This window comes from Flavivirga amylovorans (genome assembly GCF_030540875.1).
In the GTDB taxonomy this organism is placed as follows: domain Bacteria; phylum Bacteroidota; class Bacteroidia; order Flavobacteriales; family Flavobacteriaceae; genus Flavivirga; species Flavivirga amylovorans.
Genome location: NZ_JAUOEM010000005.1, coordinates 346,028 through 429,967 on the forward strand (window position 1 = coordinate 346,028; position 83,940 = coordinate 429,967).

Here is an 83,940-nt window from a genome sequence, read left to right on the forward strand (position 1 = left end):
ATATAAAAGAATACGCAGAAACTAATAACTTAAAAATTATTTTAGGAACCAGTGGTAATGGTAATGTGATGTTTGCTCAGGAATCAATAGACATTACAAATCAGATTTTAGAATATTCGAATATTAAATATGAAGGCAATAATTAAGGGTTAGCCTTAAACATATCAAGGAAATCCCTTACCTGTTTTTTTGAAGCTTTATATAGTTTTAAGGAATAATTAATTCAGGGTTTTTATGATATTTTTTAAAAGGTGTTTTCCCTCAATATCTTTTGTTTTAATGTTTGTGTTCGGATTGTTGGTTTCATGCAACAAGTCTTCAAAATATAGAGATCTCCCCGAATATAAATTTTTTAATTTACAGCAACAAGGTTGGAAATCTAAGCGCGTCACACAATTTGTTAGCGATATAAATTATACGGCTACAGAAGTCCCTATTCAATACTATCTTCTTAAAGATAATCAAGCAGATTATGCTAAAGTAGATTCACTTTATCAGGTAAATAGTAAAGAACGTATCATCGAAGTTGAGTTTCAACATACTAGTGAGGCAGATTTACTACTAAAAGACCATACAAATAAAACTTACAAAGATGCTGTAAAATACATAGCATTTACTATCGAAAAAGATTTTACTGTAATAACATCTTCTAACGACACCATACCATGCTCTGGTGTGAATTTTGAGCGTAATTTTAAAGTAGCACCTTTTAAGCGCGTCTTACTATACTTCAATGATATCCCGCCCAACGATCATATTAAACTAATCTATCAGGACCAACTATTCGGTAATGGAATCATAAAATTCAATTTAACAGATTCACCTTTAAAAGTTTAAAATTATGAAGTCAATTATAAAACTGATTATCTTATTTGTTTGTAGTATTATATTTGCTCAAAACGATTCTGCTTACCAAGCCATATTGGATGAAGCCACAGCACAAGGATATACCTTGCCCAGTGCAGCAGATCAAACCATACAAAATCAAATAATTGTTAGTGCAAAAGCCAGTGGTATATGGGCTACCTCCGATCTCATATTGTATTTTAAAGGAAGTGGCGATAAAAATTTCAAACTTATTAACTGGAAGAACCCTACAGGAGCTAAAGCTACAGAAGAAAGTTTTGGAGGTTCTCTTACATGGTCTTTATCAGGAGTTAAAGGGGATGGGTTAGATTTGATTGATACTCATTTTAACCCATCTGTAGGAGGTATAAATTATACTCAAAATGATGCAGGGTTTTATGCGAAGGTTTCACAAGCGTATACTAATGAATTTACTGTATCTAGTGGATCAAATATTAGTTTGTCCACTACACTTCAAAGACCAGAAATAAATTCAGATGCCACTATAGCTCCAGTTTTTACATTTCCTGGAACTGGTTTGCTAGGAGTTTCAAGAAATAATGCTACCTCTTATATCGTTTCAGTTGGAACAGTTTTAACTACATTAACACACGCTTCAGGAAATATTGGAAGTGAGACTATTGGTGTTTTAGGGAATATTAGCACGACTGTAACCAATCCTTATACCAGATTTGATGGTGAAGTTGCCTATGTTATTATAGGAGCAGATATGTCCGGTAAATTATCAGATATAGAAATAGCTTTTGATACAACATCTGCTGATACCCAATCCCCTACAGCACCGACATTATCTAGTACAGTACAAACCGACACTACAGTAGATTTAAGCTGGACAGCAGCTACAGATAATATAGCGGTTACAGGGTATAAAGTATATAAAGACGCTGTATTAGAAAGTACTTTAGGCAATGTTTTAAGCTATCAAGTTACTGGTCTTACAGCTGCAACCACCTATAACTTTACAGTAACTACTTTAGATGCAGCAGGTAATGAAAGTGTGGTTAGCAATACACTAAATATTACTACAGATGTTTCTTCAGGAAATAGCCCTGTCCAAGTATCATCAAAAATAGGATTAAGTACAGAAGATTCAGAAGAAAGACTAACAGATGGTTTTATAACTATTACAAGTAATGACCTTGATTTTATTGATAATACTGCTGTAGGATTATATTTTAAAGCTTTAAATATTCCACAAGGAGCTACTATACAAAATGCATATATTCAATTTACCGCAGATGAGATAAGGACAGGAATATCAACTCTTAATATTGCTGCGGAAGCTTCCAATAACCCTCAGATTTGGTCTTCGAGCTCTGGAGATATATCAAGTAGATTAAAGACAAATACTATTGTACAGTGGTCTCCCCCAGATTGGAATACTGTTAATGAAAGAGACACACCACAACAAACACCAGATTTATCGTCTATGCTACAAGAAATAGTTAATAGGAGTGGCTATTCTAGTACAGATGCAATTAATATAATCATTTCTCATATTTCTGGGTTAAGAAATGCAGTAAGCTATGATCAAGAACCCAATGATGCTCCAGAAATTTTTGTCACTTATACTGCTGGCTCTGCGTCTGATAACCAATCTCCAACAGCACCAACCCTATCTAGCACAACTCAAACAGATACCGCAGTAGATTTAAGTTGGACAGTAGCTACAGATAATATAGCAGTAACACAATATAAAATATATAAAGATGGGGTATTAGAAACTACATTAGGTAATGTGTTAACCTATCAAGTAACAGGGCTTACTGCTTCAACTGCATATAATTTTACAGTCACGGCTTTAGATGCAGCCGGTAATGAAAGTGTGGTTAGTAATATTTTGGCTATAACTACAAATGCAGCTTCAGGAGGAGGTTCTGGGAATTGGATTCTAAACAATCAAAATGTTTATTACAATACAGGTAATGTTGGTATTGGTACAACTACACCAGATGAAAAACTGGCTGTAAATGGAAATATTCATACAAAAGAAGTACGCGTAGATTTAACTGGTTGGAGTGATTTTGTTTTCGAAAAAGATTACAAATTACCTTCTTTAAAAGAGGTTGAAATACACATCAAAGAAAAAGGGCATTTAAAAGATATACCATCTGCAAAAAATGTAGAAGAAAACGGTATTCTATTAGGAGATATGAATGCGAAGCTCCTTCAGAAAATAGAAGAATTAACCCTTTACATTTTGCAACAAGAAAATCGTATAAAAAAAATAGAAAAGTTATTAAATAAAAGTAAATAACCATTATTTATGAAATCAACTATAAAATTAATCATCTTATTTATTTGTAATATTTCGTTTGCTCAAATGAATCTTTTAGATAGCTCTACATGGACAGTAGGAACGGGTTCTGTATCTGGATTTTCACATTATGGAGCTGTTGCTGAAAATATAAGAGAAATAGGTGTAAATCCATACGGGACATCCGGAGTTTTATGGAAAGTTATGCCAGATAGTGATACTTCATCAAGTTATAATGGTGGTTGGGAAACCGATTATATTAACATTGATCATACAAAAACATATCGCTTCACTACTTGGATGAAAAAAACAAACTCAAATGATGGGTCTATTTACTTTGCGTTCTTTTGTCGTGATAATAACGATAATGCTGCAGGTTTAAAATTAGATGGCATTGTGAATAGTGCTCCTTATCCTTTTTCTGCTGACCTTCCTTTATTGGATCAATGGTATCTCATGGTTGGATACGTTCATGAAAGTAACTATTCAACTCAGACTAGTATCGGAGGTGTATATGACCTTAATGGAATTAAACAAGTAGATATTTTAGATTTTAAGTTTTCAAATACGGCAACTCGTTTTATACAACGAAATTATTTAAGAATTAGTAACAACATAAATGATGAACTATTCTTATATAATCCAACTATGTACGAAGTGAATGGGCAGGAACCAACGATTCAGGAGCTTATTGATGGACCAGACACCCAAGTTCCAACAACCTCAACACTATCAAGCGCAGCTCAAACAGATACAACAGTAGATTTAAGTTGGACGACAGCCACAGATAATATAGCTGTTACAGGCTACAGAGTATATAAAGATGGCGTATTAGAAACAACTCTAGGAAATGTGTTAATCTATCAAGTAACGGGACTTACAGCTTCAACTGCATATAATTTTACAGTAACCGCTTTAGATGCTGCTGGTAATGAAAGTATATTAAGTAATCCAATAAATATTACAACCAATGTTGCTTCAGGAGGTGGTTCAGGTAATTGGACGTTAAACAATCAAAATGTGTATTACAATACAGGTAATGTAGGTATAGGAACTTCAACACCAGATGAAAAACTAGCTGTAAACGGAAACATTCACACCAAAGAAGTACGCGTAGATTTAATTGGTTGGAGCGATTTTGTTTTCGAAAAAAATTACAAGTTACCCTCTTTAAAAGAAGTTGAGCAACATATTAAAGAAAAAGGACATTTAAAAGATATTCCTTCAGCAAAAAAAGTAAAAGAGCATGGGATTCTATTAGGAGATATGAATGCTAAACTCTTACAGAAAATAGAAGAATTAACTCTTTATATTTTACAACAACAACGAGAAATAAATAAAAAGGATGTCGATATTTTTAATCTTGAAAAACACTTAAAGACTCAAGAAAACCGAATTAAAAAAATAGAAAAATTATTAAATAAAAATTGATAAGACATTATATGAAATCACTTATAAAGTTAGTCTTTTTACTTGTTTGTAGTATTACATCTGCCCAAACAAATCTTTTAGATACTTCTACTTGGACAATAGGCACGGGTTCTGCACCAGGTTTTAATAGAACCGGGACAGATGGAGAAAACATTAGGGAAATGGGTATAGGTCCTCATGGCACATCAGTGCTTTTATGGAAAACAATTCCTGAAGCTACTGGAAATTCTGGTGCAGGGGGATGGAGTACAGATCTTATAAATATAGATCCAACTAAAACATATCGCTTTACAGTTTGGTTAAAAAAAACGAACTCATTTGATGGAAACACCCCTTTTCGAGCAAGAGCGTTAGATGCTTCAGATAACTTAGTCGTTAATAATCTTAATGGAAGCCCTCATGTAAACCCTTATTTTGGAGGGGCAGATGTTCCTACTCTCGACCAGTGGTACTTGTTGGTGGGTTTTATGCATCATGATTCTTATACAAATACAGTTAGCATTGGTGGCCTTTATAATGGAGCAACAGGAAATAAAGACCAAGATGCAACCGATTATAAGTTTCAATCTACGGCTACTAAAATATATCAGTCAATTTGGCTTTCTAGTAATAATAATGCTAACGATTCTCAATTTTATTATGCCCCAACGATGTACGAAGTCAATGGGCAGGAGCCAACAATTCAGGAGCTTATTGATGGTCCTGACACTCAAGTACCAACCGCACCAACCTTATCTAGTACAACTCAAACAGATACAACAGTAGATTTAAGTTGGACAGCGGCAACTGATGATACAGCAGTTACAGAATATAAAGTCTATAAAGATGGTATATTAGAAACTACATTAGGTAATGTGCTAACCTATCAAATAACAGGGCTTACAGCCGCGACTGGTTATAATTTTACAGTGACTGCTTTAGATGCTGCAAGCAATGAAAGTGTAGCTAGTAATACTTTGGTTATTACTACAAATGCTTCTATTCAAGGAATATCTTTACCTTTTCGGGTTAATGCAGGTGGTTTAGAAACCACTTACAGTGGTAACACTTTCCTTTTGGATCAATATTTCACTGGCGGAAATACCTCAGAATATCTTGCAGTTCCTGAAGTATACAATAATGAGCGGTGGGGGGATTTTTCTTATGATGTCCCTGTAGAAAATGGTAACTATGATGTTATTTTACATTTTATTGAAGCTCATTTTAACGCTGTAAATCTGCGAGTTTTTGATGTGAAAATGGAAGGTGTTCTAGTATTGGATAACTATGACATCTATCAGGAAAATGGTGAAAACCAACCTGCCACTAAATTATTTAATAATGTGGAGGTAAATGATGGAATTCTTAATTTGGAATTTTCAACAAATGGCACTGGTGGTGAAGTAGACACTGCAAAACTTTCAGGGTTTGAAATATTAAATTCTAATACAGACACTCAAATTCCTACAACTTCTACACTTTCAAGTACAGGACAAACAGATACAACAGTAGATTTAAGTTGGACAGCAGCCACAGATAATGTAGCCGTTACAGGATACAAAGTATATAAAGAAGGCGTATTAGAAACTACTTTAGGCAATGTATTAATCTACCAAGTAACAGGTCTCACAGGATCAACTGCATACAACTTTACAGTGACTGCTTTAGACGCTGTAGGCAATGAAAGTGTGGATAGCAATATCTTGGCTATTACTACGAATGCAGCTTCAGGAGGAGGTTCTGGTAATTGGACCCTAAACAATCAAGATGTATACTACAACTTAGGCAATGTAGGTATTGGCACAACAATTCCAGACTCTAAACTTACCGTAAAAGGAAGCATTCACAGCGAAGAAGTAAAAATAGATTTATCAGTTCCTGCTCCCGATTATGTCTTTGAAACAGATTATAATTTAACACCATTAGAAAAACTCCGAAATTATATTAAAACTTATAAGCATTTACCAAATATACCAACAGCCAAAGAGATGGAAGCTAACGGTGTTGAATTAGGTATTATGAATATGAAACTTTTGGAAAAAATAGAAGAACTGACTTTATACATTTTACAACAGCAAAAAGTATTAAATGAGCAAGTTCAAAAAAATGAAATGCAGGAAAAGAGATTAACAGAATTAGAAAAATTAACAAAGGGATAATTCTTCTTTTTAGTAATAATAAAATTATAATAAACCACTATGATTCATTCCATTAAAACCAGTAAGTTCTCAAAGATTATAGCTAGTTATTTGGCTATACAATTACTTATCACAGCGGTTCAGCCTTCAAATTTGTTTGCTTTAACCAGTGGTCCGTCGCAACCGGAATTTAATTCGTTTACACCTATTGGCACGTCAGATATGGTGAATTTGGCATCAGGAAATTTTAACTATAACATTCCTATTATGGATGTAGGAGGCTATCCTTTAAACCTAGCTTATGATTCTGGAGTTACTATGGATCAAGAAGCTTCGTGGACAGGATTGGGTTGGAACCTTAATGTGGGACAGATAAACAGACAGGTTCGTGGTATTCCAGATGATTTTAAAGGGGATGAAATGGTATATGAGAATAACATGAAAGATAATGTTACGGTAGGGGTTCATGCTGGATTAGATCTCCAAATTATGGGGTTTGAAACAGGTGATGCTGTTAAAGCTTCAGCTTCAATAGGGGTAGATTTAAAATACAATAACTATAGTGGCATGTCTTTCACGCCATCTTATGGATTGTCTTTTGATTTAGCCAATGCTGTTACTGTGGGTATGGAAGTAGAAACTTCTGCAACAGAAGGGGCTACAATTTCTCCCAGTGTGAGCGGAAAAGTTAAATTTGGTGATTTAGGAGACGGAGCGATTAATGGTTCTTTAAATGCTGGGATTTCTTATAATTCTAATCGCGGTTTGTCTAGTTTTTCTTTGTCAAGCAGTATATCAGAATCTTTTAAGGTAGGGGAAAGAGATGCAGGGAATGGGAAAAAAGAAAATCTTTCTTCATCTAGTAGTATGGCAGGTGGTTTTGGTTCAGTTTCTTTTCAAAATACTACTCTTACGCCTAGAAAAAGAACTGCGTTTAAAGATATTGCAGGCACAGTAGCACTATCGGTCGGTACATCTGTATGGGGGTTTGATATTGAAGGTGAGATTTCCGCTATGGGAGCTGTTCAAAAAATTAAAGATCCGATAAAAACAGAAAAAGCGTATGGTTATGAATTTACTGGACATGCCACAACAGATGATATTCTGGATTACAATAGGGAAAAAGATGGTTTAATAAGTAAAAGCACCTTAGCATTACCTACTACAAATTATACTTATGATTTGTATTCTGTAAACGGACAAGGGGTTGCTGGGATGTTTCGGCCATTTAGGAGTCAAATAGGTCAAATAAATGATGAATTAGTAGAGGACGAAAGTGATAGTTTTCAGTTGGGTATAGAGGTAGAAGCTGCTTCTTCTTTCCACGTAGGGGTAAATTTTACAGATGCACCCTCTAATAGTAGAACAGGGATATGGAATACAAAAGCTTTAAAGAATTTTAAACAAAAAAGAGAAGATACCAAAAGTACTGATGAATCATTAGATTATGAGCCCGTATATTTTAAATATATTGGTGAGCCCAGAGTAGATCAAGACCAACAATTATTTGAAGATTTAGGAGGCTATGCACCTGTTGCATTGGAAATTGGAGGCAGTAAAAAGAGTTTCAATAAACAAGCGGAGAATCAATTTAGAATAAAGAAATACGATAATAATGGATTTCCATTTTATCCAGAAACAGTAAATAATGGAGCACTTCCTCCAATTACAGGTAAGTATAAACGTAAAAAACGGGAGGTTCGTAACCAAACCGTTCAAAAATTCAGTGTTTCAGAATTAAGATCATTATATCCTAATACAGATTATTATAATAATAGAATTAATACCAATGCTAAATCCCACCATACAGCAGAAATACGCGTGTTAAAAGGAGATGGATCAACCTATGTTTTTGGAGAAACAGCATACAATACCAATAAGCAAGAAGTTACATTCACGACGGATAGTAATGATTTTAATTGTGCAACAGGTATTGTGAAATATAATGCAGGCCCGTCAGGAGAAGATTCTGGAAGTAATAAAAGTGGCATAGATCATTTTTATAATAATGTAATAACGCCAGCTTACGCACATACTTATTTATTGTCTTCAGTATTATCTTCAGATTATGAAGATTTAGAAGGAGATGGACCCTCAGATGATGATTTAGGTGCCTATACTAGTTTTGAGTACTATGTCCCTGAAGAGACAAATGACTATAATTGGCGCGTTCCTTATAAATCTGACGAAGCATCATATAATGCAGGACTTAATACACATCCTAACGACCAAAAAGGGAGTTATGTTTATGGAGAAAAAGAAATCAAATACATACGTAAAATTGAAACTAAAACACACGTAGCACTTTTTGATTTATCACCAAGAAAGGATGCAAAAGGAGCAAAAAAAAGACACAGTACCGGGACTGAAAATGAGGGGTCTATGTATAAAATTGAGAAGATTCGTTTGTATTCTAAGCCAGAAGCTATTGCTGCTAAAATACTAGACGATGATTCCACAAATGATTTACCGATAACTGCTATTAAAACAGCACATTTTGTGTACGATTATTCACAATGTAAAGGCGTGGAGAATAATCTTGACGGGACACCAGAATTACCTCATGAATTAAGTAACGAAGGAGGAAAATTAACGTTAAAAAAGGTGTTTTTTACATACAGGGACTCACAGATGGGAAAATATACCCCGTATATATTTAATTATGAAGGGTTCAATCCAAATTACAATTTAAAATCTTATGATGTTTGGGGGAATTATAAGCCCAATACAAATGGAGGTTGTAATACTGGAGATGAAATTACAACTCCCGAATTTCCTTTTGTTCAACAAGAGGATAGAACCACTCAAGATTTATATGCTTCTGCGTGGTCCCTTACCTCAGTAGATTTACCCTCTGGAGGACGTATAGAACTCACCTATGAAAGTGATGATTACCAATATGTACAGAATAGGAACACGATGCAAATGTTTAAAGTTGTTGGAGCTGGTAGTGCTTCAAGTTCAACAGACCCTGAAGGAAATACAAGACTGTATAAATTTAGTGGGAATAATGATGCAAAATATTTGTACGTAAAATTACCTGATGAGTCAAGTGACAATATTGACTTTAAGGCAAAATATCTAAAAGGTATAGAAGATAAGCCCATGTACTTTAGGTTTTTAATGAATATGACCAAAGATGGTGCACAATCTACTGCTAGTAAGGACTATGATTATGTAACGGGTTATTTTGAAATGGATGAAGACGTAAACGTTTTTCAACCAAATGGAACGGGGCCAATTTATGCAGCCATACCTATGAAAACTACCGATGTTGAAGGTGGTGCTTTTGGAGGAACCAAACAAGTAAACCCTATATCTAAGGCAGGTTGGTATTTTGGCAGAAAACATCTAAATGGTTGGGTATATGGTTTAACACCAGATGCAGAAACTCAAAATATTCAAGACATAGCACAAAATATTATAAGCAGCTTTGGAGCCATTAAAGATATTTTTTCAGGACCTAATAAAAAATTGCGGAGCAATGAATATTTATGTGCACAACGTTTTATTCCTAAAAAATCATGGATTCGCTTGTCAACACCTAAAAATTATAAATTGGGTGGTGGTGCTAGAGTCAGTAAATTGGTTATGAAAGACCAATGGAACAAAATGGTAAGTGTTCCTGAAGATGGACGTTATGATAAAGAATATGGTCAAACGTATGATTATACTTTAGCCGATGGTAGTTCTAGTGGTGTAGCTACTTATGAACCAAATATGAGCAAAGAAAATCCTTTTGTAGAGCCATTTTACAATATAGGAGAGCGTCTTATAGCTCCTAAGGAAGTAAGTTATATCGAGAAACCTTTTGGCGAGCAGTTTTTCCCATCTGCTGCTGTAACTTATAGCAGAGTAACAGTAAGTAATTTGCAAAGAAATGACATTGGCAAGCATGCAACAGGTAAAGTTGTGACTGAACACTTTACCTCTAAAGATTTTCCAACTATTGTAGATTATACAGATATTGATAGCCCTAGTAATTTTGCAACGAACGAAGGTCAGTTTTTACAAAATATAGTTAAAGGCTTATTGGGAGCACCAGTTGAAGTTAAAAATGAGTTTACATTATCGCAAGGCTTTGTAGTGCATACCAATGATATGAATGGCAAAATGCGAATGCAAAAAGTGTTTGCAGAAAACACAGATAAACCCATATCTATGGTAGAGTATAAGTATGCTACCAGTGCAGATAATGAGGGGGTTTTAGATAACAAAGTAATTACTATAAATAAAGATGGTACAATAAATACGGATAGACAGATTGGAGTAGATTATGATGTAGTTACAGATTTTAGAGAGAGTTATTCAGAATCAAAAACAACAGGATATAAGGGGAATGTCGTTTTAATGATTATTGGTATTTTTCCTGTTGTGATACCTACAGCCATACCGTCTCGTACTAAAATAGAAAACGTAGCACATTCTACGATTACCACTAAAGTAATACATACTACGGCACAATTAAAAGAGAAGATCGCTACAGATTTAGGTTCGAGAGTGTCTACTATAAATGAAGCTTGGGACGCCGAAACCGGACAAGTACTACTTACCAGAACTATTAACGAATACAATGATGAGTATTACAATTTCAATTTCCCAGCATATTGGAATTATGAAGGTATGGGACAAGCGTCCAAAAATATTGGTATTACAGGAAGATTAACTAAAACAGGAACTATTTTTAAGATAGAAGATACCTCTAAACAAGATTATTTATATCCAGGAGATGAACTTTTGGTGCAGTCTGATAATGGTTATAAAAAACTCTGGGTTGTAGAAGTAAGTGCTACGGGTATTAAACTTATGGATGCTAAAAGTAATATGGGCAATGACTTAGGTTTACAAGGCACTATAGATTTTAAAGTGATACGTTCTGGGTATAGAAACCAACAAATGGCAAATATGGCCTCTATAACTTTAATGAAAAACCCTATTAAAGATAGCGTTGGGAATTATCTCCCTAGATTAATTAGTAGTTCATTTGAGCAATTGGCAACAGGCTCTACAGCTACTAATTTACGTATTGTAAATGCAAGTGCTGTTAAATATGATGATTTCTGGAATTGTCAATGTGAAAACGGATTGCCTTTTTTACCTAGAAGTGTAAATTCTTCCGAAGATTTAGCAGGTACACCTATAGAAAATTATGATTTTAACCCTTTTCTCTATAATGCTAAAGGAGAATGGCGTGCAAAAAAATCCTATGCATATCTAACAGAACGTACAGAAGTTGTTAATGGAAGCACTTCGAAAGTAAATACACGAAAGGAAGGCTATTTTAAGGACTTTATACCTTATTACAATCTGGTAGAACAGTCTCCAGATATATATGAATGGGAACAAACTGTAGATGCCCAACTAGATACTAATAAATGGACGTTTGCCAGCGAGGTAACACAATACAGCCCTTATGGCTCAGAATTGGAAAATATGGATGCCTTAGATCGTTATTCAGCAGCACAGTATGGGTATAATTATACTTTGCCTACCGCCGTAGCGTCCAATAGTAAATATCAGGATATGGGCGTAGATAATTTTGAGGATTATGAGTTTGTAAATGCTCTTAATGGCCATTTCAATTTTAAAGAAACCATAGATAATAATGCGCTAGATGATGCTATTATTTCTAATGCTCGCGCACATACAGGTCAAAATAGTTTGGTACTACGAAAAGGAGACGAAGTATATATAGAACGCCAATTATTAGGAGAGTTTCCTCCAGATTTAGATGCCGATAATGATAAAATTCCAGATACAAAAGATAATTGTAAATATACACCCAATCCAGATCAATTTGATTATGATGAAGATGGCGTTGGCGATGTGTGTGATGATGATGCGGTGCCTAAAATTGTAAATATAGAGGTGACAAAACAGCTTAGAGGATGGAAAAAACAAGCAAGATTCACCATACAAGGAAAACCAAATGATGTTGTTAGAGCAAAAGTTGTAGATGTTAATTCGGGGCGTATTGGCTGGAGAGCAGCAGTTAATAGAGGTGATATATTTGAGACCCAAACAAAAGAGTTTATGATTCGATTAGATGCCTCAGGCAGAGCCAATCTTACCTTAGAAATGGGGGTGAGATGGGTTAGTAAAGGTGATAGATCTGCAGGTAATAATACCATCATAGATTTTGCTTTATTCCATAAAAAGAAAAACAGATCTATTTTTTCTAGTCCTAAAGTAAGAATTCATGTTGTTGGGTATAAAGACCCAGGTTCGGGTACTGAGCCAGGAGCAACCGATTTATTTGAAGGAAAATTTTAAAATACAAATATTATGAAGAGTAAATTCTATAAAACATATTTTTTAGTACTATTTCTAATAGGTGTACTTAAAAGTTTCGGACAATGTCCTGTTCCAGTTCCAACCACAGAGCGAGATGCTTTAGTAGCCTTGTATAATGCTACCGATGGTGCTAATTGGACCAATAATACGAATTGGAATACGACGGCAGATGTATGTGATTGGTATGGGGTGACGGTTACTAATGGAACTGTAACAGGTTTAGATCTTAGTGATAATGAATTAAGAGGCAATTTTTCATCTGGATTAGATGATTTAACAAATTTAACAATTTTAAATCTCCAAGGAAATATAATAGGAGGGGTTATTCCTAGTAGTTTAGGAAGCTTAACAAATTTAATAATTTTAAACCTCCATGGAAATGTATTAACAGGCAGTATTCCTGTTAGTCTAGGAAGTTTAACAAATTTAACAACGTTGGATTTAAGCTCTGATGAGACATCTGCATTAAGTGTTAATCGATTTTCAGGAGGCATTCCTAGTAGTATAGGAAACTTAACAAATCTAACAACTTTAAATCTTCATGGAAGTCTATCATTGGGAAGTAGTATTCCTAGTAGTTTAGGAAGTCTAACAAATGTAACAACTTTAGATTTAAGCTCTAATTCCTTATCAGGAAGTATCCCAGATAGTCTAGGAAGTTTAGTAAATCTAATAACTTTGGATTTAAGTAATAATGGGTTTTCGGGAGGTATTCCTGACAGTTTAGGAAATTTAACAAGTTTAACAAATTTAAACCTTCATGAAAGCGGATTATCAGGAAGTATCCCAGATAGTCTAGGAAGTTTAGTAAATCTAATAACTTTGGATTTAAGTAATAATGGGTTTTCGGGAGGTATTCCTGACAGTTTAGGAAATTTAACAAGTTTAACAAATTTAAACCTTCATGAAAGTGAATTATCAGGAAGTATTCCTAGTAGTCTTGGAAGTTTAACAAATTTAACAACTTTAGATTTAAGTATTAATTCCTTATCAGGAAGTATCCCAGATAGTCTAGGAAGTTTAGTAAATCTAATAACTTTAGATTTAGCTTCTAATGATTTATCAGGTAGTATTCCCGGTAGTTTGGTAAACATGGTAAATATAAAAACTATACGTTTATCTAATAATCAACTATCGGGAAGTATTCCCAGTAATTTAGGAGGTTTAACAAGTTTAATAGGATTATCATGCAATAATAATCAATTATCTGGAAACATTCCTGATAATTTAGGGAGCTTATCGAATCTGACAAGTCTAAACTTAGCTTATAATCAATTATCTGGAAGTATTCCTGCTAGTTTTTCAAACTTAACAAGTTTAACAACTTTAAATTTGTTGAATAACGAATTATCTGGTGATATTCCAGACCTTACAGGGCTTACTTCTTTGAGCACCTTCTTTTTTGCTAACAATAATTTTGTGTTCGGGAATTTTGAAAATGAACATCTTAGTTATCCAAACCCTACATTTACGAATGGTTTTAGCCCCCAAGCCAAAGTAGATCAAGTTGAAACGCCCACTGCCATACTGGGAACAAACTACACATTTACAACGAGTTTAAGCAGTCTAAACAATAGCTACCAGTGGTATAAAGACGGTGTGGCTATAACTGAAGCCACCAGTAAAGATTATACAATAAACTCTGTAACTCAAACCGATGCTGGTGTATATCATGTATTAGCGACTAATAGTATTGTTACGGGACTTACTTTAGAGCGCAATACCATTACCCTTGCTGTAACTGCAGATGCTTGTGGCGTTTCAGAAGCAGAAAAGCAAGTGTTGTTAGATTTGTATGCCAGTACTAATGGCCCAAATTGGGTCAATACCATAGCTAATAATAAACCCTGGGATGTTAATACCCTTGTTTGTGACTGGTTTGGAGTTACAGTTACAGATGGTAAAGTAACAGCTTTAAACTTACCTACTAATAATCTTATAGGTTCCATACCAGATACTATAGGTGGTTTACCACATCTTAAAACTTTAGACTTAGGCGGTAATACTATAACAGGAATAATACCCCCTTCTTTAGGAACACTTTTAGAATTAGAAACCTTATTGTTACCAAACAATCAACTAACAGGAGATTTACATCCAACTTTAGGCAGTTTATCTAACCTTGTTAAAATGGATTTAAGTAATAATAACCTAAACAGTCAGATTCCAATTTCATTTTGTAACCTGGCAAAAGTAACCGAGTTGAATTTATCTAATAATGAATTGATTGGATCTATACCAAGTCAGTTAGAGTTAATGAAGAGTTTGGTTCGTTTAGACCTAAGAAATAACCAGTTAGAAGGCCAAATCCCTTATGAAATAGCTCGTTTATATAATTTAGAGTTTTTAGGATTGAGCAACAATAATTTTTCTGGTACAATACCCATTAATGTTTCAACTGGTTCTAATTTAGAAGCATTTGTTTTTGAAAATAACAAATTCATTTTTTCAAACTTTGAGTCCAGACATCCTTCTTATACAGCTAATCTTAATGTTGGCTATACATACACTCCTCAGGCAAAAACAGATACAGAAGAAACAAAAACAGTAACAACCAATAATCCTATTACGCTAACCACTCAGTTATCAAGTATTAATAATAGCTACCAATGGTTTAAAGATGGTATAGCCATAGATGGTGCAATCGAAAGAGAATATACTATAGATAATGCAGCAGAAACCGATTCTGGAGTGTATCATTTTACAGCAACAAATAGTGTTATAACTGGTTTAACTTTAGAACGGAATCCAATAACACTTAGTGTAGAACAAACCTGTACCGTCGCAGCAACAGAACGACAAGCATTAATAGATTTATACAACACATTAGGCGGTGCAAATTGGACTAACACTTTAGGAGGAAACCAACCATGGTTGGTAAATGATGCGAATGCTTTGGTATGTGATTGGTACGGCATAGTCGTAGAAAATAATGAGGTTGTAGAAATTAACCTTGCGGCAAATGCCTTAACAGGAACACTACCAGATGTTTTTGCTAATCTACCTGCTTTACGAACTCTTAAAATAAATAATAATAGTCTGCAAGGAAACGTACCGGCGTCTATAGCTGCTATTGTTGGTTTAGAAGGGTTTGCTATTGAGAATAATAGTTTTGTTTTTAGCGATTTTGAGACCGAATTTTCAACCTACTATGCAAAATTGGGCACCAGTTTTACTTACAATTTACAAGCAAAAACAGATACGGAAATTACCCGGACAGTAGCAGAAACAGGCAGTATTACATTAACCACTACAGCATTGACAAGTGCAAATAATAATTACCAATGGTATAAAAACGGGCTACCAATAGTAGGAGCAACTAGTAAAGACTTAACGCTTACAAATGTAACAAGTGCTGATGCCGGCGCTTATTATTTTGAGGCTACAAATACTGTCGTTACAGGGTTAACGCTTGTTCGCCATTTTATAAAATTAGAAATCTTGCCTGCAGGAGATACTTGTGGGGTTCCTACCTCAGAGCGTGATGCTTTAATGGCACTTTATAATGCTACAGATGGTGCTAATTGGGTTAATAATACTAATTGGAATACGTCTGCACCTGTATGTGATTGGCATGGGATAACGGTTACTAATGGGCATGTAACGGTTATATACTTAATAAGTAATCAATTAACAGGAAATATCCCGCCAGAGCTTGGTAATTTATCATCATTAGTTGATTTAGATTTAAATAGAAATCAATTAACAGGAAGTATTCCGCCAGAGCTTGGTAATTTATCATCATTAGTTGAATTAGATTTAAATAGGAATCAATTAATAGGAAGTATCCCACCAGAACTGGGTAATTTATCATCATTAACTTATATAAGTCTATATGATAATCAATTAACAGGATCGATTCCACCAGAATTGGGTAATTTATCATCATTAATTAATTTAACATTAGATTTTAATCAATTAACAGGAAGTATCCCACCAGAACTGGGTAATTTATCATCACTAATTTATATAAGTCTATATAGTAATCAATTGACAGGGAGTATTCCCGCAGAGCTCGGTAATTTGTCATCATTAAGGACTTTATCGTTAACTTTAAATAAATTAACAGGAAGTATCCCGCCAGAGCTCGGTAATTTGTCATCATTAAGGAGTTTAGCGTTAAATTTAAATCAATTAACAGGTTCTGTACCTTCCGAGCTTGGTAATTTATCTAGCCTTGAATTGTTATACTTACATGATAATCAATTTACAGGTGCTATACCTTCTGAGATAAGTTTAATTTCATCTTTTACGAAACTTCAATTTCAAAATAACAATTTTATTTTCAGCAACTTTGAAAGCGAACACAATACTTATGTTGTAAATCTAACGCTTTACAATTTTAACCCCCAAGCCAAAGTAGATCAAGTTGAGACACCAACAGTTTTAGAAGGTGATAGTTACACATTCACTACAAGTTTAAGTAGCCCTAATAATAGCTACCAATGGTATAAAGATGGTGTAGCAATTACTGGTGCTACCAGTAAAGAGTATACCATAAACACGTTAGCTTTAACAGACGCTGGTGTATATCATGTCGTAGCAACTAATAGCACCGTTACAGGCTTAACATTAACCCGTAATGATATTACTTTAAATGTAGGCACCCCTGGAGCCTGTGAAGTCTCTGCAGCAGATCGTCAAACATTGATAGATTTTTATAATGCCACCAATGGAGACAGTTGGACCAATACCATAAATACAAACCAATCGTGGTTGGTAAACGATCCTGCCTCTTCTGTCTGTGATTGGTATGGTGTCACCGTAGATGTGGCGTCTAATGTAGTAGGGATTCAATTACCAAATAATAATGTTAGAGGAGACATCCCAGCATTTATAGAAAACTTAATAGACCTAAAAACTTTAGATTTAAGTGAAAACAATGTTATTGGAGAGATTCCAATAACTCTAGGTAATTTAGTCAATCTTGAAACGTTAAATTTAAGTAATAATGTCTTAGTAGGAGAAATACCAGCAACCTTAGGGAACCTTGTTGCATTACAAACCTTAAATCTTGGAGCCAATAGATTTACAGAATCCATTCCAGATACTATAGGTGGTTTACAAGAATTAGTATCTCTAGATTTAAATGGCAATAAATTAACAGGTAGTATACCAACGTCATTGTATTCACTTCTAAAATTAGAAGCTGTAAAATTACAAGACAATAAACTTTCGGGAACCATAAATAGTGCAATAGGTAATTTAACCCAATTGCAAGAGTTTTGGTTATCTAATAATAATTTTTCGGGAAGTATTCCTACGACTATTACTACCATTCCAGTATTACGAAGTGTACGATTAGATAATAATAGCTTTGGTGGAGATATTCCTTTATTAATACCAAATTTTTCAGTACCGAATACGGAAGTTAAAATTGAAAATAACCGTTTTGTATTTAGTGATTTCGAAGCAGAATATCCAGATTACAGCACACAATTAGATGTGTTTACGTACGATCCGCAAGCTAAGGTGGATACAGTAGAAACCATTTATGTATTAGCAGGAGATCCGGTTACATTAGGAACAACAGCGTTGTCCAGTCCTAATAATAGTTATGTGTGGTATAAAGATAATGTTGCCATACCTGGTGCTACATCTAGTAGCTATACCATACCAAACTTTGACCCTTTGGTACACGTTGGGGCTTATTATTTTATAGCAACCAATAGTACTATTGCGAATTTAGAATTAACACGTCATACCATATTCTTAAGAGAGCTCATTCCTATAGAAGATCTTTCTGCGATAGGTGAATGCTCAATAAGCCCTGCTATTAACAGACAGTGGCAAATAACAAATCCTAATGCTGTAGAAATAAACATTAATTGGGAAATTCTTGGTACCTCTCAATCGGGGACATATACAACATACCCTGGTAATAATCTATTAGCCACAAATACGGAATTTGGTGCTAATACTTTGGTGGTAAAATGGCAAAACGAAATAAATGTAGAGCAAAGTATAAACATTGTTTCTAACAATACGCCTTGTTTCCCAATAGCTGATTGTATTGACGTTTTAGGTGTTGCAGACGGTAGTTTTGAAGAGTCAACCACGGCAATTAATAACGGTAGAAACGGTAATTTAAATGGTACGAATTGGCTAATAGGATCAGGAACACCAGATGCTTTTATATTACCATATAGCAATGATGAAGATCCTTATTTAACGAGTATCGATAGTACGTCTCCTAATGGCGGAATTTGTGTTGGCGCATTACTGGAAAATAATCTAGCAGAATCTTTTACAACAACGGTGACAGGTCTAACAATTGGAACCACTTATATTGTTGAGTTTTATCAATCTAATGCCACAGATTTACTGGATATAGAGTTTTTAGAAGAAGCATTGGCGTTTTGGGAAGTTACTTTAGGAAGTACTACAAAAAATAGTCAGTCTATGTATCCAAATGCTGGTACTACAACATGGGAAAGACAAAAATTAGAATTTACAGCTAACACAGACTCAGAACAATTAACATTTAGAGTAGGGTCGTCTTCTACAGACCCCACAAATGTTTACGAAGTATATACTTTAATAGATGGTATACGTGTATATTCCAAACCGGCAAATCCATATGCAACAGAGTGTGTCGATATAAATACACAGGTTTTTTGTAGTGCGGATGATGTTAATGATCCGACCATTGCAGATTTAATAGCTCCAGAAGGCGGAAGTGTTACTTGGTATAGTCAATCCATTGGAGGGGAACGCTATTTTAATGATGACAAATTAACAGAAATAGAAGCATTGGCAGGAGGGGCAACGTCTTTTATTTGGGCAGATAGTGGTTCAGGAAATAGAGTTCCTGTAGAAGTAATCTTTAATTTAGGAGCACCAGAAGGATTGCAGAATCAATCTTTTGAGCTTAACTCCAATCCAACCATTGCAGATTTACAAGTACAAGGAACAGATATTATCTGGTATGCCTCATATACAAGTATAATACCACTACTTAGTACAACGCCTTTAGTAAATAATACAAAATATTTTGCTGCGCAAGGAAAAAATTTATGCCGTTTAGAAGTGAGTGTATCCATAGGTATTCCAAGTCCTGCAGGAGATGTATTTCAAGAATTCTGTAGCTCAGATAATCCTACTGTAAATGATTTAGTCATCAATACTACAAATCCAGGTTATACAAATGTTTGGTACTCATCAGAAATAGGAGGGACACTTTATAATACGACAGATACCTTAGTAAATGGCACCATATATTATGCAGCACAAACCAACGGAACTAATTATAGTGAAGAACGTTTACCTGTTAAAGTGTCTATTGTAAATGTGGATATAGAAGCTACGATTCATGAACGAGATATTACTCTCCCTGAAAATTCTACATTAGACGTTTTAACAACATTTTTTGAATTAAACAGTGGAATTGTATGGTTTGATACCCCTCAAGCAGGAACAGCTTATAGTAATAGCTATGTGGCACAGCCAGGAGAAACATACTATGCTAGAATTGGTGGAGGATTATGTCCTGCATTAGAAGTACTAGCCGTAACAGTAAGTATTGGCAATGTAGAAGTGCCCGAACTCATAACCTGTATAAAATTTGTACCTCAGCCGGGAGCAGAATATATAATTAGTGGTTGGGTAAGAGAAGAAGAATTGGTCGCAGAACCAGCTGGTACAAAAAGTTTTAATACCGATACAGAAGCTAAAGAAGCATTTACCAGAATATTACAAAAAATGTCAGATGAAATTTTAGCTAAGAAAGAAATTCCAGAAACTTTTGTAGTAGAATCTTTTTTCGATGAAGATTTAAATTCTGATGTGTTATTGCCATATATTAAAAATTTTACAGGCAATAAAGTAACGGTTTATAATTTTAAGTTTGAAAAAAGAGACTTTCAAGGCGTTTTTAAAACTATTGGGTTCTCATTTTCTTTAGACCCAGATAATGCTTTCAAATTCGAATACAATACCCCTTATATTCAGTATAGAAAACGCGGACGTACGCGTAATTCAAATTTTAAATACCCACTATTTAATTATGATTATTTAACACTCACATTTAAAGATGTGAAAGTAGAAAATGATGTGTTTCAAATAGTTTCAGATTTTGAAATTAGTGGTAAAGGCAATGAAGAAATCTTTACGGAAATATTAAGTAATAATCGTTTAAGGTTTTCTGGAACTAATTTATTAAGTGATGCAATAAATACATCGGGTATAGAAGGCACCATACAATTATTTAATTACTCTGAAAATCCAGATTACGAAGTCATGGAATATGTAAATGGTGTTATCGGGTTATCCTATAAAAATGTTGATGGAAATGATATTATAATAGGTGCTCCAGAATTTAACCCAAAAGGTGCCATTATTGATGGTTGGCAGCGTATCTCAACAAGTTTTACAATACCTGATGATGCTGCTTATATGAAAATAACGCTTAAAAATAAGGGCGATGGTCTCAATGCTTATTTTGATGATGTACGGATGCATCCTTTTAATAGCAATATAAAATCCTTTGTGTACGATCCAGTAACACAAAGACTTCAAGCAGAATTGGACGAAAACAATTATGCAACTTTCTATGAATACGATACAGAAGGTGGTTTGGTAAGAGTAAAGAAAGAAACAGAACGCGGAGTGTATACCATACAAGAAACACGCTCAGGAAACTCTAAATTAAATAAATAACAGGTAATGAAAAAAGTAGTTATATATCTGTTACAAAGTATCCTTTTATTAGGACTTGTACAAAATACAGAAGCTCAAAAATCAAGTGTAAAAGAGCTATTAAATAAAGTATCAAACTTCTATTTAAACAAGAATCAATACCACATAGATATGACTTTTACTATGTATCGAGGAATTACAGGAAATGAAGCAACAGAGTCCTATACAGGTACCATGGAAAAAAATGATAAATATAATAAGAATAGTATTCTAGGAACCTTGGTATACCGTTTTCCAGAGGCACAATTAATAGTAGATAACAATCAAAAAAGAGTTATTTATAACGATTTAGATACTAGTGAAATGCAAAACTATCCTGTTGATCTTAGTGCCTATATGAAGTATTATGATAAATCACAAATATTAGAAGAAGGTAATCAATGGGTATGCGAACTAGTAGTATCACAAAATACGTTTTCAGAACTCCCTTATGGTAAAGTACTATTGTATATAAATAAAAACGATTACAGTATAACTAAACAAGTCCTGTTTTTCTCAAACCTCATTCCATTTCAAGGAAAAGAAGCATCAGATATAGAGCAGGATTACGGAAGACTTCATATTGATTTATCATATAATTTCAATAAGGAAATAGAAAAAAAGGAATTGGCATATTTCATTACAAAAACAGCCAATAGTAAAATACAATTACAAAAAGATTTTGCTAGCTATCAATTGATAGATCAAACGGAATACAATAAATAATCAGGTAAATATTAAAGCGAATGGTTACTATTATGAAAAATAAAATCACAAAAATATTGTTTTTTCTTTTGCTAATGCAAGCCTATTTTTTAAATGCTCAAGAGAAAGTAAACTATAATTCTACCGAAATTGAAGCTGTATTGGGAACAACGACTTCCTTGCAGTATGTAACCACCAATTTAGATAATACAGGCGTATTAAAAAATATAAACCCTATGGGGTATATAAGCCTGTATGTTAAAGAAAATGAACCTCCAAACAATTGGTTTTCCTATGCATTACGGTTAAATGTCACTCCGGCGTCGCTTTCTGGAGCATTTGATGGTACTCCTAAAGAAATAACACTAAAGGTAGAACACAATACATCGGCAGGAGCAACAGGAAACTCAATAGATATAAGTAAACATATAGCAGTAGGAGCCTATGGCGTAAAGGTAGAGTTGATAGAAGCTGTTTATACAGACCTATCTACTAGTGCTACACCGGTCTCTAATGGCCCTGTACCTGCAAATATTGGTTTAGAACTAGGGTTTAATGGGACAACATTTAAAGCCTTGTCATCCACAATACCATCGGTAACAGTGACTCCACCCGCACCTAATAGCAATGAAGTAAAACTAAGTTGGAATGCTATTGATGGGGCCATGTCTTATGATGTAGAATGGACATGGGTTGATGGTTATGATGAAAATGAAAACATTCCATTGCGACCTCTAAATTCAATTCCTTTCACGAAACGCGATTTCGAACTAAATAACACGCGAGTACAAACCTCAAAAATAGAGTATAACATACCATTAATTTATGCCAAAGGCTATTTAATTTATAGAGTAAGAGCTGTAGGAAGATTTCTAGAAAACACCAATGTTTATAGATATGGCAAATGGAGCGAAGCAGAAAGTAATACTCCAAATTTTCTGTCAGATTGGAATGCTGTATATACTATAAATAATGATCATCAAGTCGATAAAAACTGGCAATTTCAAGCCTCTTATGCAGAAGAAGGTAAAAAGAAAGAAGTGGTTAGCTATTTTGATGGGACGCTACGTAACCGTCAGACCGTAACAAAAATTAATTCCGACGATAATATTATTGTTGGCGAAGTTATTTACGATGCGCAAGGAAGACCAGCAGTAGAAGTTTTACCAGTGCCTACTAATGGTCTGGCTATAGATTATACAAATAATTTTAATCAAAATGCAACAGGACAAGTTTATAGTTATCAGGATTTTGATACGGACGACCGAAATATTTTAGATCAGGAAACTGCATTAAAAGCAATGGATACGCTCAGTGGAGCTAGTAAATATTATTCTCCAGAAAATGATCTAACAAGTCCGTTTAAAAATAGGATTCCTGATGCAAAAAGCCATCCTTTTTCTCAAATAGAATATATGCCAGATAATACAGGAAGAATTCTTAGAAAAGGAGGCGTAGGAAAAAAACATCAATTAGGAAGTACCCATGAAATGGAATACCATTACGGAACTCCGGAGCAAAAAGAATTAAACCGCTTGTTCGGATATAGTGTGGGGCACTTTTCACATTACAAAAAGAATACAGTAATAGACCCTAACAGACAAGCCAGTGTTAGTTACATAGATCCACAGGGAAGAACTATAGCAACAGCACTTGCTGGTATTTCCCCAAGTAATTTAGATGGTTTAGATGATGAAATAGATGCTGGTGGAACATTACATAAGCGTGTCACAACAGATTTATTAGGCAAACTAAACCCTTTAGCAAAAGATACAATAACAGATAATAATATAAGGCAGTCAACTCAAGCCTTTGGAGTCCAAGAAGATGCCTTAGTGTATTCGGCAACTAAACTTGCCATAGAACCGTCTGAACTAAATTTTAAATATACCCTTGGACAAACAGATTTTGAGTATACATGTACAGGAGGATTGGTGAATTACCCTGTCGTTTATGATTTGTTTGTAGACGTACTAGATATAGAAGGTAACAGTCTTGTGTTAAATCGTGAAGATCCAACCTTTGACCTTTCAGATTTTACGCTAGATGTACCAAGAGGTTCCTATAGTATTATTAAAAACTTAGTAGTAAATAAAGATACATTAGAAACCTACGCAGACGCATATATAAATAAGTTAACAACACCAGGTGATGCTTGTTATATAGATCCCACAGTAGTGGTACCCATTCCAACAGAAATTATAGATGGCTGTTTTGTAAGTTGTGAAGACTGTGAGAGCTCATTAATTGCAGAATATGGTGATAAAAACGGATATAGAGATGCCAAGATGGCCGACTATGATTTCACAGATTTAGAAGAAGCCTTAACCACAGCAGAATTAGATGAAGAAAAAGCAAGATTGTCTTTAGCTTTTGAAAACCAATGGGAACAGCTCATTCTAGCCTGTAATGCGCCTTGCGAAGATGGTACCGATTTAGTAAACCTTTCCCCAGAAAATAGAGTAGCTAACTCCATGTCTTGTAGCATCGCACGTACAGCCTTGTTAGACGATATGAAACCTAGCGGACAATACGGGCAATACCCGAGTGCTTTAGTACAAGATGGAAATGGAGAAAAAGCAGAAGCTATTATACAAGCCGAACTAAATATTTTTAATGATGGTAATCGTCTTGTAAGTACACAAACAGACGATATCCAGATTCACAATAGCTGGCGTAACCCAAGACACCCAGACCATGATCCAGCTCCTAACGGAAATGGATTGTACACTGAAGGTCATTATTACAATACAGACGGTACCATAAGCTATATCAAAGTAAAACAAACTACAGATGAAGAAGGAAACAATACCTATGCACCAGATATTCAATTAGGTGTTGAATTAATACCAGTAACAAAAAACACGAATAACGATGAATATCTGGTAGAACCTCAATATTTAGCCAATGTAGAAGATTTTATTGCTTCAGGTGTTTGGCAAAACCAATGGGCAGAATCACTTATCGTTTACCATCCGGAATATTGCTACTTACAATATGCAGAAGCTGTTTGCGGTATCACTAAAAATATTACAACTGTAACAGGAAGCCCTTTAATGAATTCAGACGGTTACGATTTGCACTTACGCCTATTAGATACCTATGCTAAAGCAGGAGCTTTTGTAACTGGTACTTCTATTATGTTACAAGATCCATTCTTTTATGGAAGCGTTCCTTCAAGTTTAAATAACGGTATAAATTTTAATTTGCGTACCAATATCATGAACGAGGTCCTTACCAAAAATTACAATAACACAGGACTTAGTTTAGAAAAATATGCCCTAGCTATTGTAACATGTAATAGCGTTACAAATTGTAATGTTAGTGGTGTTACTGTAGGTTCGCTAACAACGGCACAAAAAGATGAATATTGGAGTATCTATAAATCCAGTTACAGTAGTGCAAAAGAAATGATTCAAACCTTTTTTGGAAATATTTATGCAGAAAAAAATAACTGTTATAATGGTTGTATAGGTGAAGAAGAGGCACCAATAAATTTATTAGCAGTCTTAAAAGATATCAAAGATATAAATAAAGGGACCCTAGATGGTATTATTAAAGCTGGAGAAAATAGAATTTGCGATAGTGATGTGGCTAGTTTCTATGCCACAAAAGAAAAACGCTTTAAGCCATCAGATAATTTATACGATTCCGGACAAGATGCAGCAGATCTCGTAGAAGAATTTGCAGGATATACAGGCTACGAGTATTATATACAAACAGGTGTATGTCCGTTAGCAAGAGATTTACAAACCTTTTTAGAGTTTTCTTTTAAAGATTTTGCAACCCAATCTCCTGGAATTTCTGGAGAAAGAGCATTTACAGGAAAATACTTAAGCAGAGATTTATATAAAGATTTAGGTGGAAATCTAGAGCAATTAGTACAACCGGGAGATGTTAAGTTAACAAGCACACCAAATAGTGATGAATTAACATTACGCTTTAGTGAACAAGCAGTATTAGTAGGAGACATGCCAATAACGATAACAATACCCGTTACGCGGTCATGGAATGATTATGCTAATACTGGTGCCAATGGTTGGGTGATTACTAAAGTAAGCCATATTAAATCAGACTATAGTGCTGTAGGAGAGATATTTACTTTTAAAGCAGTAGCACAGGTACGTACTAGCTTTGAAGCTACAGATTATGAAGAAATTATTATTAGCGGTAGTACTCAGGCACGTATCTCAGATTGTAGTATTGTACCAGACCCTGCAAGTGTAGGACAATATTTAGGTAATGGAGAAACCTCTGGCCCATTGGGAGATTGTAATAAAAAACAGCGTTTTACACAGGCATTTATAGCACTTTTAAATCATTTGTACAAAACCAATGCTATAAATGCTACAGTCCCATTAAATAGTATATCTGCCTACAGCAATAGCTATTTAAGTATCTTTTTTGGAGGTGGTACAGCCACATGGAGTAATACAGGTAGCACATATTTTATAGAAGTTGATGGCGTACAACGTTTTATATTAGAGTTAGAAGAAAATGAAACCTTACCAATAACAGGCGTAGCAGATTTTATGGGTATGGGCTTAAATTATGAGTATGATAGTAAGGGACTCATTACTCAGCAAAACGCTCGCATCACTTATTTAACATCGGCATCAAATAAAATTCAAGCTAGTAAAGTGGGAACATTGTCTCAAGGAGGGGTAGAAGGCAAACCATTAATTAACTTTTTATGCTGTGGTGATATTAATGATCTTACAAGAGAGCCTGATCCTACAAGTAGTACTCCTCATTTTGGGTTTGTTTTTGCAGTGCCAAATAGAGCCCCTTTAGTATCCACAAGTCCTTTAGCAAACCCACCTGTTGTTGGTAATGACGGTAGGTTGAATATAGGAAAAGGTATTGTGAATTTTATAAATACAAAGTTAACAGATACGTTATATATAACTACTATTGATGATCATTCTGGAGGTAATGCTAGAGTAAGAAGTTTTGAGACAGATTATAATTCAGCAGTAATAGAACCAATAGTTAATAGTGTTAATGAAGTTACTGCACCTGGCGTATTACAAATACAAGATTTTCCTTATAGTAACACAGTAAATACAATATTTACAGCAATTAATAATAGTTCATTTAGTAACAATACCACAGGAATCACAATCCCAATGGATATTACATTTGTTATCATAACTGGAGACAATGTTAATAATATAGAAAGTACCAAAACACAGTATAATGATTTGTTAGCTAATAATAAATCCAAGAAAGTCTTTTTTATCATTTTAGATGATAATACTGTAGGCGGTATAGGAAGTCCATATGATTATGTAAGTGCAATAATTAATAAAGTTCCTGTTAATTATTCGTCCACATTAAATGTATTAGATTCAGATTTTATAATGTATTCTACTGCAGATCTTATTGATTCAAACTTTGAAAATACACTGAGAGACTTTTTGTTAAAATCTTACAATGAAATTGTTAATCCCCCAAAATTCAAACCCGCATTTACGTTAAGAAAACAAATAGCCACTCCATCAAATACTATTTATAGTAAAGATATAAACTTTAGCCCTAAAGGGTTTCAGGCATCATTGAATGAACTAATAGATTTTGAAGTTAAAATAGATTTTAATAATTATTCAGATAACCCAGAAGATTACAATAGTGCAGAGATAATAGTAAATGGACAATCTTTTAAACAAGCAAATAACGATTTAGTATATGGAGTAGTTGAATATAATGTAAATGAACAACGATATTTTCCAAAAAATCGCTTATCATGGAATCATCCTAGAGGACATGGTGCAACGTTTGATATTTTTGACTTTTCATATAATATAAATGGTAATGAGCGTATTTATAATTTAGACGAGGGAAGTGGTTCAGCATTTTCAACTAATGGGTTGGGATCTTTTAATGTAGACAACAGCAGTTGGATTAATGACCCAACACTAGGTTATGGGTTGAGGTTTAATAGCTCGTTAGAGGCAGCTTGGGATGATTTTGTGCCTTTGATTTATGAACAAGGAGGCAATATTACTTTTAATGCAAGAGTAAAGTTCCAAGGAGAATTGCCCTATACACAATTCCCAGGTTATGGTTTGATAGCCCAAATTGCTTATGAAGATCCTGCGAATCCTGAAAACCTTTACGAACTTTTAATTTATGGTGAATTTGGAGATGATGTAGTATTGCCACCACAAGAACCATGTGATTCCTCTTCCTTAGTATGTATCCCACCAATACCAGAACCCCTAAGTTGTACAGACAAATACCCAATATATACAGCGTTAATGAATACCATTGGAAATAAAGAAGAAGACCTAGGGGTACCATTAGAAGATGACGAAGGAGACATTGTAACCGAAGATGAATTCTGTGCCAATTCATTCCAATATTTAGTAGACGATTACCAGTATTACATCACGACGTTTGGTATTACCAGTGTTTTAGATGTAGACTATATGTCCATAGCCCGTTTTGGTGCTACAGAATTTAATTATGGATATCCAGATATTAGAAGTATTATAGACCTTTATAGCACGCATGTAACAACAACAAGAGTTGATGCAAACCAATACACCATGAATTGGGCTGCATTTACATCAGACTATTTAAACCAACCAGAAAATCAAAGTATTTGTGTACCAGTACCATTTCCTGTAGATTTTGGTTCAGTATCTATCGACATACCAGAAAAAACACCTTGCGAACAATTTTATGCAAGTGTCACCGAAGCCTATTCTAGAGATGTTTACGCTAATCTTTTAACGACTAAACGAGAAGAATTTATAAATGCCTATTTAGAACACGCATTAAGTACATCTGTAGAAACATTTAATATGACGTATCCGGATAAAGAATACCAGTATACATTGTACTACTACGATCAGGCAGGGAACTTATTGCAAACCGTACCACCAGAGGGTGTAGATCGTTTTACAGAAGACGAATTAGAAGCAGGAGGTATAAACAGTGCCATAAATTTATATAGAAACAATAACAATACAACCGAAGACACAACACTATTACCAGATCATGACTTAATAACAACATACCGTTACAATTCCCTAAACCAATTGGTGTGGCAATTCACGCCAGATGGTGGTGAAACACGTTTTGCCTATGATGAACTAGGTAGAATTATTGCCTCACAAAATGCCAAACAGTTAGTAAACAACCGTTTTAGCTATACCAATTACGATGAACTCGGACGTATAACAGAAGCTGGAGAGTTTGCTCCTAAAATAGCAGTTTCCATAGAAGACACTACAGGGAAGTTAGTCTATGTAGCAGATAATACCCATGTGGAAACATCAGAAGTTGTAAATAAAGTAAATGTCTATCCAAGAAATATTTCTGATATACAATACGAAGTAACCACTACGGGGTATGATAAATTAAAAGGCGTAAACCCTGTAGAAATTTTTGACACCGTAAATGACGTTAACAATACAACAGATAATACCCGTAATCGTGTGGCAGCTGTTTATTATTACGATCTTAGAGATTATGTTAATAATATAGGAACCAACTTAGCAAACTATAACAATGCCCTTTTCTATAATTACGATATACATGGTAACGTAAAAGAGCTGGTACAGCATAATAAACTTATGATTATAAATCCTAATAATTTCCAATCTGGAATAAAAAGGGTCTTGTATGAGTACGATTTAATTAGCGGAAACGTCAATAAAGTAAGCTACCAAAACGGAAAACCAGATATGTTTGCGCATCGCTATACCTACGATGCCGATAACCGTATCACCATGGTAGAAACCTCTAGCGATGGTATGATTTGGGAAAAAGATGCAGCCTATCAGTACTACGCACATGGCCCATTAGCACGTACCGTATTAGGAGGGAAAGAAGTACAAGGAATGGATTATGCTTATACCTTACAAGGTTGGTTAAAAGGGGTGAATTCTGAAACTATGTTAACAGCAGATGATATGGGGACAGATGGTGTGGTTGGCTCCCAAGTAGCACAAGATGCGATGGGCTATTCTTTAAACTATTTTGATGATGACTACGAACCTATAGCCTCATTAGGAAATACATTTAGCTATAGTAACTCAAATAAGGTTACAGACCCGGCAGCAACAGCAGGTAGAAATTTATATAACGGTAATATTAAGCAAATGGTCACCAGTCTTTTAGATAAAGATGAAAACTTGCTTACATCACAGTTAAATAACTATGGGTACGATCAACTAAATAGAATAAAAACCTACAACGGAAACAGTATAAGCGGAGGAGGCGCGCCAACAGAAAGTTACTCTGCAAATTATACTTACGATCGTAACGGGAACTTAAAAACACTTAATCGTTCAACGCTTAATAACAGTAATGCTGTCGTGGCAATGGATCAGTTATCGTATGATTATAAAACCAAACTAAACCCAACAACAGGACTACAAGAACGTACCAATCAATTGGACGATGTACAAGACGCCTTAGGGGATACTGGTTTTAATGATTTAGGAACACAACCCGATGCAAACTATACCTATGATGAAATCGGACAATTAATTAAAGATACGGCAGAAAACCTGGACACGATAATATGGCGCGTAGATGGTAAAGTGAAATCCATCGAAAAAACGAATGGAGATATTATACATTTTCAGTATGATGGTCTAGGAAACCGAATAGCTAAAACAGATATTGCTGGTAATAAAATAACTCTGTATACACGCGATGCACAAGGCAATGTATTGGCAGTATACAATAGTGATGCTAATTTACCAACACCAGAACATCCGTTTGATATTACACATAATAATTTACAAGTAACAAATACACAAAATTTTACAGCCGTAAATACCATTATAACTACAAATACAACAACAGAAAATACGGTAGAGTCAACAGGAGATTTAAGCTATACAGCAGGAAAAAGTATAATACTGTCACCTAATTTTCATGCCAAAGCAGGGAGTACATTTACTGCTAAAGTAGAAGATGTAACCAATACAGGTGGAAACGATGGGATGTTCTTAACTGAACATCACATATTTGGAAGTTCGCGATTAGGATTAGAGCAAAAGAATTTGAAAATCACCGAAGAATCCATTACTTTTGGAGATACGATCTTTGAAAATAATGTTGGTGACAAACGCTATGAGCTTAGTAACCATTTAGGTAATGTGTTAAGTGTGGTAACAGACCGGAAATTAATAGACCCTAGTGGACTCTTAAAACCAGATGTAGTTGCGTATAATGACTACTATCCCTTTGGTCAATTGTTACCTAACCGCCATGGTTCCAGTGATAACTACCGTTACGGCTTCCAAGGACAGGAAAAGGATGATGAGATTAAAGGCGAAGGTAATAGCGTGAACTTTACTTTTAGAATGCATGACCCAAGAGTGGGGAGATTTTTTGCACCTGACCCTTTAACTGCTAAATATCCTTATTATACTCCTTATCAGTTTTCAGGAAATAAAGTAATACATGCCAAAGAACTAGAAGGATTGGAAGAGATTTTAATAATTGAAAGTCCTTATGTTAGAGATGCTGTAACACAATACATGCGTGATGGAGATGTATTAAGTGCTGTGGCAGCTACAAAAAATTCATATGTATGGAAAACAGATGCACAAATAAATCATGCCAAAAAGACATTTGATGTAGGCCAAGAAATAGGACAACCTTCAACTTCAAGTTCTAATGGTGAAGAGTTTGAAACTAAAGGAGCTATTGTTTATAGTTATAATAATGAGGGCGAATTATACAGGATGTTTGAAGTCAAACTGGATATAATATATGACAAAATAACAAAAGAAAATTCATGGTATCAACCAGTAATAGATTATATAAATAACATATTGGATTATCCAGAATCTGGCTCCCAGCAGAGTAGTTATACTAGTCAAGGAGGGATACAATTTGTGGTTAGGGGTTCTGACCCTTCACTTGGTTTAGTAAGGCAACAAGGTAACCCTGATTTAGTTGTAGATATTACTCAATTGTACAATATAGCTTTTAACCAAGCAGGTGGGGGGACTAAATCTCAAATATTAGAAAGAGCGTATAAATTACAAAAAGCGCTAGATAATAAAGGTAATGCAGAAGAGGAAATTAAGCGGATTTATGAAATGCAAATTACTGGAAAAGGTTCTGAAACAGTTATAGTTGGTTCACGTGGAGGACAAGCCCTTTATGGGATTACACAGAAGGATACTATATTTGTTGGAACAGAAAAAGATCTTGAAAAGGTAGATTCAATATCTAAAGCAAGGGCTAGAGAACTGAGAACTATTAAAGACACAGAAAATGATTAAATCAATTAAGTTTATTGGTATTTTTTTTATTTGTATTCAATTTTTTAACTGTAATAATAGGAAGGTTAATAAAGTTTCTTCTGAGGAATTATCGAATGCTTCAATGTCTTCAAAAGAAGATTTTGCATATTTCTATTCATCACTGGAAGATACATTGGAGCTTAACAAAGAAATTGAAGTTGAACTACGTTTATTTCATGTTTTAAGTGATACTATAATGAATCCAAAAACGAATAGAAAAATTGGAGAAGCTTGTGTGTTGTTCTCACGTGATAATAAAATAGATTTTTCTAGTGAATTATTTAAAGATAAATGTGATACAATCTTTGCACCAGTAAAAAGAATAAAGGATACTATAAAGTTTTCGTTTAGTTATACTCCAAGTAAATTAGGAGAAAATAGATTCCTTGTTAAATTTATTGAAAAAAATTACTTTATGCCCAAAAAGGATTCTATAAGACTAGTTACCAAGTCATTTTTCTTGGAAGAAGGTTTTGTTGTCGTTGAATAATCTCCCAGCTAGTCGCTATCGGGCTGGCTTGAACCCCGCTCGTCCTAGTATGTTTACACAAGAGTGAGCGCTAGCCCCCGCTGGGGTATAGTTTAGTTTGTCAAAGTAAGGCCCCCCGCTGTTCCATAGTATGCGCTACCGCTAGCATTTGCTAGTGGCGTTCCGAGTCAGCAGACAAGAGTAAGAAAACATAAAATAGAAAAGCTTTTACAGAGATGTAAGGGCTTTTTTTTGCTTTAAGAGAAAGCCAGCTCTTCGAAGTTTGCAACTTCCAGCTCTTCGAAGTCTGTGACTTCGAAGCAATAATAGTAAATAAAATTCCAGCTCTTCGAAGTTTGCAACTAATCAAAAAAGAACAATAATAACAGAGTAATGGCAACAAGTATTATTAGTTATAAAAAGAAATATATTGATTGTAATGACAATATAATAATAATAATAAGTTTATCCTTTATTAAGGAAGTATCTATATTAAAAGAATTACCTGATTGGTATAGTTTTTATTTAAAGGAAGTTGTAGATGAAGTTATAGATATAAAACCCGCTGTTCCCAGCTCTTCGAAGTTTGCAACTTCGAAGCAATAAGTAATAGATACGAAGTTTTAAACTTCGCATAGCTTTTTAAGTCATGTAGTACTATCTTTACATTTTATTTTTAAAACAAACATGGAACCAGCTCTTCGAAGTCTGTGACTTCGAAGCAATAAGTAGAGTAGATAAATAAAATAAAAAATAAGAAAGCCAGATTTAAGTAAAAAATGAGTGTGGCTTTCTTGTGAAATAATTCGAAGTTTTAAACTTCGCATAGCAAGATGGTGGCAAACGTCTCAGACTTAACAACCAAATTTAACTATTGTTAAATAAAAAATATAATTATAAGTAAAACGTAATAATTAGATAAAGATAAAAAAGGCCACATTTAAGTAAAAAATGAATGTGGTTTTTTTTGTGTAACAATACGAAGTTTTAAACTTCGCGTAGCTTTTTAAGTTGTGTAGTACTATCTTCATATTTTATCTTTAAAACAAACATGGAAACAGACGGTTACAAAATAAGAGACCAATCAAAGCCACATTATATAACATTTACAGTCGTAGATTGGGCAGATGTATTTACAAGGAAAGTATATAAAGATATAATAGTTGAAAATTTAAATTATTGCATTAAAGAAAAAGGCATGATTGTTTTTGGTTATGTAATTATGAGTAATCATATACATTTAATAATTCAAAGTGCTCATAACGATTTGTCGGGTTTAATAAGAGATTTTAAAAAATTTACAGCCAAGTCTATAATTAATCAGATTAAATCTGGAAAAGAAAGTAGACGGAAATGGTTACTAACTCTTTTCTCAAAAGCCACAGAAACACATAGTCGAAACAAAACATATCAATTTTGGAGATATGGTAATCATCCAGAAGAAATTTATAGTCCAAAATTTTTATGGTCTAAATTAGATTATATTCATTTAAACCCAGTAAGATCAGGACTTGTGGAAAGAGCATCACATTATGTGTATTCCAGTGCGATAAATTATGTTGAAGGAGATGGTCTTGTAGATGTTATTTTGGTCGATACGCCAGTTATAAATGTACATAGTGATGATGCCTTTTGGAAAAGTATAGTATGGTAGTATTGGTGATGCGAAGTTGCAAACTTCGCATAGCATTGTTGCAAACTTCTCATAGCGTTGTAAACTTCGCATAGTATTGAATTTAAAACTTTGAATATTAAAGAGATAGAAGGGTTTAGTTAAACAATATGTTAGCGTGTCAATAAAAATGATAAAAAATAAGCTTTGATGGCTATAATTTTGTATAAAGAATTGTTAGCTACAGTTTATCTATAAAAACTTAAATCCCATCACATTAGTAAGGCAAAACCCTAACACTATTTTTTTGGTAACTCATACTTTAGCTATTTAAGTTTTTATAGCCGATGAAAAGAGTAATAGGTATTATTATATGTTCAGTTTTATGTTTTGCCTTTTCTACCGATGTGCAGAGAAAAGTAATTAGAGACAATGGATTTGATATAGAATGCTATGTAGCACAAGAAAAGCCATCTAACTTTAATAAGGGAAAAATATACTATTGGTTTAAATCTGGCCAAATACATCAATCTATGTCAACTTCAGGAGGACTAGTATTGCATAAAAAGTATTCTAAATACTATAAATCTAATCAGTTAGCAGAACAAGGGACATTTAGTTTCGGACTAAAAATTGGAGATTGGAAAACATGGCATGAAAATGGAATATTAATGACAAATGTGGCATGGAGTAACGGGTATAAAAATGGTCATTTTAAAGCCTATGATTCACAAGGGAATTTAATAGAAAAGGGCAACTATAAACAGAATTTAAAAGACGGTTATTGGATTGATTTTGTTAAAAAAGACACCACATACCATAAAAATAGTTTTAAGTTTAAAGAAAGACCTAAAAATCTTGTAGAACGATTACTCAGAAAAAGAGATTCTCTTGAAAAAGTTCAAATTAAGACAGATAAAAGAATTAAAAGAAAGAATGATTCTATAAATCGAGTAAAACTAAAATTAGAAAGAATAAACAAAAAGCGCAACGATTCTATAAAACGGGTGCAAACCAAATTAAAGAAGTTAGAACAAAAGAAACAGGACTCTATAAATAAAAGCTTGGGTAAGCCAACCCAAAAAAAGAATTTTCTTAATACACTATTCAAAACAAAGAAGAAGAAAGACCAGTAGGCTTTATATAATACTAATACGTCCTAGCCCCAACAATAAGCAATATTTTAAAAATAGTGTGTTGCTTTTTTTGATTTCCATAATGTAGCGAAGTTCAAAACGTCGTAAAGCAACGTTTTTTGTATAATAAAAACGAATAAATAGTTAAGCAGCATGAGATTTCTCTATTTATAGTTTTCAATTAAAACACCCACAACTTTACTTATAATTATATTTTTTATTTAACAATAGTTAAATTTTATTCTTAATACTGCTACTTGACCAGCTCTTCGAAGTCTGTGACTTCGAAGCAATAAGTAGAGTAGAGTAGATAAATAAAAAATAAGAAAGCCACATTTAAGTAAAAAATAAATGTGGCTTTTTTGTGTAATACTGCGAAGTTTTAAACTTCGCATAGATTTTTAGGTTATGTAGTATTAACTTTATCTTTAGAACAAACAAGGAAACAGACGGTTACAAAATAAGAGACCAATCAAAGCCACATTATATAACACTAATCCATTAAAGCATTAGTAGTCCATTTTCAATATCAAAATGGGTAACGTTACTATGACGATATTTATACCATTAAAAATACAATTATAAATATTTAACTACAAAATACGTAGGAATTTATTCAGAAATAATTATATTAGACTCTTACAAATTAATATTAATCCATTTTAATTTAGTGAGTCACAAAAGTGTTTTTTTAGTAGTTTTTATGTTTTTTGTGATACACGTATATGCGTATCCATCTGGTATTGTAAGGAGTAACTACCCATTCCAGGACACTACTAAAGTTACTAAAAGTGAAAGTAAAGTAACGGCATTTCTAAAAAGTATATTTAACCATAATGATTCTACTAAACAGGCAAGGCAATTTATTCATCAGCACCATAAAGTTTTAAAAGATAATAAGTCACCAAATTTTGCTACGAGTACCGATACCATTATTTCTAGACCTATTGAATTATCAGAAGATTTTGAGTTAGATTATGAAGTGTTAGGATGGTATCCGTATTGGGAAAACGATTATTACAAGCAACTTAATTTCTCGTTACTTTCTACGGTTGCCTATTTTTCATACGAGGTGAATCCTAAAACAGGTGATGCTATTACCACTCACGATTGGGAAACAACAGCATTAATAGATTCAATACGAACGCAACCAAATAAAAAAATACTTCTTACGGTCAGTAATTTTGGAGATACGAATAACAGGAAATTCTTGAAAAACCCTGATGCTATTGATACCTTGATAAGTAACCTCATTACCCTGTTATCAAAGAGAGAAGGCAATGGCGTCTGTATTGATTTCGAAGGCGTTGCAAAAAAACAAAAAAGTGAATACACAGGCTTTTTATTAACCTTATCTAACAGGCTTAAAAAAGCAAATAAAGATTACGAGGTTTATATTACAGTACCCAGCGTGAATTGGAGTGATGCTTTAGATTTTAAGGCTATAAATCAAGCCATAGATCGATTTGTGATTATGGGCTACGATTATTATGGACAAGCAAGTACCGTTGCAGGACCAGTAGCTCCATTAAAAAGCGGTCAAACCTGGGAACCATATAACCTTACAACATCGGTCGATTATTACATCAATAGCGGTATCGCCAGCTCTAAAATAATATTAGCATTACCAACCTATGGAAGTTTATGGGAAACCAAAAACTTAAACCTAAAATCTAAAGTCAAAAAATATATTGGAAGCAGGACCTATAGCTATATTAAAACCAATATTGGTAATAATGAAGCGATCTATATAGAGCCAGTAAGCAAAAGCGCCTACAGTACTTATAAGATAAAAAGCGATAAGACCCAATACAGACAATGTTGGTTTGAAAACGATTCTAGTTTTGTATATAAAACCCAGCTTATTAAAGAAAAGAAACTAAAAGGTTTAGGACTTTGGGCTTTGGGGTATGATAAGGGCTATAATGATATATGGAATGTTATAAGCACAGAATTATCAAAACCACCGCCAGCACAAGATGCCACTAGCGGAGGCACAAATGCAGATGGTAGCCCGACTAGTAGCGATGGCGATAATTCAGAAGATGGCGCATCGAGCTCTATCGTTTCTAGTATAGTAAATACGTTAGGACTTACAGACCCCAACAGTAAAATAAATAAAGTAGAAGGCGAATTGACTACCGTAACTAATTATAAAACCATCTTACTATACACGATGTCTTTTATTTTATTTTTTGCCTGTATAGGCTTTTTAATGGCAATGATATATCCCAACACCCGTAATAACTTCTTTAATGACTCAGCTTTAAAAACATACTACATAGCAGCCATGCTAGTCTTTGCTATTGTCATTTTTAGAATGCAAAACTGGATAGATAATGATGTGGTTTTGTTAATCGTTGGATTTTTTATAGGAATATCAGCTTTTTATTTGGCGAATAAACTAATAGAAAAAAAACAAAAAGATTTGCCTTAAACAAGGCTTTAATATATGGATGTTAAAAGTATAAAAGCAGAATCTGGTACCATTAAAAAGATGTTTACTGCTGTGAAAAAAGCAGTATCTAAAGAATTTTTATGGATACTATTTATCATGGCAATTAGCATTCCTATAGCGCTGGTTATTTCTTATATCATAAGATCTGAAGCTGAGATATTAAGTGAAAGCGTATCGCAGGAAATTGAAGAGGTTTCCGAAATTATAACAAGCCAACAACCTTTGTTTAGAGTGGTATATGGCATCTGTGCATTAGGAATCTATTTTTCAAGAATGGTCATGACAGCGATAAAAACACAATTAGAAAGTATAAAATAATTTAACATGTTAGAAAAGGCATTATTATTTATAAGCAATCTACTAAACAAAGAACTTAAAATGTCCTTTGGGCTTACCGATGATATGGTCGTTGTGGGGAGCCTTATAAATCTGGATGGCAGTATTACTAAAAATATTGAGAATAAGGTCGTGTTATCCATTATAAATCTGGAGCACGAAAAAACAATCAAACATAGAGAAGAATATATTAATAATGGTCAAGGGAGCTTCAATAAAATAAATGAGCCTGTATACCTTAATTTATATCTATTAATATCTGCTAATTATAATTCAGATAACTATATGGAAGCCTTAAAAATGTTATCCGCTGTCATTGGTGTATTTCAAGCCTCTAGAGTTTTTAAGTCAGAAACCTATCCAGATCTCGATCCATTAATAAAACGATTGGCTTTTGAAATTTATAATGTACCCGTACAAGAATTAAGCCATGTGTGGAGTGGGATAGGAGCCAAATATGTCCCCTCTATGCTCTATAAAGTTAGAATGATTGGTATACAAAAAGGACAAATAAAAGAACAAATAGCAAGTATTAGTGGTCTAGAAACAAGTGCTAAAAAACAATAAACTAAAATTATAAATATGAATCATCAACATTGGTTTACATTAAGCATAGAACATCAATATTTCTATAATAATGAATGTGATGTTTTTGAATTATTGCCAACACATGAAACACGACGTATCATGAAGAACTATGGCATACGATTTCAAAAATTGGGACATCAATACTATGCATCTGCAGTAGTAGCACCTTCAAAAGAGGTTTGGGAAGAACTTCAAATGACTGAAGATTTATATTTTCAATTAATTAATACAGATCCGAATTTTGATAATTATACCAACGTAGCCTTACCAAAAAAAGAAGACTCTGTATTATACATAACAAATTCTAAAGTAACCAATAAACAGAATAATGAAGAGATTGCCACACCGTTAGGCATAGAGACCCGTCCACTACGGTTTCATGTAAACGTTTCGAAAACAGAAACGACATCCGTTGTTGTTAAAAACAATGAAGGACAAGAGATCTTTAATCAACCATCTTTAACAAACCGATCCAATGTTTCTGTCGATATAAGCGCTTTTGGATCTGGGGTTTATCAATTATGGATAAACGGTAGCCTATCCAGTACATTTTTTGGCACCTCACAGATTTTACATACTAACTGTTATGGGATATTGCATATTCAAATGCGAAACATTCAAGAGTCGCTAAAAGAAAATACGACACCATCATTACAAGTGAATTTTGAATCCAGAGCGACTTTCTGGGAATATGTTGTTGTGGTTCCCAAGGACAAAAAGATTGAAATTCAGAAGATGAGTATAGAAAGTGTAGACAGCGAACAATATATAGGACCCGAAAAAAAAATCGTCTTAAAAGGTCAGGAAGCATCTACTGTTTTTACGTCTACCAATGCCATTAAGCTTTATCAAAAACCAGAAAAACATGCCATATTAAAAATTCAGTATACCAATCAATTTTCAGATACTTTACAAGAATTGGATATGAAAATGCCCGTTCCAGGAGTATCGTCTATTATAACTGAAAATGAAAATAATGAGAATTCATATTATTCTCAAACTATAATTTATGTCTAACACTTAAAAACAATCAAGAAGAATGTCAGTAACAGCAATGAAAACACCTGGGGTTTACATCCAAGAACTGGATGCCTTTGGAAACGCCGTTGTACCGGTTCCTACTGCAATTCCGGCTTTTATCGGATACACAGGACAAACCAGCTACAATGGTAAAGATTTAGTAAACAAAGCCGTGAGAATTACTTCATTGGCAGAGTTTAACGCTATTTTTGGAAGTCAACCACCGCAAATTCAATTTAGTGTAACCCTAGTGCCACCTGCCAAACCAGCAGCTCCAGCGAAAAAAGGAGCTGATGCAGGAAAAGCAGACCCTGCAGCCGCAGCACCAACCCCTGCCGATTTCTCTACAGGAGGTAATGGGTATACTTTAGCAACAAGTACAGTAAATTATAGATTATATAGTGCTGTTCGGTTTTTTTACGAAAATGGAGGCGGAACATGTTATATAGTATCTACAGGAGGTTATGATTTTTCAATGACTGGTTTAACCACGACCACTCCTTTTACCGATGCATTAACGGTATTAGAAAAAGAAGAAGAACCCACCATGATCGTGATACCAGATGCTGTAGAGTTGATGGATCCTACACAAACTGAATTAGCAACTAAATACGCATTATGTTACACACTACAAGGCGAACTGATAAACCATTGCGGATTGTTGGGAACCAGAGTAGCGCTTCTAGATATACCAGGTGGCTATAGTGAACCTTTGGTAGGAACAACAAGTGTTGAAGGCTTTAGAAATGCTGTAGAACCAACGTTACCAAAGTTTAATAGTTATGCAGCGGCATATTATCCCTGGTTACATACTACGGTGAACCAATTGACAGATATATCGTATAAGAACATCGCAGCGGCAAGTTATGCTACTGTAAAAACGATGCTTAATGCAGAATTTCCAAACGTAACAGATCCAAAAACCAATACGTCTGTACCCAATCCAATAGCAAAATACATTACAGCATTGTTTGCAGCAAAACCTGCAGCAGATGGGATTACGCCAGATAAAGCAGACTCGGTACTTAAAAACTTAAGTGCATCTTATAAACTCTTATTAAATCATTTTCTGGAAAAATTGAATTTAATGCCACCAAGTGCCGCTATGGCTGGAATTTATACCGTAGTAGATAATAATGAAGGTGTTTGGGTAGCGCCCGCAAATGTCGGTGTGCAAGCTGTGACTTCACCAGCAATTAAAATAGACTTACAAGCTCAAGAAGACCTTAATGTGCCATTAGATGGAAAATCGATATGCGCGATTAGATCTTTTCAAGGAAAAGGGGTGCTAGTTTGGGGTGCTAGAACATTAGATGGTAATTCTAACGATTGGAGATATGTGAATGTAAGAAGAACATTAATATATATAGAGCAATCTGTAAAAGAAGCAGCTAGTGCTTATGTATTTGCTCCTAACGATGCTAAGACCTGGGTGTCTGTAAAAAGTATGATAAGCAACTTCTTATTAGGACTATGGAATCAAGGTGGTTTGGTAGGACCAAAACCAGCCGATGCTTTTTCTGTGACTGTTGGATTAGGTAGTACGATGACTGCAGACGATATTCTTAATGGAAGAATGATTGTAGCAGTAAAAGTAGCCATTTCACATCCTGCGGAATTCATAGAAATTACGTTCCAACAAGAAATGCAAAAAGCATAAAAAAATATTAATTAAACACTTTAAAAACATATAATTATGGCAGATGATGGATCAGCACAAGGTGCAATATGGCCGTTAACTAAATTTTATTTTACAGTTAGCTTAGGCTCTCAAGATAACACAGCTTCTTTTCAGGAAGTATCAGGATTAGATACAGAAACACAAGTTGTAGAGTACAGACATGGAGATAGCAAAACCTTTAGTACAATTAAAATGCCCGGGATTGCTAAATTTAGTAATGTCACACTTAAAAAAGGGGTTTTTGTAAAAGATAATAACTTTTGGACCTGGTATAATGCTATAAAAATGAATACCATAAAAAGAGAAACAGTCGTTATCAAATTATTGGATGAATCTGGGTCACCAACAATGACCTGGACATTAACAAATGCCTGGCCCACTAAAATTACAGCTACAGATTTAAAATCTGATGCAAACGAAGTTGCGGTGGAAACTTTGGAATTGGCTCATGAAGGCTTAACTATTGCCAATAGTTAAAATTTATGAGTGATTATCCATTACCGGGTTTTTATTTTAGATTGACATTTCCATTAGAATTAGGACTATCTGATACCTCTTTTAAAGAAGTATCAGGTATGTCTATGGAAATGGGTGTTGAAGAAATAGCAGAAGGTGGAGAAAACCGCTTTAAACACCGGGTTCCTACTGGAGCAAAATACCAAAACCTTGTTCTAAAACGTGGTGTCACCTCAAGCATTTCAGCCTTATCATTATGGTGTGAAGCTACTATTGGAGGTGGGTTATCATCAACAATTATTACACAAACAGTCGTATTAAGCCTTTTGGATGAAGATAGTTTTCCCATAAAAAATTGGAGCTTTATTAATGCATGGCCTGTAAAATGGGAATTCTCTCCATTGAATTCTATGAACAACGAAATTCTTATAGAAACACTGGAATTGTCATACGATTATTCACTAGTAATATAAATTATGCCCATAGAAATAAGAGAGTTGATTATAAAAGTAAAAGTCGAAGAATCTATAAAGTCAAAACCAGAGGCTATAGACATGAATATGATAAAAGAAACTGTAGCCAATCTTTGTAAAAAAGAAGTAAAAAAGCAGTTACAAAAAATAAAAGAGCGTTAGATGTCAAAAAATTTAATGACAATTACAGCATATTCAGATAATGAGTATTCTAGTAAAACAGGAGATAGTTGTACCGTACAAATAAATCCAGCATCATATACACACGACCATACTATAGAATACAATAAGTTTCAACCAGTAGGGTCGCCAGGCACATCAGTTTGGTATAAAGGAACGCCGCCAGAAAAGGTGACTTTCGATATTTATTTTGATGCCACAGGAGCCGTAAGTACGACTAGTTTATTGGCTTCGCAAACTCCGGTTTCAGACCAGATAGATAGTTTTAAAAGTACTTGTTTTACATATAACGGGAGTATACACGAACCTAATTATTTAATGCTTTCATGGGGAACCTTGGTTTTTAAATGTAAGCTAACCGCGTTAAATATTTCATATACCCTTTTTCAAAGTGATGGAACACCATTAAGAGCAAAACTAAGCACCACTTTTGAAGGGGCCATTTCCGCAGATGATATTGCTGCAGAGGCAGACAATCAATCTCCAGACCTTACTCACTTTATAGAAGTGAAAGAAGGTGATACGTTGCCTTTAATTTGTTACCGAATATATGGAGATAGCAGCTATTATACAGAAGTTGCATCATATAACAATGTTTTAAATTTTAGAAATATAGCCCCAGGAACAAAGCTGTATTTACCCCCTTTAAAGTAAACTGAATTATGGCTAACTCACCAATAATAAGTGGAAATAACTTAGTGTCATTTACAATTACCTCAGAAGGTAATGCGATCCCAGATACTTATGGCGTCATGAGTGTCAATATATCACAAGAAATTGATACCATAGCACAAGCTCAGATTACGGTAAGAGATGGTAATCCTACAACACAAATGTTCGAAATTGCAGATGCATCAACCTTTCAAACCGGGAATGCTATAGAAATATCTTTAGGTTATGGAACAGATACGACCACTATTTTTTCTGGAGAAGTCGTTAAACAATCTATTAAATTAGATGATTCTGGAACCACCTTTCAGGTAACGTGTAAAGACCTTTTAGTTAAAGCAGTAAAAAGCAGAAGTAAAGTGGTCCTTACGGATTCTTTAGATAGTGATGCTATTGACAAAATTGTCGGAAACCTAGGCATAGAGAGTGATATTACACCTACCACAGTAACAAAAGAAAAGATTATACAATACGGAGCCTCAGATTGGGATTTTATTGTAAGCAGGGCACAGCGTAATGGTATGGCAGTGGTAACAGAGAATGGAAAGTTAGTTGTTGGTGCTATAACGATTAATGATAGTCCAGTATTAGAATTACAATATGGTAGAGATATTATGGAAATGGATATAGATCTTGAATCTATTGAACAAGCTACGTCGATTTCCATTGATGCCTGGACACCTTCAGAACAAGATTCTGTAAACTCAGAAGCCACTGAGCCAACAGTTAATGAGCAGGGCGATGCCTCAGAATCAGATTTAGAATCTGTTACCGATGTAGATGAAACGTTTTATACATCAGTGCCTTTATCAGAAGAAGAAGCAAAGCAAATTTCTGATGCTTTGTTATTGCGAAAAAGAATGTCTAAATACAATGGATCTATTAAATTCCCTGGATCTGCAGACGCAAAACCCAATACCCTAATTTCATTAACAGGTTTAGGAGAGCTTTTTGATGGAGATGCTTATGTTTCTAGTGTTTCCCATAGTTTTAGTGCAGGCAATTGGACGACAGAGATACAAATAGGATTACCTCCCGAATTACACAGTCAAAAAGTGAAAAATGCACCAACTGAACCAGGGGCAAAAGATACACTAATAGATGTTAAAGGGATGCAAGTTGGTATTGTTAAAGATACGTACGATGAAGACGGTGGAGAGTTTAGAGTCAAAGTAGAAATTCCTGTATTGAACGATACTACAGAATTAGTATGGGCACGTTTAGCATCGTACTACGCAAGCAATAGTTTTGGAGTCTATTTTTATCCAGAAGTAGAGGATGAGGTGATACTTGGTTTTATAGATGGAAATCCGGCATACCCAGTTATTTTAGGAAGCATGTATAGTAGTTCATTACAACCTCCAGAGGTTGTAGCCGATAGCGATAATAATATAAAAATGCTAATGACCAGAAGCAAATTACAGGTCAAGTTTGATGATGAAAATATCGTAATGACAATGGTCACGCCTAATGGCAATACGCTAGTGCTTAGCGATCAAGATAAAAGTATAACCATTACCGACGAACAAAGTAATCAAATACAAATGAATGATGAGGGTATTACTATAGAAAGTAAGTCCGCAATGACGATTAAGGCAGCAGACGCGCTTACTATAGAAGGGGCATCGGTAGACATAACAGCAAATAGCGGAAATGTGTCTATTAGTGGTACTTCAGTAAATCTAAATTAATAGTAACAAATGACGTTGAAAAAACAAGACAGAGATCATGACAATTTGTTTTTAGGAACAGGGTGGAGTTTTCCGCCTACCTTTCATAAAGAAAGTGCTTTAGGAGTAGAGATGGTATCGAACGAAAAAGACATTCAGCAATCTTTAGAAATATTACTAAATACAAAACTAGGAGAACGCATTATGACTCCAAGATATGGATGTGATATCTATACTTATTTATTTGAATCTATATCAAACTCAAGAATGTATCAAATTATAGAAATGATTAAAACAGCCATCTTGAGATATGAACCCAGAATTAAACTTATAAAGGTTCTTTTGGATGAATCTGAGTATTTAGACGGTGTGATCAGAATCAATTTAGATTACACAATCCCATCAACAAACACCAGGTTTAATTTAGTATTCCCATACTATAAAATTGAAGGAACAGATATACCAGACTTATATAAAAAAGAAGCAAAACAAGCAACGAGTTTATCCGATTTAGTCGCTCTTAACACAGAAAAAGAACAATAATACATGCTATTATTTAGTCAATATAATTGATGATAGAAAGAAGAAAAGGAACCATACAACGTCAAAGAATTAATACGAATCTGCTTAACCCTGAGTTTAAGATAGACGAACGTTCTTTTGAAGATTTGTTAGCATATATAACATCGTATGTAGAACATATAAACTTTTATACAACAGAACATATCATTGATGGTAACTGGAAAGCCTTAGTAGAGCAAGACCCCGTTATATACATTATAGGAATTATAAAGGAACCTATAGATAGTCTTCATGTAGAAACTTATGTGCCTATTAACATGGTCCAGGTGTTATTAGATTGGTATAACAAAATAGAGAAGTGGTACCATAGATTGATGTATTTAAAAGAAGATATTCTTGCTAATAAAATAGGGAATGTGTTGCAAGACGTATTACAAGATAAAAAAAAGGCTCTAGAATCTATTTTGGATGATACAAAAACAGATGGCGTTACCACAGATTCATTCGTTGATGCTTTAAAGGTGCATCCAAATTCATCAAACAGTGATAGTGAATTCGATTTAGATGACACTGTACATGCGTTTGGAAAAATGGTACTGTATATTCAGAACTTTACGAGTGACTATCTAAAAAGTAATGTCTTTGCTAAAAAAGACCATATGCCTAATAACGCTATGTATATAACATTTGCGATATTATTTAAGAAGGTACAGGAGACAATTAATGCCATTGGTGATCGGCATTTAGATTTTTACTATAAAGATGTCTTACAGCAAACACCAAGAAAAGGAATAGCGACTCAAGCTGTTGTATGTTTTGAATTAACCCCTAAATCAAAAGGTGTTTTAATTACGGAAAACACACAACTAAGTGCTGGGAAGTTATTTGAAAGTAAACAAAACATTCTATTTGAAACGACAAAACCTCTATTAGCAGTTTTTATAGAGATTAATGAGCTACAAACACTCTATTTTAATAAGAGTCCTTTTATAAAAATAGGAACAAATGAATCTATTATATCTAACATCGTAAAAAACAATCTTATTAGTAATAAAAAAGAGATAAAAGATGTAGAAAACAGATCGCTGTTTGGAGCAGATGAAGATTCAATTATAGAGTCAGAAATATCCTTGAAAACAACCACTGATATTGGTTTTATGATAGGATCTCAAGTATTATTTCTTGAAGAAGGAGAGCGAGACATCAAAATTACATTTACTTTAGAAAAAGAATCTTCAGAAAGCATATTTTGGAAGTTATTACATGATATGGTTTCTAACCAAGGACTGCCGATGGATGTTATTTTTAATACCGTTTTTGAAGAAGCTTTTCTAATTACATACACTACAACAAAAGATTGGGAAACAGTAACATCTTATAGCGTTACTTATAATGAAACTGAGAATACATTTAGTATCCATTTTAGATTAGATAATACAGATCCACCAGTAACTGTATTATCATCGGACACTGATTATTCCTGGCCCATGGTAAAAGTCGTACTAGATGAATATGCACCAATATATGTCTATTCATTTTTTAAAGGGATTAAACTTGAACTTATAACAATAGATGTTAACGTAACAGGAATTAAGAACCTGGCAATTTATAATAATGTAGGCAAATTGCCATTAACTAAAGCGTTCAATCTATTTGGTTTATCACCAGCAGTAGGCAATTATCTCATGATAGGTAAAAGTGAGTTGTTTAAGAAAGAGCTCATAAATATAGATTTGCACATAGAATGGGATGCTGTACCAACAGATTATGGTGGTTTTGAAACCTACTACAAAGAATATTCTAAAAAGTTCACTAACGATTCTTTTATGATTGATATCACAGCACTATCTAACGGGTATTGGTTTCCGAGAGAAGAAAAAGTAAGAGAACAATTCAATCTTTTTAATATAGAACCAGTAACGACTCCAGAAGGTTATGATAGTGTTATTATATCTAAAAAAAATACGATCACATTAAACGATTTAAAAAAATATCAATTATCTAGAGACTATAAATTACAAGACCCGATAACTTATAGCGTACATACAAACAGTGGTTTTTTTAAACTGTCATTTATAGCACCTCAGGAAGCTTTTGGGAATGAACTATATCAAAAAGACTATACAGAAATAGTGCTTTATAATGCTAAAAACCAAGAACCATTGCCAGTACCAAATAAACCTTTTGTACCAAAAGTAAAACAGTTAACACTCGATTATACAGCTAGTGATTCTATATACTTTAATAATACATTTGATGGTAGTGCAGACACCGTACAAGGAGACTATATACACCTGACACCTTTTGGAACAGAAAGAATAGTATCTGATAGCAAAGTATATAAAAATACTATAGTTTCAGATTTTATAAGTGAAGGCTATCTCTATTTAGAACTATCAAATATTGGAACAGATACTACGGTGTCCTTGTATTTTGATTTGAAAAATAATACATCAGAAAACATTGAACAGCCTGATAATATAACAATCGAGTATAAAAAAATAGATAGGTGGGAGGTGCTTCCTAAAAAGAATATCATTTCAGACGATACCAATCAATTAAGTAAATCAGGAATTATAGAATTACTATTACCATATTATGATAGTGAAGTTAGTAATCAAGGGTACGAATTACGTTTTGTAGCAAAGCATGATGCTTATAAGTATCCCATAATAAACAGTATCTATTCAAATGCGGTTGTAGCAAGTTGTATAAGTGATGATGAAACCATTATAGGTAAAAAGGTAGAGGCAAATAGTATTACCAAGCCAGTAAAAAAGATACTAGACCTTAAAAAAGTCGTACAACCTACAGCATCTTATGGAGGTAAAATACCAACGATACCAGAGATGTTTTATACAGAGGTTAGCGAACGGTTACGGCATAAGGACAGAGCGTTAACTATTTGGGATTATGAACACCTTATTTTACAATATTTTCATGAAGTCATTGCCGTAAAATGTACAAACCTAGATGGCTTTTTTAAGCCGCAAGCAGGCAAAATAACGATCATAGTACTTCCCAGAACATGGACGCATGACGACCATCGCTATTTTAACGGCAATGAATTAGATGCTATACATAATTTTATAAAAAGTAAATCCAACTCTTTTATTAGAATTAAAGTTCAAAACCCAACGGTAGAATGGTTGTTAGTTACTTGTATAGTTGAGTTTTATGCAAAAGATCAAGGCGGATATTATTTAAATGAATTGAATACAGAATTGAGCAACTTTTTATCCCCGTTATCACATAGCGATTCTACTATTGGAATTGAAGGAATAGGCGCCACAGTAGTACCAAGAATGTTGCGAAGTCATGTTGAAAACCTACCATACATCCAATCGGTTGAGACACTAGAGATAGAACATATTGTAAAGAAGGGTATAGACAATTTTTCTGCAAAAGTATATGAAGGAAGTAACGAAATTAAGCCAACCAAACCCTGGGCTATTTTAGCCCCAAAAATGAAACATAATATTTATTCATCTTCAATATTAGAAGACGAAACGATGGAGGAAATAGAAAGCCAGAATTTACAAATAGGGGTAGATTATATTATTGCTGGAGATATAGAAGATGTACAAGATGATATAAAAACGAATCATGACATAGATGAAAAAACGCCGCAAAAGATTGCGACTGTAGCAGAATCAAAATCGGACACCATTTTAACATTTAAAATAACGTGAGTTGTGGATATCTTTTTGTGAAATTTTGCTTTTCAGCTGTTTAATATGTTGTCAGGTCGAGCCTTTCGACTTAGCTCAAGACAAGCTAAAGTCGAGACCTATTGAAATTTGAAATCATTTAAGAACCTCTCGACTGCGCTCGAGGAGACATTTTACTAAATATTAGTCGGTTGTAAGTAATAATTGTAATTGCTTATATCGAGTTAAAATAAAATAATCACTAAATAAAAATTAGAACTATTGAAAATCAAGTTATTAAATAGACAAAGTTTAAAAACATTGTTTGCAGCCGGAGCCAGACCTAAAGAAAGTAATTTCTCTAGCTTGATAGATTCTATGGTCAATAAAATAGATGATGGGATTTCAAAGAATGAAGAAGATGGATTGATTCTTTCACCAGAAGGAAAAGAATCCGATCGGGTAATAAGTTTTTATGAGAACGTAGAAGATGAATTGCCACAATGGAGTGTTGAGTTAGATCAGGAAGAAAATAAAGGCTTATCCATTATTGCTCCTGTAACTAAAACAGAATCAACAACCGCTATATCCTTCCAGAAATCAGGTTTTGTAGGCATAGGGACAAAAAAACCAAGAACCTCATTGGAAGTAGAAGGTATGTTGGGAGCAGATACCCGCATAGGAACACATAAAATAGGCACAGTTCGAGCAGATGGTGACTGGCATGATGTTGTTACAGATTTAGATGGTTGCATCGCTTTTGAAGTTATGGCTCAGGTAGGTAAAGAAAAAGCAGGAAGATATGCATTACTTCACGCACATGCCTTAAGCACATTTGGGAAATCTCATCATAAAATCCGAAAAACACAAGCATATTACGGCTGGTTTTGGAATAAAATAGACATTCGATTTACTGGTACCACATACAATTATAAGTTACAACTAAAAACGAGATCAAATTACGGGCAAGGGCAAAACATACAGTTTCATATTTCTAAGTTATGGGATAATGATATGAGTACGTTATTTAAATAATAGAGCAGGTATTATATGAATAGCAAAGGATATATTTCCAAAAAGGAGAAAGGCTCAGGGTTATATGAAACATTACATCAGGAAGCTTTGGAGATGCTCCAGAAGCTTAGTGGTAGTGTGTGGACAGATTACAACGAACATGATCCTGGAGTCACTTTACTCGAAAATATATCGTACGCTATTACAGAGTTAGCCTATAAAGGGGGTTTGCCTGTACAAGACCTTTTGCGATCATCAAAAGGAACCGATCTAAAATCTGGAGATAATGGTCTTTTTATTGCTTCAGACATCTTAACCACAGACCCCGTAACATTTAATGACTATAGAAAAATTTGGATTGATCAGGTTGCCAATGTTAAAAATGTTTGGATTCACCCGGTAGATGATTACGAAGAAGAATTAAATAATATAAAAGGACTGTTTTATGTCTATGTAGAGAAATATGAATACCGTTTACAGGCTGGTGAGGAAAAAACAGAAAATGAACAGATTATAGAGCAAATAGCTCAATTGTATCATAAACATCGTAACCTATGTGAAGATTTATATAAAGTTGAGGTTTATAAGCCTTTAATACTTGTTATGGAGCTAAGAATAGCATTGTTAGACTTAGTAGACGGAGAAGAAATTTTAGCAACTATTTTAAATAGTGTTAATGATTATTTAGCACCAGAAGTAAACTATTATTCGTTAAAACAGTTACAGAAAGAAAACATTTCAACAAACGATATTTTTAACGGACCTTATTTGTCTAATGGATTTATAAAAGATGAAGATTTACAAGCACCTATGGCGTGTATTGAAATCTCTGACATTATCAAGATCATTTCCAAAATCCCAGGCGTCGTTAATATTGATAATTTCAGTTTAAACTATGTAGATCCTGAAACAAACGAGCAACATGTTATTAAGGAACGTTTCAATATTCCTAAAAACATGACAGCTAGAGTTTTATTTCCAGAATCAAACGAAAAACTAATCTTTGAAAATTCAGGCGTTTCTTTTCAACCAGATTTAAAAGAAACAAGAAAACAATTATCTTTTATTCAAGCATTAGACGCTAGTAAATTTAAAGCGGCCTCTAATTCCTTAAATAGTATTCCAATACCTCAGGGAGCTATGGAAGATATAAGTTACCATTATCCAGTACGAAAACAATTTCCAGAAATTTATGGTATTGGAGATAGAGGGATTAGTTCTGAAGCTTTACCACTCAGGCAAGCCCAGGTTAAACAGCTACAAGGGTATTTATTACCATTCGATCAGTTAATAATCAATTTTTTAGCGCAATTAAGTAACATATATACGTTGTACGATGTACAAAACAATCAATCGACATCATATTTTACAAACAGTTTACCAGATATAGAAGACCTATTAGACCTTCTACAACCACCTTCTACAGCATATAATTTAGAAGAGACCAAAGCATATTGGAGTCAGGTTACAAACGATCTGAATCTGTTTTTTGATAATCACGCATTAAAAAGACTAAATAAAGTAGCAGACCAATTATTATCAAGACATGGCGAAGCCTTTCAAACGTATACACTACTAAAAATCAATAAAGCAAGTTATGGAGCATCTATAGTCACTAAAGCGTTTGAAAAACAATCATTATTAGCAAAACAACAACTCATAAGAGAATATGCATCCATTAGTTATGGCCGATCAAAATCCTTTAATTATAATAATATAAAAGTACAATCGGCAGAAGATCAAAAACAAGAGGTACCTGGTATATTCAGAAAAATAGCGATACTCATGGGAATTCATGATTTTCAGATAAAATCGTTGATTAAAAACTTTTCAGAATCAGGGATAAGCATTCAGCCCAAATCACTTGAGATCGATTTTGTAGTTCGTGAAATTGATATTTATACTCCAGAAGAAGAAATAGGGATTGTTGAAATTGAAGACATTGTTGTAAATAACGATATAAAAGAAAACTTATACCATGTCATGCATTATGTAGGTCATGAAGAATCATTACTTAACAATGTATTGAAGTACGGAATTGTTACGGATAATTATACGATTAGTGAAGACCCGAATAATAAAGACCATCACTATGTTTTATATAAGAGAAGTGATAAAAAATCTAATATTGTACACTTAGCAAAAAGTAAAGAAGAAGCTAGTGGAGCTATTGAAAAGGCTGTTGATTATCTTGTAGAAATCAGTCAGAAAAGTGAAGGGTTTTTTCCATTGGAACATATCTTGTTATTGCCTTCATACTTTGAAAACCATTATGGTTTTGAAATGGATTTTTCTTTATTAAATGGCGCGTTGGAAATTGCTGTTTCTCATTTTGAATGTACCTCTTTTTTAAAGCGTGATGAAAACATAGCCGTTTTAGTTGAGGCCTTATTGAAACAAGAAGCACAATTTGATATAGAGCAAGAAGAGGAAAAGTATAGATTAAAAATCAGCTCATCTGAAGGAGATACTCTGGCAGTTTCTAACAATAATTTTAAATCTAAATCACAGCTTCAAAAAATGGTTGACCTTTTAAAAAGTGAGGTAATTAACACTCAAAAAGAAGATTTAGAAGCCATTACTAAATGTCATGTGTTCTATGACGACAATCCAGTAGATGAACAGTTTTTTTCATTTAGAATGAGTTTTATAATGCCAGAGTGGCCTGTGCGTTTTCAGAATGAAAATTTTAAAAAGGTTTTTGAAGAAACCATTTATGAACAAATGCCAATTCATATTAGATCAGATTCTTATTGGTTAGATTATAAAACAATGTATCAATTTGAAACCTGCTATTTTAAATGGTTAGACTTGCTGCAACAAGGAGATTCAGAAGAAGATTTAATGAATCAGGCATATCAATTAATCGTACTGCTTCAGCAACTAGAGCGTAAAAATTCTGAGTCTTGAAAGAGGATCAAATACATATTATTAAAAGTCAACACTATGAGATAACATTGCATGATGCTTCACAGAGTTATGCATATCAATCAAGAATAAGTCAACTTCAAGAACATAGTATTCAGATTATTTTACAAAAAGTAATGGAGCGGTATCACGAACCAGGCCATTTAGATCAATATGATGCCATTGTATTGGATTTGGGAACCATTTCTGCATCAAATTTTGATCGTGAATTAGGGTATAAAGTAGAGGAAGCCTTTATAGCATTTTTTAAGAATAATACCTACGATAATGGCTCTTTAATAAAAGGAAAACGAAAACCAATCTATAAAACAAAACTGGATCAATTCGTTTTTTTTCTTAAAAATGGATATATGCAATGGGATACACCGTCTTCCACAAAACCCATAGAATTGTTAACAGCAGCGCTTAGTACTAATAGAGACGAGTTCATTTCTGTTTTAAAAGAAGAAGGGAGAAAAGAAAATATAAGAAAGCGTTTAATTTCCCAACTACAAGACACTGCTTTAGAACAGATTGTTATGGCAATTAAGGATGAAGAAGGTGCTTATATAAATCAATCCCGTAGAGATATCATACAATATCAACAAAACCATACCATAGTTGCCGTTAATAAAGATTATTTTAGAAATGCAATATGGGAGATTGTCTTAGCCTATATTTTTATAGACGTTACAGGATATTCCAATCAAAAAAACTTTTTAAAATATCTTATACATAAAATAGCAACCAAATATAATTTAACTTATAAAAGTTTACTAAAAAGGATCGTTTCAGGAATTAAAAAGAGTGATGAAAGGTTAAGCTCAAAACCTAGTTTAGGAAGCATCGTGACTTCGTTGTTGGATGAGGTTGAAAAAAGAGAAACAGCATCAAATTTGGTGTCCATTGAAGCTGCAGATATAAGTTTTATAGAGACGCTCAACTATTACTTTAAGTATAACGCATTACCTGTTAATAGTACAATAACGACTCTAAGTCTTTTTTCAAACAAAATAGAGGATATCATAATAACAAATCCAACCAAATTTTACACTGCTTTTTTCAAGTTTATTAAAGAAGAATCTAACGTCAATCAATTCGTAGAGCGTTTTTCAAACAGTTTAATTAATAATATAATAGCCAATTCTAAAAATGAAGTATTAGCAACAATAACTCGCTTTTTTGAGCAGATGATTACTATATCTAATAAGTTGTCTGTTAGATCTGCTACTTTGAATAGTTTACAACCATTATTTGGAAAAATAGTATTGCAGGCTTATGCAGTAACACATAAAACACCTACCAATGCCATTCAGGAGTTTTTATATCAAATTATAAAAGACCATGTTATTGATCAAGAATTTGTCCTCATTTTAAAGGCTTTTGAAAATGAAAAAGAATACAAATTATATAGAGACATTTCATCATTTATTGAAGGAATTAAAATAGATAAAAACATTACAAATGTTAAGCATGATATAGTTTCTACCAAGTTTTCTAAAAAACTGTTCATGTACTACAATGATAACACCGTAATACCTCTTAAAGAATTTCAAATCAATTTAGCAGCAGCTAATTATAAAGAAGCGTCTTACAAACTGTTAATTGTATTGTTAGACCTTTATTCCAAAAATAAAAGTAGCACTAAGGAAACAATAATAAATTGGTTAACTCAACGATCGGTAGAACTAGAATCTAAAACAAAAGATATAGCACTAATCTTATTTCAGATGTATCAAATTGCTAAGATTTTGAATATCGATGAAAAAATTATAGAGGCTATAGATGAAACAAAAATATCATTTCTTAAGAAAAATAAAATAGCAGCCTCTGCAATAGAAAAAGAAGTAACAAGTGTTAGTTATATCCCAGCTAAGGCATATCAAGAACTTATAGACTCTATAAAAGTTAAACTTTATGTTAGGAGTTATAAGGGATTGAATATCAGTGTTAATAAAATAATAAAAGCGTTTTTAAAAGAATACAATATAGACGAAAATGATCTATTAAAAGAACTCAAAAAAAATAATATTTATGAAAGGTCTTCGGAGTTTTTTAAAATAATTTTTGAACGTATTATAAGCTTTAATAAACAAAAAACTTCTAATAAGAATAGTAATGATGATAGATATGACTTAGATAATGTTCAGTATTTTTTTGCTTATGGTAAACTACCTTGGTGGGGAAAGGATGCATCTACGGTTTCTTTACAAAAGTCAATGCAGCTGGTGTTAAGTTTATACTCAGAACGATTTGTTCCTTGGTTTAAAAAATCAAAACATCAAAAGGTGATTATTGATTTGATGGACGATAATATTTATAATGTCTTCATTAAGCAAGTCAACGCATCTGTAGCACAATCCATAATAGAAATAAAGCAATTATTTGAAACACTATTAGATAAAGATTTATCAGGAATTAAAAATATAAGACCTGAACATTATAAAACGATACAATACCTGTTACTGGACTATATTCAATATAACCAACAGGTTGAGATTTCTAAAATAGTGAAGTCTATCAGTCGTAAATTAGCACAAATGCTAGTAGTTTCTAAAGAAGATTTGTACGCATTACTTTTAAACAGAATCGTATATGACAAACTGATCTTTAAAGGGAAAAAAGAAATTGAATCGTGGTTATTAACAGGGGTTGAGCATCCAGTATTAGAATATAAAGATTTAATACAAAAAATTAGAGTTGAGAACTCATGGAAAGAAGCCATTTCATTTTCAGATAAAAAAGAAATTATTGAGGGTTTAGAAGCGATTTATATAAAAAGACCTCAAGAATTAATGTTTCATTTAAGAAATATATCCTTTAGAAAAACACTAATAAATCAACTAAGTGAAAAAAAAGGAAAAAAAGCCTTAATAATATTCTTTTCGATAGCAGATAGACCGCAATTACTTACCGTTTTTGAGATGTTTAAAAATCTTAAAAAGCAAATGACTACAAAGAATTATCAAACGGTTTGGAGCTGTTTTATTGATAAGCTATTATTAAAAATAGCAATAAATAGGAGAGAGAGTTGGTCAATAAACGATTGGAGCTTGCTTTTACTTGAAAGCATTTCTACTATTGGCAAACCATATATATTAAAAGAATTAATACCTGAATTATCTGTATACAACAATGTAACTTCAGAGCATATAGTACATGAGATAGAAAGACTTGTAGCTAAAAAAGAAAAATCTATTAAAGAAGAAGAGGCTAAGGATGTTCCGGAAGTTATAGAAAAAGAAACGATAGGAGAGTCCGCTTTTATTGAAAATGCAGGAATGATTATCATGGGACCTTATATACCGATGTTATTTGAACGTATGGGGCTGTTAGAAAACAAAGCGTTTAAAAATGATGCATGTCAGCAAAAAGCCGTCTACGTATTACAGTATGCTGTTACAGGAAAAACAGAATTTGAAGAACATTTATTAGTGCTCAATAAAATTATCTGTGGTATGGATATTCACACGCCAATGAGATCTGTAATAGCTTTAAAAGAAGAAGAAAAAGAGCTTATAGATGGCTTGCTGAAAGCAATTATAGCACATTGGAGCACTATAGGGAACACCTCTGTAGAAGGCTTAAGAAGCTCTTTTTTATACCGAAGAGGAAGAATTACTATCGAGGAAAAAAAGTATGTCCTTATCGTGGAAGAAACATCCTATGACATGTTATTAGATAATATTCCATGGAGTATAGGACAATTAAAATTAAGTTGGATGGAAAAACTAGTAGAAATAATATGGAGAGCCTAATTAATAAAAATACACAAATAACATTGCAGAATGACATCGTATGGTTAGAAGCAGTTATAGAAACCGCATTGGCATTATATTTTAATAATGAAAGTGAATACAAGTCTATAAAACAGTTAACGCCACCTGAAATTTTAGAAGAAGATAAATCGGGATATGCACAAATATTAAGAAGGCATCACTTGATTTTTGAAGAACGATTGATGCTAATTATGGCTTTAATAAGACATTTAAAACCACAAAGTTTGGATTTGTTTTTAATAAAAAATAAATCTTTAAATACTGAGTTTTCAGAATTTGGAGGTGCTAAAGATGAAAAACAGTATGGTTTTGTACCCACTTTAGAAACAGTATGTTTTCTTCTAGGAGGAGCAGATGATATTGAGATTCGTATGGAATTTATGAAGATTGTTTATGAGCATAATAATCTTTATAAAGAAGGTATTTTAGAAGCAAAAAAATACCCCGTAGCACTTAATGAGTCCTTACAGTTATCTGAAGAATATACAGGTATTATTATTACAAATAAAAAATATGTTCCGCAGTATAATTCTAAATTTCCAGCAGAAGAAATTACTACTAAAATGGACTGGGACGATCTTGTATTAGAAACACGTATTAAAAATCAATTAATAGAAGTTAAGCAATGGTTGGAGCATAGCGATCTTATATTAAATCAATGGAAACTCGATAAGACATTAAAACCAGGATATAGAGTCTTGTTTTATGGACCTCCAGGAACAGGAAAAACTTTAGCAGCTACTTTATTAGGCAAAGCAATAGATACTCCTGTATTTAGAATTGATTTGTCTATGATAGTTTCTAAGTATATAGGAGAAACGGAAAAAAACTTAGGACGACTATTTGATATAGCTTCTTCTAAAGGCTGGATTTTATTTTTTGACGAGGCAGATGCTTTGTTTAGTAAACGAACAGATACAAACACCTCTAATGATAGACATGCGAATCAGGAGGTTGCCTATTTACTGCAACGTATAGAAGGTTTTGATGGCTTGGTTGTTTTAGCAACTAATTTACAAACAAACATAGATGAGGCGTTTTTAAGACGTTTTCAAAACACGATCAATTTTCCAAAACCTAAATATAAAGAACGTAAAATTTTATGGGAGAATTTAGTAAGTCGTGTTTTTGAAGTAGAGGAGGGGCAAGAGGTCTTAGATACCATAGCAAAAGATTATGAGCTGTCCGGAGGAGAAATGATTAATGTATTAAGATATTGTGCTATTAAAGCAGCCAATAAAGGGGAAAAGAAAATTAGTTTCACTAACATCATGACAGGAATAAAAAGAGAATATCAAAAATCAAATAAAACGTTTAATTAAAAAATATACTTATGGCAAATTTAGTATGTAATGGAGCTTCCATCTCTTGTTCTTTTGGGACAGCAACGTCAGTTTTTACAGTCTTACCTGAAAACAAAGTGAATGCAGATAGTATGCCAGCGGCTACGGTTAACGATTATGTTCCATTGGAGAATATTATGTCTTTTGGTGAATGTTCATCTGAAACAAATCCTTTAGTCATAGCCGCAACAGCAGCAGCACAAGGCGTAGAAACACCGGCTCCTTGTATCCCTAATACCGTTAGTCCGTGGTCTCCAGGAATCTCTGATGTTTTAATTAATGAAATGAAAGCTTTGGATAATAATAGCACATGTGATTGCCTTTGGGCAGGTTCCATTTCTTTTTCCGATGCAGGAGAAGAAGATGTGGATATTGCATAAAAATTAGTTAGTATTAAATTATAGTTTTTATAAAATGAAAAATATTATACCATTTTTGTCTAAAATAACAGAAAATCCATTAGTTAACCTTGTCGTATCCGTAGGCTTAATAGCTATAGGCATTGAAGAATTATATGAAGCAGAGGTGTTGCACTTAGCTGTTCATTGGAAACACGGTATTAGTCTTTATGGAATTTTAATGTGTATACATTCCGTTTTTAAAATTTTGAAAGGAGGTATTAAGATTATAAATGTAAATTAGTTAAGTAAAAAAAGCTTGCAACTTTTTAGTTGTAAGTCCTTTGAAGAAAACGTGTCACGTAATTGTAAACACTTGAATTTTTATGCTTTACATTTTTCTTAATATACAAGCTGAGTAAGTGAAAATTATTTTTTAAAAAGTTTGCTTTTTATTTGAAAGAATTAAAAAAGCGTTCTATATTTGCAGCCGCATTCAGGCAAATAGCTTGATTAGGCACTCAAGGAGAAATGGCAGAGTGGTCGAATGCGGCAGTCTTGAAAACTGTTGAGGGTCACACCTCCGGGGGTTCGAATCCCTCTTTCTCCGCTGAAAAACCCTTGTAATCATCTGATTTGCAAGGGTTTTTAATTTTAGGTGTAAGAGTAGGTGTAACTACAACCCGTTTTAAGTACTTCTTTCAGATATTATTCCATAGTTTAAATATAAACTTTCAATAATTTTTAAGATATTGTATAAAAAAGTTAATTTCTTTTCTAAAAATTAATTTCAAGAAATTTTTATTGACTAATGTCCTTTAATAAAAAAGTATCTACAGATTATGAAATAATAATTTCCAAGAGAATGAGAGATAATTACGAGATCATCTCAAAGGAAATAACTGAAATCAAAACATTTCACAATTTGATGTCATTTTTTTCAAAAATACGGTTGTTTGTCGATAAGACAGTAAATGAGATACAAGAACATAATCACAGTGAGATGCTTTGGAATATGGTTTTAGTATTTCATAGTAATTTGTTGGCAGACTTATTTCATAAGTTTAGAACTATTGATTTAAAGGTTGTCACTGTTTATAAAAACTATGAGAATTCAAAAAATCAGAATTCTATTGCTTCGATTATTTCAAAAATCGACCAACTACTGAATCGGTCACAGAAAATAAAACTCATTTCTAATTTATTTATCCTAGGAGAACTGCATTTTGTTGATAAGTTGATTTCTGAAAAGAAAACTAATAAAAACTTAGTTTTTAATATTATGCTTCCAAGTTTTAGCCATAATTATTTCAAACTAATATTAGGCTTGCCAAAAGAATATTTAGACCATTTAATTTCCATAGATTACAAACCAAAGCCTAAAAAAGTTTTACAAAAGCAAAAAAAAAGCATTGCCATTGACTTTACTTTATGTAATACTTCCTTTTATTATGACTTTAATCAGTATTTAATTAGAGCTATTTTGACTAAAAACAAAGAATATCTTAATAAGGCATCTTCCTTTATAAAAGAATATATTAATTTTATGACTTCTAAAAAGGATGATCATATTATACCTAATACAGACATCCTTAAAATAACTAAAGATTTTAATTTAAGTAGTGTAATCAAAGCTCTCAAATATGCCATTTTTTATGAACCCGATTATCCAGAAATGACCGAAGCAGAATTGTTATATTTAGGAAATCATCATCATTTTTCATTAAAATCAGATCCAATAGACAGAACATTTACTTTGATAATACCTAATTATACTTTTTTCACCAACTCTTCAATGAACCCAATTGAATTGGAGGAAATTTTTATTGAACACAAAAAAAACGATTTCTCTTTTTTAGAAAATTATCAGAACCAAATTAAAAATAGTAATGCAATATTGAAATTAAATGATTTAAATTTAATTATAGATGACATATTAATAAATGAAATATACTATGACAAATTTGTAAAGTCCACCAAAACTACAGTATCTATTTCTTCTATTTTTATTTCCGTTTACTTCTTAGAAAAATTTAAAATTGAAAATAGCGAGTTTATGGCATCTCTGAAATTTTTAATTCAATTATATCTTGGACATATTGGTATTAAAAGAATTAACGATATAAATACTAAAATGGATTAAGTAATTGAACATTTATTTCTTCTTTGATATTACATTAAAAACAATCGTTCAATATCTGAAGCCGAAAACCGTTCAGTATCATTTATCTTTTCCATTAGTTTAAAATAGCGTTTTGTAGGTTTTCCGTTGTAAAACTTCTTGAAGTTCTTGCTGTAAAGCTCCTCATAATACTTTTCACTATCAAATTAATTGCCATAAAACTTTTCTAATTCTCTCCACTTTTTACTATGAATCTGTTTAGAGTAAACACCACTCGGTAAAGCTGAACAATGCATAAAGCGTTCTGATATTAAAAATGTAACTTCCTACAACGTTTCCCTGTAAAAGGACAAATAAAATAAACCCTAAACTCACCCAAGCTATTTTAATAATGCAAGTTATAGTAGCAAAAATCTTTGTTAATCTCCTGAAAGAACTCAACCAATAGCAAGTAAATATCATTTCCTGTACCTGTTGGTACAACTGCTGGAGTTAGTGTTTGAGTTGCAGAAGTTATATCTATTGGAATATTTACAGTTGGACTGTTCTTATTCTACCATGATATAGAAAATACGACTGCTCCATTTTCCTGCAACAAGGGATTACTAGTAATGAGCCCTTTCTGATACCCACTAGAATCACCATAAAACTGGTCTTTCTGGTCTTCTCTATAATCTATCCATAATCTGGTTCCTATGTAATATTTGGTTTTAGCATAAAATTTTGATAATCTTATATCAAAACCTACAGCACCACCAACCATGGGAAAAGGGCTTGTTGTGCGCCAGATTATCCCCAAACGTGCCCCACTGTAATATCTAATTATATCATTATTAAACAGATTGAAATTAATACCTAGTGTACCTATTAGGTCTGTATAAGCTACCTCAAAGCCATTATAAGTTGAAGCGGCTACCGAAGCATATCCCCAATGCATGATTTTTTGAATTTCACCACCTATCTGGAAACCGTAATCTGTAACTGTAGGGTCTATAAACATGCTTACCTGCGTATAATCTTTATCTATAAATTGGGCATTGGCTATTGAACTTATTACCAACAATAATGCTATTATTTTTTTTTTAATAGTCTTCATTTATCTCTTTACCATTGTTTTTTTAATGCCAATTATCAGATTCTATCACTCCACAGTAAAACATTATGACTAATACCATAATCACTACTATTTTCATAATACTATACTTCATTTTAAAACTTATGAATGCACTATTAATTTTATTACAAATAACACTGTACACATAGTGAATACAACCATTAAAGCACATAAAGCATATAATTTTTCTTTCTGGTATTTCATTTTAAAGTTTCTTTAATTATTAATTTGGGATACTATACATTACTCTATTTGAGATTGTTTGCCTTCAAAATTATTTTCTCTACGTTGACACCTAATTCTTTGGCTATACATAAAGCTCCTATTACAATGATGATTAGTAGTATTATGCGTTTTATTGTTTTTTTCATATTATTTATTTTGAATCCTTTTAAACTTTTTTAATTCGCTGTAAAACTTAGTTTTTACAGGTTTTTTCTTTTTTATTGTAATTCCATTGCACTGTATGTTTTTGACTAAACATAGGTACCGCATTTGAAATGTCTAATTTGTATTTATTTGCTATTACTGGTCGGAAACTATTTAGTCCATTGATATACACTCTATTGCCCACTATCTTATAGATTTTGTCTATATTGATGATTACAGACCTGTTTATTCTTAAAAAATTGTTTGGTAAAATTTCTAATACTGATTGGAGGGTTTCTCTTATTAAGTGTTTTCCATTAGATAAGTATACCGTGATGTAATTACGGTCACTCTCTAAGCATAACACTTCATTTAAATTAAATTTAATTAGTGAATAGCCTTCCTTTAAGAAAAAAGTATCTTTTTTTAGATGTAATGCTTTTTCAGTTCCTGACACTCCACCCAACGTATTCTCTTCTATGCCAATTACATCTTCATTATTTATAGCACTTTTTATTAGGTTATCAAAATCTACAAATGGCCTGAAAAACATTCTATATAAATCTATAGCTACATTGCCTTTTTGGGTTTTCACTTTATGAGAAATATTGCTGTAAAAGGTTATTTTGGATTTATATTTATGGAATAGGTGATATACTACGATGTCATCTCTAAACATATCAAAGAAGCAATAATCAATTAGTATAAAATCATATTCGCTTTTTTGTTCTGATAACCACATATCCTTCCAAGAGAAAAAGACCTCAATTCTGCTTACACCACTTAGCTTTAAATCTTCTAATAAGGATGTACACTCTGATTTATTCTTAGCTAAAATTGCTACTTTTTCTTTCATTAACTTACTAGCTCTTTTTATTGTGTTTTTTAATATTAATAGCTTCATAACAAGGTTAAAATAATCGTGCCGATTGAAGTTGGGAATTGATATGTTTTACATAGGGAAATAGAAATCAACCTACCCCCATTAACCCCGATATGAACGAAACGCCTATCGCTATTAATACTATTTATGACAAAACTATCTTCATTCTATACTCTAAAACATGGATGATTTTCTATTTGACATGGATAATTTACTTTGCAGTTGTTTTTATGTTGTTTATTAGTATTTATATTTGTTTAGATTTGTGTATATATGCTTGTTTTTATAATGTTTATAACCTGTTCTTTTTGCAATTTCAAACACGGTATACCATATTTTAAAGCTAAGATTCATTCTATTTAACGACTCTTAAAAAAAATGTGTTTAAGAGTGTTAAAATGAGGACTAAAAAGTGGTTTTATGGGATTTAAAAAAATGGTTTTTGGATGGTTTTAATGTGTTTTGAAATATTTTGTTTGGAGGCGTAAAAAATGAACAAATGAAAAGACCGTCTTATGGGTAGTTTTTTCTTTTGATATGCCCAATAACAGTCAAGCTCGAAACCTCACGTCGTGAATCGCTTTTCTCAACGACGCTTCTTTCTTTTGACTTTTATGCTGAATTCATCCTGACTTTTTCTATTTCCTGAAAAATGGCTGAAATTTGTTCAGATGAATTAGTTATTTAAAATAGGAATTGGAACACATTATGTCCCAATTAATTTGTGAATTTTTAAGAATATTGAATAAAAAAATGGAGGTAAAACCTCCATTTTTTTATAGTTATGTAGCGCTGTTATACAAAGGAAACATTGCTATACACTTATTTTTTGCTTAAATCAAAAAAGATACTATGAGCTCATTTACTGAAGCTCCTGATTTTATTGCTTTTTATAAATAAATTCTCTAACCTGTTCATTACTATCACTATCTATGAATGTATATATAAGCTTAATAGTTTGGTTATCTTCCAACAACATTTTGAGACCCGAAATGTTTTTAAGTACTATCGTTTTTTCGTCTTTTACGGTATACTCCAAAGTGCTGGTTTTAGTAAATTGACATTCTGCACTGGTATCAAAAACAACCATATCATTTCCTTTAGTCACTGTTGCTTTAATACTTTCCGGTAAAGGGTAACTTACACTAACATTATAGTCTAGCAAATCTCTACGATTAAAGCTTTTTTTATGTTGTATAAACTCAAAAACATTTTGAGGTTTAAATTCTATTGTATTTTTTTGAAGACAGTCTTGGTCAGAGTCAATTTTCCAACTTCCTAATATTTGTTGGATTACTTGAGTTCCGTCAAAAGTGTTGTCTTCTTCATTATCATCACCTACTTCTGTTTCTACGTTGTCTGATTCTTCTTCTGTACTTTCCTCTAATTCCGTATTGTCATTTCTAATAAAAGTATCTACTTGATCTTGTTCCTGATCACCATTGATGATTTTGGAAGTAATTTGTAGGGTATCATCCATTAACTTGATTTCTGAATTAAAATTGAAAAAAGTAACCCTGTTCAAACCAATAACCGTATAGGTTCCGGATTGTGTATTTGTTTGAGAACAGAGGTTAGCAGAACCGCTTCCAAGTTTTAAAAACGTTAGTTCATAAGTACCATCTTGATTAAAAGTAGCTGTTGAATTTTTTAAGCATTTAAATTCTGATGGTGACACATTTTTATTATCTATAGTACTGCTTATCAATTTCCAATCTCCAACTAATTTTTCTTTAGTGGTTGTTATTTCTTCACTGTCTTCTTGATTAGAATCATTATTAGAACTACATGCAAAAAGCGCTAGAGTAAACAGTAAAAATAATAAAGGTTTAAACGTTTTTATTGGTAGCATTTTCTTATTCATTTTTATATATAATTTGGGTTTTATCAACTATAATAACTCTCTTTTTTGGTTTTCATTGTGTTTATATGAAAGAACTTAAATATTCTATTTTACTACTCAAGGATTTACAGTAAAACCCCATAGAAGATGCTTTTATTCCGAACGGGGAGACACCTCAAATGAGTGGGGGAGATGTCTCGTCGCTTATACTTCGCTCTGTCGATATTGACATGACAAACTATTGTTTTTCAAAATATTAATACAAAACAATAATTAATCTCACCTAAAACTCACACTAATTTGGTTTATGTTTGTCTGCTATTCTTATTTTAATGATTGTGTCTTACCTGAGATTAGTATTGGAAACTTCAATATTATTTCGTGGTTTCCCCTTCTATAATTGCTTATAGCAGTTATTGAACTATCATAAGCATATCCTACTCTTAGGCTATTTGTCATTTTAAAAAACACGAGTGTACTTATAGATTCCTTTAGCCTATAGCTGAGACCAAATTCTACCAAGTCGTATAAATCTAACGTTCCACTAATATCCATAGAGAATGGCACATCACTTATTAGCCTTGTTAAAAAAGAAGGCGTAAACGTGATATCCTTATTCAAAGGAACATGATACCCTGCACCAGCAAAAAATTGCATTTTGTCTGTGGCTTGCGTTACAATGCCCGATTTCTTTTCGTATCTTTTGGTTCTTAAAAGTGCAGGTGCAGACATATTTATAAAAAAATTCTCTCCCCTTAAATAGGCACCAACTCCAATATTAGGGTTAAATACACTAACATTTTCTGAAAAAAGCGGGTCGTTATCAAGTCCTATATCTGCGAGGTTTATATTTACAAAAGCACCTCCTGCTTTAAGTCCCAAAAACAGATCTAATGTTTCCTTTAATTGTAGTTGATATGAAAAATCAGCAAAAACGTCTGTTTCATTAAGTACAAATACACTGCTGTTGGTAACAGAAAGTCCCAGTCCTACTTTTTCATTTGTTGGACTACTTGATGAAAAACTCTGGGTTTTAGGTGCGTCATCCAGCCCCTGCCACTGGGTTCGAAAGTTTGCGGTGAGTTCTAAATTTTCACCAGTCCCAGCATAGGCCGGGTTGATGATGTTCATATTATAATTGTATAGTGTAAATGTTACATCTTGCTGTGCATAGGACTGGATGTACCATATCGAGATTGCTATAAAAAAATATAACTTGTTCTTCATGTATTCGTTTTTAATTTAAACCGCTCTCAACTCATTGAATAGAGGGTTTGATTATTTGTTTCCAAAATTATTTTTATCCAGGTGTTCAGAACATGGATAATTCGCTATTAAACATGGACATAATCTATATTTATTTTTTAATTATTCTTTTAACAGATTTACCACCAATTTTAGTTTCTAACTTAACTCCTTTGATTGTAATTGTTTTTTCATGTTTTTTTTGATTTTTTCTTTTTAAATGAATAAAGCTGCTCTTAACAGTTCTACCACCCCTAATACAATGGTACTTATCTGTACAAATACCACCGTATATAAAAGGTGTAATGCTTTTATCTTTATTGGTTTTTGTGAGGTTTTAAATAATATCGTTATGATGTAATTTTTTTTCATTTGCTTAAAAATTTTTGATTTTTATATCTATTAGGTGGTATATAGGCTGCTCACTTAAAGGCCTCTAAACCTGATTATACAAAATCTTACTTATATCATTAATTAACCTACTACTTCAATAAATAAGATGTATTGGAGCAACCTACTCTCTCATGTTATACCACCTTTAATCTTATCTTTATATTTGCGTGTTTGCCCATATATTTGAACTCTTTTTAAATCTATACATGCGTACATAGCTTATACTTGGGGTTTGTTTGTTCTTGCCACTTTCTTCCTCATAGGCGCCTATAAGTGTGATTGTACCGTTATTACCCAAGTTTATATTGTTAAACAACCCCGATAGGTTATGCCCCATTGTTTTACCATCTATATCTGCGCCTTGCTGTATCCAAGTACTGGATTTGTTTTGATATGTACGGACATAGGCATATCTTTTCCCATCATCATTATTATATGCTGCTATGACCACATTAGTACCATTATTAGACAAGCTTATATTCCATCCTGAGAAATTACCTGTTGGCTCTCCAACAATATCTTTACCTATTTGCACCCAACGTCCTGATATATTTTTATATACACTTACATAACCTGATGACACTCCACCCTGATGCGCTCCTACAGCCACCATATTGCCGTTACCAGATAAACTAACACTTGCTCCGAAATAATCTTTTGCTGCTTTACCGTTTATATCTGCACCTATCTGAATCCATTTTCCTGAATTATTCTTATATATTCTTACATGCCCTGAGTATATACCGTTATCACTATTAAGCACTGCTCCTATAGCTACGGTATTACCATCTTGAGATAAGCCTACACTATAACCAGACCAATCTCCTTGAGCTTCGCCGTCAATATCTTCTCCCACTTGTTTCCAAACTCCTAACTCGTTTTTATACACGCGTACATGTCCTGAATTTACGCCATTACGCCCATGGTTACGTTTAGCACCTATTGCCACTGTAGTACCATTACCCGATAGACTCACACTATAACCTGACCAATCTCCTATTGTTTCCCCATTGATGTCATTACCTATTTGGCTCCATCCTTCTGATTTTTTTTTATATATGCGTACACGTCCTGATTTTGTACTGTTATTATTGGCTTGGTGCGTTCCTATAGCTAAGGTTGTGGCATCATCTGATAAACTTACACTATAACTTGACAAATTACCTATTACCTTGTTTGTATTGATCGTTATTTGAGCCTTAGCACTACTTGTTATACTTAGTATCCCAAAAAGAATTACCTGTACTTGTATTAATTGTAGTAATCTCATCTTCATCTTAATTTTGTAGCAAAGATTGACCGTATTTAGCTACTCTGATAAAAAAAGTGCTGAAGTATGTTTAAATGAGGACTAAAGAGTGGTTTTATGGGATTTTAGAAAACTGTTATTTGTGGGATTTTAATGTGTTTTGTATTTGATATAATTTAAAATTGAAGGTTTTGACATGCGCTTTAATTTAGTTGAACGACACTATAAAAACCATTGATAATTTGTCCTACATTATAAATTGAAGTACCTTTTTATTTTCATCTACTTTTCTTTATTCATTAATTCTATTTTTATTAAAGCGGTATTCAATGCTTTGCATTTGTCTCGTCCAAAGAAAAGTAAGAAACCTGCCGGCAGGACAAAAGACGCCCCATTGATAGGGATTTTTTCTTGTGCTATACTCAAGAAGAACCAAGCCCAAAACTCTGCGTCGCTACACCGCTTCAACCTGGGATTGTCTTATGGTCTATTCTTAACAATTAGGTTTAGTGTACTTAAGATTGTAATAATTTCTAGAGGACATTATTTATTCATTATATAGATGGCCACAGTCGTGCCTCCTTCGCAATGACATATACTATATATTTTACTTGTGTAAAATTGTCCATGTATAAGTTACAGATATCCATTCCCAGATTTTCCGTTTAGTAACAAATTTGCACTGTAACAACATGTTAAACTATTGAAAACAGTAATATTATGGAAAACAAAAAAAAAGAAACCATTGGTCTATTAGTAACCATGAAAGCCAAAGTTGGCAAAGCACAGGATGTTAAAGATTTTTTATTTAGTGGACTGCCATTAGTACTTGAAGAGCCTGAAACGATATCTTGGTTTGCTTTTCAAATTGATGACAATACTTTTGGTATTTATGATACTTTTGAAGTAGAAGCCGGAAGAAAAGCCCATCTAAAAGGACAGGCTGCCAAAGCTTTAATAACTCATGCTGATAATTTATTAGAAAATTTTGATGCAAACGTGAACATTGAATTTGTTAATGTGATTGCCTCTAATCATAAACATGGTACACAAAACAAAGGCTTATTGGTTATGATGAATGCCAAAACAGGAAAATCTGAAGCTTTAGAACAATTTTTAAAGACTGGTAAGCAACTTGTAACTGATGAGCCTGAAACATTATCATGGTATGCCCTTAAATTAGATGATACTACCTATGCCATATTTGATACCTTTACTGAAAATTCTGGAAGAGATGCTCATCTAAGTGGTAAAGTAGCCGCTGCACTATTAGAAAATGCGCCTGTTTTATTAAATGATTTTAAAACAACGGCTATACAAAATATAGATATTTTAGCTTATAAATAATAATACCATTTGCCGTAACTACAAAAGGAGTACCCTAAGTGATACTCCCTTTTTTTGTGTAAATGATTACGTTTATTATAATACTATAAAAGGCCTGCTTGCAATTTTTCTAGTTTAGCAAAGCCAACAGTTTTTCTGTAAATATCTGGCGAAACACCTACTTTCTTTTTAAAAAATCGACTAAAATAAAATTCGTCTTCATACCCCAAAGCAGCTGCAATTTGCTTTACCGGTTTAGACGTTAAATACAATTCCCTTTTGGCAGCTATTACAATTCTATAGGTTATTAAAGATGTAGGGGTTTGGTTTAAATATTTTTTCACTATTCCCGCTAAAGTTCTAGGACTTATACATAATATATCTGCGTATTCATTTGGTGCATGTAATTTGGTATAATTACTTTCTATAGCATCCATAAGATTTTGTAAGATTTCTGATTGCCTATCTGTAAATTTAAGCTCTGTATCTTTATCGAATTTCTTTTTCTGCCTTACCGATTCAATAAGAAACACCTTTAAGAATGCCACCAACACTTCATGCTGTGCAATGGAATCTTTATTCATTTCTCTTGATATTTGACTTATGAGGTTAAAAAACAACGCTTCTTCTGATAGTTTGAAAAAAGGCAAGCCAAGAAAATTACTGAAAAGGACCCCTTCTGTTTCTATTTCATTTTGATGCCTGTATGTACAAAAAAAATCTGGATGAAAATTCAACATAAATCCCGAACATTCTTCTACCGAACTCATCATAAACGGTTGATAAGGCGATAAGCAAATGATATGATTCTCTTTGAGTTGATAATCAGAAAAATCTACTTTTAGATTAAAACCAGAGCTTTGTAACAGAATGATTGTATAATACTTATTTCTCTGTAAATAACTAAACTGCTCTAGGTTGGTAAACTGCTCTAACCTAAATGCCAATTCGTTATTTTGCTTATTAATAATAGTTTGTACCATAATTACTCACCTTGATTTTAACTCAATAAATTTACAGCTTCTAGTGCAAATGCTGTACTAAGTTCCCTACTTCCAAAATAAGTATTAGACCTTGGCGCTATAAAAAGCCCATACATTGGCCAACCGCCATCTGCCAATTGACTATCTAATAATTTTAAAAGATCTACTCTGTTAACAATTCCTAGCTTTTTTAATGCTATAACTCTTAAAGCACATTCTAATGTAAATGATGAACAATTTACACGCTCTATGAGCATCTCTGTAAGTGGCTTATGAAACTTTGCAAATTTATCTGGGAAGTCAACTACTAACCTAGAAAGGAAAAATAAAAAGACATCTGGTGCAGGATAATATCGAGTACCATTAAGATATTCTTTACTCATTAAAAAATCATACACAAATGCCTCAGTTTCTTTTAACTCATTTCTTTCTCCGTAACCTATTTGGTGCATTAAATACAATACATTTATAGCTACTATAGCGTCTATTCTTGGTCTGTTGTCATCAAAATACACTTGGATGATACCGTCATCATTTCTGTTATTTATCATTTGTTCGGTAACTGGTACTATGTCATCTATAGTGAGTTTGTTATTATTTAATAGAAAGGATAACACCATGGATGTTGTGTCTAAGTCATCGGGAAAATTTTCTGGCCTAGCTTCATTTTTGTAAAAGCACCAACGCAATTTGCTTTGTCCGTCATGGTTAAGTATCTCCTGGGACATGGATTCAATAATGTCATTAGGAAGTGACGTATAGGAATGTAAAATAACCGCAGTAGAAAATATTTCTTTAGAAAAATCTTCACTTCCTATTAATTCTACGCCATTACTTACAAAACTCTTACAAAAAGGGAATTTACGTAGTCTATCGTTTAAATAATTTTTTCCTAATGTTTTCTTTTTGGTTACATCGAGGGGGGGATTTTCAATATTTACATATATACCACTTTCTATAGCGGTATATTCAAAGTTGTTCTTGATACATTTTATGGTACTTATTCCAAAGTTAGCTGCTTGTTGTAGGTTTTCTGACTTATCGTCTATAAAGACCGTGTTTTCGGTATTTATAGATGCGTTTGAGGTGATGTATTGAAAAATATCTAAGTCTGGCTTTCTAAATTGCAACAAGGCTGATACATATATGCCATCGAAATACTTCCAATAATTAAAATGAGAATATAAATAAGAGAAAGATTCTAAATCTACGTTTGAAAGGCAGTATATTTTTTTCCCCCTTTTATGTAGGGCCTTAAGCACTTCTAGCATAGGCTGGTTTACTTTTAAACTAGCTACACTCAATTCAAGTAGTTCTTTTAGTTTGCTATAAGGTGTCTGCAGCTCACAACTTAGCATAGTAAGTGCTTGCTCTCTATTTATTAAACCTTTTTCTAAATCTTGCCAAATGGGATGATTTACCATTTTTAGAACATCATCTATTCCTTTTGCTTCTGATGTAAAATGAATGGCATCCCAATTTAAAAGAACATCTCCGAGATCGAAAACAATGGTATCATAAATATCCAATGTTTCTAATAATTTGTGAAAACTGGTAATACGTTCTGGTGCTAAAACTTCTTTCATACTATTTTAATTTTTATTGATTGAATTTATAAGTGAGAGAGTCATCTTAACTTTTTACCCTTAAGAAAAATAACAGTTAAGATTCTTTTATTAATGGGATATGGTATTACCTTTTTCTTTGAACGGTAAATTTTGCAAGTTCTTCTAAAACGGTTACGTTTTCTTTTTCAAATTCGCCTAAACATGCTATTGCTTTTTCTGATAATTTGTTAGCTTCTATCTGCGCATTTTCAACAGAACCAAAAAGTGATGGATAGGTTAGCTTATTTTCGTCTGCATCTTCTCCTGCTCGTTTACCCAATGATTCAGCAGTTTCTGTTTTACTAAGAATATCGTCTTTTGCTTGAAATGCAAGGCCTAAATAATGTCCATACTCTAGTAGTTTACTGGTTTGCTGTTCAGACAATTTACTAGAAATACATCCTCCTAAAATGGCTATCTGTATTAATGCGCTCGTTTTACCTGAGTGTATAAATTGTAAATGCTGTAATGATAACATGTCTTTTCCCCATGATTCAGCATTTAAATCTGCGCATTGGCCTTTATGCAGCTGATTATTTAATTTTCTAAAAAGTTCTATGTTTTCGCAATATTTATGAAATGGGTATAACCCTTCTTCAAAAAGCCTTGAAGCTGCTAAGGTAGCTGTATTGACATCAAATTTTATGTGGCATGTTGGTGCATTTCTTCTAATAGCATCATCATCTTGAATATCATCAATAATTAGGGTATACGTATGAATAAATTCTATTGCTTTAGCAAATTCAAATGCTTTCTGTTCATCTCCATTAAATGCTTCTGAAATAGCATAAACAATGGCTGGTCTAATTCTTTTTCCCCCATCTCCCAAGTTTAGCATGTAATACATAGCTTCGTTTGTAGATTCTAGTACGTTGCTGTTGGGAAATTTTATGCTTTTAAAAGTTGTATCTATTTTTGTTTTAGTTCTTATTAGGGTATCTTTTAGTTTTTCCATTTTCTATAGTAGGTTTTAGAGCTTGGGTTTGAGGGCTTTTAGACATATAACATCTCTCTTTAAATGTTTTATTTCTAACGTTATATATCTTAGTCAAATTTTAATGGCTATGTTAAAATTGATGTTAAAATTAATTAACTTATTCATTTACAAAGCTATCTGTAATATTTATTATAATACATAGACGATTTCACATTTGGCATGGACAATTTTATTTAGTTACTATTTTTGATTTGAAAAGGTGAATTTACATGTAATAACACTTTACTTTAAGCTATAAATGAAAGCAGGACTAAATCGCTTAAAATTTAATCCTGCCTTTTTTATAATTATTTAAGTTAACCGCTATTTTTCTTTTCCTTTAAACAGATAACTATGTTCAACCTTTATTTGAAAGGATAATAAAGCCAAATAAACTGCGAGTTCTTTTTCTTTATCATTAATTCTTGTAGAACGCAAAATTTTCATGATTTTATTAGAAACTTTTGAGGCCTGTTCTTGAATATCTATTGGCAGAAAATCTTCTCTATTAAGTAACTGTAAATGAAAAGCTCTTCTAAAGGCATTGTACCAATTATTGACTGAAAGTTTATCAAAAATCAATCGTTCTATATCAACATGAGCTCTCGTATTATTAAGCTGTAATTCTTTGGCTATATCTTTCTTATTTAATCCTTGGTATGTTAGACTCAGATAGGTTAGTTCTTTATCATTAAATAATTTTAGTGTTTGAGCCTGTATCATTTTAAAGCAATTTTCATTCGTTTTAAAGTATTCGTTACTGTGTTATCAAAGTCAAGTAATGTACTCTTAGGAAGTTTATATCCGGAGGGTACACCTTTAGAATCATTGATAATTTTTGACGCATACTCTAAGGCTATTTTTTTTACTGTTGAATCAACGTAGTCTCGCTCTTTTAAAATCCCAAGCTCAAATGCCTTTTGTATTAAAGCAACCCAATCTTTAGTATTAAACTTTATTTTTAAGGCCTTTTTTATATTACTTAAATCTTTCTTTCTAAGCGATAGAAAGTTTGCAATATATTTATTATCAAAATTAAGAACCGATAATCTTAAAAAATACCTTTCTGTATTTGTCAATTCAATTGTACTACATTCCATAATTTATATTTTTTACTCAGACTTATTTAAGCCAAAGATTAATTGTTGATATAAATTATTCTAAAAAAAGTGTCGAATCTAATTTAAAGTGGGACGAAGAAAGGATTAAATGCGATTATAAAATAAGAGCAAAACATTCTAAATTTAATAAAAATGTTAAACTTTTTATAAAAAAAGGAGGGAGGTAATTCGGAGTCACTAAATTTTCAGGTCTCTTTTAAAGGCTATGAATCCTAATAAACAGACATTATGGATAGTTCTTCTTTCTTCGCAAAAACCCTTGTAATCATAAGATTAACAAGGGTTTTGTTTTTAGGTGTTAATATAGTTGACAATACTTAATAAATTAAAAACTATTAAGTGGCTCAAAATAAAGGTTTTAAATACATACTTTTATAAGTCGCCCATACAGCTTTTAAGCGAAACATATCCTCTTCTTAGATGTCCTTCTACTGTTTTAATGGAAATATTGAACTGCTTGGATATCTGACTATATTTTAAACCTGAGATTTTTTTTGCAAAAAAAACAGTTTTACATCTTTTAGGCAATTTCTCCATACATTCATTCAATTTTATTAAGAGGTTATTTTTATAATCATCATCACTTTCCAATGTGGTAGAAAAAACCTCAATAGACGATTGGTAATACTCTAGGTATGCATTATTCTTTTTAGAAGCCTTTTTAAAAGCATCCATAAGTTTATAATAAACCATTCTATATAAATAGCTTTTAACTGAGGATGTAATGGTTACTTTTTTTCGATTAGACCAAAGATCTATAAAAGTATCTTGAACTACATCTTGTATTAAACTACGATCGGGAGTATACTTTAGTGCATAAACGCACAGTTTATTGTAATAAGAATGATAAAGCTTTTCATAAGTCTTTAAGTTTATTTCGCTTAAAGGTTTTATTGAAAAACTAGTTTGCTTATTCGCTTTACTCATTCAACTAAAAATTATATATTCTCAACAAAGCTAAATAAAAATTAAAGGATTAAAAAAAAATGGAGACATGATAAATTAAAGGCATAAATACACTCTAAAAAATAAATATATCATAACTCAATGAATTATCAAAAAATACCCAAACAAATTTATGTACTATAATTATAGCTAAATGAAAGGCACTCCTGCCCAAAAGAACTAATTATTTAGTATCTTATTAAAAAAAGTAAATTAAAATTAGAGGGTTTTTAATACTATTAAAGACATATATATAACACAAGGATTAAATTATGGAGCAAAACCAAATAGATGCACTAATTGTAAAGTTTGTTGAAAACAATATTTCAGATGATGAATTTATTGTGCTTAAGAACTGGTTAGAGATTTCAAATAACAAAACGTATTTTGATGAGTACATCAAGATAAATTACCTTATAAATATCAATACGCCATTTAATTCAGAATCTTCTTTACAAGAAATAAAGAAGCATATCAATCTAGAGCCAAAAAACAAACGAAGAACTATTCTTAAATATGTTGCCGTAGCAGCTTCAATAGCTTTTTTAATATCACTTCCTTTTCTTATAAATAAAAGTAGTGTTAATAATAGCTCTCCAGAAATTGTAAACAGCATCATAGAAGTAGGAACAGATAAAGCGACCCTTACACTTAGCGATGGTACAGATATAATTTTAGAAAAAGGCCAAAACTACACCACAAATAATGCATCTAGTGATGGTGAAGCATTAATCTATAAATCAAGTTCCAAAACAAAATCAGAACTCGTCTATAATTACCTTACCATTCCCAGAGGTGGACAATATTTTGTAAAACTATCTGATGGTACGCAAGTTTGGTTAAACTCAGAATCTAAACTAAAATACCCAATAAACTTTATTGAGGGCGATACAAGAACGGTAGAACTAATATACGGAGAAGCCTATTTTGATGTATCACCGAGTAGCGCTAATAATAATATGGCGTTTAAGGTATTACATCATAAACAACATGTTGAAGTATTAGGTACAGAGTTTAATATCAAAGCTTATTTAGATGAAAGTATAGTGTACACAACCTTAGTAGAAGGCAAAGTAGCTATAGATAATTTCTCAAATAAGACCATTTTAACCCCTAATCAACAATCACAAATTGGCCTTTCTAGAAATATCAAAATAACGGATGTTGATGTTGATGATGAAACGTCATGGAAACGCGGGGTATTCAACTTTAAAAACAAATCGTTAAAAGAAATAGCTATAGTTCTAGAACGATGGTATGATATTGACATTTTATTTATAGATAAATCTATTAAAGATAGAAGATTCTTAGGGTCTATAGATAAAAATCAAAGTATAGAAGACATATTAAGTCTAATAAAAATGACAGGTCAAATTAACACATACAATATTGAAGGTAAAATAATTATATTAAAATAAAAAAGGGAATATTGCCAACACGTCTCACGGTAATCAACATTTAATTCCCTTAATATTAATTAAACCAAGTTTTTGTCTAACTAACACACAAATTTATGAAAATTAAACTTTACAATCAACAATTTCTCTTAACAAAGAGAAAGCTACTAATTAACATTATGAGGTCTTTTATACTATTATGTTGTACTACTGTATTTAGCTTAACTGGTGAATATAGTTTTTCACAAAATGAAAAGGTTCTCATTAAATCTGACATGACCATAACTGTTTACGAGGTGTTCGATATCATAAAAAAACAGTCTGATTATAGATTTATTTTTCATGAAAATTTATTTGAAGGACTACAAAAAGTATCTTTAAAAAAAGGTAAAATAAGTATTGAACAGTTAATTCAAAAAAGCATTTCATCAGGAAATTTTAAACTTCATTTTTCTGATAAAAAAACAATATTGATAACAGAAAACAATAATCTCCAGCAAAATATAACGGGTGTTGTTACAGATGAAAACAGTTTACCGTTAGCAGGTGTCAACATTATCGTTAAAGGCACACAAAAAGGAGTATTAACAGATTTTAACGGGGGGTATCAAATAGCAGCAAGCTCTAATGATATTCTATCATTCTCATTTTTAGGCTACGTTACCCAAGATATAACTGTAGCTAATAATGTAACTATTAATGTTAAACTCTCTGAAGACATAAATGTTTTAGATGAAGTTTTACTAGTATCTACAGGATATCGAGAAATCTTAAAAGAGAAAAGTGTAGGTAAAGTTTCAACAGCAGATGTTTCTGTTTTAAAAAATCGTAGTACCAGTAATAATGTACTTGATCGTTTAGATGGTTTAGTTGCCGGATTAGTTGTTAACCCAGCACCTAACTCTGGAGCTCCTATCTTAATTAGGGGTTTAAATTCAGTCAATGGTAATAGGTCGCCATTGTTTGTTGTAGATGGTGTTCCTATAACTGACATTTCACGTATAAATCCGCAAGATGTTGAAAGTGTAAACGTTTTAAAAGATGCAGTTGCAGCAGCTTTATATGGTTCAAGAGCCACAAATGGCATCATTATTATTAACACTAAGAAAGGAAGTGCAAACAAAAAGCTACAGATAGATTATGATAGCTTTACTAAATTTACAGGAAAGCCAGATTTAGATTACTTACCAAGACTAAACAGCCAGCAGTTTATACAAACAGCTGAAGAGATTTTTGACCCTTCACGTAACCTATTAAGCAACGTTTCAACATACGGTGGTTTGGGGCGTGTGACTATTCAACCACATGAACAAATTTTATATGATCGAGATCAAGGGCTCATAGATAATGCTACTGCCAATGCACGATTAAATGCACTGGCAAACTTTAATAATTCAAATCAAGTAGATGATTTGTTTTTTAGAAACGCCTCGCTTACCACACATACACTATCTGCAAGAGGTGGAGGTGAAAAGTATAACTTTTATGCATCTATGGCATATACTAACGATCAAAGCGACAGACCAGGAGAAGATAATAAAAGTTATAAATTAAATTTTAATCAAAACCTAAAGCTTAGCAAACGCTTAAGCATCAATTTAACTACAGATGTTACCAACTCTCGTTTAAGCAATAAAAGAGCATTAAATATTGATAGAGGTGTAGTACCGTATATTAGATTTAGAGATGAAAACGGAAATAATTTAAATACAAATTTCATGAGATCTTTTTCAGAAGCAGAATTACCTGGTTTTGAAAGTGATACAGGTATAAATCTTCAATATAACCCTTTAGACGAATTTGATTCAGGCTATACTAGAACTGACAACTTAAATGTAAGAATGCGACTAGGTCTAAACTTAAAACTTTTTAAAGGATTAGTACTTGAAGGTAATTACGGATATCTATTTGATAATAATAACAGAGAATCATTTGACAAAGAAGATAGCTACAGAGTTAGATTAGAACGTGCTCTTTATGTACAACCAGGACCTATTTATTTTCTACCGGAAACAGGAGGGCATTACACAACAGATGTTAGAAAACAAAGAGATTGGATTGTACGAAATCAATTAAACTATACTATAGGATGGAACGATAATAAGCATCAAATAAATGCACTCGTTGGTCAAGAGTTACAGGAGAATTTTTTTACCTCTGCTTCTAATTTTACTAGAGGATATGATGATAAACTACTTACAACAGAAGAGGCAGACCTTGTAACCTTAAGTACAGGCTTAAGTGGAGTCGTTTTACCTACTAGTCCTAGTAGTGGCAGAAGTTTTTTAAGGGGTAGAGCTCCACTTATTAGAGATGAAGAAAACATTAAAATAGAGTCTTATTACGCAAATTTCAACTATACTTACAATACAAAATATATACTCAATGGTAGTTGGAGGATTGATGAATCTAGTCTTTTTGGTATTGATAAATCTGCACAAAACCGTGCTACTTGGAGTGTTGGAGGTAAATGGTTGTTAGGTAAAGAAGCTTTTATGGAAAACACGAAAGCTATTAGCAATCTAGCCTTAAGAGCAACGTTTGGTCTTACAGGTAACGCACCTCTCCCGCGTACTTCTGCTTCTGAGGATATTATAAGGCCTATTGCTAGCGCATTTCTGTCAGGTACTAATGGTGCGATAATCCGCACACCCAAAAATGATAAATTAACATGGGAAAGTACAGATAATTTTAATGTAGGATTAGATTTTGGGCTTTTTAACAGACGAGTTAAAGGATCTATTGACTATTACCAGAAAAAAACAAAAGATCTTATAGGAAGAGTAGATACCAACATATTAACAGGATATACAAATGTTGTTGGGAATTTAGGGGATATGGAAAATAAAGGTTTTGAACTAAGTTTAGAAACATTGAACATCTCTACCAAAAATTTCTCTTGGATTACTTATTTGAATTTTGCCCACAATAAAAACGAAATCACAAGATTAATAAGTCCATTTCCTATAACTAGCGCAGAATTGTTTTTACAACAACAGTTTGTTGAAGGGAAATCTGCATTTGCAATTCATGCCTATGATTATGCAGGGTTAGATGAGTTGGGAGATCCACAAATTCGATTGGCAGATGGGACTATCATAAAAGATGGTGCTGTTTCGGCTGACGACACTGTTTATATGGGAAGTTCTATACCAGATATTACAGGAGGGCTTAGCAATACTTTTAATTATAAAAATTTTAGTTTAAATGCTAATATTAGATATAGTTTTGGTGCGGTATTAAGGGCAGATACACCTGGTATAGTTGATTATGGTAGCGGAGGTAGATTAATACCTGATCCTGGTAATTTTACAACAGGTAATGTGCATTCTGATTTTTTTAATCGCTGGAGACAACCTGGAGATGAAGCTATTACAAACATACCTTCTTATGTATCAGATCCAAACGAGAACGTAAATAGAAGAAATATAGAATACTATACTAGAGGTAGTATTAATGTAGTGTCTGCTGACTATATAAAGTTAAGGGATATTACCTTATCCTATAGATTTCCAGAAGCCGTAAAAAATAAAATAAACGCAGATATAAGTTTCCGTTTACAGTTATCGAACGTCATGTTATGGAAAGCCAACGATAGAAATATAGATCCAGAGTTCCATGATGCTTTTGGTGCTGCCAGAAGCAATATTTTAGATCAAGAAACTATTACTGCGGGTATTCATATTACACTATAACGCTATAGAATTTAAACTACAGAACAATGAAAAACATACATATATCAATACAAAACATAAGTCGACTATTTATTTTAATAATCACATTAAGCTCATGTTCAGAAGATTTTTTAGAAGTAGAAGTTAAAGGTGATTTTATTGCAACAACAACTAATGAATATGATTTGTTACTCAATAACATACAATTATTTAGTTTAGAAAGTATAGATTTAGATTATGCAATGTCTCCAGAAGTTTGCAGAATAGAACCTTATAACACTTCTCTTCTTGGTTTATCTAAACAACCTGCCTTTAGATGGCTTCCAGATATATATGAGCCTGAAGTACAAATGCCTAATGTATTTGGTTTTACTAGACATATATACTTGTACAATAAAATTATCAACGAAGTTCCCAATTCCGTTGATGGTACTGAATCTGAAAAAAAACGTGTTGAAGCAGATGCAAGAGCAAGTAGGGCATGGATGTACTTTCAGCTTATAAATTATTTTGGAAAACCGTACAATCCAGCTACCGCTTCTGATGATCTTGGCTTTCCTATACTTACCGAATCAGATGTAACGCTTACAGATTTTTCAAGAGCTTCGGTAGAAAGCGTATATAATTTTATGTTAGATGACTTGAATAAGGCCATTCCTTACCTGTCCGATTTGTACCATCGTACAAGAATGTCTAATGCAACAGCAAGGGCACTTTTGGCAAAAGTACATATTTTCATGGGTAATTATTCAGAAGGCCTCCAAGAGCTAGATGAAGCATTTAATTTGTTGCAAAATTCATCTTTAGAGTCAGGCCTTTATGACTATAATATTACTACACAACCTGGGGGAATAATGCAAAATTTTGGTTTTGGGCCAAATGAGCCTGTAACAATCTTTAATATTGAAAATCCCCTTGTTAAAACATCCTTTAATATTGATGGCGGTTTTTTTGGTGAATTAGTGATATCGCCAGAAATAACAGCCTTATATGGGCCAACAGACATAAGGCTTACTAACTTTTTTACTTCAGAAGCACAAGTTTTCTCAGGGTTATTCCTCCCTCCTGGATTTTTACGAAAGCAAGGAAAATCAAATGGCTACTTAGGGATAAATATCCCAGACATGTATTTGTTACGTGCAGAATGCAAAGCCAGAACAAATGATTTATCTGGAGCTGTTGAAGATGTAGAGTTTTTAAGAAGGCACAGAATGCCAATTGCAGACGCTCCTATACCTACAGGTTTATCTCAAGATGATTTAATACGGTACATTGTAGAAGAAGAACGCATCAGGGAATTTGCAGTAGAAGGTAAGGAATGGTTCACTACAAGAAGATTATCTACAGACCCTTTATTTAGCGGTAAAGTATATATCCATACCCTTTATGATGCTACTGGGGCGCCTAAAGAAACGTTTACATTAACTCCAGAGCGTTTCGTTTTAAAGTTTAACGATAACTTTATGGAACAAAACCCCAATATTATAAACAACCCATAAAAGACATTATGAAAAATATACTTATTGGAGTAATTGTTTTATTACTGTTTTCTTGCCATAAAAAAGATTACGTGATTATATCTGGGCAAATAAAAAACAGTACATCTAATGAAGTTTTTATAAATAGTTCTGAAATTAAAAGTTACGATGAAGGTGGAATACAACCTGTACATCAATTTCAAAAACGAATACCGTTAAATAAAGATGGTCGTTTTTTAGATACCTTAAACATTACTAGCTATAAGGATACCTATATGTTAGTCAATGATAAGAACAATGTACAACTATACCTTGAAAAAGGAGATCATGTCACCATTAACGCTGATAATAACGACTTATCTAAAACATTAATTTCATCAGAGAAAAATACTGGGTATAACGATTATTTTTTAGCAAAAGAAAACCTTATTGAAAAGGTCCTGTATAAAGGAAAGGGGTCTTCTAGCATTTATGAATTAAATGAAATCGACTTTAAGCAAAGGCTAGGAGCCTATAAAGAAGCCGTAAAAGAAGAACTTTCAAATTATAAAACTATAACAGAAGACTTTAAGGTTAAGGAAATAAGATTTGTGAAGTATCATACTTTATTTATGCTTTCATATTATCCAAAAGCGCATAGTTACGCTTTAAAAAAATCAGGACATGATGGCATTTATAAACCAACTAAAGGCTTTTTAGATGAATTGGATAAGTTACCTCTAACTAATGAAGAAGATTACTTTTCCATGTCATACTACAAAAGATTAGTAGGCAATATTATTTTAAAACAAAGTTCTGAGATCGCTAAAAAAGAAACGCTATCTAAAGAACTGGCATACATCAAGTCTGGACTAAAAATTAGCAATGAGCGTATTAAAAATGATATTTTGTTTGATAATGCATTTTTGACTCTATTATATTGCAGGATGAAAAATAACACACATCTTGATTTAGATACTTATCACTCTAAATTTATAAACAGTTCCAGCAATGAAGAGAATAATAAGAAAATCGCAAAAACATATAACGAATTAAAACGTGTTGTTATAGGAGAACCATCACCTAAGTTTACAAACTATAAAAATGTTAAAGGCGGTACAAATTCTTTAGATGACTTTAAAGGTAAGTATGTATATATAGATTTATGGGCTACATGGTGTGGTCCCTGTATTGCAGAAATTCCTTTTTTGAAAACTATTGAAGCAAAATTTCACGATAAAAACATAGAATTTGTCAGTATTTCACTAGATCAAAAAAAGGATATTGCTAAGTGGAAGAAAATGGTAAAAGATAAAGGCTTAACCGGTACGCAACTTATTGCTGACAATGCTTTAGATTCAGATTTTGTTAAAGACTATTCATTGGTTGGTATCCCACAATTTATATTAATTGATCCTTTAGGCAATATTGTAAATTCATATGCACCTCGCCCGTCGGATCCTGCATTGGTAGAATTGTTGGAATCCTTAAACATATAATCTTAAAAGACATTTTTAGAATTTAAATTTAACCTAGTAATATGAAAATAGAATTCACTTGACTTTTTGTTTTTAACCGAAAGAAAAAGTCAAGATGAGTTCATAGTATAAACTACACTAAGTAGTACAAAGACTATTAAATTTTTGATAAAAAAGGAGGGAGGTAATTCGGAGTCACTAAAATTTGAGTTAGTTGTTACCTCCTATAAAACCTAATAAAAATTAAATTCATTTTAGTTTAGTGTTTAGTTTAGTTCCTCTTTATCTGAAAAACCCTTGTAATCATAAGATTAACAAGGGTTTTGTTTTTTAGGTGTCAATATAGTTGACAATACTTAATAAATTAACCTGAGTTTCTATGTAAATTTTATTAAAATTATCTTATATAATCCAATGAAATACAGCTGTTTGTCATGTCGACGGAGCGAAGCATGAGCCCTTCGACTGCGCTCCTTTAGATTTGTTTTTTATAAATTTAAGAAAGAGAAAGGAAATAAAGTAAACTATGACAAGCGCTCAGAGATTCTAGTCTCAATATGTGATTTAGACTTTATTTCCCTTTCATCAAGAACTCAAATAGAAATTAGGGAAAGACCCATTATCAAGGAGTTAAGTTAATTGATGACTATCTCTTATCTATCATCTTAACTCAAAGTTATGAAAAACATTATTATTGGTATTGACATTAGTAGTAAAACCTTAGATATCTGTATCAAAAAAGCCAAAAGTATTGAACATTTTAATATTGAGAACACTTCAAAAGAGATCAAGAGGTTCTTTAAGCCTTTTACTGGAGAAAATATTGTAGTGGC

The 83,940-nt window shown here is 32.8% G+C and carries 49 protein-coding genes and 1 tRNA gene (1 of these 50 running past the window's edge); 38 read left to right on the forward strand and 12 right to left on the reverse strand.

Translation table 11 applies throughout. The features are described from left to right. From Q4Q39_RS15795 to Q4Q39_RS15955, 33 genes are all read left to right on the forward strand, one after another. On the forward strand, window positions 1–146 hold the 3' end of the coding sequence (locus Q4Q39_RS15795; protein WP_303283526.1) for an OmpH/Skp family outer membrane protein. It extends 364 nt beyond the left edge of the window; the window shows 146 of its 510 coding nt (coding positions 365–510); its start codon lies off the left edge, out of view; the stop codon is at window positions 144–146. Window positions 147–234: 88 nt separating this feature from the next. Then, window positions 235–837, forward strand: coding sequence for a hypothetical protein (locus Q4Q39_RS15800; RefSeq protein ID WP_303283527.1), 603 nt, complete (start codon window positions 235–237; stop codon window positions 835–837). Window positions 838–841: 4 nt separating this feature from the next. Continuing rightward, the gene (locus tag Q4Q39_RS15805; RefSeq protein WP_303283528.1) at window positions 842–3,124 is read left to right on the forward strand and encodes a fibronectin type III domain-containing protein; all 2,283 of its coding nucleotides are present in this window, start codon (window positions 842–844) and stop codon (window positions 3,122–3,124) included. Between the two features lie 9 nt (window positions 3,125–3,133). After that, window positions 3,134–4,555 carry a fibronectin type III domain-containing protein gene (locus Q4Q39_RS15810; RefSeq protein WP_303283529.1) on the forward strand — a complete coding sequence of 474 codons (1,422 nt, stop codon included), beginning with the start codon at window positions 3,134–3,136 and terminating at the stop codon, window positions 4,553–4,555. Between the two features lie 11 nt (window positions 4,556–4,566). Continuing rightward, window positions 4,567–6,693 (forward strand): malectin domain-containing carbohydrate-binding protein, encoded by a 2,127-nt coding sequence (locus tag Q4Q39_RS15815; protein WP_303283530.1) that lies wholly within the window; start codon window positions 4,567–4,569, stop codon window positions 6,691–6,693. A 39-nt stretch (window positions 6,694–6,732) separates the two neighbouring features. Beyond that, window positions 6,733–12,945: a thrombospondin type 3 repeat-containing protein gene (locus Q4Q39_RS15820; protein ID WP_303283531.1), complete on the forward strand. Its 6,213-nt coding sequence runs from the start codon at window positions 6,733–6,735 to the stop codon at window positions 12,943–12,945. 12 nt (window positions 12,946–12,957) lie between these two features. Continuing rightward, window positions 12,958–21,624 (forward strand): leucine-rich repeat domain-containing protein, encoded by an 8,667-nt coding sequence (locus Q4Q39_RS15825; protein ID WP_303283532.1) that lies wholly within the window; start codon window positions 12,958–12,960, stop codon window positions 21,622–21,624. A 6-nt stretch (window positions 21,625–21,630) separates the two neighbouring features. Further along, window positions 21,631–22,368, forward strand: coding sequence for a LolA3 family protein (locus Q4Q39_RS15830; protein ID WP_303283533.1), 738 nt, complete (start codon window positions 21,631–21,633; stop codon window positions 22,366–22,368). Between the two features lie 32 nt (window positions 22,369–22,400). Next, window positions 22,401–32,603, forward strand: a complete 10,203-nt coding sequence (locus Q4Q39_RS15835) for a 3-coathanger stack domain-containing protein (protein WP_303283534.1) — start codon at window positions 22,401–22,403, stop codon at window positions 32,601–32,603. Further along, window positions 32,596–33,114, forward strand: a complete 519-nt coding sequence (locus Q4Q39_RS15840; protein ID WP_303283535.1) for a hypothetical protein — start codon at window positions 32,596–32,598, stop codon at window positions 33,112–33,114. Before Q4Q39_RS15835 ends, Q4Q39_RS15840 begins: the two co-directional genes overlap by 8 nt. A 372-nt stretch (window positions 33,115–33,486) precedes the next feature. Continuing rightward, window positions 33,487–33,699 carry a hypothetical protein gene (locus Q4Q39_RS15845; RefSeq protein ID WP_303283536.1) on the forward strand — a complete coding sequence of 71 codons (213 nt, stop codon included), beginning with the start codon at window positions 33,487–33,489 and terminating at the stop codon, window positions 33,697–33,699. A 445-nt stretch (window positions 33,700–34,144) separates the two neighbouring features. Next, window positions 34,145–34,747, forward strand: coding sequence for an REP-associated tyrosine transposase (locus Q4Q39_RS15850; RefSeq protein WP_303283537.1), 603 nt, complete (start codon window positions 34,145–34,147; stop codon window positions 34,745–34,747). Between the two features lie 305 nt (window positions 34,748–35,052). Beyond that, window positions 35,053–35,841 (forward strand): toxin-antitoxin system YwqK family antitoxin, encoded by a 789-nt coding sequence (locus Q4Q39_RS15855; RefSeq protein ID WP_303283538.1) that lies wholly within the window; start codon window positions 35,053–35,055, stop codon window positions 35,839–35,841. A gap of 703 nt (window positions 35,842–36,544) precedes the next feature. Continuing rightward, entirely contained in the window at window positions 36,545–38,278 is a 1,734-nt protein-coding gene (locus Q4Q39_RS15860; protein ID WP_303283539.1) for a glycosyl hydrolase family 18 protein, read from the forward strand. A gap of 15 nt (window positions 38,279–38,293) precedes the next feature. Continuing rightward, window positions 38,294–38,617 carry a hypothetical protein gene (locus Q4Q39_RS15865; RefSeq protein ID WP_303283540.1) on the forward strand — a complete coding sequence of 108 codons (324 nt, stop codon included), beginning with the start codon at window positions 38,294–38,296 and terminating at the stop codon, window positions 38,615–38,617. Between the two features lie 6 nt (window positions 38,618–38,623). Next, window positions 38,624–39,202 carry a Pvc16 family protein gene (locus Q4Q39_RS15870; protein ID WP_303283541.1) on the forward strand — a complete coding sequence of 193 codons (579 nt, stop codon included), beginning with the start codon at window positions 38,624–38,626 and terminating at the stop codon, window positions 39,200–39,202. A 15-nt stretch (window positions 39,203–39,217) separates the two neighbouring features. Next, entirely contained in the window at window positions 39,218–40,240 is a 1,023-nt protein-coding gene (locus tag Q4Q39_RS15875) for a T9SS type A sorting domain-containing protein (protein WP_303283542.1), read from the forward strand. A 22-nt stretch (window positions 40,241–40,262) separates the two neighbouring features. Next, window positions 40,263–41,903 (forward strand): phage tail sheath family protein, encoded by a 1,641-nt coding sequence (locus Q4Q39_RS15880; protein ID WP_303283543.1) that lies wholly within the window; start codon window positions 40,263–40,265, stop codon window positions 41,901–41,903. Between the two features lie 36 nt (window positions 41,904–41,939). Beyond that, window positions 41,940–42,401, forward strand: coding sequence for a phage tail protein (locus Q4Q39_RS15885; RefSeq protein ID WP_303283544.1), 462 nt, complete (start codon window positions 41,940–41,942; stop codon window positions 42,399–42,401). 5 nt (window positions 42,402–42,406) lie between these two features. Further along, window positions 42,407–42,853, forward strand: coding sequence for a phage tail protein (locus Q4Q39_RS15890; RefSeq protein WP_303283545.1), 447 nt, complete (start codon window positions 42,407–42,409; stop codon window positions 42,851–42,853). A 3-nt stretch (window positions 42,854–42,856) separates the two neighbouring features. Continuing rightward, window positions 42,857–43,015: a DUF5908 family protein gene (locus Q4Q39_RS15895; protein WP_303283546.1), complete on the forward strand. Its 159-nt coding sequence runs from the start codon at window positions 42,857–42,859 to the stop codon at window positions 43,013–43,015. Next, complete coding sequence (locus Q4Q39_RS15900) at window positions 43,016–43,687, forward strand: CIS tube protein (RefSeq protein ID WP_303283547.1); 672 nt, start codon at window positions 43,016–43,018, stop codon at window positions 43,685–43,687. 8 nt (window positions 43,688–43,695) lie between these two features. Continuing rightward, a complete protein-coding gene (gene vgrG, locus Q4Q39_RS15905) occupies window positions 43,696–45,393 on the forward strand; it encodes a type VI secretion system tip protein VgrG (protein ID WP_303283548.1) in 1,698 nt (565 codons plus the stop codon). 9 nt (window positions 45,394–45,402) lie between these two features. Beyond that, window positions 45,403–45,915: a GPW/gp25 family protein gene (locus Q4Q39_RS15910; RefSeq protein ID WP_345075321.1), complete on the forward strand. Its 513-nt coding sequence runs from the start codon at window positions 45,403–45,405 to the stop codon at window positions 45,913–45,915. Window positions 45,916–45,944: 29 nt separating this feature from the next. Further along, complete coding sequence (locus tag Q4Q39_RS15915; protein WP_303283549.1) at window positions 45,945–49,586, forward strand: baseplate J/gp47 family protein; 3,642 nt, start codon at window positions 45,945–45,947, stop codon at window positions 49,584–49,586. A 240-nt stretch (window positions 49,587–49,826) separates the two neighbouring features. Further along, on the forward strand, window positions 49,827–50,579 hold the full coding sequence (locus Q4Q39_RS15920; RefSeq protein ID WP_303283550.1) for a hypothetical protein: 753 nt from the start codon (window positions 49,827–49,829) through the stop codon (window positions 50,577–50,579). Between the two features lie 15 nt (window positions 50,580–50,594). Continuing rightward, window positions 50,595–53,468: a baseplate wedge protein gene (locus Q4Q39_RS15925; protein WP_303283551.1), complete on the forward strand. Its 2,874-nt coding sequence runs from the start codon at window positions 50,595–50,597 to the stop codon at window positions 53,466–53,468. Then, entirely contained in the window at window positions 53,465–57,223 is a 3,759-nt protein-coding gene (locus Q4Q39_RS15930; RefSeq protein WP_303283552.1) for a contractile injection system tape measure protein, read from the forward strand. The genes Q4Q39_RS15925 and Q4Q39_RS15930 overlap by 4 nt, the downstream gene beginning before the upstream one ends. Beyond that, complete coding sequence (locus tag Q4Q39_RS15935; RefSeq protein ID WP_303283553.1) at window positions 57,211–58,566, forward strand: ATP-binding protein; 1,356 nt, start codon at window positions 57,211–57,213, stop codon at window positions 58,564–58,566. Before Q4Q39_RS15930 ends, Q4Q39_RS15935 begins: the two co-directional genes overlap by 13 nt. A gap of 11 nt (window positions 58,567–58,577) precedes the next feature. Further along, a complete protein-coding gene (locus tag Q4Q39_RS15940) occupies window positions 58,578–58,967 on the forward strand; it encodes a DUF4280 domain-containing protein (protein ID WP_303283554.1) in 390 nt (129 codons plus the stop codon). 34 nt (window positions 58,968–59,001) lie between these two features. After that, a complete protein-coding gene (locus Q4Q39_RS15945; protein ID WP_303283555.1) occupies window positions 59,002–59,229 on the forward strand; it encodes a hypothetical protein in 228 nt (75 codons plus the stop codon). 221 nt (window positions 59,230–59,450) lie between these two features. Continuing rightward, window positions 59,451–59,535: transfer RNA gene (locus Q4Q39_RS15950), tRNA-Ser, on the forward strand. A gap of 255 nt (window positions 59,536–59,790) precedes the next feature. Further along, window positions 59,791–61,068 carry a hypothetical protein gene (locus Q4Q39_RS15955; RefSeq protein WP_303283556.1) on the forward strand — a complete coding sequence of 426 codons (1,278 nt, stop codon included), beginning with the start codon at window positions 59,791–59,793 and terminating at the stop codon, window positions 61,066–61,068. Window positions 61,069–61,600: 532 nt separating this feature from the next. On the opposite strand, the gene Q4Q39_RS15960 is transcribed toward Q4Q39_RS15955, so the two are convergent. The 6 genes from Q4Q39_RS15960 to Q4Q39_RS15985 form a co-directional block, all read right to left on the reverse strand. Beyond that, window positions 61,601–62,143, reverse strand: a complete 543-nt coding sequence (locus tag Q4Q39_RS15960; protein WP_303283557.1) for a hypothetical protein — start codon at window positions 62,141–62,143, stop codon at window positions 61,601–61,603. A 436-nt stretch (window positions 62,144–62,579) separates the two neighbouring features. Beyond that, window positions 62,580–63,434 carry a LytR/AlgR family response regulator transcription factor gene (locus Q4Q39_RS15965; RefSeq protein ID WP_303283558.1) on the reverse strand — a complete coding sequence of 285 codons (855 nt, stop codon included), beginning with the start codon at window positions 63,432–63,434 and terminating at the stop codon, window positions 62,580–62,582. 859 nt (window positions 63,435–64,293) lie between these two features. Beyond that, the gene (locus Q4Q39_RS15970) at window positions 64,294–65,277 is read right to left on the reverse strand and encodes a lipocalin family protein (protein WP_303283559.1); all 984 of its coding nucleotides are present in this window, start codon (window positions 65,275–65,277) and stop codon (window positions 64,294–64,296) included. Window positions 65,278–65,580: 303 nt separating this feature from the next. Beyond that, on the reverse strand, window positions 65,581–66,483 hold the full coding sequence (locus tag Q4Q39_RS15975) for a PorP/SprF family type IX secretion system membrane protein (protein ID WP_303283560.1): 903 nt from the start codon (window positions 66,481–66,483) through the stop codon (window positions 65,581–65,583). 234 nt (window positions 66,484–66,717) lie between these two features. Further along, complete coding sequence (locus Q4Q39_RS15980) at window positions 66,718–66,873, reverse strand: hypothetical protein (RefSeq protein WP_303283561.1); 156 nt, start codon at window positions 66,871–66,873, stop codon at window positions 66,718–66,720. A 178-nt stretch (window positions 66,874–67,051) separates the two neighbouring features. Then, a complete protein-coding gene (locus tag Q4Q39_RS15985; protein WP_303283562.1) occupies window positions 67,052–68,164 on the reverse strand; it encodes a hypothetical protein in 1,113 nt (370 codons plus the stop codon). Between the two features lie 699 nt (window positions 68,165–68,863). Here Q4Q39_RS15985 and Q4Q39_RS15990 point away from each other — a divergent pair. Next, complete coding sequence (locus Q4Q39_RS15990) at window positions 68,864–69,490, forward strand: putative quinol monooxygenase (protein ID WP_303283563.1); 627 nt, start codon at window positions 68,864–68,866, stop codon at window positions 69,488–69,490. A gap of 83 nt (window positions 69,491–69,573) precedes the next feature. Here the strand turns inward: Q4Q39_RS15990 and Q4Q39_RS15995 are convergent, their stop codons facing one another. From Q4Q39_RS15995 to Q4Q39_RS16020, 6 genes are all read right to left on the reverse strand, one after another. Continuing rightward, entirely contained in the window at window positions 69,574–70,452 is an 879-nt protein-coding gene (locus tag Q4Q39_RS15995; RefSeq protein WP_303283564.1) for an AraC family transcriptional regulator, read from the reverse strand. 17 nt (window positions 70,453–70,469) lie between these two features. Next, window positions 70,470–72,038 (reverse strand): HAD family hydrolase, encoded by a 1,569-nt coding sequence (locus Q4Q39_RS16000; RefSeq protein WP_303283565.1) that lies wholly within the window; start codon window positions 72,036–72,038, stop codon window positions 70,470–70,472. Between the two features lie 106 nt (window positions 72,039–72,144). Continuing rightward, window positions 72,145–73,014: a polyprenyl synthetase family protein gene (locus tag Q4Q39_RS16005; protein ID WP_303283566.1), complete on the reverse strand. Its 870-nt coding sequence runs from the start codon at window positions 73,012–73,014 to the stop codon at window positions 72,145–72,147. A 345-nt stretch (window positions 73,015–73,359) separates the two neighbouring features. Continuing rightward, the gene (locus Q4Q39_RS16010; RefSeq protein WP_303283567.1) at window positions 73,360–73,758 is read right to left on the reverse strand and encodes a hypothetical protein; all 399 of its coding nucleotides are present in this window, start codon (window positions 73,756–73,758) and stop codon (window positions 73,360–73,362) included. Beyond that, a complete protein-coding gene (locus tag Q4Q39_RS16015; RefSeq protein ID WP_303283568.1) occupies window positions 73,755–74,135 on the reverse strand; it encodes a helix-turn-helix domain-containing protein in 381 nt (126 codons plus the stop codon). Before Q4Q39_RS16015 ends, Q4Q39_RS16010 begins: the two co-directional genes overlap by 4 nt. Before the next feature lie 393 nt (window positions 74,136–74,528). After that, window positions 74,529–75,083 (reverse strand): RNA polymerase sigma factor, encoded by a 555-nt coding sequence (locus tag Q4Q39_RS16020; RefSeq protein ID WP_303283569.1) that lies wholly within the window; start codon window positions 75,081–75,083, stop codon window positions 74,529–74,531. A gap of 290 nt (window positions 75,084–75,373) precedes the next feature. Here Q4Q39_RS16020 and Q4Q39_RS16025 point away from each other — a divergent pair, with 290 nt between their 5' ends. From Q4Q39_RS16025 to Q4Q39_RS16040, 4 genes are all read left to right on the forward strand, one after another. After that, entirely contained in the window at window positions 75,374–76,519 is a 1,146-nt protein-coding gene (locus Q4Q39_RS16025; RefSeq protein WP_303283570.1) for a FecR family protein, read from the forward strand. A 95-nt stretch (window positions 76,520–76,614) separates the two neighbouring features. Continuing rightward, window positions 76,615–80,193 (forward strand): SusC/RagA family TonB-linked outer membrane protein, encoded by a 3,579-nt coding sequence (locus tag Q4Q39_RS16030; protein ID WP_303283571.1) that lies wholly within the window; start codon window positions 76,615–76,617, stop codon window positions 80,191–80,193. A 26-nt stretch (window positions 80,194–80,219) separates the two neighbouring features. Further along, entirely contained in the window at window positions 80,220–81,671 is a 1,452-nt protein-coding gene (locus tag Q4Q39_RS16035) for a RagB/SusD family nutrient uptake outer membrane protein (protein WP_303283572.1), read from the forward strand. 8 nt (window positions 81,672–81,679) lie between these two features. Further along, window positions 81,680–83,128: a TlpA family protein disulfide reductase gene (locus tag Q4Q39_RS16040; RefSeq protein ID WP_303283573.1), complete on the forward strand. Its 1,449-nt coding sequence runs from the start codon at window positions 81,680–81,682 to the stop codon at window positions 83,126–83,128. The last annotated feature ends 812 nt before the right edge of the window (window positions 83,129–83,940 follow it).

Coding starts and splice junctions, on each gene's coding strand:
- Q4Q39_RS15800 (WP_303283527.1), top strand. CDS start 235: ATGATATTTTTTAAAAGGTGTTTTCCCTCAATATCTTTTGTTTTAATG.
- Q4Q39_RS15805 (WP_303283528.1), top strand. CDS start 842: ATGAAGTCAATTATAAAACTGATTATCTTATTTGTTTGTAGTATTATA.
- Q4Q39_RS15810 (WP_303283529.1), top strand. CDS start 3,134: ATGAAATCAACTATAAAATTAATCATCTTATTTATTTGTAATATTTCG.
- Q4Q39_RS15815 (WP_303283530.1), top strand. CDS start 4,567: ATGAAATCACTTATAAAGTTAGTCTTTTTACTTGTTTGTAGTATTACA.
- Q4Q39_RS15820 (WP_303283531.1), top strand. CDS start 6,733: ATGATTCATTCCATTAAAACCAGTAAGTTCTCAAAGATTATAGCTAGT.
- Q4Q39_RS15825 (WP_303283532.1), top strand. CDS start 12,958: ATGAAGAGTAAATTCTATAAAACATATTTTTTAGTACTATTTCTAATA.
- Q4Q39_RS15830 (WP_303283533.1), top strand. CDS start 21,631: ATGAAAAAAGTAGTTATATATCTGTTACAAAGTATCCTTTTATTAGGA.
- Q4Q39_RS15835 (WP_303283534.1), top strand. CDS start 22,401: ATGAAAAATAAAATCACAAAAATATTGTTTTTTCTTTTGCTAATGCAA.
- Q4Q39_RS15840 (WP_303283535.1), top strand. CDS start 32,596: ATGATTAAATCAATTAAGTTTATTGGTATTTTTTTTATTTGTATTCAA.
- Q4Q39_RS15845 (WP_303283536.1), top strand. CDS start 33,487: ATGGCAACAAGTATTATTAGTTATAAAAAGAAATATATTGATTGTAAT.
- Q4Q39_RS15850 (WP_303283537.1), top strand. CDS start 34,145: ATGGAAACAGACGGTTACAAAATAAGAGACCAATCAAAGCCACATTAT.
- Q4Q39_RS15855 (WP_303283538.1), top strand. CDS start 35,053: ATGAAAAGAGTAATAGGTATTATTATATGTTCAGTTTTATGTTTTGCC.
- Q4Q39_RS15860 (WP_303283539.1), top strand. CDS start 36,545: ATGTTTTTTGTGATACACGTATATGCGTATCCATCTGGTATTGTAAGG.
- Q4Q39_RS15865 (WP_303283540.1), top strand. CDS start 38,294: ATGGATGTTAAAAGTATAAAAGCAGAATCTGGTACCATTAAAAAGATG.
- Q4Q39_RS15870 (WP_303283541.1), top strand. CDS start 38,624: ATGTTAGAAAAGGCATTATTATTTATAAGCAATCTACTAAACAAAGAA.
- Q4Q39_RS15875 (WP_303283542.1), top strand. CDS start 39,218: ATGAATCATCAACATTGGTTTACATTAAGCATAGAACATCAATATTTC.
- Q4Q39_RS15880 (WP_303283543.1), top strand. CDS start 40,263: ATGTCAGTAACAGCAATGAAAACACCTGGGGTTTACATCCAAGAACTG.
- Q4Q39_RS15885 (WP_303283544.1), top strand. CDS start 41,940: ATGGCAGATGATGGATCAGCACAAGGTGCAATATGGCCGTTAACTAAA.
- Q4Q39_RS15890 (WP_303283545.1), top strand. CDS start 42,407: ATGAGTGATTATCCATTACCGGGTTTTTATTTTAGATTGACATTTCCA.
- Q4Q39_RS15895 (WP_303283546.1), top strand. CDS start 42,857: ATGCCCATAGAAATAAGAGAGTTGATTATAAAAGTAAAAGTCGAAGAA.
- Q4Q39_RS15900 (WP_303283547.1), top strand. CDS start 43,016: ATGTCAAAAAATTTAATGACAATTACAGCATATTCAGATAATGAGTAT.
- vgrG (WP_303283548.1), top strand. CDS start 43,696: ATGGCTAACTCACCAATAATAAGTGGAAATAACTTAGTGTCATTTACA.
- Q4Q39_RS15910 (WP_345075321.1), top strand. CDS start 45,403: ATGACGTTGAAAAAACAAGACAGAGATCATGACAATTTGTTTTTAGGA.
- Q4Q39_RS15915 (WP_303283549.1), top strand. CDS start 45,945: ATGATAGAAAGAAGAAAAGGAACCATACAACGTCAAAGAATTAATACG.
- Q4Q39_RS15925 (WP_303283551.1), top strand. CDS start 50,595: ATGAATAGCAAAGGATATATTTCCAAAAAGGAGAAAGGCTCAGGGTTA.
- Q4Q39_RS15935 (WP_303283553.1), top strand. CDS start 57,211: ATGGAGAGCCTAATTAATAAAAATACACAAATAACATTGCAGAATGAC.
- Q4Q39_RS15940 (WP_303283554.1), top strand. CDS start 58,578: ATGGCAAATTTAGTATGTAATGGAGCTTCCATCTCTTGTTCTTTTGGG.
- Q4Q39_RS15945 (WP_303283555.1), top strand. CDS start 59,002: ATGAAAAATATTATACCATTTTTGTCTAAAATAACAGAAAATCCATTA.
- Q4Q39_RS15955 (WP_303283556.1), top strand. CDS start 59,791: ATGAGAGATAATTACGAGATCATCTCAAAGGAAATAACTGAAATCAAA.
- Q4Q39_RS15960 (WP_303283557.1), bottom strand. CDS start 62,143: ATGAAGACTATTAAAAAAAAAATAATAGCATTATTGTTGGTAATAAGT.
- Q4Q39_RS15965 (WP_303283558.1), bottom strand. CDS start 63,434: ATGAAGCTATTAATATTAAAAAACACAATAAAAAGAGCTAGTAAGTTA.
- Q4Q39_RS15970 (WP_303283559.1), bottom strand. CDS start 65,277: ATGAATAAGAAAATGCTACCAATAAAAACGTTTAAACCTTTATTATTT.
- Q4Q39_RS15975 (WP_303283560.1), bottom strand. CDS start 66,483: ATGAAGAACAAGTTATATTTTTTTATAGCAATCTCGATATGGTACATC.
- Q4Q39_RS15980 (WP_303283561.1), bottom strand. CDS start 66,873: ATGAAAAAAAATTACATCATAACGATATTATTTAAAACCTCACAAAAA.
- Q4Q39_RS15985 (WP_303283562.1), bottom strand. CDS start 68,164: ATGAGATTACTACAATTAATACAAGTACAGGTAATTCTTTTTGGGATA.
- Q4Q39_RS15990 (WP_303283563.1), top strand. CDS start 68,864: ATGGAAAACAAAAAAAAAGAAACCATTGGTCTATTAGTAACCATGAAA.
- Q4Q39_RS15995 (WP_303283564.1), bottom strand. CDS start 70,452: ATGGTACAAACTATTATTAATAAGCAAAATAACGAATTGGCATTTAGG.
- Q4Q39_RS16000 (WP_303283565.1), bottom strand. CDS start 72,038: ATGAAAGAAGTTTTAGCACCAGAACGTATTACCAGTTTTCACAAATTA.
- Q4Q39_RS16005 (WP_303283566.1), bottom strand. CDS start 73,014: ATGGAAAAACTAAAAGATACCCTAATAAGAACTAAAACAAAAATAGAT.
- Q4Q39_RS16010 (WP_303283567.1), bottom strand. CDS start 73,758: ATGATACAGGCTCAAACACTAAAATTATTTAATGATAAAGAACTAACC.
- Q4Q39_RS16015 (WP_303283568.1), bottom strand. CDS start 74,135: ATGGAATGTAGTACAATTGAATTGACAAATACAGAAAGGTATTTTTTA.
- Q4Q39_RS16020 (WP_303283569.1), bottom strand. CDS start 75,083: ATGAGTAAAGCGAATAAGCAAACTAGTTTTTCAATAAAACCTTTAAGC.
- Q4Q39_RS16025 (WP_303283570.1), top strand. CDS start 75,374: ATGGAGCAAAACCAAATAGATGCACTAATTGTAAAGTTTGTTGAAAAC.
- Q4Q39_RS16030 (WP_303283571.1), top strand. CDS start 76,615: ATGAAAATTAAACTTTACAATCAACAATTTCTCTTAACAAAGAGAAAG.
- Q4Q39_RS16035 (WP_303283572.1), top strand. CDS start 80,220: ATGAAAAACATACATATATCAATACAAAACATAAGTCGACTATTTATT.
- Q4Q39_RS16040 (WP_303283573.1), top strand. CDS start 81,680: ATGAAAAATATACTTATTGGAGTAATTGTTTTATTACTGTTTTCTTGC.